At 60.3% G+C, this 110,261-nt stretch carries 108 protein-coding genes, 1 tRNA gene and 4 pseudogenes (1 of these 113 only partly in view); 48 read left to right on the top strand and 65 right to left on the bottom strand.

All coding sequences use genetic code 11. From position 1 onward, the window contains the following. Positions 1–1,219, bottom strand: the 5' portion of a protein-coding gene (locus EAV90_RS02320) for a cytochrome P450 (RefSeq protein ID WP_129142478.1). It extends 35 nt beyond the left edge of the window; only the first 1,219 of its 1,254 coding nucleotides appear in the window; its start codon is at positions 1,217–1,219; its stop codon lies off the left edge, out of view. 414 nt (positions 1,220–1,633) lie between these two features. On the opposite strand from EAV90_RS02320, the gene EAV90_RS02325 reads away from it, so the two are divergent. The 4 genes from EAV90_RS02325 (at position 1,634) to EAV90_RS02340 (ending at position 6,482) form a co-directional block, all read left to right on the top strand. After that, positions 1,634–2,479: an MBL fold metallo-hydrolase gene (locus EAV90_RS02325; protein ID WP_129142479.1), complete on the top strand. Its 846-nt coding sequence runs from the start codon at positions 1,634–1,636 to the stop codon at positions 2,477–2,479. An 88-nt stretch (positions 2,480–2,567) separates the two neighbouring features. Continuing rightward, positions 2,568–3,656, top strand: coding sequence for a Zn-dependent alcohol dehydrogenase (locus EAV90_RS02330; protein WP_129142480.1), 1,089 nt, complete (start codon positions 2,568–2,570; stop codon positions 3,654–3,656). A 74-nt stretch (positions 3,657–3,730) separates the two neighbouring features. Continuing rightward, positions 3,731–5,281, top strand: coding sequence for an acyl-CoA synthetase (locus EAV90_RS02335; protein ID WP_245509437.1), 1,551 nt, complete (start codon positions 3,731–3,733; stop codon positions 5,279–5,281). A 121-nt stretch (positions 5,282–5,402) separates the two neighbouring features. Beyond that, positions 5,403–6,482 carry a phosphotransferase family protein gene (locus tag EAV90_RS02340; RefSeq protein WP_129142482.1) on the top strand — a complete coding sequence of 360 codons (1,080 nt, stop codon included), beginning with the start codon at positions 5,403–5,405 and terminating at the stop codon, positions 6,480–6,482. Positions 6,483–6,648: 166 nt separating this feature from the next. Here EAV90_RS02340 and EAV90_RS02345 read toward each other — a convergent pair whose 3' ends face one another. Further along, positions 6,649–7,824: a thiolase family protein gene (locus EAV90_RS02345; protein WP_129142483.1), complete on the bottom strand. Its 1,176-nt coding sequence runs from the start codon at positions 7,822–7,824 to the stop codon at positions 6,649–6,651. 633 nt (positions 7,825–8,457) lie between these two features. Here EAV90_RS02345 and EAV90_RS02350 point away from each other — a divergent pair. The 7 genes from EAV90_RS02350 to EAV90_RS40335 all read left to right on the top strand — a co-directional run bounded on the left by EAV90_RS02350 (position 8,458) and on the right by EAV90_RS40335 (position 14,575). Next, positions 8,458–9,585 (top strand): acyl-CoA dehydrogenase family protein, encoded by a 1,128-nt coding sequence (locus EAV90_RS02350; RefSeq protein WP_129142484.1) that lies wholly within the window; start codon positions 8,458–8,460, stop codon positions 9,583–9,585. Beyond that, the gene (locus tag EAV90_RS02355) at positions 9,582–10,778 is read left to right on the top strand and encodes an acetyl-CoA C-acyltransferase (RefSeq protein WP_129142485.1); all 1,197 of its coding nucleotides are present in this window, start codon (positions 9,582–9,584) and stop codon (positions 10,776–10,778) included. The genes EAV90_RS02350 and EAV90_RS02355 overlap by 4 nt, the downstream gene beginning before the upstream one ends. A gap of 13 nt (positions 10,779–10,791) precedes the next feature. Then, complete coding sequence (locus EAV90_RS02360) at positions 10,792–11,553, top strand: SDR family NAD(P)-dependent oxidoreductase (RefSeq protein WP_129142486.1); 762 nt, start codon at positions 10,792–10,794, stop codon at positions 11,551–11,553. A 95-nt stretch (positions 11,554–11,648) separates the two neighbouring features. Continuing rightward, a complete protein-coding gene (locus tag EAV90_RS02365) occupies positions 11,649–12,812 on the top strand; it encodes an acetyl-CoA C-acetyltransferase (protein WP_129142487.1) in 1,164 nt (387 codons plus the stop codon). 86 nt (positions 12,813–12,898) lie between these two features. Beyond that, positions 12,899–13,687 (top strand): enoyl-CoA hydratase/isomerase family protein, encoded by a 789-nt coding sequence (locus tag EAV90_RS02370; protein WP_208738459.1) that lies wholly within the window; start codon positions 12,899–12,901, stop codon positions 13,685–13,687. Between the two features lie 200 nt (positions 13,688–13,887). After that, positions 13,888–14,487 carry an IS66 family transposase gene (locus tag EAV90_RS02375; RefSeq protein ID WP_245509438.1) on the top strand — a complete coding sequence of 200 codons (600 nt, stop codon included), beginning with the start codon at positions 13,888–13,890 and terminating at the stop codon, positions 14,485–14,487. Next, complete coding sequence (locus tag EAV90_RS40335) at positions 14,465–14,575, top strand: transposase domain-containing protein (RefSeq protein ID WP_245509439.1); 111 nt, start codon at positions 14,465–14,467, stop codon at positions 14,573–14,575. Before EAV90_RS02375 ends, EAV90_RS40335 begins: the two co-directional genes overlap by 23 nt. Positions 14,576–14,826: 251 nt before the next feature. On the opposite strand, the gene EAV90_RS02380 is transcribed toward EAV90_RS40335, so the two are convergent. From EAV90_RS02380 to EAV90_RS02395, 4 genes and pseudogenes are all read right to left on the bottom strand, one after another. Continuing rightward, positions 14,827–15,594, bottom strand: coding sequence for a crotonase/enoyl-CoA hydratase family protein (locus tag EAV90_RS02380; protein ID WP_129142489.1), 768 nt, complete (start codon positions 15,592–15,594; stop codon positions 14,827–14,829). A gap of 45 nt (positions 15,595–15,639) precedes the next feature. After that, positions 15,640–15,867, bottom strand: coding sequence for a hypothetical protein (locus EAV90_RS02385; protein WP_167506409.1), 228 nt, complete (start codon positions 15,865–15,867; stop codon positions 15,640–15,642). 245 nt (positions 15,868–16,112) lie between these two features. Further along, positions 16,113–16,364, bottom strand: a pseudogene (locus EAV90_RS40340) (helix-turn-helix domain-containing protein); the annotation flags it as partial. 652 nt (positions 16,365–17,016) lie between these two features. Continuing rightward, entirely contained in the window at positions 17,017–17,796 is a 780-nt protein-coding gene (locus EAV90_RS02395) for an enoyl-CoA hydratase/isomerase family protein (RefSeq protein ID WP_129142491.1), read from the bottom strand. Between the two features lie 391 nt (positions 17,797–18,187). On the opposite strand from EAV90_RS02395, the gene mmsB reads away from it, so the two are divergent. The 4 genes from mmsB to EAV90_RS02415 all read left to right on the top strand — a co-directional run bounded on the left by mmsB (position 18,188) and on the right by EAV90_RS02415 (position 21,979). Next, positions 18,188–19,102 (top strand): 3-hydroxyisobutyrate dehydrogenase, encoded by a 915-nt coding sequence (mmsB, locus tag EAV90_RS02400; RefSeq protein ID WP_129142492.1) that lies wholly within the window; start codon positions 18,188–18,190, stop codon positions 19,100–19,102. A gap of 71 nt (positions 19,103–19,173) precedes the next feature. Continuing rightward, on the top strand, positions 19,174–19,695 hold the full coding sequence (locus tag EAV90_RS41590; RefSeq protein ID WP_129142493.1) for a flavin reductase family protein: 522 nt from the start codon (positions 19,174–19,176) through the stop codon (positions 19,693–19,695). A gap of 215 nt (positions 19,696–19,910) precedes the next feature. Next, on the top strand, positions 19,911–21,182 hold the full coding sequence (locus EAV90_RS02410; RefSeq protein ID WP_129142494.1) for an LLM class flavin-dependent oxidoreductase: 1,272 nt from the start codon (positions 19,911–19,913) through the stop codon (positions 21,180–21,182). Then, positions 21,182–21,979, top strand: a complete 798-nt coding sequence (locus EAV90_RS02415; RefSeq protein ID WP_129142495.1) for an alpha/beta fold hydrolase — start codon at positions 21,182–21,184, stop codon at positions 21,977–21,979. The genes EAV90_RS02410 and EAV90_RS02415 overlap by 1 nt, the downstream gene beginning before the upstream one ends. A gap of 584 nt (positions 21,980–22,563) precedes the next feature. Here EAV90_RS02415 and EAV90_RS02420 read toward each other — a convergent pair. Next, a complete protein-coding gene (locus EAV90_RS02420) occupies positions 22,564–24,024 on the bottom strand; it encodes an aldehyde dehydrogenase family protein (protein WP_129142496.1) in 1,461 nt (486 codons plus the stop codon). Between the two features lie 135 nt (positions 24,025–24,159). Between EAV90_RS02420 and EAV90_RS02425 the strand changes: the two genes are divergently transcribed. Further along, on the top strand, positions 24,160–24,858 hold the full coding sequence (locus tag EAV90_RS02425) for a GntR family transcriptional regulator (RefSeq protein WP_164936739.1): 699 nt from the start codon (positions 24,160–24,162) through the stop codon (positions 24,856–24,858). Positions 24,859–25,003: 145 nt separating this feature from the next. On the opposite strand, the gene EAV90_RS02430 is transcribed toward EAV90_RS02425, so the two are convergent. The 4 genes and pseudogenes from EAV90_RS02430 to EAV90_RS02440 form a co-directional block, all read right to left on the bottom strand. After that, positions 25,004–26,089, bottom strand: a complete 1,086-nt coding sequence (locus EAV90_RS02430; protein ID WP_129142498.1) for an AraC family transcriptional regulator — start codon at positions 26,087–26,089, stop codon at positions 25,004–25,006. 124 nt (positions 26,090–26,213) lie between these two features. Then, positions 26,214–26,403, bottom strand: a pseudogene (locus tag EAV90_RS41390) (oxidoreductase); the annotation flags it as partial. A gap of 608 nt (positions 26,404–27,011) precedes the next feature. After that, entirely contained in the window at positions 27,012–28,232 is a 1,221-nt protein-coding gene (locus tag EAV90_RS02435) for a CaiB/BaiF CoA transferase family protein (protein WP_129142499.1), read from the bottom strand. 302 nt (positions 28,233–28,534) lie between these two features. Further along, positions 28,535–30,016 carry an ABC transporter substrate-binding protein gene (locus EAV90_RS02440; RefSeq protein ID WP_164936740.1) on the bottom strand — a complete coding sequence of 494 codons (1,482 nt, stop codon included), beginning with the start codon at positions 30,014–30,016 and terminating at the stop codon, positions 28,535–28,537. 1,283 nt (positions 30,017–31,299) lie between these two features. Between EAV90_RS02440 and EAV90_RS02445 the strand changes: the two genes are divergently transcribed. Together EAV90_RS02445 and EAV90_RS02450 are read left to right on the top strand one after the other, a co-directional pair. Beyond that, the gene (locus tag EAV90_RS02445) at positions 31,300–32,469 is read left to right on the top strand and encodes an NADH:flavin oxidoreductase/NADH oxidase (RefSeq protein ID WP_129142501.1); all 1,170 of its coding nucleotides are present in this window, start codon (positions 31,300–31,302) and stop codon (positions 32,467–32,469) included. Between the two features lie 108 nt (positions 32,470–32,577). Then, positions 32,578–33,033, top strand: coding sequence for a PaaI family thioesterase (locus tag EAV90_RS02450; RefSeq protein WP_129142502.1), 456 nt, complete (start codon positions 32,578–32,580; stop codon positions 33,031–33,033). Between the two features lie 64 nt (positions 33,034–33,097). Here the strand turns inward: EAV90_RS02450 and EAV90_RS41395 are convergent. From EAV90_RS41395 to EAV90_RS02500, 10 genes and pseudogenes are all read right to left on the bottom strand, one after another. After that, positions 33,098–33,288: pseudogene (locus EAV90_RS41395) on the bottom strand (acyl-CoA dehydrogenase family protein); the annotation flags it as partial. Beyond that, positions 33,258–33,563 carry a hypothetical protein gene (locus tag EAV90_RS02460; protein ID WP_208738460.1) on the bottom strand — a complete coding sequence of 102 codons (306 nt, stop codon included), beginning with the start codon at positions 33,561–33,563 and terminating at the stop codon, positions 33,258–33,260. The gene EAV90_RS02460 and the pseudogene EAV90_RS41395, both read right to left, overlap by 31 nt. 13 nt (positions 33,564–33,576) lie before the next feature. After that, positions 33,577–34,800, bottom strand: coding sequence for a CaiB/BaiF CoA transferase family protein (locus tag EAV90_RS02465; RefSeq protein ID WP_129142503.1), 1,224 nt, complete (start codon positions 34,798–34,800; stop codon positions 33,577–33,579). Between the two features lie 38 nt (positions 34,801–34,838). Further along, positions 34,839–35,552 carry an ABC transporter ATP-binding protein gene (locus EAV90_RS02470; RefSeq protein ID WP_129142504.1) on the bottom strand — a complete coding sequence of 238 codons (714 nt, stop codon included), beginning with the start codon at positions 35,550–35,552 and terminating at the stop codon, positions 34,839–34,841. Further along, on the bottom strand, positions 35,542–36,327 hold the full coding sequence (locus EAV90_RS02475; RefSeq protein WP_245509440.1) for an ABC transporter ATP-binding protein: 786 nt from the start codon (positions 36,325–36,327) through the stop codon (positions 35,542–35,544). The genes EAV90_RS02470 and EAV90_RS02475 overlap by 11 nt, the downstream gene beginning before the upstream one ends. Further along, entirely contained in the window at positions 36,308–37,339 is a 1,032-nt protein-coding gene (locus EAV90_RS02480; RefSeq protein WP_129142505.1) for a branched-chain amino acid ABC transporter permease, read from the bottom strand. The genes EAV90_RS02475 and EAV90_RS02480 overlap by 20 nt, the downstream gene beginning before the upstream one ends. A 1-nt stretch (position 37,340) precedes the next feature. Beyond that, positions 37,341–38,216: a branched-chain amino acid ABC transporter permease gene (locus EAV90_RS02485; protein WP_129142506.1), complete on the bottom strand. Its 876-nt coding sequence runs from the start codon at positions 38,214–38,216 to the stop codon at positions 37,341–37,343. Positions 38,217–38,255: 39 nt separating this feature from the next. After that, the gene (locus tag EAV90_RS02490; protein ID WP_129142507.1) at positions 38,256–39,413 is read right to left on the bottom strand and encodes an ABC transporter substrate-binding protein; all 1,158 of its coding nucleotides are present in this window, start codon (positions 39,411–39,413) and stop codon (positions 38,256–38,258) included. A gap of 89 nt (positions 39,414–39,502) precedes the next feature. Then, on the bottom strand, positions 39,503–40,207 hold the full coding sequence (locus EAV90_RS02495; protein WP_245509441.1) for a dienelactone hydrolase family protein: 705 nt from the start codon (positions 40,205–40,207) through the stop codon (positions 39,503–39,505). A gap of 182 nt (positions 40,208–40,389) precedes the next feature. Continuing rightward, positions 40,390–41,169 (bottom strand): IclR family transcriptional regulator, encoded by a 780-nt coding sequence (locus EAV90_RS02500; protein WP_129142509.1) that lies wholly within the window; start codon positions 41,167–41,169, stop codon positions 40,390–40,392. 105 nt (positions 41,170–41,274) lie between these two features. Here EAV90_RS02500 and EAV90_RS02505 point away from each other — a divergent pair, with 105 nt between their 5' ends. Further along, complete coding sequence (locus tag EAV90_RS02505) at positions 41,275–42,081, top strand: enoyl-CoA hydratase-related protein (protein WP_129142510.1); 807 nt, start codon at positions 41,275–41,277, stop codon at positions 42,079–42,081. 219 nt (positions 42,082–42,300) lie between these two features. On the opposite strand, the gene EAV90_RS40010 is transcribed toward EAV90_RS02505, so the two are convergent. The 7 genes from EAV90_RS40010 to EAV90_RS02540 form a co-directional block, all read right to left on the bottom strand. Then, complete coding sequence (locus tag EAV90_RS40010; RefSeq protein WP_167506410.1) at positions 42,301–42,429, bottom strand: SDR family NAD(P)-dependent oxidoreductase; 129 nt, start codon at positions 42,427–42,429, stop codon at positions 42,301–42,303. Between the two features lie 171 nt (positions 42,430–42,600). Continuing rightward, the gene (locus tag EAV90_RS02515) at positions 42,601–42,786 is read right to left on the bottom strand and encodes a CoA transferase (protein ID WP_129142511.1); all 186 of its coding nucleotides are present in this window, start codon (positions 42,784–42,786) and stop codon (positions 42,601–42,603) included. A 399-nt stretch (positions 42,787–43,185) separates the two neighbouring features. Further along, on the bottom strand, positions 43,186–43,833 hold the full coding sequence (locus EAV90_RS02520) for a hypothetical protein (RefSeq protein WP_129142512.1): 648 nt from the start codon (positions 43,831–43,833) through the stop codon (positions 43,186–43,188). Next, entirely contained in the window at positions 43,808–44,722 is a 915-nt protein-coding gene (locus EAV90_RS02525) for a DNA-processing protein DprA (RefSeq protein ID WP_129142543.1), read from the bottom strand. The genes EAV90_RS02520 and EAV90_RS02525 overlap by 26 nt, the downstream gene beginning before the upstream one ends. A gap of 390 nt (positions 44,723–45,112) precedes the next feature. After that, positions 45,113–45,520, bottom strand: a complete 408-nt coding sequence (locus EAV90_RS02530; protein WP_129142513.1) for a ubiquitination-like system serine protease family protein — start codon at positions 45,518–45,520, stop codon at positions 45,113–45,115. Beyond that, positions 45,517–46,701, bottom strand: a complete 1,185-nt coding sequence (locus tag EAV90_RS02535) for a ThiF family adenylyltransferase (RefSeq protein ID WP_164936741.1) — start codon at positions 46,699–46,701, stop codon at positions 45,517–45,519. The genes EAV90_RS02530 and EAV90_RS02535 overlap by 4 nt, the downstream gene beginning before the upstream one ends. Continuing rightward, a complete protein-coding gene (locus tag EAV90_RS02540; protein ID WP_129142515.1) occupies positions 46,679–47,131 on the bottom strand; it encodes a multiubiquitin domain-containing protein in 453 nt (150 codons plus the stop codon). The genes EAV90_RS02535 and EAV90_RS02540 overlap by 23 nt, the downstream gene beginning before the upstream one ends. A 229-nt stretch (positions 47,132–47,360) precedes the next feature. Here EAV90_RS02540 and EAV90_RS02545 point away from each other — a divergent pair, with 229 nt between their 5' ends. Further along, positions 47,361–47,657 carry a hypothetical protein gene (locus EAV90_RS02545; RefSeq protein ID WP_129142516.1) on the top strand — a complete coding sequence of 99 codons (297 nt, stop codon included), beginning with the start codon at positions 47,361–47,363 and terminating at the stop codon, positions 47,655–47,657. Further along, positions 47,624–48,811 carry an ImmA/IrrE family metallo-endopeptidase gene (locus EAV90_RS02550; RefSeq protein ID WP_129142517.1) on the top strand — a complete coding sequence of 396 codons (1,188 nt, stop codon included), beginning with the start codon at positions 47,624–47,626 and terminating at the stop codon, positions 48,809–48,811. Before EAV90_RS02545 ends, EAV90_RS02550 begins: the two co-directional genes overlap by 34 nt. Before the next feature lie 283 nt (positions 48,812–49,094). Here the strand turns inward: EAV90_RS02550 and EAV90_RS02555 are convergent, their stop codons facing one another. The 4 genes from EAV90_RS02555 to EAV90_RS02575 all read right to left on the bottom strand — a co-directional run bounded on the left by EAV90_RS02555 (position 49,095) and on the right by EAV90_RS02575 (position 53,535). Continuing rightward, positions 49,095–50,504: a DUF2130 domain-containing protein gene (locus tag EAV90_RS02555; RefSeq protein WP_129142518.1), complete on the bottom strand. Its 1,410-nt coding sequence runs from the start codon at positions 50,502–50,504 to the stop codon at positions 49,095–49,097. A 413-nt stretch (positions 50,505–50,917) separates the two neighbouring features. Then, entirely contained in the window at positions 50,918–51,238 is a 321-nt protein-coding gene (locus tag EAV90_RS02560; protein ID WP_129142519.1) for a hypothetical protein, read from the bottom strand. A 618-nt stretch (positions 51,239–51,856) separates the two neighbouring features. Next, complete coding sequence (locus EAV90_RS41400; RefSeq protein ID WP_129142521.1) at positions 51,857–52,318, bottom strand: very short patch repair endonuclease; 462 nt, start codon at positions 52,316–52,318, stop codon at positions 51,857–51,859. Beyond that, on the bottom strand, positions 52,315–53,535 hold the full coding sequence (locus EAV90_RS02575) for a DNA cytosine methyltransferase (protein ID WP_208738462.1): 1,221 nt from the start codon (positions 53,533–53,535) through the stop codon (positions 52,315–52,317). The genes EAV90_RS41400 and EAV90_RS02575 overlap by 4 nt, the downstream gene beginning before the upstream one ends. A 1,824-nt stretch (positions 53,536–55,359) precedes the next feature. Here EAV90_RS02575 and EAV90_RS02580 point away from each other — a divergent pair. The 4 genes from EAV90_RS02580 (at position 55,360) to EAV90_RS02595 (ending at position 57,265) form a co-directional block, all read left to right on the top strand. Beyond that, a complete protein-coding gene (locus tag EAV90_RS02580; RefSeq protein ID WP_129142523.1) occupies positions 55,360–55,890 on the top strand; it encodes a hypothetical protein in 531 nt (176 codons plus the stop codon). Between the two features lie 16 nt (positions 55,891–55,906). Then, positions 55,907–56,149: an HNH endonuclease family protein gene (locus EAV90_RS02585; RefSeq protein WP_129142544.1), complete on the top strand. Its 243-nt coding sequence runs from the start codon at positions 55,907–55,909 to the stop codon at positions 56,147–56,149. A 10-nt stretch (positions 56,150–56,159) separates the two neighbouring features. Continuing rightward, complete coding sequence (locus EAV90_RS02590) at positions 56,160–56,792, top strand: DUF4339 domain-containing protein (protein ID WP_164936743.1); 633 nt, start codon at positions 56,160–56,162, stop codon at positions 56,790–56,792. 131 nt (positions 56,793–56,923) lie between these two features. Beyond that, positions 56,924–57,265: a hypothetical protein gene (locus EAV90_RS02595; RefSeq protein ID WP_129142525.1), complete on the top strand. Its 342-nt coding sequence runs from the start codon at positions 56,924–56,926 to the stop codon at positions 57,263–57,265. Between the two features lie 327 nt (positions 57,266–57,592). On the opposite strand, the gene EAV90_RS02600 is transcribed toward EAV90_RS02595, so the two are convergent. The 8 genes from EAV90_RS02600 to EAV90_RS02635 form a co-directional block, all read right to left on the bottom strand. Next, positions 57,593–58,444, bottom strand: coding sequence for a DUF5131 family protein (locus EAV90_RS02600; RefSeq protein ID WP_129142526.1), 852 nt, complete (start codon positions 58,442–58,444; stop codon positions 57,593–57,595). Positions 58,445–58,727: 283 nt separating this feature from the next. Further along, positions 58,728–59,207 carry a hypothetical protein gene (locus EAV90_RS02605; protein ID WP_129142527.1) on the bottom strand — a complete coding sequence of 160 codons (480 nt, stop codon included), beginning with the start codon at positions 59,205–59,207 and terminating at the stop codon, positions 58,728–58,730. Positions 59,208–59,804: 597 nt separating this feature from the next. Further along, a complete protein-coding gene (locus tag EAV90_RS02610; protein WP_129142528.1) occupies positions 59,805–60,611 on the bottom strand; it encodes a hypothetical protein in 807 nt (268 codons plus the stop codon). A gap of 114 nt (positions 60,612–60,725) precedes the next feature. Beyond that, positions 60,726–61,868 (bottom strand): ParB/RepB/Spo0J family partition protein, encoded by a 1,143-nt coding sequence (locus EAV90_RS02615; protein WP_164936744.1) that lies wholly within the window; start codon positions 61,866–61,868, stop codon positions 60,726–60,728. Continuing rightward, positions 61,861–62,064, bottom strand: coding sequence for a helix-turn-helix domain-containing protein (locus EAV90_RS02620; protein ID WP_129142530.1), 204 nt, complete (start codon positions 62,062–62,064; stop codon positions 61,861–61,863). The genes EAV90_RS02615 and EAV90_RS02620 overlap by 8 nt, the downstream gene beginning before the upstream one ends. Before the next feature lie 73 nt (positions 62,065–62,137). Continuing rightward, positions 62,138–62,863, bottom strand: coding sequence for a hypothetical protein (locus tag EAV90_RS02625; protein ID WP_129142531.1), 726 nt, complete (start codon positions 62,861–62,863; stop codon positions 62,138–62,140). 149 nt (positions 62,864–63,012) lie between these two features. Beyond that, positions 63,013–63,087: transfer RNA gene (locus EAV90_RS02630), tRNA-Glu, on the bottom strand. 217 nt (positions 63,088–63,304) lie between these two features. After that, positions 63,305–63,649 (bottom strand): hypothetical protein, encoded by a 345-nt coding sequence (locus tag EAV90_RS02635; protein ID WP_122401093.1) that lies wholly within the window; start codon positions 63,647–63,649, stop codon positions 63,305–63,307. Here EAV90_RS02635 and EAV90_RS02640 point away from each other — a divergent pair. Together EAV90_RS02640 and rpoH are read left to right on the top strand one after the other, a co-directional pair. Beyond that, entirely contained in the window at positions 63,648–64,655 is a 1,008-nt protein-coding gene (locus EAV90_RS02640) for an RluA family pseudouridine synthase (RefSeq protein ID WP_122401092.1), read from the top strand. The two genes, EAV90_RS02635 and EAV90_RS02640, sit on opposite strands and share 2 nt — an antisense overlap. Positions 64,656–64,872: 217 nt before the next feature. Further along, positions 64,873–65,772 carry an RNA polymerase sigma factor RpoH gene (rpoH, locus tag EAV90_RS02645; RefSeq protein ID WP_122401091.1) on the top strand — a complete coding sequence of 300 codons (900 nt, stop codon included), beginning with the start codon at positions 64,873–64,875 and terminating at the stop codon, positions 65,770–65,772. A 167-nt stretch (positions 65,773–65,939) separates the two neighbouring features. Here rpoH and EAV90_RS02650 read toward each other — a convergent pair whose 3' ends face one another. From EAV90_RS02650 to EAV90_RS02670, 5 genes are all read right to left on the bottom strand, one after another. Continuing rightward, positions 65,940–66,566 carry a peptidoglycan recognition protein family protein gene (locus EAV90_RS02650; protein WP_122401090.1) on the bottom strand — a complete coding sequence of 209 codons (627 nt, stop codon included), beginning with the start codon at positions 66,564–66,566 and terminating at the stop codon, positions 65,940–65,942. A gap of 35 nt (positions 66,567–66,601) precedes the next feature. Next, a complete protein-coding gene (locus EAV90_RS02655; RefSeq protein ID WP_122401089.1) occupies positions 66,602–67,813 on the bottom strand; it encodes a GGDEF domain-containing protein in 1,212 nt (403 codons plus the stop codon). 635 nt (positions 67,814–68,448) lie between these two features. Beyond that, a complete protein-coding gene (locus EAV90_RS02660; RefSeq protein WP_122401088.1) occupies positions 68,449–69,060 on the bottom strand; it encodes a LysE family translocator in 612 nt (203 codons plus the stop codon). Between the two features lie 56 nt (positions 69,061–69,116). After that, on the bottom strand, positions 69,117–69,491 hold the full coding sequence (locus EAV90_RS02665) for a response regulator (RefSeq protein ID WP_122406398.1): 375 nt from the start codon (positions 69,489–69,491) through the stop codon (positions 69,117–69,119). 278 nt (positions 69,492–69,769) lie between these two features. Continuing rightward, the gene (locus EAV90_RS02670) at positions 69,770–70,576 is read right to left on the bottom strand and encodes a lytic murein transglycosylase (RefSeq protein WP_122401087.1); all 807 of its coding nucleotides are present in this window, start codon (positions 70,574–70,576) and stop codon (positions 69,770–69,772) included. 158 nt (positions 70,577–70,734) lie between these two features. On the opposite strand from EAV90_RS02670, the gene EAV90_RS02675 reads away from it, so the two are divergent. Continuing rightward, positions 70,735–71,145: a hypothetical protein gene (locus EAV90_RS02675; protein WP_244607867.1), complete on the top strand. Its 411-nt coding sequence runs from the start codon at positions 70,735–70,737 to the stop codon at positions 71,143–71,145. A gap of 256 nt (positions 71,146–71,401) precedes the next feature. On the opposite strand, the gene EAV90_RS02680 is transcribed toward EAV90_RS02675, so the two are convergent. Both EAV90_RS02680 and EAV90_RS02685 read right to left on the bottom strand, forming a co-directional pair. Next, positions 71,402–72,286, bottom strand: coding sequence for a DUF4231 domain-containing protein (locus tag EAV90_RS02680; RefSeq protein ID WP_129142532.1), 885 nt, complete (start codon positions 72,284–72,286; stop codon positions 71,402–71,404). An 85-nt stretch (positions 72,287–72,371) separates the two neighbouring features. Next, complete coding sequence (locus tag EAV90_RS02685) at positions 72,372–73,688, bottom strand: tetratricopeptide repeat protein (protein ID WP_129142533.1); 1,317 nt, start codon at positions 73,686–73,688, stop codon at positions 72,372–72,374. Between the two features lie 178 nt (positions 73,689–73,866). Here EAV90_RS02685 and EAV90_RS02690 point away from each other — a divergent pair, with 178 nt between their 5' ends. Beyond that, entirely contained in the window at positions 73,867–74,103 is a 237-nt protein-coding gene (locus EAV90_RS02690) for a hypothetical protein (RefSeq protein WP_122401084.1), read from the top strand. A 152-nt stretch (positions 74,104–74,255) separates the two neighbouring features. On the opposite strand, the gene rpoD is transcribed toward EAV90_RS02690, so the two are convergent. Both rpoD and dnaG read right to left on the bottom strand, forming a co-directional pair. Further along, entirely contained in the window at positions 74,256–76,391 is a 2,136-nt protein-coding gene (gene rpoD, locus EAV90_RS02695) for an RNA polymerase sigma factor RpoD (RefSeq protein WP_122401083.1), read from the bottom strand. Between the two features lie 374 nt (positions 76,392–76,765). Beyond that, a complete protein-coding gene (gene dnaG, locus EAV90_RS02700) occupies positions 76,766–78,769 on the bottom strand; it encodes a DNA primase (RefSeq protein ID WP_122401082.1) in 2,004 nt (667 codons plus the stop codon). Positions 78,770–79,048: 279 nt separating this feature from the next. On the opposite strand from dnaG, the gene EAV90_RS02705 reads away from it, so the two are divergent. Beyond that, on the top strand, positions 79,049–79,612 hold the full coding sequence (locus tag EAV90_RS02705; RefSeq protein ID WP_122406397.1) for a chlorite dismutase family protein: 564 nt from the start codon (positions 79,049–79,051) through the stop codon (positions 79,610–79,612). On the opposite strand, the gene EAV90_RS02710 is transcribed toward EAV90_RS02705, so the two are convergent. Next, complete coding sequence (locus EAV90_RS02710) at positions 79,609–80,007, bottom strand: gamma-glutamylcyclotransferase family protein (protein WP_122401081.1); 399 nt, start codon at positions 80,005–80,007, stop codon at positions 79,609–79,611. The genes EAV90_RS02705 and EAV90_RS02710 overlap by 4 nt on opposite strands. Positions 80,008–80,083: 76 nt before the next feature. Between EAV90_RS02710 and EAV90_RS02715 the strand changes: the two genes are divergently transcribed. Continuing rightward, entirely contained in the window at positions 80,084–80,887 is an 804-nt protein-coding gene (locus EAV90_RS02715) for an N-formylglutamate amidohydrolase (protein ID WP_122401080.1), read from the top strand. Positions 80,888–81,295: 408 nt separating this feature from the next. Here EAV90_RS02715 and EAV90_RS02725 read toward each other — a convergent pair whose 3' ends face one another. Continuing rightward, a complete protein-coding gene (locus EAV90_RS02725) occupies positions 81,296–81,916 on the bottom strand; it encodes a LysE family translocator (RefSeq protein ID WP_162500130.1) in 621 nt (206 codons plus the stop codon). 122 nt (positions 81,917–82,038) lie between these two features. Here EAV90_RS02725 and EAV90_RS02730 point away from each other — a divergent pair, with 122 nt between their 5' ends. From EAV90_RS02730 to EAV90_RS02745, 4 genes are read left to right on the top strand one after another with little or no spacing between them, the layout of a single operon-like run. Then, positions 82,039–82,353, top strand: a complete 315-nt coding sequence (locus EAV90_RS02730; RefSeq protein ID WP_061880471.1) for an ArsR/SmtB family transcription factor — start codon at positions 82,039–82,041, stop codon at positions 82,351–82,353. Beyond that, complete coding sequence (locus EAV90_RS02735) at positions 82,346–82,810, top strand: SRPBCC family protein (RefSeq protein WP_122401079.1); 465 nt, start codon at positions 82,346–82,348, stop codon at positions 82,808–82,810. Before EAV90_RS02730 ends, EAV90_RS02735 begins: the two co-directional genes overlap by 8 nt. Then, entirely contained in the window at positions 82,810–83,280 is a 471-nt protein-coding gene (locus EAV90_RS02740; RefSeq protein ID WP_122406395.1) for an SRPBCC family protein, read from the top strand. Before EAV90_RS02735 ends, EAV90_RS02740 begins: the two co-directional genes overlap by 1 nt. Next, entirely contained in the window at positions 83,277–83,789 is a 513-nt protein-coding gene (locus tag EAV90_RS02745; protein ID WP_129142534.1) for an SRPBCC family protein, read from the top strand. The genes EAV90_RS02740 and EAV90_RS02745 overlap by 4 nt, the downstream gene beginning before the upstream one ends. 35 nt (positions 83,790–83,824) lie before the next feature. Here EAV90_RS02745 and EAV90_RS02750 read toward each other — a convergent pair whose 3' ends face one another. The 6 genes from EAV90_RS02750 to EAV90_RS02775 all read right to left on the bottom strand — a co-directional run bounded on the left by EAV90_RS02750 (position 83,825) and on the right by EAV90_RS02775 (position 88,397). Beyond that, positions 83,825–84,268, bottom strand: a complete 444-nt coding sequence (locus EAV90_RS02750; protein WP_122401077.1) for a hypothetical protein — start codon at positions 84,266–84,268, stop codon at positions 83,825–83,827. Between the two features lie 2 nt (positions 84,269–84,270). Next, positions 84,271–84,639 (bottom strand): YybH family protein, encoded by a 369-nt coding sequence (locus tag EAV90_RS02755; protein WP_122401076.1) that lies wholly within the window; start codon positions 84,637–84,639, stop codon positions 84,271–84,273. Positions 84,640–84,721: 82 nt separating this feature from the next. Further along, the gene (locus EAV90_RS02760) at positions 84,722–85,189 is read right to left on the bottom strand and encodes a MarR family transcriptional regulator (RefSeq protein ID WP_122401075.1); all 468 of its coding nucleotides are present in this window, start codon (positions 85,187–85,189) and stop codon (positions 84,722–84,724) included. Positions 85,190–85,198: 9 nt separating this feature from the next. Next, complete coding sequence (locus EAV90_RS02765; protein ID WP_122401074.1) at positions 85,199–86,809, bottom strand: acyl-CoA synthetase; 1,611 nt, start codon at positions 86,807–86,809, stop codon at positions 85,199–85,201. 370 nt (positions 86,810–87,179) lie between these two features. Next, complete coding sequence (locus tag EAV90_RS02770) at positions 87,180–87,635, bottom strand: GatB/YqeY domain-containing protein (RefSeq protein WP_122401072.1); 456 nt, start codon at positions 87,633–87,635, stop codon at positions 87,180–87,182. A 60-nt stretch (positions 87,636–87,695) separates the two neighbouring features. Further along, positions 87,696–88,397 (bottom strand): alpha/beta fold hydrolase, encoded by a 702-nt coding sequence (locus tag EAV90_RS02775; RefSeq protein WP_122401071.1) that lies wholly within the window; start codon positions 88,395–88,397, stop codon positions 87,696–87,698. Between the two features lie 146 nt (positions 88,398–88,543). Between EAV90_RS02775 and carA the strand changes: the two genes are divergently transcribed. Both carA and EAV90_RS02785 read left to right on the top strand, forming a co-directional pair. Next, entirely contained in the window at positions 88,544–89,734 is a 1,191-nt protein-coding gene (gene carA / locus EAV90_RS02780) for a glutamine-hydrolyzing carbamoyl-phosphate synthase small subunit (RefSeq protein WP_122401070.1), read from the top strand. A gap of 103 nt (positions 89,735–89,837) precedes the next feature. Then, positions 89,838–90,359 (top strand): cupin domain-containing protein, encoded by a 522-nt coding sequence (locus EAV90_RS02785; protein WP_122401069.1) that lies wholly within the window; start codon positions 89,838–89,840, stop codon positions 90,357–90,359. Between the two features lie 125 nt (positions 90,360–90,484). Here EAV90_RS02785 and EAV90_RS02790 read toward each other — a convergent pair whose 3' ends face one another. After that, a complete protein-coding gene (locus EAV90_RS02790) occupies positions 90,485–91,006 on the bottom strand; it encodes a Dps family protein (protein ID WP_122401067.1) in 522 nt (173 codons plus the stop codon). A gap of 114 nt (positions 91,007–91,120) precedes the next feature. On the opposite strand from EAV90_RS02790, the gene EAV90_RS02795 reads away from it, so the two are divergent. Beyond that, the gene (locus EAV90_RS02795; RefSeq protein ID WP_122401066.1) at positions 91,121–91,822 is read left to right on the top strand and encodes a class I SAM-dependent methyltransferase; all 702 of its coding nucleotides are present in this window, start codon (positions 91,121–91,123) and stop codon (positions 91,820–91,822) included. Between the two features lie 263 nt (positions 91,823–92,085). On the opposite strand, the gene EAV90_RS02800 is transcribed toward EAV90_RS02795, so the two are convergent. After that, positions 92,086–92,463 carry an ArsR/SmtB family transcription factor gene (locus tag EAV90_RS02800; protein WP_122401065.1) on the bottom strand — a complete coding sequence of 126 codons (378 nt, stop codon included), beginning with the start codon at positions 92,461–92,463 and terminating at the stop codon, positions 92,086–92,088. A 110-nt stretch (positions 92,464–92,573) separates the two neighbouring features. On the opposite strand from EAV90_RS02800, the gene EAV90_RS02805 reads away from it, so the two are divergent. The 3 genes from EAV90_RS02805 to greA all read left to right on the top strand — a co-directional run bounded on the left by EAV90_RS02805 (position 92,574) and on the right by greA (position 98,034). Continuing rightward, positions 92,574–93,743, top strand: a complete 1,170-nt coding sequence (locus EAV90_RS02805) for an MFS transporter (RefSeq protein WP_122401064.1) — start codon at positions 92,574–92,576, stop codon at positions 93,741–93,743. A 143-nt stretch (positions 93,744–93,886) separates the two neighbouring features. Further along, the gene (gene carB, locus EAV90_RS02810; RefSeq protein ID WP_129142535.1) at positions 93,887–97,351 is read left to right on the top strand and encodes a carbamoyl-phosphate synthase large subunit; all 3,465 of its coding nucleotides are present in this window, start codon (positions 93,887–93,889) and stop codon (positions 97,349–97,351) included. 209 nt (positions 97,352–97,560) lie between these two features. Next, a complete protein-coding gene (greA, locus tag EAV90_RS02815; protein ID WP_129142536.1) occupies positions 97,561–98,034 on the top strand; it encodes a transcription elongation factor GreA in 474 nt (157 codons plus the stop codon). A gap of 276 nt (positions 98,035–98,310) precedes the next feature. On the opposite strand, the gene EAV90_RS02820 is transcribed toward greA, so the two are convergent. Beyond that, positions 98,311–98,790, bottom strand: coding sequence for an Lrp/AsnC family transcriptional regulator (locus EAV90_RS02820; RefSeq protein WP_122401062.1), 480 nt, complete (start codon positions 98,788–98,790; stop codon positions 98,311–98,313). Between the two features lie 265 nt (positions 98,791–99,055). Here EAV90_RS02820 and trxB point away from each other — a divergent pair, with 265 nt between their 5' ends. The 5 genes from trxB (at position 99,056) to EAV90_RS02840 (ending at position 102,895) form a co-directional block, all read left to right on the top strand. Further along, positions 99,056–100,021, top strand: coding sequence for a thioredoxin-disulfide reductase (trxB, locus tag EAV90_RS02825; RefSeq protein WP_122401061.1), 966 nt, complete (start codon positions 99,056–99,058; stop codon positions 100,019–100,021). A 5-nt stretch (positions 100,022–100,026) separates the two neighbouring features. Beyond that, the gene (locus EAV90_RS02830; protein ID WP_162500129.1) at positions 100,027–100,950 is read left to right on the top strand and encodes a LysR family transcriptional regulator; all 924 of its coding nucleotides are present in this window, start codon (positions 100,027–100,029) and stop codon (positions 100,948–100,950) included. Between the two features lie 444 nt (positions 100,951–101,394). Next, entirely contained in the window at positions 101,395–102,303 is a 909-nt protein-coding gene (locus tag EAV90_RS02835; protein WP_122401059.1) for a 4-hydroxy-tetrahydrodipicolinate synthase family protein, read from the top strand. 159 nt (positions 102,304–102,462) lie between these two features. After that, on the top strand, positions 102,463–102,618 hold the full coding sequence (locus tag EAV90_RS39230) for a hypothetical protein (RefSeq protein WP_164936726.1): 156 nt from the start codon (positions 102,463–102,465) through the stop codon (positions 102,616–102,618). A 130-nt stretch (positions 102,619–102,748) separates the two neighbouring features. After that, positions 102,749–102,895 (top strand): hypothetical protein, encoded by a 147-nt coding sequence (locus tag EAV90_RS02840; RefSeq protein WP_164936746.1) that lies wholly within the window; start codon positions 102,749–102,751, stop codon positions 102,893–102,895. A 184-nt stretch (positions 102,896–103,079) separates the two neighbouring features. Here the strand turns inward: EAV90_RS02840 and EAV90_RS02845 are convergent, their stop codons facing one another. Together EAV90_RS02845 and EAV90_RS02850 are read right to left on the bottom strand one after the other, a co-directional pair. Next, on the bottom strand, positions 103,080–103,757 hold the full coding sequence (locus EAV90_RS02845; RefSeq protein ID WP_122401057.1) for a ParA family protein: 678 nt from the start codon (positions 103,755–103,757) through the stop codon (positions 103,080–103,082). A 413-nt stretch (positions 103,758–104,170) separates the two neighbouring features. Continuing rightward, positions 104,171–104,512 (bottom strand): hypothetical protein, encoded by a 342-nt coding sequence (locus EAV90_RS02850; RefSeq protein ID WP_122401056.1) that lies wholly within the window; start codon positions 104,510–104,512, stop codon positions 104,171–104,173. Positions 104,513–104,888: 376 nt separating this feature from the next. Between EAV90_RS02850 and EAV90_RS02855 the strand changes: the two are divergent. Then, positions 104,889–106,051, top strand: a pseudogene (locus EAV90_RS02855) (CaiB/BaiF CoA transferase family protein). Positions 106,052–106,239: 188 nt separating this feature from the next. Next, positions 106,240–107,769, top strand: a complete 1,530-nt coding sequence (locus EAV90_RS02860; RefSeq protein WP_164936747.1) for an MFS transporter — start codon at positions 106,240–106,242, stop codon at positions 107,767–107,769. Between the two features lie 133 nt (positions 107,770–107,902). Here EAV90_RS02860 and EAV90_RS02865 read toward each other — a convergent pair whose 3' ends face one another. The 3 genes from EAV90_RS02865 to EAV90_RS02875 form a co-directional block, all read right to left on the bottom strand. Further along, positions 107,903–108,847 carry a DUF5996 family protein gene (locus EAV90_RS02865; RefSeq protein ID WP_122401054.1) on the bottom strand — a complete coding sequence of 315 codons (945 nt, stop codon included), beginning with the start codon at positions 108,845–108,847 and terminating at the stop codon, positions 107,903–107,905. A gap of 386 nt (positions 108,848–109,233) precedes the next feature. Continuing rightward, on the bottom strand, positions 109,234–109,443 hold the full coding sequence (locus tag EAV90_RS40345; RefSeq protein ID WP_245163395.1) for a hypothetical protein: 210 nt from the start codon (positions 109,441–109,443) through the stop codon (positions 109,234–109,236). 134 nt (positions 109,444–109,577) lie between these two features. After that, a complete protein-coding gene (locus EAV90_RS02875) occupies positions 109,578–109,886 on the bottom strand; it encodes a DUF1330 domain-containing protein (RefSeq protein WP_129142538.1) in 309 nt (102 codons plus the stop codon). Positions 109,887–110,261: the final 375 nt, after the last annotated feature.

Here is a 110,261-nt window from a genome sequence, read left to right on the forward strand (position 1 = left end):
GAATGAAATTCGAGTAAAGCCGATCCGGCTCACCAAGGACTTCGAACTTCAGGTCCCGCTTCAATATCTCCTCCCATAGAATCCTTATTTGCAACTCGGCCAGCCGATCGCCGACACAGCGATGGATGCCAGCTCCGAACGAAAGATGCTGGCGCACCTTCGCGCGGTCGATGATGAATTTGTCCGCATCAGGGATCTTTTCTTCATCGCGATTTCCGGAGATATACCAAAGCACGACTTTCGAACCTGCCGGAATCATGCGTCCGCGAAGTTCGATGTCGGCACGAACTGTCCGGCGCATGTGCAAAACGGGCGTATGATAGCGAATTACCTCGGATACAAAATTTTGCACCAGTTGAGGATTGCTCCGCAGCTTCGTGGCCTCGTCGGGATTCTCGGCCAAGGCGAGCAAACTCGCCGACATCGAATTCCGAGTAGTATCGTTGCCAGCAATGATCAGCAGAACGAGATTGCCAACGAAAGTCCCCAAATCCATGTTCCTGGTGGCCTCTCCGTGAGCCAGCATCGAAATCAGGTCAAACTTGGGGGGCTCGTGGATGCGCCTGTCCCAAATCGCCCTGAAATAGGCTGCCATCTCAGCCATCTCAGCCATGCGCTCTTCCTCAGAGTTGATCAGCGAATCCGGCGCACCGACCACAGAAAGACGGACATCCGACCAATAGGTCAGCTTGCGGCGGTCCTCGAGCGGAACATCAAACAGCGTCGCAAGCATCATTGAGGTCAATTCGGTTGAAATACGATCAGCCCAATCGAACGGCTCGTTGCGAGGCAGACCATCGAGCACATTCTCGGTCCGAGAGCGGATCAAGGGCTCCAAATTGATCAGATTGGCTGGGGCAACAATGGGGCTGATCAGTTTGCGCTGAGCTGTATGCTCTGGCGGATCCATCCGGATGAAATTGACGACATTCCTCCCACCGAGGAAATCTTCGATCTGAATGCCTCCCAAGGCGGCGCTCGAAGAGAATGTCCCATGATCGAGTTCGGCGTGCGATATGTCGTCGAACTTGGTGAGGGACCAATAAGCGCCATAGGGGCTATCAGAGCAATAGTGGACCGGATCTTGGGCCCGCAGCCGGGCAAAGAAAGGCCGCCAAGCATCGTCATGGTAGAGCGCCGGGCTACTGACGTCGATTTGGTTCAAAGGGATTGACGCAGCATCCGACCATCGGAGCACGTTCCGCGCTATCGCCGCCATTTCGCTCACCTCCAAGGCATGACCAAGACTAGGCGGCCGCTCCGCTCACATCCTGTTGTCCCGCCTGTTTGCCATTCGCAGCGTTTTGGCCTTGGCCGACCGTAAAATACTTGCTATACGAAAAGCAAGTGATAAGAACTGAGATGCTGGCGCCGACTAAGGCGCTCGTGAAACGGAGGATGCCTTCAATGGAGCCGCCAAACAGCGGATTCTGCCCGCAATACAAGCCGTCATTGTCCTCGATCTTTCTCGCGCGCGCACTGCAGAGGGCCGGAGAGCCGACGGCGTCGCGGGCCCCAAATGATCAGAGCACTCGCTAGAACATCGCAACACGCCCACCACCTTTGGAAACGTCTTGGAGGGGCACCAGAGCCAATGGCTCGTCCCGTGAAATCGAAACCGAAAGGAAGCATCATGAGCTGGAAGATCGGGAACATCAAAATAACGAAGATCGTGGAGGTTCAGGGCACCGGCGCCATCAAAATGGTGCTCCCTCAAGCGACGGATGAGGAAGTCCGGAAGCTAACCTGGATGGTCCCTGATTTCGCGCAGCCAGACGGAATGCTGAAGAGTTCGATTCACTCACTTGTCCTGGAAACTGGAAATCGACGGATTGTCGTGGACACCGGGCTTGGAAACGACAAGCAAGGGCGACCCATCGATGATTGGAATGGTCTCCAGACATCGTTCTTGGACGACATGACCAAGGCGGGCTTTCCTCCCGAGAGCATCGATACCGTGGTTTGCACACACCTTCACGTCGACCACGTCGGCTGGAATACACGACTGGTCGATGGGAAATGGGCGCCGACCTTCAGCAAGGCACGCTACGTATTTGGTAAGCACGAGTTCGACTACTGGAAATCCTCGCGGCAAAGGCCGATGGATGTTGCGGTTTTTGATGACTCTATCGCACCGATTGCGGAGGCGGGCCTCGTTGACCTCATTCCTTCCGATTACAAGCTAACTGACGAGATCACGATGATCCCAAGCCCCGGGCACAGCCCAGGACATATGAGCATCCATATCAAGTCCGCTGGCGAGGAATGCCTGCTCTTGGGCGATGTGGCACATAGTCCCGTTCAAATGCACTACGTGGGATGGTCCTCCCATGTCGATTTCGATGGGGAACAATCGGCTCGAACACGATGGGACCTATTCTCACGTTTTGCGGATCGGCCTGTGCTGGTGATCGGTGGTCATTTCGATGGCGGATACATCAAGCGCAGCGAGGATGCATTCCGCTACGAACTCGCTTAGCGAGACCGGGTCCCGCTTGCAACGCGGAATGACGTTACGCTCGGCAAGGCAGTTCTGGTTGGCTAACAGGGCCAGGAGAAAATTGCGGATGAAGGCAGCGGTATTTTACGAGTCGGGCAAGCCGCTCGCAATCGAGGATGTATGCGTCAAGAAGCCGGGTCCCAGGGAGGTTCTCGTTCGCACGAGAGCCGCCGGTCTGTGCCATTCCGATCTGCTCATGATGGAAGGCGCCTTCCCATGGCCGCTGCCGACCATTCCCGGACACGAAGCCTCGGGCGTGGTCGAACAAGTCGGCTCCGAAGTCACCTACGTCAAGCCGGGCGACCACGTCATTACCTGTCTAACGGTATTTTGTGGCTGTTGTGCGATGTGCACGACCGGACGACCCGTTCTATGCTCTTCGACGGAGATAAGACTGCCGCCAGGCGTAGCGGATCGATTCCATTGGGAGCGTCGAGAAAAGCTAAGCCAATTTGTCAACGTCTCAGCATTTGCGGAGCAAATGCTGGTTCACGAAAACGCGCTGGTGAAGATCCGGGAGGAGATGCCGCTCGATCTGGCGGCACTCATCGGCTGCGCGATTATCACCGGCTACGGTGCTGTCGTAAACACCGCCAACGTCCGCCCTGGAGAAACAGTCGCGATTATAGGCTGCGGCGGTGTGGGGATGGCTGCGATCAACGCAGCAAAGATTAGTGGCGCGGGGCGCATTATTGCTATCGATACCAACCCGGCCAAACTGCGGATTGCTGCGACGCTCGGGGCAACAGATCTAGTCAATGCCAGCGAAGTGGATCCTGTCGCACAAGTCAAGGAACTCACCGATGGGGCGGGCGTCCCCCACTCCTTTGAAGTGCTCGGATCCAAATCCACGGCGGAGCAAGCATTTGCAATGCTTGCTCAAGGAGGCTCCGCGACCATACTCGGCATAATGCCCCTTGGTACCAAAATCGAGCTGCATGGCATCGACTTCATAAGGGAGCGGAGAATCCAGGGATCTTACATGGGCTCCAGTCACATCCGGGTCGATATGCCTCGCTTGGTCGATTTCTACCTTTCGGGTCAGCTCAAGCTCGAACATTGGGTCACCGCACGGATCACACTTCAAGATGTCAACGTGGGGTTTGCAAAGATGAAGTCAGGAACGGTTCTGCGAAGCCTGATCGAGTTCAACTAGGCTGTCTACGCTACACAGGTGACACGCCCCTGTTTCGCACGTCCTCTCTTCACAATCCAATGGCGAACAAGACAATGACCAAAGCACCTCTAGAGCTCTACCGTGGCGTCGTTTGTGGCGGCGATCGCCGCACCCACGAAGAAATCGCATTGCGCGTTGCGCGAGCCGCCGGCGGATTGAGCCGTTTGGGGGTGAAGCAAGGGGGCAGCGTATCCATCCTGATGCGGAACGATATCGCATTCATCGAAAGCTCCTACGCTACTATGAGACTCGGAGCCTATGCCGTTCCGCTCAATTGGCATTTCCAGCCTGAAGAAATCCGCTACATCTTGCGAGACTCCGAATCATCAGTGCTGATCGCTCATACGGACCTGCTGCATGGCCTGGCCGACTGGATTCCCCCCGGAATTACAGTTCTCAGCTTAGCACCGCCCGCCTCTGTCACGAACTCCTTCACGATCGACCCGAACCATCTCGTCAGGCCCGCTTTTGCACGTGACTACGAGGAATGGCTCGTGCAGCAAACACCGTACCAAGGACCAGCTCTGCCTCAGCCGCAGAGTATGATCTACACGTCGGGCACGACTGGTCATCCGAAAGGAGTTCGGCGCGAGGCGCCGACGTCTGAACAGCAAGCTCACTCTGAACGTCTACGTTCGACCGTGTCCGGGCTGATTGACGGTGCGCGCGCGCTCATGCCAGGTCCACTGTACCACTCCGCACCCAACGGGTTCGCTCTCCGCGCTGGCAGGCTTGGCGGTGCTCTCGTCATAATGCCACGCTTCGAACCCGAAGAGTTCCTGGCACTGGTGGAGCGCGAGCGCATCGAAATGACCTTCATGGTCCCGACAATGTTCATCCGGCTTCTGAAGCTACCTAAAGACGTTCAAAAGAAGTACGACACGTCGTCTCTGAAGCGCGTCGTTCATGCTGCCGCGCCATGTCCGCCGGAAGTCAAGCGGGCGATGATCGAGTGGTGGGGCCCTATTATTTATGAGTTCTACGGCTCGACGGAATCCGGACCTGTGACTCTCGCAACTTCGGAAGACGCCCTGAAAAAGCCAGGCACGGTCGGCAAGGTGACGCCCTGGGCCGAGCTTCGATTCATCGGCGATGACGGCCGCGCGTTGCCTCCGGGCCAGGTCGGAGAAATCTACTCGCGCATCGCCGGAACGGCAGATTTCTCGTACCACAATTTACCTGGCAAACGTGAAGAGATCGATCGGGACGGATTTGTCACGTCGGGCGACGTTGGCTACATCGATGAGGATGGCTACGTCTTCCTTTGCGATCGCAAGCGCGACATGGTCATTTCCGGAGGCGTCAACATCTATCCAGCCGAAATCGAAGCGGTACTGCACTCCATGAAAGGGGTGCACGACTGTGCTGTGTTTGGAATTCCGGACGCGGAATTTGGTGAGTCTCTCATGGCGGTTGTCGAGCCTGTTGCAGGCGCAACCCTTGAGCCGACTGCAATCCGGGACCACCTGAGAGTCTCTCTTGCCGGTTATAAGGTCCCAAAACACATCGAGATCCGGACGGGCTTGCCGCGTGAGGATTCCGGCAAGATCTTCAAGCGGCGGCTGCGCGATCCTTATTGGGCCGCCGCAGGCCGCAAAATTTAGTGCTTAGCGTATTGGACAGGAGCACCAGTGAAGGCGGTACTGATCAGAACGTCTCAACTGTCGCCAGTTCGCTTACCGTCTCGCTGGTCAAAATGACATCTTAGGCGAGCTTGGAGCAACCATGATGAGTAGCTGCGCCGACATTCGACCCTACGATCGGATTGATGCGGCTTGGATGACTGCGGTATTGCGGCACGCAGGAATTGACGCGACCGTAAACCGGGTGACGGCCCAGCCAGTCGGAACCGGACAAATCGGCGACAGCGTACGATTTCGAATTGAGTATGCGAAGGCACCGGAGATCGCGCCCTCTTCCCTCGTCGGTAAATTCCCATCATCAAATCCCGAAAGTCGCGCTCACGCCATGAGGCGCGCTAACTATTTGCGCGAGGTCCGCTTTTACCAGCATCTGGCAAGCTCAGCGAGAATCCAAACGCCTCGTTGCTGGCTTGCCGATGTCGACGAGACGACACACGACTTCGTTCTCCTGATGGAGGACCTGGCGCCCGCGGAACAAGGCGATCAACTCACTGGAGTGTCGCTCGACCAAGCGCGAAGCGTCCTCGTCCAGGCAGCGAAGCTGCACGCTTCCCATTGGGGCGATGACAGTCTCGATGACTTGTCTTGGGTATCCAATTCCAAAGCATCTCCGTCTGACGGAACGTCCGAGCAGAGGATCGTTTCTCTCTGGGAGGGATTCAAGAGCCGTTACCGATCCTGGTTGCGGCCGGACTGGATCGTGGTTGGCGATCAAATCGCGCCCAACTTTTATCATCTGGTACGCCTTCATGACGGTCCACGGTGCCTAGCTCATTGTGACTTCCGCCCCGACAACATGATGTTCGCGAGCGAAAGAGGCGGCAAACCCGTGACAGTGCTCGATTGGCAATCCTATGCTTATGGTCTAGGCGCGACAGACGTCGCCTACTTTCTGGCGGGCGCGCTTCCTTCGAGCACGCGACGCCGTGCGGAGCAGGATCTCCTTTCGCTGTACCATCGCACACTGATTGAAGAAGGCGTTCACGACTACGATATGGATCTCCTTCGCCGGCAATACGGGCGCGGTGGCTATCTGCTGTTCATGACCGCCGCAGCCGCCGCAATGACCGTAGGCCGAACATCTCGGGGAGATCGAATGTTTCTCCAGATGCTTGGCGCAGCCGCCGAACATCTCCTAGAGCACGATGCCTGCAAACTGTGACCCCTCTCGAATCACACATGACACATGCCTTGTATCTGAGTTAGCGGTGTCTCATAGTGCCGGGGGCAGAGCACAGCAAGTCACAAGCACATCCAACAGAACGAACGAAAGAGCGGCCATTTGCCTCCCAAGCGGCAGTACTATCGGGCCACTAACATCGAGGGCATTAAAGTCTCTCAATGATGGTAGCGTTCGCCATCCCCCCGGCCTCGCACATGCTCTGCAGACCATAGCGCCCTTTGGTCCGCTCGAGCGCATTGAGCATTGTGGTCATCAGACGTGCGCCCGATCCGCCAAGCGGATGTCCAAGAGCTATAGCTCCTCCACAAGGGTTGAGTCGGGCAGGGTCGGCCTTCAATTCGCGATTCCAGGCCAGGGGCACACTCGCGAATGCCTCATTTATTTCGAAGTGGTTGATGTCATCGACGGTGAGCGATGCCTTGGCCAAAGCTCTCTGCGTCGCGGGTATTGGAGCCGTCAGCATCAACAGCGGGTCGTCGGCGATTACATCGAAAGCAACGAAGCGGGCGCGAGGCCGGAGGCCCAGACGATCAGCCGTCTTCTCCTCCATGATGAGCAAAGCAGATGCGCCGTCGGTGATCTGCGACGAGTTGCCGGCAGTCACTGCCCACGCCAGGTTGGGATACCGCTGGGCCAATTCGTCGTTGCGGAAAGCTGGCTTGAGCAGCGAAAGCGATTCAACTGTGGTCGCCGCGCGAATCGTTTCATCCTTATCGACCTTGGCATCGCCCGCGTCGACCGGTATGATCTCAGCTGCGAATGCGCCCTCTTGAGCAAGCGCTGCTTGCTTGTGAGAACGAACCGCATAGGAATCGAGCTCGTCCCGCGAAATGTTCCATCGTTGGGCAACCATTTCCGCAGCAATGCCTTGCGAAACCAAGCCCGGCGCGAACCTCGCGCGCACCGCGGGCCCAAGATCGTCCATACGCATCCTGTTCGAGCCCATCGGCACCCTGCTCATGGATTCGACGCCACCGGCGATCACGATGTCATAGGCACCGGCAACGACGCCTTGAGCCGCGAAGTGGATTGCCTGCTGACTGGAGCCACACTTCCGATCGATGTTGGTTGCCGGTACATGCACTGGAAATCCTGCCGAAAGGACCGCCATACGTCCGACATTGGCTTGCTCACCGGATTGAGTCACGCAGCCTACGATCACATCGTCTATCCGCCCGGGTTCGAGCCGATTCCGAGCGACCAGCCCTTTCAATACGGCGGCGAAGAGGTCGACGGGATGGACCTCTGATAGGGCACCGCCCTGCTTTCCTTTGCCCATAGGGGTCCGCACGGCATCTACGATTACGGCGTTGCGGGTCAAGTCGCTGCTCCACTTCCGGGTTTTCGAGAACGAACGGAATTCACTTACTGACGGTCAAGTACGATGGACGTACCCAGCCCGTCGAAAATTAGGATCCAAGAGTCTGCAGCGGCGGGGACGAAGATGGCCGATTTCTCGGCACTCCGAGAATATACGAGCCCACATTTTACCCTTCTGGCCGCAGTTCAGATCATTTACTACCACTTGCTATGCAAATAGCAAGTACGCACAAAAAAAAAGGAAAATGTCGCCTCCTTCCTACCCGGGCCAGGGGCGCATTGGCTCCATCGGCATGGCGGCCCTCAGTGCTTCAGCCCTCTTGAGCATCAGAGTGGTCGCATCGTGTCGTCGAAAGGACACCAAGATCGTTGGATGTTGTGGTCCTGGAGGATCGATCACGTCGAGAGCTCGCGCCGCGGCCTAATGTGGCGCTCTAAGCGCAGTGACAGGCGTGATCCGGTTCTGTTTCTATCTCTCCGTCGGCGCGCATACCTCAAACGTCCCCATCGTAAGCTCGCCCAAAAAAACACTTGCTTATTGATCAACTAGCACTAGATTGGCTCCCGCGCAGCACTGTGGATCTTCTGTCACCGATCGATAGAGGTTTTGGCATGCTAATGACCGAACGATTTAATGCTTCTTTCAGAGACCCAAAGAGCTGTCGCTGAGTCGATCCGATCTTTCTCCCGGGAGAGGATCAAGCCGCATTCGCGCGCGTTCGCGGATAGCGGCGGCTTTCCCCCTCAGCTCTTCGAGGATCTGGGAGCTCTTGGGTTGTTCGGGATGATCGCACCGGCGAGCTATGGCGGCGCTGAGAGCGACTACGTCTGTTATGCACTTGCACTCATGGAAATCGCAGCGGCGGATGGGGCCCTCTCGACCCTTGTCTCGATCCAAAACTCGATCATGGTTGTCGGCATCCTCAAGTGGGGCACCGAGGAACAAAAGGCGCGCTTCCTCCCCCTCCTGATCAACGGCCGCACCATCGGGGCGTTCGCGCTGACCGAGCCGGACGCCGGGTCCGACGCGGCCGCGGTCCGAACGCGCGCGATTCGGACCGACGGCGGGTGGATCATCACAGGTAGCAAGCAGTTCATCACGTCGGGGAAGATTGCGGGGTTGGCCATGGTCATCGCTGTAACTGACCCGACCGCAGGCAAACGGGGCCTGACAGCCTTCCTGGTGCCGACTGATCGAAACGGCTACGAAGTGGAGAAGGTCGAGCACAAGATGGGACAGACGGCGTCCGATACCTGCAGCCTTCGATTTGAGCAGCTATTCGTGGAAGACGAGTTGGTCTTGGGGAGCCCCGGTGAGGGCTACCGCATCGCGCTCGCAAACCTTGAAACGGGACGGATCGGGATTGCTGCCCAATGTGTCGGCATGGCAGAGGCCGCGCTTGAGCTCGCCGTCGCGTACGCAAAGGAGCGACGGTCAATGGGCAAGGCGATCATTGAGCATCAGGCAGTAGGGTTCCGACTCGCCGATCTGGCTGCGAAGCTGGAGGCAGCACGTCAACTGACGCTCCACGCGGCCGCTCTCAAGGACGGGGACGAGCCCTGCTTGAAGGAGGCATCCATGGCCAAGCTGGTTGCGAGCGAAACTGCTGAGACGGTCGTCTCCGGCGCACTGCAGACGCTCGGGGGCTACGGCTACCTTGAGGAATTTGGGATCGCAAAGATCTACCGCGATGTCCGCGTCTGCCAGATCTACGAAGGCACTTCGGATATTCAGCGCATGGTCATTTCGCGCGCATTATGAGGAGCGACACGTTGCCTGATGCTGTGGTGATTGCAGGTTATGCACGAACTCCTATGGGCGGCTTTCAGGGATCCCTATCATCTCTCAAGGCGATAGATCTCGGGGCGGCAAGCGTTCGCGCAGCTGTGGAGCGGGCGCGCGTGCCCTTCAATTCGATCGAGCGCATCTACATGGGTTGTGTCCTTCCTGCAGGGCTGGGCCAGGCGCCGGCACGGCAAGCCGCGCTGGGCGCCGGCCTTGCAGAGTCGGTGCAGGCGACCACCATCAACAAGATGTGCGGATCCGGGATGCAGGCTGCCATTATGGCCGCTGAAGCGCTGCAATCTGCTGCCGCAGAGGTCATCGTGGCGGGCGGTATGGAGAGCATGACCAACGCACCCTATGCACTTCCAAAGCACCGCTCGGGAGCCAGGATAGGCCACGATCGCGTGATCGATACCATGATGATGGACGGTCTGGAAGATGCTTACGAACGTGGAAAGCCGATGGGCGCATTCGCCCAAGCGACCGCAGACCTCTATCAATTCAGCCGCGAGACGCAGGACGCCTACGCTTTGCGTTCACTCGAGCGTGCCCGGGCTGCCATCGCGAATGGAGCTTTTGTCGATGAGATTGTGCCCGTCTCCGTCAAGACGCGCGGCAGCGATGTACTGGTCGATACCGACGAACAGCCAGGAAGCGCACGCCCCGAGAGGATCCCTTCGCTCAAGCCTGCATTTGCGAGCGACGGGACCATTACTGCCGCAAGCTCCGCGTCCATCTCCGATGGAGCCGCAGCGCTGGTGATGACGCGGGAAAGCATCGCGCAGCGGCTGGATCTACCGGTGCTCGCGCGTGTTATTGGCAGCGCAGCTCACGCGCAAAGCCCAGCCCTTTTTACGACGGCACCGGTCCAGGCGATCAAGAAGTTGCTGGCCCGTGTCCGCTGGACCGTCGCCGACGTTGACCTTTTCGAGATCAATGAAGCCTTTGCCGCCGTCGCCATGATTGCGGCGCGTGACCTAGGCATCCCGGTTGATCGCCTTAACGTCAACGGCGGCGCGACCGCGCTTGGACACCCAATAGGTGCGTCAGGTGCGCGCATCATTGTGACTTTGCTTTCTGCCCTAAAGAACCGGGGTCTACGGCGGGGCGTTGCAAGCCTCTGCATCGGTGGCGGTGAAGCGACTGCCATGGCTTTCGAGCTCAATTGAAGGAATCCGTCGGATGAATATTGATGGGGTTGCTGCAATCGTCACTGGTGGCGCATCAGGTTTGGGAGCCGCCACGGCGGAGCGCCTGAGCCAGGCTGGTGCAAAGATCGCTATTTTCGACCTGAACGAGCCTGCTGGCAACGAGACAGCCGGGCGGCTGGGCGGCACTTTCCACACCGTCAATGTCGCCGACGACAAATCCGTCGAGGACGGAATGTCTGCGGCAGAAGCGGCGCATGGCGTCGCGCGCGTGCTCGTCAATTGCGCGGGTATTGCGCCGGCGATCCGGGTCGTTGCGAAAGACGGCATTCCGCACCCCCTAGAAGCCTTCCGTAAGGCGATCGAGGTGAATCTGATTGGTAGCTTCAACACCACAGCGAAATTCGCCGCTCGATTGGCCGTGGCCGGGTTCGGCGGCGAAGAAGCGGGCGTGATCATCAACACCGCATCGGTCGCGGCGTATGACGGGCAAGTCGGACAGGCGGCCTACGCAGCTTCCAAGGGGGGCGTCGTCGGTATGACGCTGCCGATTGCTCGCGACCTTGCCCAGCATCGCATCCGCGTGATGACGATTGCTCCTGGAATTTTCCTCACTCCAATGCTGATGGGTTTGCCAAAGGCCGCGCAAGAAAGCCTCGGCAAGCAAGTTCCACATCCTTCGCGGCTGGGGAAGGCCGAAGAATATGCGCACCTCGTCGAGAGCATCATCACTAACCCCATGCTTAACGGCGAAGTCATTCGCCTAGACGGTTCGATCCGAATGGCGCCGAGATGAACGCGTCGACATTGTCGTCATCAGTAAGGTCGTTGCGGTCTCACTACCGCGAGACAGCGGGCTAGCAAGCACAAGGCGAATGAAGGAGCGCGATTATGGCCGAAGCGTATGTTATCGATGCTGTGCGCACCGCCGGAGGCAAGCGCAAGGGTAAACTGGCTGATTGGCATCCGGCAAACTTGGGAGCCGAAGTGCTCGACGCTCTGATCGAGCGAACCGGAATTGATGCCGGTGTCGTTGAGGACGTCATTCTCGGATGTGTGACGCAGGCGGGCGAGCAGGCGTTCGCCTTTGGGCGGAATGCGGTGCTCGCCTCTCGCAAGCTCCCGCAGACCGTGCCTGCGGTGACAATTGATCGTCAGTGTGGCAGCTCTCAGCAGGCAGTACAGTTCGCAGCGCAAGCGGTCATGTCTGGCACACAGGATGTTGTGATTGCGGCCGGGGTCGAAAGCATGACTCGCGTGCCCATGTTCTCCAATCTGTCCTTCCACGCGAAAGAGGGGGTTGGAACCGGGCCGCTCAGCGACCGAATCAAAGCCCGTTACGGCGTCGGCGAATTCAGCCAATTCGAAGGTGCCGAAATGGTCGCCACGAAATACGGTTTCAACCGCGAGATGCTCGACCGCTTTGCACTTGAGAGCCACCAAAGGGCGGCCGCCGCGAGCAAGCGCGGTGACTTCCGCCGCGAGATCGTCCCTCTAGCGATCGAAGGCGGACTGCATGACGTGGACGAGGGAATCCGCTGGGATGCATCCATTGAGGCCATAAGCTCCGTAAAACTGCTTAAAGAAGGAGGCGTGATTTCCGCCGCCAATTCCAGCCAAATCTGCGACGGGGCGTCCGCTGCCCTGATTGTCTCGGAAGAGGCGCTGAAACGACACGATCTCAGACCGCTCGCGCGCATCATCAACATGACGGTTACTGCCGGCGATCCCGTGATCATGCTCGAGGAGCCAATCAGGGCCACAAAGCGGTCACTGGATCGCGCCGGCTTGAAAATCGATGACATTGATCTCTATGAAGTCAATGAAGCATTTGCGTCGATTCCGTTGGCTTGGATTCAAGCGACCGGCGCAGATCCCGCGAAGCTCAATGTCAACGGAGGTGCTATCGCGCTCGGGCACCCGCTAGGTGCGAGCGGCACCAAACTGATGGCGACGCTGATTCACGCCCTCAAGGCACGCGGAAAGCGCTTCGGTCTTCAGACGATGTGCGAGGGCGGCGGTGTTGCGAATGTCACGATCCTCGAGGCGCTCTGATCTCGCTGCCGTTCGTGCCCGAAGGAAGGCCCTTGGAGCTATCCCCGATTCGTTAGGCTGGCGCTGGATGCTGCAGAGAGGTGCTCATGAGTGAAGCTTCAGTATTGCTTGCAGTCGAGCATAGCATTGCTCGGATCACACTAAATCGGCCCGAAAAGGGGAATGCGCTCGACCAGGCGATGGCAGACGCGCTGCTCGATATAGCTATTCGCTGTGCATCAGACGAGGCTATCCGGTGCGTTGTGCTGACCGGGGCGGGCCGCATGTTCTGCGCAGGCGGCGACGTCAGCGTCTTCGCAGCGAACAGCGACAATATCTCAGGGTTTCTGGCGCGGTTGGCCGGAACTCTGCACTTGGCGCTGTCTCAGTTCGCTTCGATGCCAAAGCCGCTTCTAACCGCCATCAACGGACCGGCTGCCGGAGCCGGTCTCAGTTTAGCGATCGCGGGGGACTTAGTACTTGCAGGCCGCTCCGCGAACTTCGTGGCCGCTTATGGGGCAATTGGGTTTACACCGGATGGCGGCATGACCTGGACGCTGCCGCGTCTGGTTGGCTTAAGGCGCGCGCAGGAGATCCTTCTCACTAACAGGCGCGTAGCGGTTGAAGAAGCGGCTGCGATTGGCCTTGTGACGCGAATGGTGGAGGACGATCAGCTTATTGCTGAAACCGACGCTGCCGCCAAGACGTTGGTGTCCGGCGCGGTGGCAGCGATGGGGCTCACGCGTCGCCTGCTACACGAGAGTATGTCGTCAGACTTTGCCAGCCAGATGGATCGTGAAGCCAGAAGCATAGCGGCTACAGGCGGATCGTCCGAGGGACGCGAGGGTCTCGCCGCGCATCTCGCCAGGCGCAAGCCGAAGGTTATCGAAGGATAATTGATGACCGAGGCGATATCGTTGAGGTCCCGCGTGCCGCCGGCGGGCGCCGCGACGGCGTCCTAGCAATCTGGCATCCAGCCGATCTTGGCGTGGAAATCATTGACGCCATCGGTGGTCGACGGGCATCGATCCGTCGCGGTCGACGACCGTCTCGTCGGCTGCTTAACTCAGGCCGATGAGCATGCCTTCGAGTTCGGGTGCAACGGTGTTTTGGCGTCGAAGCGCCGTCGGCGGTGATCTATTACGCCTCGAGCGACCGATGGGGCGAGCATCCCCAGACGCATCTGGCCGCCTTCGCCGATATCCTGCAGGCGGATTGCTATAGCGACTTCGAGCCGTTGTTCGATTCCGCAAGGGAAGGCGATCCCGATCACGCCGGCATTCTGCTTCGCCCATGCGAGGCGGGCTTCTTCGAGCTGGCCGAGATCGAGAAGAAGGCCAAGGGAGGCAAGGGCAAACCGGTCTCCCCGATCAGGCTGGAGGCGGTCAGATGCCTCGATACGTTGTTCGAGATCGAGCGCGCATCAACGGACTCAGCGCCGACGAGCGGCGTGCCAGGAGAGAAGCAAGCCGGTGCTCGTCGATATGCACGACTGGCTACTCCGCGAGCGAGAGATCCTCTTCGCGCCCCTTCCGAGGTCCTGAAACCCATGAATTACATGCTCAGGCGCTGGGCCGACTTTGCCCGCTTCCTCGACGAGAGCAAGATCTGCCTCAGCAGCAACGCCGCCGAAAGAGCGCCGCGCGGCATGATCTTGGGAAGGCGTGCTTATGATGATCACGACCTGTCGTCTTAACGATGTCGATCCCAAGGCCTGGCGCGCCGACGTCCTCGCCCGTATCGCGGATCTTCCCGCGACGCGTCTGCACGAACTGCTACCCTAGGAATGGAAGTTCCTGCGCCAAGCCGACAAGCCCGCCGATCAGCAGGCCGTCTGACTTTCACGCAACGCCATCATAGAGCTCGCCGTTCCCCGCGCGCATACGTTAATCAGGCGGTCTTCGTCTACAAGCTGGGTATCATTCACTCGATAGCGCTCTCAAGACGCGAGCCGGCCTGCGGCGCAGCGCTCACAAAGATCTGGAGAACCGGTTCTGCCGCAATCAAGGCGCTCCGTTGTCGAGACGGCCGCTGCTTATTTGCCTTTCCAGTTCGGCGCGCGCTTTTCTGCGAAGGCAGCCGCGCCCTCGCGGGCATCATCGGACACGAAAACGGGACGAACGATCTCCTGCTGCTTCTTCCACATCTGATCTTCCGGCCAGAGCCTGGAGTCGACGATCACCTGCTTCGATGCCTTCACAGCGAGCGGACCATTGGTGCCGATCGCAGCAGCAAGCTCGAGCGCGGCGTCGAGCGCCGGGCCATCGGTCACGCGATTGATGATCCCGAGCTCGTAGGCGCGCTGTGCGCCGAAGAACTCGCCCGTCAACGCGAACTCCATTGCCACGCGGAACGGCATCTGGCGCGGCATGCGGATCAGCCCGCCGGCCGCAGCAGCCAACCCGCGCTTCACCTCGGGGATCCCGAACTTGGCATTGCGATTGGCGACGATCATGTCGCATGACAGCGCGAGCTCCATCCCGCCGGCGAGTGCGTAGCCGTCCACGGCCGCGATCAGCGGCTTCTTCGGCAGCGCCTCGGTGAGGCCGGCGAAGCCGCGGCCCGGGATCGATGGCCGCTCACCCTTCAGGAACCCTTTGAGGTCCATGCCCGAGCAGAACGTGCCGCCGGCGCCGGTGATGATGCCGACGCTGATGGCATCGTCTGCGTCAAGCCGGTCGATCGCTGCAGCAACGCCCTGAGAGAGGGCGAGGTTGGCCGCGTTCTTAGCTTGCGGTCGGTTAAGCGTGATGATCAGAATAGGTCCGCGGACTTCAGTAAGGACCGGAATTTCTTCGGACATCGCCTTCGTCTCCTGTTGCCGTGCTTATTGTTTCAGAATGATGCTCTAGCGGGGAGCCATGCGGATGGCGCCGTTGAGGCGGACGTCTTCACCGTTGAAGTAGCCGTCGGTGATCATGGTCAGCGTCGAGGTATCGAGCTTGTTGCGCTCCTTGAGCGCGGTGGGCACGGTTGCTGCCAGGTGCTGCGGATGCAGATGCGACAGCGCACCCTTGCCCGGCTTGCCGACGCCGTGCGGCGTGCGGACCACGTCGATGACGTATGCTTCAGCCATGCGACTCCCTTGGCTTTGGATGTTCTAGTACTGTGAGCTCGTGCCAATGGCTCTGATGCCGCCGCGCTTTCCGCCTTGCGCGGACGAAGGCGTCAGCGGTGAGTCGTCAGCACAAGCGGCTCAGCAGTTGTGTTGCGCTGATCTTCGGAGCGCGAGTTGATCGCTTGCACCATGGACGGTTGCCCCGTTTCACGCTGGCGTTCGGCGGTACAATCAGGCTTGTCCGCACACAATGGGACGCCGGGCGCGGCGGCGTGCGGGCCGAGAGCATATTTCTGCGCCTGCGGCAGGTAGGTCAATTGGCCGATCTGGGTGAGAGTCAGCGTCAGACGGGAAACCGTTGATCGCGGAAGTCCACAGCGATCGGCGATTTCGCGATTGCCGAGGCCTATGCTTCGACCCTCAAAGCAACGCACAATGTCGAATGCGCGCGATACGACCTGTATCACGCGCCGGTTGTCCGCGTCGCTCATCAGTACCCGAGATCGACGTCCCATCGTTTAACCCTCCAAGTAACCCGATCCTATCCACACGCGGTTGAAGAGCCATAATGCGAGTCGGTCGCGATCCCGTAGCTCTGCTCGCTCGGTGCGAGATATCAGACCCGCCAGCGGCATCACCCGATTGATGGCCGCGTTTGGTGTCGAGTTCAGCTGCTTCGTAGTAGCCGCTGACACGGCTCGCTTAGACGCCATGCGCTGAAGTTCGTCGTAGATCCTGCCCGCTTTGGCGCCCTGGTCGCTTGCCTCGACATCCGGTGTCGCGCGTGATGATCATGCCGACACCGCGCCACTTGCGTTCGGCGAAGAGGGCCGCTTGCCGGACAAAGGCAGTTTCGGCATGTCCGGGTCCGACATGCATTGAGCCCCTGATCGCCAGGTTCTTCAGCTGGTGAACCCGAGATCAAGCCGGGAAAGTATTTTTGTTTTCTATGGCTGACGAGCATCAAGCGCATCGTTTTCTAGGCATTGTCATCCCGCGGGCTCCAGGAGCTCTACAGACTCATCGAACGCTACGTCAGTCGTCCAAGTGGGCAATAGTTTCTTGCTCATGTGTCAATTCGACTGGGCAGCATTCTAATGCAAGAGGTGAGAACCGTCGCTTTTGACACCCGACGACGACTTTCAAGCGATCCCTCAACTCACGACCTTAAAAGCGCGGTCGTCTCTTCTGAGTGAATGCCGCCAAGCCTTCTATGAGTTCGTTGTCGCGCAAGCTGTCGCGGCTGCGCTGATCAGCCGCGGCCTCGTCGAGTTCGCCACGAGCGAATTCGTTAAGAGCGCGCTTCATGCCGGCCATGGCTTTGGGCGCGTTGCATGCTAGAATTTCCGCTAGTCTGTCGACTGCTGCGTCAAGCCGCTCCGCCGGAACGATTGAATTGAGATAGCCGATCCTCAACATCTCTTGGGCGCTGATCTTCTGCGCTGTCAGGAACAGCATCTTGGCATTGTCCAGCCCCAAGCGCGAAACGTATCGCTTTATTCCGCTCTTGTAATAGTGGAGCCCAAGCCTTGCCGCTGGCATAAACATCTCGGCGGTGTCGACGCCAATCCGGAAATCGCAAGCAAGGGCGAGGTCCGTTGCCCCGCCATAGACACCGCCGTTCAACCTACAAATTGTAGGCATGCTGAGATCCTCAAGACGATTGACCGCTGCTTCGAATGCGGACTTTGGCTGCCCCTGCTCGGTAGCAGCACTTCCGGCCACGAGGCTCAAATCGTACCCAGCGGAAAAGGCGCGGCCTTCGCCGGTCAGCACCAGTACACGAATAGCCGGCTTGGACTCAACAACGTCAAAGAGGGTCAACAACTCGCGGAGATCTTCCTCCTGCAAACGATTCAACTGCTTTGGCCGACTAAGGCGAATAGTTGCGCGAGCGTCTTCGAGCTCAAGAACGGGCCTACCCGCCGTCACTGTGCCGTCGTTCATTGGGGGTAGTCCCTTCCTTTCTGACATTGCGACGCTCGGCCAGCTCTTCGATAACCCCTGCCAGGACCGAGGCGCTCAGTTGCTGCGGGTATACGTATCACCTCCTGAAAGCTTCGTTCCGAACGAGTCCGAGAGGCCCCAGTGAAGCTTGCAATGCCCGCTTCATCCGCAGCAATTGTTCAGCTGCTCCAGGCTAGTAGGTACGACACTTGTTTGTCAAGAAGCAAATGGGACGGAGTATTTCACTTTCAGGGAGCGTTTTGCACATTGGATCCTGATGTAAACTCGCGCGGGCAGTGGCGTAAATGGTCAAATCTTTGGCGGGTTATGTCAGCAGGTGCCGGCGACCGAAAGGTACTACTACATCCAAATCTGCTTGGGAGAAGTCGAATTGGCGACGATTGGCTTTGTTGGTTTAGGGAACATGGGCATCCGAATGGCCCGGAACTTGGTAGAGAAAGGGCACCGAGTTCAGGCTTTCGATCTCAACGCCGAGGCCCTGCGCGGCGCAAAGGAGTTCGGCGCCGCAGCGAGCGCCCAGCTTGCCGATGTAACGAAGGGAGCCGAATTCATTATAACCATGCTTCCGACGGGAAAGGAATCCCGGGCCGTGTGGTTGAGCGAAGAAGGACTCTTAAAAAGCGCGAGAGCGGGAGCCGTTCTGATGGACTGCTCAACCGTGGACGTCGACACGGCGCGAGAGCTTGGAAAGTCGGCGAAGACAATTGGTCTAGAAATGCTTGATGCGCCCGTGTCTGGAGGCACGATCGGGGCTGAGAATGCCACACTCACATTCATGTGTGGCGGGGATCGTGCCACGTTCGACAAGGCACACCTAATTTTGTCTGCGATGGGGAAGCGGTTAGTTTATGTGGGAGGCCCAGGTCACGGGCAAGCTGCCAAAATTTGCAACAACATGCTTGCTGGCATCAACACTATAGCTTCGGCTGAAGCGATGGTGCTCGGGCGTAATCTTGGCCTTGATCCCGCGATACTCTTCGATGTGATCGCAAACTCGAGCGGAAGCAACCAAGCATTGCTCTTGGCTTGCCCAATTCCCGGAGTGGTACCCGCAGCGGCCGTGAATAAGGAGTTCAAGCCTGGTTTCACCGGCTCCTTGATGCTCAAGGATCTGCGGCTATCGCAACTAGCAGCACAGGCTAGTAACACGCCTACCACCCTCGGTGCGGTAGCTGCTCAGCTGTTTACGGTGCTTGAGGCCGTGGGGCTCGGACAACTTGACTGTTCGGCTATTGTGAAGCTGGTAACCGGCGAAATTGGTGGCTCGAAAGAGACAAAACGGTAGCTCTCCTAGCTTGAGGCTCTTACCCCTGGCCTCTGTGGCTGCTTATTGCAATAGAGGACATGAGTTAGATCATGTACGGACAGCACGAATGCATTCGACAGAGGCCTCTTGAACAGAGCGTCCTTAGGAGAGGTTTGGGTCAATTCCCGACAGGCGTAACAATCGTAACAACACGCGAGCCACGGACAAAGGCACCTATCGGACTTGCAGTCAGCTCGTTCAATTCGCTGTCACTCAGCCCACCCCTCATCCTTTGGAGCATTGGCTTAAGTTCGAGCAGCCTTGGGGCATTTCGAGCGCATGATTACTTCGCCGTGAATATTCTAGCTGAAGATCAGGAAGACCTTTGCAACATTTTCGCCCGGTCCGGGGGTGATAAGTTCAGAGGGGTGGAGTATGACAATGGCGTCTCTGACGTCCCTCTCCTTCGCGGCGCGGCGGCGCAATTTGAATGCAAGACAGTAAGCCGGTATGCAGCCGGTGACCACGAGCTCTACATTGGAGAGGTGGTAAGTCTAAGTAATGCAATGAAAGCACCCCTTGTTTTCCACGGCGGCGGGTTTAAACGGTTAAGCCAAATGCCGGCCGAATGATTTGCTGACTTGGAGCCTAAGCTCACTTCAGCATGAGCTCTGTCCCGCGGAGCAACTGCGTGTTTTGTTGTACTCCTTAGCTAGCTCCCACGCGCCGATGCCCACCAACTGAGTTGTCGCGTTTGGTCAAATAGTTGGCGGACATCGTCAACAATTCGTGCAGTTGATCGAATACCATTCTCGTAAGCACTCGATCAAAACCTCTCGGGGATGGCATGAAGACCATTTTTTTCCATCAGCAAGGCTATCGTGACCTCCCGGAGGACTTCGCGAAGCGCTACGAAAGTGTCTGGGTGACACTCCCCAACGATGAGGTTTGTGATCCAGCGATGGTTCAGAAGTACCTTCGTTGGAACATTGAAGAATATGAGCTGGCGGATGAGCTCGGCTTTGATGGCCTAGGATTCAACGAGCACCATCAGAACGCGTACGGATTTCCTGTTTCACCGAATATGATCGCGTCGATCCTCGCTCGACGTCAATCCGATGTTGCCTTGGTCGTTCTGGGCAACACAATCCCCCTTCATAATCCACCGTTACGAGTTGCCGAAGAATACGCGATGCTGGATTGCTTGAGCGGCGGCCGGCTGGTTGCAGGGCTGCCGGTGGGATCGCCGCCAGATACCGTGGGCAATTATGGCCTTCCGCCAACTCAGGTAAGAGACCGCTATTTCGAGGCGCACCGACTCTTGATAGAGGCTTGGACGCGAAGTGGACCGTTTCCGTTCAATGGCCGCTTTACGAAATTGCGCTACGTCAATCCGTGGCCAAAGCCAATACAGAAGCCGCATCCCCCTATTTGGCTTGCAGGCGGAGGGTCTGTTGAGACTTGGAAGTTCGCGACTGACAACAACTATACCTACAGCTATCTCAGTTTCTCCGGCCTCAAGCAGGCGAAAAGTATGATGCAAGGATACTGGGACCAGGTCGAAGCAGCAGGTTTAGACGACAACCCGTATCGAGCAGGTTTCGCGCAGCTGGTGGTGGTCGGCGCCACTGACGCGGAAGCAGAAACGCTCTACTTGCCGCATATTCGTAACTTCTATTCTAAATCTCTACACACGCCGAGCTATATCCACAGTCCTCCCGGCTTTAGCACAAAAAAGAGCCTCGAATTTGCATTAGCGCAGAGTATCGACCGCACTGCTCACACGAAGCTCATGGGCGATCCAGCTAGGGCATCGTGGAAAGAATTCACGGAAACGTTCGGAATGGTGGTCGGCGGAAGTCCCGATACCGTTGCTGAGCAGCTGGAGGCCGGCATTCGGAACCTTAGGATTGGCCACCTGATGGTTATTCTGCAAATCCAATCGATGGATCGCGAGATCACTGAATACAACATGCGACTTTTTGCTGAAAAGGTAATGCCTCGCCTTCGTTCCCTTTGGAAGAAGGAGGGCTACCAGGATCGTTGGTGGCCCTCTGGAGCGACTCGCGAAGGTGGCCCAGCACTTCCTCTCAACTCCGCAAAACGGGTCGTGGTCTGATGAGTCTACAAAGCGACGTACGATCGATCGAACTTGGACGCGGCCTCTCGGCTAACTCTGTTCTCACAAAAGGGAGCGGGCCAGCAGTCGTATATCTACATGGCCTGCTCGGACAACAATGGGATCGCCTACTCGACGGTCTTTCAAGCAAGCGCTCGGTATATGCACCGGAGGTCGCGGGTGCGCATGAGCCGGATGAATTGAAGGCCTTTGATACCATCCACGATCTTACCATCTATGTCGACGATGTCGTTCGGAAGCTTGAACTTGGAACATTTGACCTGATTGGTCATTCCTTCGGCGGGATGGTTGCCGCTGAGTATGCGGCGCTTTTTCCGGAGCGAGTACGGAAGCTCATCCTGATTGATCCCTTGGGATTGTGGCGCGACGACAAGCCAGTGGCTGACTTCACGTACGCTACGCCAGACAAGCAAAGGACTTTGATTCTTGGCTCATCCGATGAAGAGGCTGCGAAGAAGCTTCTGGAGCTTCCTGGCGGTACCACTCATCGAAATCGTGAAATCGTACGCCGCGCAACGAGCATGGCCAGCATCTTACATTTCATCTGGCCCATTCCTGAAAGAGGACTTAGGAAGCGAATGTATCGGATCGCTGCTCCGACGCAGATAATCTGGGGAGAAGATGATCTGATTGTGCCTCAAGCCTATGCAGATGATTTCGCGTCAGCAATCAGGAAATCAGAAATCAAGATCATTCCGAGCGCAAGCCATACACCGCAATTCAACAAGCCAGATGAAGTACTGAAGGCCGCCCTAAGCTTCCTCGATAAGGACTAGGATGGGGGATAGCCTTGCCGGGGCAAGGAGATGTAGACTGCGCATCGGCAGGAAATATCTCGTCCAGTGCGAGGCGGCGCGCCATTTTTACAAGGTGAGTTGGAGAGCTACGAAGAGTAACTGCAACCACGCGATTTCACGATGACGATGAACCACCCGTCCCAACGCGGTCGTACTTTGCCGGAAAAAGATCCCGCGGGGGATGAGCGGCGGCGAATCATTGAGGAGTACGTCGAGGACCTTCGGGCAATTGTTCGCGAGCTGCGCCAGCGGTTGCACTAATGCTGAAGTGTATCTGCGGTGGATCTGAGCGCTAACCGCGATCTGCTTGTATGACGCATCTGGATTCCTGACAAAGGGGCTTCTGGGCGCGGAGCACATCGGAATACGTGCAGCGACCTCCACCTCAAGATCCACCTCCACTCTGGCTCGGTGCTCTGTTGGAGTTGTCCGCGCCTGGCTCTCGGACTGACAGGCGATGGTCGAGAAGCAGAAATATCGTTAGCCTCGGCACGCTCGTTCGCCTAAGCGTTATCGCGAGCTGTGTAGCTGGTTGTCAGCGACTGAGGTTTACAGTAACAGACTTAAGCCGTGAAGGACTCAAGTAAAGACTCGAGAGCATTCTCCTTACCAAGACCACTTTCCTTGAACCCTCCGTAAGGTTGGCCCATGAGCTGGCCCTTACCTTGGTTGATTTGGATCCATCCCGCATCCAAAGCGTGGCCTATGCGGATCGCGCGCGCGGTGTTTGCGGAGAAGACAAATCCAGCGAGACCGTAGTGGCTGTCATTTGCCATTCCAACTACGTCGCTCTCATCTCGCCAGGGCACCGCCACCAGAACGGGCCCGAAGATTTCTTCGCGAGCAAGCCGCCAATCGTTCTTGGCGTTGGCGAAAATCGTCGGAACGGTAAAGTATCCTTTGCTCAGAGGACCGCTTTTCGGTGGGAGGCCCCCTGTTAACAAGCGCCCCTCCTGCCGGGACATTCCGTCTTCGATGTATCCACACACCCGATCAAACTGCTTCTTGTTGATCAACGAGCCCATGTCTGACTGTTCATCCAGAGGATCGCCGATCTTGTACTGCTCGACAAGCGCGATGAGCTTCGTCAAAAACGAGTCGTATATACGCTCATGAATGAAAAGCCGGGAACCGGCAGTGCATGATTGGCTCTGCCGAGTAAATCGCATTGCTGAGGCAACACCCTCTACCGCCCATTCTTCATTCGCATCCTCAACAACGATCGTTGGACTCTTGCCACCGAGTTCGAGTGATACCGGCAAAATGCGGTCTGCCGTTGCCGAGATGATGCCGCGCCCTACTGCGGTAGATCCCGTGAAGGACATCTTTTGAATATCAGGATGCGCTACGAGGGCAGCACCACATTCAGGACCGTACCCTGTCAGCACGTTCAGTACCCCCGCGGGAAGATGACGGTTACAGATATTTGCAATCCAGAGAACTGCGAAAGGTGCATCCTCAGCCGCCTTGAGCACAACAGAGTTGCCGGCGGCCAGGGCAGGCGCCACCTTAACGCACGCTATAGCAGCGGGAGCGTTCCAGGGAATGATCGCACCCACGACACCCAAGGGCTCCCTGCGGGTATAGCTAAGAATATCCTCGCCAAGCGGTAGCGTGGCGCCCTTCAACTCGGTTGCCAATCCTCCATAATACCGGAAGGTGGCCGCGCATGATATTGCTTCTGGTCGTGCTTGTGTGCGAATCGCGTTGCCGGTCTCATGGGCTATTATCTTGGCGAGCTCTTCGACACCTTTCTCGATGTCGTCTGCAATCTTCAGCAGAGCGCGTCCTCTCTCGCTAGGAGGCACCCGTCTCCATTCCTCGAATGCTCTCTTCGCGGCTTGGACAGCTCGGCCGACATCGGAGGCAGTCCCTCGGGGAGTGTGGGCAATCACCGCCTTGGTGGCCGGACACTCAACTGTTATCCGTTCGCCCCCAACACTATCGGCCCACTCACCGCCAATGAGGTGCTTGTTGGGGCCGATCACAACTGAAGGATTTGCCAAACTTTTCTGGGTGTTCATCCCTATCCCTCATTTTGCATCGGGCGTCTTACATCGGGCGCGCGTAATTCGACGTCACGCTAAATGGTATGCAATACGTAGTCAATGGGATGCCAAATTCTGTACAACAGGGTGTCTTTATCCCGAGGGAGAAAAATGACAGACCGCGCTAGCGCTAACCCTAAGCTTGGCCTCTCCCCCGCAAAGGGGCAGCGTGAGCGCGTTCAACGCGCAATCGAGGACAACATCGCTGCAGGCGTGTACAAGCCTGGTCAACGTCTTGATGAGAGAGAGATCGCAGCCCGCCTCAAGGTCTCGCGAACTCCCGTTCGCGAGGCTCTTAATCGTCTAGCGTCTGTTGGATTAGTGGAAGCGCGGCCGAACCAGGGTTGCTTCGTCGCGTCCCTCAGCTTTCAAGACTTTCTGCAGCAATACGAATTTATGGCGGACTTAGAAGCGCTCTGCAGCCGACTTGCAGCTCGACGAATGGAAGAAGTCTCACGTGCTCGTTTGCGACAGTTGGCCCAGGAGGGCCTACGTGCAGCACAGCAAGAAGATCTAGAGGCCTATCTCCTCATCAACACCAATTTCCATCAAACCATCTATTCCGCGACCAAAAATCGCTTCTTGGAGCAATCCGTCGTCGAGGTCCGTAGACGAATGTCTCACTATCGTGATTTTTCAATTCGGCGCGCGGGTCGCTTGAAACAATCTGCAGATGAACACAGCGGAATAACGGACGCTATCGTTCGAGGTGATTCTGACGAAGCGCATCGATTAATGCGCTGGCACATGGAGGTTCTGCGGCCAGATGCTTCAGATTTCTTGATTGCGATATCACAAACCTTGGCTTGAGCAGAAAGATCGGCAGCCATTCTGCTCTTTTGCCGGCCCAAGCCGCCGCCCCACATCATTTCGCTCTTACGATTAATCCTTGGAGAGGCTAAAGGCTGAAAAGCTGCGACGCCCAGCCTCGGGTAGCAGCCTTCGAGGCCGATAATTAAGTGCTATGCCTTTCAGTCAGGAAAGTATCAGTCGTAAAAAAGGACGTTTGTCGGGCTGCTCGTTTAATGCTCTGCTGATGGGCGCTCAACCTCCGAGCAAGCTTTCGGGGACATTGGCCTAATCGAGATTTCACGAAGCGACTGGCCACGCTGGCATCAGAGTATCCCAGCAGCTGGGACAATCTTGTTAAAGGAGGAGGAGGATCCTGTCTTAGGTACTTCTCCGCTGCTTGTATTCGGACAAACTCAAGAACACCCGCGAAATCGGAACCTGAAGCGGCCAATCGCCGCTGGAGCGTGCGAGGTGACATGGCTAGGAGAGCCGATATTGTCGTGAGGGAGACTGTACCGGTGGACAATTGAGATGCGACTAGATGTTCCACCTGGGTTCGAAGGTCCATCCGCCACATGGGTTCTTCCTGCGCGAAGTGCCTCTTGAGCATCGCGATTTTTTCGGGATTGCTCTGCGGCAAACGTCGGACGAAGTCTGAACGACTCACGACAATTGCATCTCGACCTGAGAGATACCGGATTGGGCATTTGAAGTACCGCGCCTCCGTTCCGGCGGAAGCGCGAGGGCCATGTGCCAATTCAACCCGAATTGCGTTCCATCCTGCACCCAAGAGGGTGCGGACGTTCTTTACACAGTGGGCAACAAAGAACTCAGTAAATTGGCGAGCGATTGGACGAATGGCAGGATGCACGACTACATGCATTATGACGTTATCCTGCTCTTCAGACTTTTCGAACGTCAGCGTGTTGTTTCGGATGTGGACGAACTGGCAAGCAAGGTGAAACCTTTCGGCAAGTGTAGTCGCACCCTCCCCAAGCAGCGCCATAGGCCCAAAAAGGTGCGGATCGAGCCATTCGGCAAACTGCACTCCGGCTGCGGGGCGACCAGCTAACTCCGCCGCATCCTCCATCAGACCGATCACTAGCTTCGCTGCAATGGCAATGGGTTCACTTGATTTTCGAAGAGGAATCTCAAGCACGCCAAGGTTGAGCAGGCGTTTTTCCGTTCCCGTCTCCTCCAAAAAAGACAAGAAGCGGCGAAGGATTTGACCGTCTACAATGAGTTCCACGTGAAACTTCCTCCAGCGCTCGTTTTTCTTTAATTGGGCCGCCCTATCCTACCACTTCGTGAGACATTGTATTTGGAGAACTCTCTTTGCACTTTGGCCGGCCTAGAAGGGCATTCCTGTTACGTATGGATGCCGTTAGGCCTCCATCCACCGGGAACGCTTGGCCATTCACGTAAGAAGCTTCCTACTGAGTCATCGCAAACTCGTTGGGCTGCCCCGCGCATTTAACGCGATTGAGCCGTCCGCTTTTGCTCGATGTCACGCTTCTGGGCGCGATCGAAAACCGGTTTAGTCATGCTGGTCTCGAAGCCCGGCAATCCCGATCAGTAGTGGCGTCGACGATTACCCCCTCTGCACTGCCACCCTCCCTTTTGATCTCTGTAATTGTTTTCCAGCGTTTCCGCACAATCCATCGCGAGGAGCTCTCTCACGCGCGAGTAGGAGCGACCATGCTCGGCCGCTCGCCGCGCCGATGACTATGGATTTGTCCTGCAACTCCGACGCCCTCCCCCTGGCCTGCGGCGCTCATGGCATGCCAGCAGCTAATCTTTGTATGCATACTGCCTCTAAAGAAGCTCTGTGACAACTTTAAAAGTGGCGTTACGAAGACTGAGCATGCGCATTTTCCGAAGGGCGATCCGCGCAAAGGCTGCTCCTTCGAGCCGCTACAGCACTGAACATTTCGCGTGGCCTTTATTCCTCCACCGGGAGACTACCTCAAAGGAACAGACTATCGGTGGTGTCGCTATCGAAGCCACACGATGGATGAGGAGCAACGAGATAAACGCAGTTCCGGAGCGTATTGAACCTGTTGGCATTATACTCAAAAAATCTCGCTACCTTTCCTGCTCGGGAGGTTTTTAGGCCTAAGACAGAGAGCACGTGCAGGAACACCAAATGCTACGAGCACTCACTTCAGAGCTCACTGAATAGTGCCGCTCGCTTGCCATCCGTCGATTAAACCTGGCGAGAAACCCAGTTCTTCCAAAACCTCCCTAGAATTCTGGCCACGATCCGGCGCGGCCGATCGCAGCTCACTGGGGGTACGACTTAGCTGGACGGGTTGGCCAACCACTTGAATATCTCCGAGGTGGCGATGCGTGACTGTCTGGGCGATTCCAGACTGAAGAACTTGCGGGTCTGAAAAAACATCCTTCACGTCGTAGATGGGGCCGCAAGGCACACCGGCTTTGTTTAGACGCTCGATCCAAACATCGGAAGTTTCTCGCGAGAGTGCTTGGGACAATATGTCTCGTAAGGAGGATCGATTCTTGGTTCGTGCCTTGTCATCAATGAATTCTGCCTTGCTCGCATACTCGGCCAAACCCAAAACCTGGCACAAACGAAGCCACATTTCGTCACCAGCAGATGCAATATTGATATTTCCATCAGCGGTCGGGTAGACCCCCATTGGAGCCACCGTGGGATGATCATTACCGGCCTGGCCCGGAACGTCCCTTTCGATGAGCCACCGTGCTGCTTGGAAGTCCATCATTGCGATTTGGGCTTCGAGCAGCGAGGTAGATACCCACTGCCCCTTATTTGATACTTCGCGCTCGAGTAACGCGATCAGAATGCCTAAGGCGCAGTAAAGTCCAGCACTGAGATCTGCTACAGGTATGCCTGCGCGGACGGGCCCTTGTCCGGCCAATCCTGTTACCGACATCAATCCACCCATGCCCTGAGCTATTTGATCGAATCCAGGGCGAAGCGCATAAGGACCCGTTTGCCCGAATCCCGAGATGCTAGCGTAGATCAGCCGCGGATTGATTTCCTTTAGGTCTTCATAGGCAATATGCAGACGCTGCTTCACGTCGGGCCTGAAGTTCTCCACTACCACGTCTGCCTTTGCGGCAAGCCGCTTCAGCAGCTCAATTCCGGCCCGATCTTTCAAATTGATACATAGGCTTCGCTTACCTCTATGCAAATTCTGGAAGTCCGCGCCGTGCCGTGGACCGCCCAAGCCGTCTCCGGGCGCAACGGTCTCCGGCGCCTCTATCTGAATCACCCGAGCGCCCCAATCGGCCAGCTGACGTACTGCAGTCGGGCCTGATCGCACGCGGGTCAAGTCAAGCACCAGGAACCTGCTTAACGGCCCATGTGTGTGGGAGGTGCCGCGTTTTCCTTCAGTTTGCAACGCCATTACGGTCGAGCTCCTAAATGTGCCGCCTGGACCGCGCGCAAGGCCGCTCCTTCTACGTCGCCTACACACCCGAAGCGCTTAAGGTACTGTAGGCCGAGAGGGCGATGGTCAAGGTGAGCCTGCACTTGGAGACTACGTTCCGAGAGTTGCAGACACGGCCCTTATCAATTGATGTCCCTGGGAGACGTGGATAGGGATTTGCTGACAGCAGTACTAACCCACAGATCGTCAGTCATCCAACCGCACACGGTGGCGCATGCAGCGCGGAACGACCCTGCTGATGCTGTGCTTCCTCTTCTCAATCAGTTCCCATCCTTCTCGATGTTCCACAGCACCGTTACCGGCGACTGAACGTTGCCTCTGATTGTCTTGCGACGGGCGGTTGGAATGTAGAACTGGCCCAGTATGACGTAAGTCGGATATTCAACTGACGCGACTTGGATGGCTTCAGCAATCGCTCTCTGCCGTTTATCGTCCAACGTACTCTCAAACTCTTTCCGGAGATCCCTTAATCGCTTATCGCAGGGCCAGCCCACCCAAGCGCTGTCACACGAAGCATTGGTAAATCCATTGAGTGCAGGATTGGATACGTCGACAGCAGAAGGATTGGTAAAAAATGCATTCCACCCAACGGGGGGTGGGTCTTTCTTGGCCCTACGCGCCACGAGTGTGGACCAATCCATGCGCTGCAGGTCGACTTTGAATCCAGCGCGCTCTAAAAGCACTTTTGCGACGGGTGCAAGATTGTTCAATACTTGTATGTCAGTCGTCGCCATGAGAACTACTGGAGTGCCGTCGTACCCCGCCTCTTTGAGCAAAGCCTTCGCTTTCTCCATATCAGAGGTGAGCTTGTCCTCCCAGCCCGTCTTCAAATCGAAAGGAGTGCCACAACCAAATAGCGCCTTGCACGTTCGGTAATACCTTGGATCACCGACTGCTGCTTTCAGAAAATCTTCCTGATTGAACGCGTATAGCACTGCCTGACGGACCTTCGCGTTGTCAAACGGCTTGTGCAGTACGTTGAAGCGAAACGTATACTGCGCCCCGTAGTGGTCTAGTGTGACAAGTTCCAGGCTAGGGTCGCCCTCCAGCAAGGGCAACAAATCATACTGCGGTTGTTCGATCATATCGATTTCGCCGTTGATTAGGGCGTTAACCGCTGTTTGCTGATCGTTAATTGCAATCCACTCAATCTTGTCTACTTTTGCGATCTTTCCTCCTGCCAACCCCGAGGGCGGCTCGGACCTCGGCTTATACTTTGGATTTCGCACGTATACAGCCTTCTCTCCCGGCCGCCATTCGTCGTTTTTGAAGACGAAAGGCCCCGAACCAGTGGTGTCGGTCAACTGGGTACCAGGATCCAGCTCGGCAACACGCCTTGGCATGATGAAGAGAGGAGCCGACGGCTTTGAAAGGCCGATCATCAGCAGATTGGATGGTTCGGCTAGCACTATCTGAAACGACCGCTCATCAATTGCAGTGATGCTCTGGACGATTTTCATTAGGGCTTGCGCAACCTGCGGATCACGTGCTGCCCAGCGCCTAATGGAGGGGATTACATCAGCGGTGGTAACCGGCTTGCCGTCATGCCATTCGAGCCCATCGCGAAGCCTAAACGTGTAAGTGCGCTGATCGTCGCTGATGGTCCAGGTATCCACCATCTGCGGCTGTACTTGCAATTTGTCGTTCAGCGCGAACAAAGTGTCGTAAATGAGGTATCCATGGTTGCGAACGATATAGGACGTTGTCCAGACAGGATCCAGCGACTTGAGATCAGCTGCCATGACAACACGCAACGTGCTCTGAGCGCGCGCAACTTCGGATGCGCTAACTAGGCTTAGGATCGCAAATGCAAAACTGACTAAAATACGCCGGAGACCCCACATGTTGTGATTTCCCTTGAACGGTTATCGATCATTTCATGCATTCTTGAATAGGACAAAGCGCGACGTTCCGGGGGCCAAGTTAGCTCCACATGCCGCCGCAAATATTGATCGATCCTGCCATTTTGTTGATCGAAGGCGTCAATTACCTGTCCCTTGTATTCCGATTGGCGATTTGACGGCGGGATGCGGTTTCCGCTCGAAGTGACGCGCGCCGTGAGGCGGCGCTGCTCTCCTCCACGCCGCCGTTACCACGCGTCTCAGCGACGCTCAGCGAGCCAAATGACGATTTGATATATGACTTAGATCATCCGAAAAGAATCAACTGCTCTAATCTATTGTTCCAGGCGCGACGGTTGGATCGTAAGAAATGCTCACTCGGCGCTGGATTGTTTCGTACCAATTCGTTGACCTAAGGAAAGGATCGCCGCAAGGCGGCGCTTTCTGCAGTTTATCTTGCGTGGAGTCCTTGCCAGTCACGATGTCCTTGCGGTCGAGCCGAACACCTACAGCTGGGCATGGACCTTGGTCTCGAACGTGCGAGCGGTTGCCCGGTCTGGCTTCACCTTCCGAAAGCCCGGCTCTTGTGCTTATTCATCGACCCGAGTTTGAGATATCGACGACCCGCTTCGGGGGAGCGAGTCCATGACCGACTGACGAGAGAAGCCGTCGTACTTTCACTGAAGAGCCGTAAATCGGACAACCGGCAATCCGATCTCGTGCGTGGCTGCCGGTATGAGAAGCTCTTGACTGGCGCCTTTGCAGGTTCTGGGCCGAGCAGATGAACCGGCGGGCCGACAGCCCGATTTCGTTCGATCATAGAGTACTCAACGATCTCGGAGTCGAGATGGTATTCCAGAAGGTGGCACCAACCGTCGAGCGGATCGCGTAAGTGAGAGAGAAGATTCTCGCGAAATCGGGAAAGGCCTTGGCGACAATCTTTGCAGGCTATTCCGAGACCAAATAGCAGCGAGCGCGATCGACATCGGGAACGACAGAGTGATATCAGCCGTCCCGTTTATTCGGATCGCCGCTGCCACCGATCGAGGGAACGATGCGGTCTGGAAAAGCCAGAAGGGATCGCAGCATCTCTTTTCACATCTATGGAAATGCAACGTCGTCGCTGACGCGCATTGGCACGCCCGGAGTAGCCCCCTAGTCTTCCAGCCACAAGGGAGGCCGGGATGAACGAAACGCTGCTGTTCTCGCCATTACGTATTCGGGACGTCGCATTCAAGAACCGGATCGTGGTCCCGCCGATGCTGCAATACGTTGCAGAGCGCGGCTTTCCGACCCGTTGGCACATCGCCAACGCGGGCAAGTTCGCCGCGGGTGGCGCCGGTCTCGTGATAGTGGAGTCGACGAAGGTCGAACGCCGCGGCTGCGGGACGGTTGGAGACCTCGGCATCTGGGATGACAAGTTCGTCGCTCCCCTCCGCGACATCGCAAGTTTCATCAAGTCGAACGGCGCCGCAGCCGGCATCCAGCTCGGACATACGGGCCGGAAGGGAAAGGCCCGGCGCCCCTGGGAGGGAGACGGGACCCTCTCCGCTCTGGAGCTTGCGGAGGTCGAGGACGTGGACGGCTGGGATCTGATCGGTCCGAGCGCACTTGCGTTCGGCAACGGCTATGTTACGCCGCGCGCGCTGCAACGCAGCGAGATTCCCGATGCGATCGACGCCTGGGGCAAGGCGGCGGCGCGCGCCGTTCAGGCGGGATTCGACGTCGTCGAACTGCATGCCGCCCATGGCTATCTGATCCACTCGTTCCTATCGCCGGAAGCGAACCAGCGAACAGACGACTATGGCGGCAGCGAAGCCAACCGGATGAGATTTGCCATCGAGGTCGCCGAGTCCGTGCGCGCCAACTGGCCTGCGTCAAAGCCGCTGTTCGTCCGTCTTTCGATCGAGGACGAGGCGGGCTGGGGGCCGGCGGAGAACGCCAGGTTGGTGCGCATACTCAAGACGAAGGGCGTCGACGTCATCGACTGCAGCACCGGCGGCCTCAACAGCAAGGTGCCCAACTTCTTCCGCCTCAACGAGTACGGCTATCAGGTCCAGTTCGCGGACTATATCCGCCGACAAGCGGATATCATGACCATGGCGGTCGGTCTCATCATTCACGGCGATCAGGCCGAAGCAATCCTTCAAGACAAGAAGGCCGACCTCGTCGCTGTCGGTCGAGAGTTCATCCACAACCCGAACTGGGCGATGGATGCGGCGCAGAAACTGGGCGTTGACCCGACCTTCAGCTCGGTCCCGCCGCAAATGGGCTACTGGCTCGAAAAGCGGGCCCGCCGCGGCTTTGGCGGAAATCCCTCCACATGGCAAAAAGGCATCGCGGCGGATAGCTGATCTCCGCCGGGCGCGGTTGTGTAGCGACATTGCCTGTGCTGAGTGTTTGCGAGGCGCGCTGCCGCTCGCCTTCGTGAAACCACCAGCAATTGCGAGCCATCACCAGACATGTCGTACGACGACCTGATCAAACAGACCGAGGCTAGACGGCCGGCGGCGTGGGAGTTGCTCGGCGTCGGCGCCGTAGCCTACGATCAGACACGCGACCGCGTCATGATCGAATGGCATGCCGAACCGCGGCATTGCCATTCCACCGAAGGGCATCCCAAGGGCGGCATCGTGCAGGGCGGGATTGTTACGGGCTGGCTCGATGCCACCATGGCGACTGCAAGTCTGCTGCGCGGCGAAAACCTGATTACGGTCGCCAGCCTCGAGATCAAGGTCGCATTTTTGCTGCCCGCACACCCAGGCCTGTATCGGACTTTCGGCAAGGTCGTCCGGCAAGGACGCAGCGTCGGCTTCCTGGAAGCCGAGCTCCGGGATCCGAACGACGTGCTTATCGCAACGGCGAGTTCGACGGCGGCTCTACGGCCCAAGACTCCCACCGGGACCAGCCCGGCGTGATATTTTTGCAGCGCTCGGCCCTCAAAAGCCGTAGAGCCGGACCCGGATTGTCGAATGACAAGATCATAAAAGCATCCTGGAATACGACCTCGTTGGTGTCGTTCTGACCGCTCATCCGGCCGATTGGCCGACAGGTGATGCCGGGGTCTTCATGTCGACCAGGAACCAGGTCAGGCCGTACCCCCTGTATTCCTTGGTCGAGCCGGAGGTCCGGAACAGGCCGATCATGTAGTCCGCGATGTGCGCGCTGCTGGTCCGGACAGCAACCCTGCCAAAAGCGCTTCAGCGAGCGGCACTCCCAATGCCGCTCGGCCGGCCTCGCGAATAATGCCGAAGCCATCGCCGAGCGACGCCCCTGCCCCGCAGGCGGTCTCGGAAGCCCATGCGAGATCCAGTCCGATATCCTGAAGCGACGACCAGAGCGCCGCCTTCCGGGCATCGTCGCGCTTCAGGATTATTGTCTGCGGATCGGCCAAATCCGCAAGGACACGCGAGGCGGTATCGACAACGAGGGTTTCCGAAGCTGACATCGTCCTTTTCTCGTTAAGTGGATGAAGGGCGCGGGCCAATCACGCCCTCGGTTCGGAGCGTTGCGATTTCGGGCTCCGACATGTCGAGCATGGACGACAGTACCTCGTCGGTGTTCGCACCCAATCTCGAGGAGACCGCAGCGGGCAACCTGTCGGCACCGTGGATGCGGATCGGACTGTCCGGAATCACGATGCGTCCAAACTGCGGATGCTCGAGCCATTCCAGCATCCCGCGCGCATGCATATGCCGGTCGTTGCAGACCTCTTCCAGGTCGCGCACCGGCGCGGAGGGAACCTTGAAGTTCGCCAGCGCCGCGCAGGCCTCCTCGCGGGTGATCTTTGAGCTCCAGTCCGCGATCAGCTGGTCGGTTTCGTCCATGTTGCGAACGCGCGCAACCTTGTCCCGAAAACGCGGATCGTCGGCGAGCTCGGTACGCCCGATGGCTTGCAGCAGGGCGGCCCAATGCTTTTCGTTGGTTGCGATGATCGCGATGTAGCCGTCGCTCGCCGGATAGACATTGTAGGGCGCAGCGGACAAACCGCCGTGGCGATTGCCGGTGCGCGGCGGCGCCCTGCCGATGTCGTACATATAGCCAAGGTTGGACGCGAGCGCGGGAAATACGGCTTCCTGCATCGCCACTTCCACTAACCGCCCGACGCCCGTGATCTGCCGCTCGTATAATGCGGTCATCACGCCGGCATAGAGGTGAATGCCGCTCATGAAGTCGACCAGCGCGGGACCGGCCTTCACCGGCGGGCTATCTGGAAAACCCGTGACGCTCATCAGCCCCGACACGGCCTGAACGGTCACGTCCATCGCCAGATTGTCCTTGTCCGGACCCGACAGCCCGTAGCCGGATCCAGAGGCGTAGACCAGCCGGGGATTGAGCTCGTGGAGTACCGACCAGCCGATGCCGAGACGATCCATCACGCCGGGCGCGTAGTTTTCAAGCAGAACGTCGGCGCCCTCGGCTAGACGCTTAAGAATTTCCTTGCCCTTGGCCGATTTCAGATCGAGCGTGATGCACTTCTTGTGGCCGTTCAGCATCGCAAACGGCGCGCCCGAGCCGCGGCTGACGCTGTCGCGCTGACGAACTGGCTCGCCGGCAAGCGGCTCGATCTTGACCACTTTGGCCCCGGCTTTGGCCATCAGGTAAGTTGCGTACGGCCCTTGATAGACCTGACCAAGATCGATGACTGTAAGGCCATCGAGCGGAAGATTGCGTCGACCCTGCATGTGTCCTTCTCAGATTTCTTTGCAATAAGTTATCTCTGCTAAGCGCCGAGATAGGCTTCCTGGATGTCGGGCGCGTCGGCGATCTCGCAGGCCGATCCCTCGCGGACGATCGAGCCCACCCTCAGCACGTAGGCGCGATCGGCAATCTTAAGCGCCGCACGCATATTCTGTTCGACCAGAAGGGCCGAGAGGCCCTTGGCCCGCAGCGCGCCAATCGCGCCGAGCACGAATTTTGAGAAGAACGGCGACAAGCCGAGCGACGGCTCGTCGAACAAAATAAGCCGCGGCCGCGCCATCAGACCGCGACCGATCGCTAGCATCTGCTGCTCGCCGCCGCTTAAGTTGCCGGCGGCCTGCCCGAAGCGCTCGCGCAGGCGCGGAAACATGTTCAGGACGTCCTCGACCGAGAACACGGGGCCACTGCCGAACGCGTCGACGATCTTCAAGTTCGCCTCGACGGTCATCGACGGGAATATCTCGCGCCCCTCGGGCACGTGGCTGATCCCCGCGCGGCTGAGCTCCCAGGGCCTGCGCCCGTCGATGCGTTGTTCGGCAAACTCGATGCGCCCTGCCGTGATCGGCAAGACGCCGGAAAGTGCGTTCAACAGCGTCGTCTTGCCGGCGCCGTTGGCGCCGAGAATGGCAACGATCTCGCCGCGCTTGACGGAGAGCGAGACGCCGCGAAGCGCAACGACCTTGCCGTAAGCCGCCGATACGTCCTTGACGCTCAGCAGCGTCCCATCACTCGTCATCGTCAGCCCCCAGATATGCGGTCACGACCTCCGGATGACTGAGAACTTGATGCGGCGCGTCTACCACGACCGGCATGCCGTCGACGACGACGAGCGCACGGCCGCAGAGTTGCCGGATCACGCTCATGTCGTGCTCCACGATGAGGATGGTCCGCCCCGGCGCGATCGCACGGATCAGTGCAATGAAGTCGGCAGTCTCGCGGCCGTTCATGCCGGCGGCCGGCTCGTCTAGAAACATGATTTTCGGATCGGTCATCAATGCGATGCCGACAGCGAGCCGGCGCTGCACGCCATACGCGAGCACGCCCGCCTTTCGGTGCCGCTCTCCGTCAAGGCCGATAAGCTTGAGCACCTCCTCGACGCGAGCTTGGAAGGCCTGCTGGTCCCCGACAAAGGTTTTGCTGCCGAAGATTCGGCCCAAGACCCCGTGATGGAAGCTGGCATGGCGCCCGAACAGGAGATTTTCAAGCACCGTGCTTTCGGCAAACACCGCCGTCCTTTGGAAGGTTCGGGCGACACCCGAGCGCGCGATGTGATGCGGCGGCATCCCCGCGATCTCGCTGCCCATAATGCGGATCGATCCGCTAGTCGGGACTGTAATACCGCAGAGAATGTCGAACAACGTCGACTTGCCCGCGCCATTCGGACCGATGATGCCGAAAATCTCGCCTTCCTGAACGTCGAGGCTGACGCCGTTCAGGGCTGTCACGCCTCCATACCGCTTGACGACATCCCGGGCCGAGACGGCCGGACGCTCAGCGACTGCGATCGTCATCTGTCTTCCCTCCGAACCGGTCACGCAGGGCGACGCCCACTTGATGCAGACCCCCTGGGGCAAACATCATGATCAGAATGATGACCGACGAAAACAGCAGGATCCTTATGTTCGGATCGAGGTTCATCGCCTGAGGAATCAACGTGAACACTGCAGCACCGATGACGGGACCGATCACGAGTTGAGCGCCGCCCAGCAGCACCATCAAGAGTCCGTCAACAGTGTTTGCGACGCTGAACACCTCGGGTGTCACGATCTGGGTGTAGGGAACAGCTAGCGCGCCGGCCAACGCAGCGAACGGCGCGCTCAGCATGAATGCCTTCAGCCGGACACGCGCGACATCGACACCCACGGAGCGGGCGAGATGAGGATTCTGACGCACACTGTCCATCGCCGCGCCGAAGGGAGACCGGCGCAGGGCTACAAGGAACAGGATCGCGACCAGGAGAATGGTGGCGGTGACCGCAAAGTAGGTTGGCGGATCCGACAATTGAAGTGGACCGATCTCGATTGGTGGGAACCCGAACAGACCGAGCGGACCTCCGGTGATTTCGTCGAGATTTGTCGCCGCGACCATAGCCACGCCGGTAAGCCCCCACGAGACGATCGAGAAATACGCACCGGTCAAGCGCAGCGTAATGACGCCGATGATCGCGGCCAGCACTACGGACAAGACGAGCGCGATGAGCACCGAGACGTCGAAAGGTAGCCCCAGTTTGCCCATCCCTATCGCCGCGCCATAAGCGCCGAGACCGAAGAACAAGCATTGGCCGAGCGGGACTTCGCCGACACCACCGAGGATGATGTTGATGCTCAAGGCAAACAGGGCGAACGCGCAGGTATAGCCTGCCAGCGTTACCACAAACGGGTCGGTGAAGGTGTAACCGCACACCGCGATGACGAAGAGAGAGCAAATGGCGTAGGAGGCTTCCCGGGCGGTGCGTCCGGACCTGTTCTTGTCCGAAACAGCCACCAGTTTCCTGTCAATCATGGTGCCGAAGTGGGTCGCCATATTAGTGCCGATGCTGCTGGAGTTGACCGAGCAGTCCCTGTGGACGGAACAGCAGTGTGGCGATGACAAGCGCCCAGCCCAACGCGGGCGTCCAAGAGACGGAGACATAAGTTTCAAACAACGCGTTGGCGACACCGATCAGAAGCGCTCCCAGCATCGCGCCGGGAATACTGCCCATGCCGCCCAGAATGACGACGGTAAATCCGACGATTAGGGCGCTGTATCCCATGGTTGGGTAGATCGTCGAGATCGGCGCCAGAAGCGCACCGGCAAGACCCGCCGCGGCGACCCCGAGCACAAAGGCCAGCGTGCGTATCCAGGGTACGTCAATCCCGCAATAGAGCGCGCCGCGCGCGTTCTGGGCGACCGCGACGACCTGCTGACCTCTAATACTCAGGCGAAGCCAAAGGCCGAGGGCACCGAGCACGAGCACTGAGCAGACGAAGATGAAAACGCGCTGCGAAGTAACGAAGATCCCGAAAAATCGCATCGTGCTCTGGCCTAGCGGCGACGGCACAGCAAGCGGATCCGGCCCGAAGATCAGGATCAATCCGGCCACCGCGGCCTGACCGAGCGCGAAGGTCACGATCAATGAGCCGTGATGCGAGTTTCCGTAGAGGCTGCGCCGGATGACCATCCATTCGGTGATCGCACCGATGATCACGACGATCAGGACGGCCAACGGTACAGCGGCCAAATAGTTAAGGCCTTGCGACGCCAGCAAATAGCAGGCGTAGCCGCCCATGGCGAAGAACGCGCCATGGGCAAAGTTTGCGATGCCGACGATTCCAAAGATCAGGGTTAGGCCGACGGCGATGACCGCATAGCCGGCGCCCAGCACCAATCCGTTGACCAAGGTTTGAGCCAAAAGTTCCAAAGCCGTCGCACCTTCTACTTTTTGATCAGTGGTCGGTCCTCAATTCGCGCTGACGCGCTCAAGCTGAACGACTTCCCCGTTCTCGACTCGCTGAATGTAGAAGTACGGCGCGCGTGCCCTTCCCTTTCCGTCGAACTTCAGCAGACCACGCGGGCTCTGCCAAGCGCCTTCACGAATGACCTTCGAGATCCTGTCGTAGTCGCTATCGGTGGCCGCTTTGTCCATCGCAGAAGCGATCAGATTAATCGCTTCGAAGATCACAAGATCGCCCTTGCCGGGCAGGCTGTTGAATTTCTTTTGGTAGTTCTCCACGAATTCCTTCCCATCATGCCCCGGATCGGAGGCCATGAAGATTTCACCCGTGATGACGCCATTCATGGCCCCCTCAGAGGGCTTGATCATGCCCGCCGTTACCACCCCCGGCGACATCGCCTCAATCTTGAAGCCGCCGATTTGTCGCACCTGTTTCCAGAGCTGAGCTGCACGCGCCGGATAGGCATCGGCGACGTAAATCATGTCGGGATTGCTCGCCTTTATCTTGGTGAGGATAGACGTGAAGTCATTGGTCTCGGCATCGTAGGTCGATGTGCTGACCAGTTCGATGTCGGCTGACTTGAGGCTTTCTTTCAGCTTCTCCAGAACGGTCTTATTAAACTCAGAGTTCTCGCCCATGTAGGCCACCGTCTTGGGCTTCAAGGTTTTGACGATGTAGGCATTGAAGGCTTCCGAATTCAGCGAAACGGTATTGTTTATTTGGAATAGCCAAGGGCTGCCCTGATCGGTGATGGCATCGGCCTGTGCTGCCGCGTTAACCTGAAGAATGCGCTTCTTCGTGACGGAGGATTCCGCGAGCACGACCGAGCTGTTCGTGCCGCCGGTAATCGCCTTCACGCGACCGACGGACATCAGCTTCTGCACCGCTGCAACCCCGCCCTGCGGCGTGCCCTTTTCGTCCTCGAAGACTAGTTCGATCTTCCGGCCCCCGAGAATACCGCCGCGTTGATTAATGAGGTCCGCCGCATACTCGGCGCCGCGCTGCAACTCCTGGCCGTAAGTCGCTGCCGCGCCGCTCAGCGGCAGCGCAAGACCGATCTTTACCGGGTCGGCTGCCATCGCGTTGGGCGCGTAAGCGAGCTGCAAGGTGCTGGCAACGATGGCCCCAACCGAAAAGATGCTCCTTAGTCGATCCGCATGCATAATCGTTCTTCCCCCATGATTGTATCGCGAGGCGCACTGCGACGCCGCCGCGGCTCTCTTGAATGTATGTTCGTCTCGGGCCTTCGAGCTCAATTCAGGTTGCGCTGAAAGAGATCGAACAGACGCTCCCAATGCCGCTCGGTGCTCGCCTTGTGGTAAAGGCGACGGGTTGGAAAGGCGAAGCCGTGTTCGGCTTCCGGATAGTATTCCATCCGTCCGTTGATGCCGGTTGCCTTGATCGCCTGCGACACCTGCTCGAGCATCTCGGGCGGCGCGTAATGATCATGCTCAGCCAGAGCAAAATATATCTCGCCCTTGATCTTGTCGGTGACGAGATGAGCCGAATCCGGTTGGTCGGTGACGAGACGCGCGCCGTAGACGGAGGCGCCGGCGGCCATGCGATCGGGAAACATGCCCATCGCATAGTAGACGTAGCGGCCGCTCATGCAATAACCGACGCATCCCGTCTTGCCTTGCCGCGCCGCCGGCTCGTTGGCGAGGAAGTCGAACATCGCCTGCGTGTCTTCCATCACCATGGTGTTCGTGAGGTGGCGATTGAGCTTCCACATCAGCTCGAGCTTATCCGCGCAAGCAGGATCCCACAGCCGATTGGCGTCAAGGTCGACGCAGCGGACCATGCGGTAATACATGTTGGGCATGATGACGTAGTAGCCGACCGTTGCGAGACGCCGGCACATGTCTGACAGCTCCTCGCGGAGGCCGACCGAGTCCATATAGAAGATGACGACAGGGAACGGTCCTGGACGATCCGGATGAAACACATACGTGTTCATCACCCCATCCCTGGTTCTCAGATCGACTACCTTCTCTTGCACGACTCCACCCTTTTTTAGCCATCTTGTATCCCCGCGCCTTCAAGGCGTGAGGTGGGCTGGAGCATGTGCCGGGCTGAACCTGAAAGCCAGAGCTTTACAGATAAGGGTGCGTATTTACAGATATGTGAAAATGGATTTCCTCAGTTGCGAGCTTTCGTCGCGGGCGTGAGATCCTCCTGGGAGACGAATTTGTCGATGCCCTCGCGAAGTGATCTCAGGATTTGCGTTCGCTTGGAGACAAGCCGATCGACTGGCCCGCCGACGCCGATTGCCAGGATCCGGCCGTGGCGTCGCTCGGGCAACAACATGCCGATGACGCCAGCACCAGGCGTGACGGTATGAAGCGAAACGACGTAGCCCTCCTTGCGGATCTTTCGGACTTTCTGCATCAGCTCTTTCAAATCGATCTTCTTTTTCCGATCCTCTTCTTCGAAGTTGATGCGGCGCACAAGCTTCTCGATCATGTCATCCGAACGGGCGCTCAATAGCATCCATCCGAGGCCCGAACGCGCGAGGGGCCGAATCGTCCCGGGCCTCACCAAGAACTGAATCGCACGCGGCGATGGCTGAACATGGATATATTGCATGTACAGGTCGCTTTGAGTCGCGATGCTGACGGTCTCTTCCGTTTCCTTGTTGAGGTGGTTGACCAACGCGGAAATTCCGCGTTCGCCGAATAGCGCGCTCTGCACCCAGTTTCCGAGTTGCACGATACGCATGGTCGGCATGTAGGTGCGCGAATATCGGTCAAAGTCGACATAGCCAAGCACCACCATGCTCTTGAGCACCGCAGAAGCGCTTGAGACGGGGTAGCCGAAGCGCAGCGCGACCTCCTTGAGACTCAATGGCCTCTGCACTTCGTCGAAATATTCCAAGATTTCGAACAGCCGCTTGGCCGTTTTGATAACCTCTTTGGACATGGCACCCCTCTCTGCGTTTCACATAGATAGAAAACTTTTCGCCGAAACGAAAGCCGTTCCGCGCGTTTCCGGTATTTGCTAGGAGGCTACTTAACGGAGGTCACCATGGTTTCTGCCGATCAGATGAAGTTCGACGTGTCCGATCGCGTCGCGACGATCACGTTCGACCGGCCGGACAAGATGAACGCGTGGACTCCTGTCATGGAGAGCGAGCTGCGGCGCCTGATGGCGATCGCGTCCGAAGACGACGAGGTCCGCGCGATCGTGATCACCGGCGCGGGCCGGGGCTTCTGCGCCGGCGCCGACATGGGCCGCCTCTCAGACGCGTCGTCGGGAAACGCGGCCGCCGCCGCACCGGCCGTTCCCCGTTCGCGCGACGACGATCTGGGACAGCGATACAGTTACCTGCTCGCCGTGCCGAAGCCGATTATCGCCGGCATCAATGGCGCGATCGCGGGCGTCGGTCTTTGCATCGCGCTGTATTGCGATCTTCGCTTTATGGCCGCTGGTGCGAAGCTGACCACGTCCTTCTCCCGGCGTGGACTGATCGCTGAGCACGGCAGCGCCTGGATGTTACGACAGCTGATCGGACCGATGAATGCCGCCGACCTTCTGCTGTCGGGGCGGGTGATCGAGGCCGCGGAGGCCGATCGGCTTGGACTGGTCAGGATGCTGCCCGCGGACACCTTCCGCGAGACCGTGCAGCAGACGGCATCCGATTTCGCCAACCTCTGCTCACCCCGGTCCATGCGTATCATCAAGCAGCAGCTGACCGCAGCTCCCCGGCAAACCTTGGCTGAGGCCACGCAGCTCGCAAACAGGGAAGTTGCGATCTGCGGCGGAACGGAAGACTTCAAGGAGGGCGTCGCCCATTTCGTCGAAAGGCGTGCACCGCGCTTCACCGGCAAGTGACTGGCGCGAGCACGAGTGCCGTTCACCAAAATTGAGGTGCGGCCCGAGCGCTTGCGAATAGGCGCGAGTCTTCTGAGAGCTGCCGCGCCTCGCGGTGAGTGTCGACGCCGCCAAAGGACTCGGTAGCATGGGACACCATCGCATCGATCGACGACTGCTCCAGCACGTCCGCGACAAGCGCCAAGACCCGGCCGCCACTTCGACGCAGCCGCTCGGCCGTTACTCTGCGTCATTGACATCAACCAAGACGACCGAAGCCCCTTCGGCGGCGAAACGTTCAGCAATCGCCGCGCCGATGCCACGCGCCGCGCCAGGGACGATGGCGGTACCGGCGATTTCGAGATTCATGCGAAGCGTCTCCATCTGAAAGATTGTTTCAGCCCGCCGGGAATGGGGCCGAGGCGGTTCAAGCCAAACGGTAAAATTGTTTGACCCGGTCCGCAGGCAACCAGCCGCCGAGGGCTTCCGCCGCATCGGCATAGGGATCGGTCTGGGCTGGAGAAGGTGTCGGCGGCACCGTCAGCGAAAATGCCGGAACCGGCCCCGGCTGCACGACCGAAAGAATGCGCGCGCGGCGTACTGCTGATGCCCGGCAGCCTCCGCGACGCTCAAGACGGGCGCGAAGCATGAGTCGCTGCCTTCGAGGATCTGGCACCATTCGTCGCGGGACTTTTCGAAAAATTTGCAGGCAAATGCCTGCCGCATCTCATCGTATCGGGACGCATCACGTTGAAGCCTTAGTTTTTGCAGGCGAACTCCAAGTCGTCCAGGTCCCGAATATCATCCTTCGGACCATCCTTCGAGCCAACGAACTTCATGTTCACGCGTGGCCGAACGAATCAAAATCCGCCGCTTGGCCAACATCTGATATGCGTTAGTTGGTTGATTATGAAGCTGACGGGCGCCCACGTGCACTGAGACTGATAAGGCTTTGTTAGAAACCTTATCAGTCCCGCAACTGACTCCTTTCGCAGCCAATCCTTATCAGATCGCCAACTGACTCCATTTGCGACCTTTCCTTATCAGTACGCAACCCGGATGGGCACGTCAGTTCGATCAGGCCGGGAGCGTCACGCCGGTTCAGGGGGCGCCGCGAAGTAACAACTATAACTTCAGCAGATCGTCTTCGGAGAGTTCTTCAAACGGATTTGGAATCGCGCGTCTGGCAACGAAAAGGCCGATCACGCGGGCTTGTGGAGCGCGCTCCAAAATCATTTCCTTGATTGCCTTGAAATGGGAACCGGTCGTGAGAACATCGTCGAAAATCCCGACGATACCCCGCAAGTTTTGCAGCCGATTTTCGACGATCCTGTAGTTTTGTCTGAGTTCGGCCGGCGACTTCCTCTGGCCACCCTTGAACGTGTCAGTGGAGGCGATCTGCTCGACTAGCTCCCGAACATCTGGCGGGGTTGCAGCGCGGATTCCTCTGCATACCTGAACCATCCGATCATCGTAAGCCGGGTCGGTCTTCGCCTTCGATGGTGGAATGGGGACAATCGTGGCCTGGTCCAGCCATTCCGCACTCAGAACCGCGGACAAGTCACGAGCACATCTTGCGATCGCTGGCGCCTTGTAATGGTAGCCGCCATCGCCGTGCTTCTTCTGAAGATTGTGGATCAGTTGGTTGGTATCGCCGCCTCGCCAGCCCTTACCTGCCGTATACTCATAGAGATAATGACAGTCGTCACTCTCGTCGAGGTACCAGTGGTCCCGCCGGTTTGTCTCGTCAATTTGCTGAAGCAGGCGTGCCATCACCTAATACGCCCCAGATATCGGCGAGGCCGCGGACACGGATCGCGCCCCGCTTCTCGAAGCTCGCCGGCCAGGTGATGTCATCCCGCTTGAAGCAAGAATCGAGGATGAACAGCTTGCGGCCCTGCTGAAGTGCGGCACGAGCCTGCGTGAGCGTCCCGCTCGTGTCGCTGGCCTCCACGATAACCGTCCCCTCCGTGAGCGCGCTCATCGTGACATTCCGCTCGGGAAAGAACAGCTTGTTCTGCGGCACGTACTGACTAGCGTATCGCAGCACCGGCACTTGCGAAATGAGCAGATGCTGCTCCGCGATCTTGCGTTGGAGAGCCTGGTTTTCCTTCGGGTAATAGATTCCGATCGGCGTGCCGATCACCGCAATGGTGTGGCCCTTCGCCTCGATCGCGGCTGTATGAGCTGCGGTGTCGATACCGGTCGCTAGTCCCGACACGACGGTGAAGCCGCGTTCGACCAATGCACGTGAGAGCTTACCCGCACGCAGTTTCCCCTCTTCGCTCGCATTGCGGCTGCCTACGATGGCGACACACCGGGTCTCGACGAGTTCCCAAGCGCCTTGGAAATACAGCATCTCTACGGGATGCCTCGCGTCTCGGAGCTTCGAAGGATAATTCCCAGTAAGATTCAGCCGGGTGCCAAACCTGGAGATGCCAGCCTTCTTAAGTGCTGCCAGAACCTCCGCAGCGCGAGCGTCAGCTACAGCACCCGGAACGAAATCGGATGGGACGGCAGTCGGATCGGAAGCGAACTTCTCTGCGATCGTTTTGAAGGTCGCGCCCTTCTCAAGCCATAGCGCCTCGTACGCTCCGAGTTCCCTGCGCGGCGAAATCGACCGTACGGCGGGTCCGTCATTCATTCGTGCAAGCAGGTTCATCATCCAACCCTAGCCACCCCCTATGGCGGCGTCGAATCCACCGAGACGAAGTCCACTAGTTTGAGGAGCCAACATTTGTGGGCCAAATTTTCAAAAGCCAGCCTAGCAAATGACATGAACAAATCAAGAACTCAGAGATAATTCAATAATTATCATATGGTTGCGTGGTCAACGAGAGGTGAATTCGATCTCGGGCCCACGGCTTACTGCGCCATCATCGTAGCGTCAGTGATGCATACCAGCTCCCGACACGCGAGATCGCAAGCCTGTTTGTCAGATCGCCGAGGTCGTCGGCGGCAGCTTCTTCACTGGAGATATAGGAGAAACCAACGTTGCAGCCGCCGAGGTGCGATCCGCTTAGCGAGTTGCGGTGCGCAATCCGCTCGTCATTCATACGCCGAGCAAATCTCTGAGCTTGTTGAATGCGCGTGCTATAGCAGCCCACAGGCGTGTGGTCCACGGCCGTCGCTTGGCGTCAACGGTCGCGTGACGCGCAATCTGGTTGCGCATGACGGACGAGGCCATGGCGGGCGAGAAGGCGGGCAACCATTCGACTTCGCCAGCGGTGATAAAATAATGTGCCTTGCATGGCGCGTCGCAGACAGCGATCGATGGATTGACGCTTGCCATGCCGCATACGGACGAGACTTGATGGCTATCAGGCACCAGCAACATCACCCGGTGCCCGCAGCCGCAAGCGCATAGCAGGGCGGCAACCTGGAACTCCGGGCTGTGATACACAACGCCTTCGCTGAGTTGCTTGGGGATCCGCTCGACGGCCTGATAGGTGAATCTCACTCGGACCGTCCTTTCGAGTCGATTTCAAGCATCGCCGTATCAAGGACGTAGCTGGTGGCATCATCCAGGCGTTCAAGAAGCAGGAAGTGCTGCTTGAACCTGATGACGGCCATGATGGCGTTGAACGCGTTGAGCTCGGTAATCTGACCTTGTTTGCGGTATTCGTCCTCCTTGGCGTTCTCGGTCGGCAGATAAGCGGAATTCACGTTGGTCTCGAAGGCTCTGCGGTCGGTACCGGTGATGCGAACAAAGCCGCTGAGGCCGATAGTTGAACGGTTAAGGCCCATCCCGCAATCAACGTAGGGGATGCCTCGCGCGCTCAACCATTCGACAATGAGCGCGCGGGCCGGACCGTCATCGACCGAGACAAAGACGAAATCGAATGTGGCGAGGCGCTCGACATTCTCCAGCGTGATGCGCTCGGGGACAGGGTCGATGCCGGCGTGCCATTGCCCATACTGCTGCGCCAGCGCGTCGACCTTGAGTTTACCGATAGCTCCCGGAATGAACCCCGGAAACCGGAAGATCGTGTGGACATGGACCTTGTCGTCGTCGAACAGCGCAATTTTCTCCAGATGCGTTCGCGCGATGAAATCGAGGATGTAGGCACCGGTGCCGCCGAGGCCGATGATAGCGGCCCTCTTGCCACGAAGCAGGGCTGAGATGTCGTTGATATGGTAACGAGCTGACATGGTATCCGGGAAGCGAAGCGGGCTGCCCTGCGCGGCGGCCTTGACCGCGATGCCGCCCAGCGGCGTTGCGCTGGGAAAAGCCGTCATGGCCGGCCCGGTGATGGCGTCGAGGTACGTCCGCGCCTTTTCCTCAAACGAGAGGTATTCGCGCTTCTCGCCGTTGTCATTCAGAAGCTTGAAAGAAAAGGAGCAATCGGTGACCAGATCCGGCGCTACCGTTACGCGATCCGGCCCGCCGCCGAGCAGGAGCTGACGCTTGTTGCCATCATGCGGCCGGCTGCCGCGCCACCAAACTTGGTGATGCTTTGGCACGTCGATGACGGCGCCATTCAGATCGACCGGACAGGCCCAGTCGCCGTGCTGAAGCGCGGCGTCCTGGTCGAGGTACGGCAGGCCGTAGATGACGAGATAGCCGCCGACGAAATCGACATGATAGCCGAGTTCGTCGAGGTCTTTGATGAACGGATTATGACTCGCCAGTTCCGGCAACCCTAAAGCGCATACCATCTTTCACCTTCACCTTTCCGCCCGGGGGCAGTGTGCCGCTCGGGTTCTCCGCGGGGCCGTGGGAATACTTGATCAGGTACTCATTGGACGGCTTGCCGCCGTCGCCCAGGTAGAGCTCGACCACCCGGGCGTAGGTGATTTCCTTCTCGTGGATGTCGTGCTCGTCGGTGTTGACGAAGATCGCGAACACTTTCTGGCTATAGAAGTGCTCGTCCTGCGTCAGATGCACATGGGCATCATCGCGCGGCACCAGCTTGTCTTCCTTGTCGCCGCCGACCTCGCGGAACAGCTTCTCGTGCTTGGGGATTTTGCCCAGCTCATAGAGCGCTTCGCCGGTGGTGGGGTTCGGCGACTCGAGGGCCTCCCGGTTGATATGAATGCGCACCAAATGCGCGGCGACATCAACAGACATTTCAACACCTTCCCGCTCTCTCGGCGCTAGCGTTACCGCCCAGGCTACTGCCCAGGGTTGATGCTCCGGAATTGCGTATGGGAGGACGGAGCAAAAGTCCTTGGCCCAAGCGATTCTGCATGTTAGTCCCACTTCTGGGAACGCTGATTCCTATATGGCACGGCGCGGAGTTGAACGCAATAGATCGTCCCATATTTGGGAACTACTTTTTAGCAGGATCGCTATTGCCTTGAAACTGATGGGAATTTCGAAGCTGGCCGAACTTGCGCATCGCACAGGGCGGGCCCTGGACGGGGCGATACCAGCCCTTATTGCGGAGCTTGAGGCGGGCACATGGCGCTCGATGGATGAAATCGCTGACTTCTTTCCGGCGGCGATTATCGACGGCATCCAGGTTCGAATTTCGATGAAAGATGGCTATCAGGTCGATCTCCTGGCCGACTGCGAGGCACAGATGATTTTCATCGAGTACGCAGGTACGAGGAGCGCGGCATGCGCCCGCAAGACAGGGAGCAACGTGGCATGACAATACGCCCAATACGCACAGACGAGGACTATCAATCGGCGCTGAAGCGGGCCAAGGCTCTGTTCGGCCAAAGCCGTCAGAACGACCTTGACGAACTCGAGGTGTTGCAAGCTCTGATCGAAAGATGGGAACGATCCGAGCACTTCATCGAAGCAGCTACCCCTGCTCAAGCGATCAAGTTCCGCATGGCGCAAGCTGGACTGTCTCAACGTGATCTGATGCCATACCTTGGCAGCAAATCGCGCGTGTCAGAGATTCTAAACGGCCAGCGGCAACCTACCGTCGATCAGATCCGAGCCCTGCATCAACATCTTGGCATTCCAATTGCGTCACTTGTCGGCGCCTCCAAGCATGAGCCCGCAGCTCGTCCGTCGAGTACATCAGTAGCGGCTGAGGGGGCGCTTCGCAAACTTGGCTTGATGAAAAAGAAAGAAAACCTCGCAGGCTTCTTGTCACGTTCAAAAGCTTCCGCTCCGGCTGTCGCGATGTTGCGCAAGACTAGAACCGAACGCACTAACGCAAAGACAGACATGGCCGCACTTGAGGCTTGGTGTGCAGCAGCATTAGTGCGCGCAGAAAAAATTACCATCAAGAAGGTAAAGATCAGTGATCCGATGAAGGCGGCGCGTCAACTGGCGGAGCTAAGTACCTTGCGAGACTGGCATGATCAAATCTTCGCCGCTTTACATCGTATGGGAATCATATTGGTTATCTTAGAACATCTTCCAGGTACATTCCTTGATGGAGCAGCGATGTGCCGAGGCGATGGTGTTCCGGTGATCGCGCTCACTTTACGTCACGACCGCTTGGACAATTTCTGGTTCACGCTGTTACACGAATTCGCACACGTGGTTTGCCATTTGGGTCCCGATCGACAGATAATCCTTGACGATTTGGATGTGACGAGTTCTGAGGTCATCGAGGCCGAAGCGGATGCGTTCGCACGCAACGCCCTTATTCCTCCCGCCATTTGGAAGCCGATTGACAAAGATAGCAGTACGGAGGAAGTGTTGGAGGCGGCAGAGAAGGCTGGCGTGCACCCAGCGATCGCGGCCGGTCGCTGGCGATTTGAGCACTCAGACTATCGCCGTTTCTCGAAGCTGATCGGTCGAGGCGACGTGAAGGCTGTTTTCATGTCCCTAACACGTCAGTAGTTTCCTCGCACATTCAGAGCAAAGATATTAACCCTTCAGCTCTCTAGGCGATAATGCGGACAAATCTTGGGTTGCTTGAAATGAGCAAGTCCGCCGCCCTAACCAACCGTTGCGACCATTTATTCGTCACCCACGACCTCTACGCAGCCCCTTTGCACGGTCGCTCGCGTTAATCCGTCGCCTGGCTCGGCCATATCTTCGACTCAGCGCCGGCGCTGAACCTTAAATCGCAAATGTGATCACACCATGTTACGTCACGGTATGTTCTGACCTGGCCTAGAATTTACTCCGCTGCTTCAGCGGCATGGCTTTTGAGCTCCGCAAACTTCGCTGCCATCGTTGGATTGCCCCTGGTCAACTTCTTGATCGTCACGTCCTGCGCCTTATCGTTCGCGAGGCGCAGGTTGCGGTCCGCGCCAATCAACGCATCCTTGGTCTTCTGCAGATGATCGATAGACTTGTCGATCTCGGCAATCGCAGTCTGGTAGTGCCTGGAGGCCAGATCGTAGTTCTTCGAGAACGCGGTCTTGAACGTCTCAAGCTGGTTTTCAAACTGGGTGATGTCAATATTCTGCGCCTTCACGAGCGCCAGCTCGGTCTTGTACTTGAGCGAGTTGATCGCCGCATTCCGCAGAAGCGTAATCATCGGCAGGAAGAACTGCGGCCGGATGACATACATTTTCGGATAGAGGTGGAAGACGTCGACGATGCCCGCATTGTAGAGTTCGTTGTCCGGCTCAAGCAATGAGACCAGGATGGCATACTCGCAGCCCTTCTCGTTCCGGTCCCGATCGAGCTCCTTGAGGAAGTCCTCGTTCTTGCTCTTCGTTGCGGTTCTGTCGCTTTCGTTCTTCATCTCGAACATGATCGAGATGATGTCGGTGCCGGCATCGTCCGAGTCCCGGAAGATGTAATCGCCCTTGCTGCCGGTCCGCGCATCGTTGTCTTTCTCAAAATACGCCCGCGGAAAGGCCATCGACCGCACCCGGTTGAACTCGGTCTCGCAGTGCTGTTCGAGGGTCTCGCCGACCATCTTGGTCGACAGGCGGGCTTTCATGTCCTTCAGGCGCTCGATTGCGTCGTCGCGATCCTTGATCTGCGTTTCGTACTTGTCCTTCAGCGACTGCTCGGAGAGCTGCTTTTCAAGCTGCACCTGCTTGATGCCGTTCTTCAGCTCGTCGCGCTCTTTCTCGATGATGCCGACCGCCTCGGTCACGGCGAGCTTCTTCTGAAGCTCAGCAGCCTCAAGCTTGGCCTTCAGCTCCTGAATTTCCTTTTCCTTGGCGGCGGTGATCTTGTGCTGCTCGGTGGCAAGGAGCGCTTCAGCAAGCTCCGAGGCTGCTTTCTTCTCGCGCTCAGCCTCGGCCAGCGCGTTTGCAAGCCTGTCACGCTCCTTCTCCACGGCGTTGAGCGCTTCGGTGACGGCAAGCTTCTGAGCAACCTCACTCCCCTCAAGCTTGGACTTCAACTCCAGGATCTCGGCGTCCTTGGCGGCCGCAGCCTTTTGCAGATCGTTGCTCACCTGGGCCTTGGCCAACTCCACAGCGCTCTGCTTATCACGCTCGGCTAAGTCCAGCCGTTCGTGGAGCTGCTCTGCAAAATCGGCGTCACGAACCTGCTTCAAAATATCCGCGTAACCGGACTCGTCGACCTTAAAGGCCTTGTCACAGTGGGGACAGATGATCTCGTGCATGGTTCCTGTCCGGATCGGGGCGGCTGCTGTTGTCATTCAAAACATGGGCTAACAGCTGGCAGAATCGCCATGCCGCTATGAGAACAAAATTAGAACAAGGAACTGTGGAGGGTCAATGCGGAAGCAGCGGATTTTCTCATTGTGACCTGAGAATCCCCCGGTTTTCCGATGAAAGCCCGTGGCTTCAGTCAAACTGGCCGGTGAAGGCTCCGAGGGCCCTTGGAAATGTGCGTGTGGTCTGTTGCGGCATGAATTCCGGCCCCATCACCCGACCCAGCCCGGCCAGGATAGGCTGACACCAAGGAAAGGATGCCGAGATTGGACCGCAAAACTCAGTCACACATTGCCGGACGCCGAACCCGACGTCTGGAAAGCGCTTTCCATGACTTCTTGGCGACTTGCCCCCGCCTCCGCTAGAAAAGCTTGGTCTTGCGCGGCACACAGAGGTGTTCGAACTTTTTGGTCGCCGGGACGACCACCAGGTAGCCCAGGGTCATCGACATCGGGGTCTTGTCGGCCCAGTTCTCACCAACGAATTTGTGGTCATGCTTGGCCGTGTAGACGATGGCGCCCTCGGCCTTCAGGGCTTTGAACATATCATCGAGCTCGTTGGCGAATGTCAGGCTGCTGGCGGCAGAGAGATCATCGAGCTCGCCTTTGTCGCGCACATAGTCGGCGAACGTGGCGGCGATTTCCTTGGTCTCGCGGTTGAGGTCAGGGCTTATATCGAACAAGGCCGCGTCGTTGCCCTGAGCGAACCGGGTGGCACTGCCTGGATTCGGGACATCGCCATGCTCACAGATTCGCTATCGTGCGGACTTCGTATCGCCGTCCAGAAACCAGCTCATGCCGACAGGTTTCTAGGGTGTCTACCTACTTTCGTAGCCCCGCGCGGCCCCCCATGTAACTCTTGAACTATCTAGCGTAAAGGTGCGGGGTAGCTCTAAGTGCGTCTGATTGTTGTTCTTTTTTTCTGAGACCCCCCTCCCCCCGGATCGCCGACGCGTACACCGTCTATATCGGCCAGACGAAAATCCCGCTGCAAGATGCATCGCGGTCCACCACAACGCCGTGCAGAGTGAAGGTATGGCGGAAGGCCACAAGCCCACGCTTGACGATTTGCAGTGCCTTTGTGCGAATTGCCACCGTGTGGCACATCGACTGCTGAAACTAGAGCTAGATCAGCAGGGTTCAGCAGCAAAGAAACGGACTAGAACAGTTCATGGGACTCTTCACTGAATGCAGCTACTGCACAGACGAATTGTAGTCTAGAGATGTTGCCGAGTGGATTGTAGCCATGACCATGCAAACTAGGAGGTTAACTAGCTACTCCCGTCTCTTGCTAGCTGCCCCTAGGCACGATCAATGGATGGACGCGAATTGCAGCGCGAAGCCCGTGTTCGTACAGTACGTTCTATCTGATCGGCCGCTTTGTCGATTTTGTCGTGTTCCCAGACGCGAACAATGGTCCAGCCGAGCTCGACAAGTCGGCGATCGGTGTCTCGGTCCCGAGCGATATTCGTTTCGATCTTCTCGGACCACCATTTAGCATTGTTCTTTGGCCAAGTACGGTGGATTGGACATCCGTGCCAGAAGCACCCATCAATAAAGACTGCTACGCGCGCCACGGGAAAGACGATATCGACGGAACGCCGCGTCATCTTCAGCAGACGCTGGTGCAACCGGAACCGCAATCCGCGCCTGTGGAGCTCCGACCGGATCGCTATTTCACGTGCGTTGTCGCGGCCCCGCGTTGAGGTCATTCGCTTGGTGGTAACCGGCAAGACCGGATCAACGGCTTGTGGGTTCGTCATTGCTTGGAGATATGATGTCGCAGATCGCGACGAAAGGCTTCCTCATAACGCAATTTGCTGCGCTCAAGCCGGGAGAGAAAGCCTGAGGTGGCTTTCCTAGAAAGCGGGACGATATCGCTGCCTAGAAATCGGGCCAAGTGCTCCACCGGCCGGGAAACGGGCCACTCGGACACCGCTGAACGTCCCCGCCGACCTTCAAAACCCCAGGCAGCCGGAGGCCAGCCTCGGTTCAACCGGACAGGCTCGTCATTACCGTCATCATAACTCTCCGCGACATTCAATCGTCGAGCGATCCATTGGGCGAACGGGACGCTTACGGCGTTACCGACCAAACGCCAGCGCCCGCGGGCAGATTTTGCTTCGTCATTATCTAGCTCCGTCCATCCGGCTTCAAAGCCTTGCAGGCGCTCAGCCGCTTCGATCGTTGGGACGGCGACTAAGCGGCGTTGCGGGAACCAAACCGCCGGCGGCGAAGGAATGTGAACGCCAGACCCACTCTTCAGAGGCGGTATTGAGTTTACCGCCCAGCCGAGACCAGTATTCCCTTCCGTCCAGTAAAATCCACAGGCGTGTGTTCCACGAGCGTTCGGCACGGGATTGCCAGCATCTTCACCGAGGAGAGCGGCCCGGGGATCGATCTGGCGGGATGCCAGAATCACAACTCTGCGCCTCCGCTGCGGCAGACCGAAGGCTCGTGCATCGACCGTGCGGTAAGCCCAAGCAAAACCCATGTCTTCAAGCTTGGAAACGATCCTTTCAATCGCGCGTCCTCGCTCCAGACTCAGCATGAAGGGGACGTTCTCAAGTACGAGCCATTGCGGACGCGAGTTTTTGAGAAGCCTAAGCAGTTCATCGATCAAACCAGAGTTCGGCCCTTGAATACCGCGCCGGCGCCCGGCCTGGCTCAGATCTTGGCAAGGGAAGCCGGCAGTGACTATCCCGCATTCCGGGAGCGACTTAAGTTCTCTTACGTCCTCGGACAGCGGCACGGTAGCGAAGCGACGTCCAAGGACTGCGCGCGCACGAGCATCAGCCTCGCAAAGCAGAACGCTTTCATGCCCTTCGTTTCGGAAGCCCTGCTCTATTCCACCGATTCCAGCGAAGATGCCCACTACAGAATGCTTGGTATGCTCTTTAGCGGACTGAGCTTCGTTCGGCTCACGTCGTGTTAACCTTGCCCCCTTCACGTTGGCGTCGAAGGGTGTTCGTTTAAGCAATCTGATATTCCTTGACGTGGTTGAGTCGCGTTGGCGCTCGAAGGAATAGCACACGCAATGAATCTGCTCGAGAGAAATCGGAAACGACCGGCTGCATCGGCGCCTCCAGCCCTTGGCCTGTCCCTGCCAACGGCAAGCTCCACCGGCATCGAACTCGACTTTTGTACCATTCGAAATCGGGTTGCCCATCGCGTATGCGGTTGCTAGCGTCCGTATCCACAGCCATAAGCAGAATGATTCCAGCGCTAAGAGCGCGTTCTCGTGGGGAGGAGATTTGTCGGCTACGCAGGTTTCGAGCGGGGCACTGTCCGCCGCCGAGTGGGAGCGCCGTCTCGTAATTCACTATTTGAGGTCGGACGGACCATCCGGCGGAGCGCCCCTTTCCTTTCTTGATGCCACTCCCGCCGAGATTGCAACGGCTTCAAAAATCGATGGAATCGGGGACCTTGAGGCACAAGAAGCCTTCGTCACGCATTTCGGCCGTTCAAGCATTGAGGGCTGGTTATCTGGGGATTATAGGCCGCCCGCACATGACGCAGATGATCCGACCTATTTTCGGTTTCTGGTTCTGAGCTGTCTAGTATCGGCCACCGATACTGGCGCTGGCAGCACTCAGAATTTCCGCATTCGACTTGGCGAGCTGTTGGGCGCTGACGGTCCATTCAACTCCGTTGATGGAGTGAATAAGCTGTGGAGGTCGCTGGCTCGGTGGTGCGACCGAAAAAGAGCTGCCGGGGAACCGTTCCGTCGTATCGTTTTGCCTCACCCTGGCCACGCAACGCTGATCGGACATGCGGTGCGAATCGCGTTCCCGTCTTGGCGCGATCGCAGCGCCCTCACCCAGGTTCTGCGCAGGATTTCACCTGCTACGCGCCGCGCGCCCGAACGGCTTGTTCAGGAGCTCGCACGGTCTAACCACTCTCACCTACTTCCGAACGCGGTAGCAACCGCCCTCGCTGATTTCACCGCGAGTGTTCGCGCTCGCCGGCGTATGCTCTTGGGTCACAGATTTTGGCGCCTAGTCCAGAGCATTGAGGCCCGTCTCGCCGAGCAAGAAGACGAGCCCCGAAATCAGCGCTGGCGCTTGGACGTGCGATTCGGTGGCTATGAACAGGACGAAATCACCCTTGCACTTTTTCGGGGACGGGCAGCGCTCGACGAAGAGGCTGTTTGGGAGGGTTCCGTCCAGCAGTTGGCAGCCTCCCGTGCGTTAACTCTACCTGCTGAACTAGCCGATGCGCTCCGGCAGGGAGTGTTAATGCTCAGTGAAGGACCCGGCGCTACCTGGTCGATGGAAGACAGCGATCTACCCGTGGATCGTGCCATAGTGGTACTTGCGCGAGCCGGAAGCTTGGCGGTCAGTTGGCCCTTGGAGACAAAGTGGCGCTCCCTTGAGGGAGGATGGCTTGTATCAGGGAAGCTCGATCCGCACTCTGTGACGGGGCTTCGACGACGCCTTGGGCTCGCTCCGGCCACTGGATGCCCGCTTGTTGATCTCTCCTTTGCTGATGGAGTGAAGACCGGCCACTCGACCTGGCTTGGGCGCTCCGCCTTTCGTTTGATCGTGTAGGAAGTCGTGAGCCGCACGCCATTAGCGTGCGGGCTGCGGCGATCTCAGCGACGCAGCTAATCATCCAGCGCGCGGCTCTCGAAATGGACATCGGGCCAGAGGAGTTCGAGGCGCTTGAGCCACGGCTCAGGAATGGGCTTCCGATGCTACAGATTGCCGATTTTTTGGTAAACGGAGCTGGGTTCTCGAGGCGCCTTGCGGCCTCCGACGGAGGAAGCCGTCGCCCCTTGGTTAGTCGGCTAATCGATTCTTTGGTGAATGATCGCAACGATAGGCTTGTTAAAGCATTCTTCGAAGGGGATCATCCGGGGGCTTGCGCCAGAGCGTGCTACCGCTGCCTGCAGCGGTACAACAACCGTGGTTACCATGGGCTCCTTGACTGGCGCCTGGGCATCGGCTTCCTCCGCGGAATGCTGGACCCCACCTACAAGGCAGGACTAGACGGTCGTTTTGAGGCCTATCCCGAGCTCGCCGATTGGCCGCGGTTGGCCGCGGAAGCTGCCGAAGAGGTTCGTCGCCTGAACCCGAACAATCGCCGTGTGATACATTGCGGGCCTTTGAAGCTGCCCGTCCTAACTCAACCCTTTGCGGGGGGCACAGAAGGCTTCGTCCTCGTGCATCCCTTCTGGAGACTTGACAGCACTTCTATTGCAAAGAGCCCCTTAAGTGAAACGATCAACGCAGTACCTGCAGATAACGTGTATTTCGTCGATACTTTCGATGTTGCGCGCCGGCCAGTTAAGGCGATCGAGCACGCGCGCAACCGAACTCCAGACCTCCCGTGACTGATCACCAAAGGAGATTGAGGGTGGAACAGTACGAGCTGCGCACAACGGGCTACGGGATTCATGGACCCATAGATTGGCCAATCTCGTACCGCTCCACATCCGCAAGAATCCATCTGCCAGCAACTACGATTTCGAGACGAAGAAGAACGTATATTTCACAGGTAAAGGCAAGGCTTCTCCGTTCATCTTAACCAATGAGGCCCGAGCTCAGGCTACTTGGAAGCCTGAATTTCTTGGAGAGCCGACCGCTTTTTAAGAGGAACAAGATGACCGAAGACCTCAGTGCACCACCCCCGCTTCCTGACGTCGGCGATGCGAGCAAGCTGGAAGCGCCCCAATGGTACTATTTCGCAAACGGCAGCCGGCAGGGCCCAACCGACCCCGCAACCATCAAGGCGTTGCTGGATAACAAGCAGATCGAGCCTGACTGCCAGGTCTGGCGCAAGGGCATGCCCGAATGGAAGAGCCTGCGCGAGAGCGACCTCGCCGAGCTCGTAGCCGCGGATCCACCGCCGATTTCGGCGCAGCAAATTGGCAACGGCTACGTCTGGACGCTCGCGCTCTTGCCGCTCATATTCGGTGTGATCGACGCAGCAATCAGCGCGAGCAATCAGGAAGCTGCCGCTCGCTCCCTGATGCTGGGGTTTCCGTACCACCCAAGCAGAGGACTACCAGTTCAGATACCCATCATCATCAATGGTTTTCTCGGTTGGCTGGATGATCGCAGGTTAAAGCAGGCAGGATATGGCTCACGGCTCACCCGCGTTACAGCCGTGCTGTTTACGCCCGTCTACCTGTTCCTGAGGGCCAAACGGTTGAAGCAACGTCCTTACTACGCACTCGCCTGGATCGTCAGTTTGATCGTCGGATTCGTGGTGTACGCCTCAGTGGAAGAGTGATCCCTCGTCTCTTTCCTCGTTGCGCGCCCGGTGGGCCAAGCGTCTACCGGGCATGACGCTCCTGGGGCTTGATCTTGGGTTGTGCAATAACGATTTCGATCGGCTTTCCCTCAGATCATCAAGAGCCATCAATGGGCCAGAAATCGGAACCGCCCGAATTCGACCAGGTCTATGTTCTCAGACTAGATGGCGACGGGACTGCCTGCGGCGCTCGGTTCGCAGTCCTGAGGGACAGCATCGTCTCCGCGGCTATGGACGTGGGCTGCCGGATCCTGATCCGACAGCCCCCCGAGGTGAGTGCGCTGGCCAGAAAACTGCCGCTGGGCTACGTGCTCGGTACTGGCAAGGTAGTCAAGTTATTGATCCCGAGAATTGGATCCAGTCTTTACCGTCAGGTTTTGGAAGCCGCGCGGATTGCTAGAATTCACGAAGAAGCTCGAATCGCGGCGGCCATTTCGATGACTGTGCATTAAGTTTTTTTTCGACCGACAATTGGCAGAAAATCTGATTTGGTAGCGCCCCAACAGCTACAACCGATTGCTAATGCTGTGACAAGTATTAGCAAGAGGCGTCAGAGCGATCACAACGGGTCCGATCGTTCATAGCTCGCTAAAATGCGAGTCATCCGCTCCTTGGCAATGCCCGCAGAGTGCCCACAAGCTGCGCGCCTTACGGCGTGGACTAATATCGCATCGGTTACACTGCCCGCTCTTAGCATCGGAGCGGGCTCTCTTTTGTTGTCGTCCCTGATCTCAAAGCGCCATCGCCCGCACTGAAAACGCCACAATCCGCCTTTTAGCCTAGCCCGCCGATCGAAGGCGGAGCTCCAAGGACCGGCGATTCTGACGTGGGAATTCACGAACGAGTTTACCGTCGACCAACCCGCCACCTTTTCCTTCCGCATCGATTGCTCGTGCTTCGCGAGCCGTCATGCCTTGCTCGACTACAAGCGGGTTGCTGTCGTAAGACCCCCATTGCTTATGAAATGGTGCAACACCCAAGCGGCGGCAGTCGGCGATAACATCGCGAACCCAATGCGGCCTCAATGAACGGGCACCCGCACCGCTCTCGCCTCCGGATATCAGCCAATCCGGCAAAAGTCCGTTCTGCGGCAAGCGCAGGGGCCCAAGAGCGGGCTCGTAGGATATGAAGCGCACGACCGCGGGCACTCGCTTTAAGCGCTTCCACCGGAAATCAAACCGAACCTGGTCTTCGGCCGTGGTTCCGAGCCACACGTTCGAATACCCGTCGCGCCAATCGGGAGGGAGCCTCTTTTCTATATTCTCCGGTCTTTTCGTAAGCACCAGCCAATCCAATGCTGCGCATTCGCGGATTAAGGCGAACAAGTCCCTGCGCCACGAAGAATCAACCTGGTTGTCAAAGACGTCGGCGAGCGACGCGCAAAATACCCGAGGTCGGTGGCCATTTTCCTTTCTAGATGTGCTGGCTTGCGCGTTCCATTGGACAGGCTTTTTCCAATTCTGTTCTGACGTTCTTTTGCGCTCGCCGTGAGCGCCCCATTGCACCTTTTTATAACGATGATCCATCATTGCCTCGGCATAACAATGATCACAGCCTGTCGACACTTTTTGGCAGCCAATCCACGGATTGAACGTATGGTCGCACCATTCTATTTTTGAGTTTTCACCCATCACGAATCTCCAAAGGGTTCAGAGCATCGCTCTGCCCGAAACAACGGTTTCGGTGGAATCCTTTACAAGTTCGATCCAGCGCCGTTGGAGATTCCAAACCTAATCGGACGACGTTTCCTCGGAGGACCTTCCCCACTCCGAGCCGCTAACTAGCTCGGTAGCGCGGCCAAGCGCTCGGTGCTCGCGGCAACGCGCCAAAAAGAAAACGGGCCCCACTGAAATGTGGAGCCCGCGCCTTCCCATTCTAAACATTCTTTAGCAACGGCCCATCCGACAAGACGGTTCACGCTATCTCCGCTTCCGCCTCCATATCCTCAACGTGCGCCGCCAGGTTTGAGAGTTCTTCGTCGAACTCTGTGATGTGCCGAAGCACCACCCGCAGGTCTTCTCGCAGGTCCGCCAGCTTTCGGGCGAGGCCGGCGCATTCCCACAGCCTTGCCGTTAATTCGGATAACCTTTCTGCCGAGCTCGTCCGCAAGAAAAATGGCAAGTCGTCCTTTATCTTTCGCGCCTCGAACCTCAAACTTCCGCTCTCTGCAATCACATCGAACAATTCTTCGATCTCATCGGGCAGCAGCGGACTTCTCTCGCAAGCTGCGATAGCTTGAGTAAGCTCCTGAATCAGCTGCGGAGTGCATTTCTTGGCATTTTCTTGTCGCTCGGGCTCGGTATGCCTGTTCAGTCCGGCGAGGATACCATCGTAGCTCATCATCATTTCTCCATTGTTTGCCGCGGCCGTACCGGCAGAGGCCACAACGGGCATTTACAAGATCGCAGAACTCTCTCGGGCTAGCCTAGCGATCCAGATACAAGCCCCACGTCACAATGAGCCCACTGCTCTCGTCCGGTCTTCTTTCTCACGCGGTCATGTTAATTCGTTGCCTGTTAGATAAGCCGCTCCCGGCTCAAGTGCCGCTCAGGCACGCCCGAGGTGCGCAAATCTGACGGCGACACTGATATCGACAAACGAACCATTAGCCGTCGAGGCCACGCATCACACACCAGCGGCGCGGCCCTTCCTGGCTAACAAGGGGCCGAATCTACGAGCGTCGAAAGTGGATCGAGGCGTCGCATTGCGCATCGCTGCAGCAAATTAGGCTGGTGTTTATCGCCATGCTTACAGTTTACATTATACACTGCACCTCGACGGAACCCGGGCGTCGCTCTTGAGGGAAGTTGTATAGGCGAGGTCATCGATTTTCAGTCGCGGACAAGTCCGCCACTCCCTTCCTGTCCGCGACTGGTTTTTGCTGGCAGTCGCGATCTGAAAGCAGGGCTAAGCTATGCCATGTCTCGAATTACCTATGTCGCGGACTGAATCGATAAAGCTTTGTTTGCCGGCTTAGTAGGAATCGCTCCTTCAACGCACTTTCAGCGCTGGAAGAGATGGGTCGTCGCCATGCCGAATAATCCGGCCGAGGAAGCCCTGACGATCCAACAGGATTGCGAGTTCCGCTTGATGGTGCACCGCTAGCTCGTCGTTATCGGTATCCGCGTTACCGCGCTCATCGGTGCATGGCCTCCGGTTCTCGAAACGAGCCTTGAACGTGTAGGTGGCGGTCCAGACCAGGTCTCTAACTTTGGTTCTTTGGGGGTTTACGAAAACGGGTCTTCGCGTATCCTCGTTCGCCGCGTAGTGCTTGCGGAAAGCAGCCTCAATTAGTCCTCTTCCGCCGCCTTGAGCAAGAAGGTAGAGGTGCGGGCGCCATTTCGGTGCCCGATCATCATCGAAATGCAACAAGTTGTAGTCAAGGCCGCCTAGAATGATCGCTTGGCTGATTTGGCTGCGTGCAATCTGGTTACGCAAGCGATCCTTCAGCAGCTTCCAATTGAACTGGTGAATGTGTCCAATGTCGAAGAGGTCTGGAGGCACGATGCTCACCGTGAACCAGTAGTCAGGGTCGCGCGACATGTACGCCGCCAACGTCGACCCCCACCAGCGCCGGAAGGCGCGAAGACAGACCGGACAACCGGCTGAACGACACCTGAAAAAACCACACCCAGTAAGACGCTCGGCCAGAGCGCGGCCGGGCTCTCCAAAATCGGGAAGAGCTCTCACTAGCCTGCGACGCCGGACGTGAGCTTCACTCATCGTCTCGAACCTTTTCAGATGTTTTGCAGGATCGTAGTCTTCGTTGATATCGAGAGAGTAGAAGTTGAATTTCATTGGGGCTTCCATAGATGCCATGCCCATAGTCACAGTTGCGCAGCGCGATCGACGCACGTGCGGGGCACTGTCGGCAGGGACCTGAGTTTTGTGCGAACCGAAACACTAATTAGATCAGTCGCTTTCGTCCTCGTGCAGTTCGATTACCTCCTGGACGTCAATGGTCGGCGCACCGCCAACTTTTATTCGCGCGTATCCAAAAATCCCGACCTCAGATCCGTCGGCGAGGCCAGCGATTTTTGCGCGAAGCGCCTGGGGGATGTCGAACGCGACCTGTGTATCTGGTTCGGCGTCTATTCCAGACCGATTGCGAGATCTCATGTCCCGCGGAGTTGCCTGTCCCTCCTCCTCTCCACTGTCTCCACGCGACACCGCCGGTTTTCTGAGCGGCTGCCTTTGTGCAGCAGCTGCAACTGACTGCTCGGCATTTCCGCAGGATGCTTCGGATCGTTCGAGATCGTGATGCGTGGATGATGGCTGGCTCCGGACGGCCGGGTTGGTTTCGGCGACTACACTCGACGCCGGCGAAGGAGGTGGATCAGACCGCGGTTCATCCGATGGTTCTGGGACTTTGTTCATCAGCCTAGTGAGGGTATGAACTTGTGCGACAAAGTCTTCACCCGAGGCGGCGACCTCAAGCAGAAGGGTTTGGTTGTCCTCCTGTTTATAGTTGCGGATCGCTTTTTGAACGCCTGGAAGGATCTTTGCGATCTTACACGACCTCGCAATCTGGTCCGGTGAAACACCCAGCTCTCGGGCCGTTTTGGCATAGAATTTTTCCTTCGGTTGGCGACCACCGCGAGGTGCCGCATTTTGCGGCACCTTCAGCGCAATGTATTGAACCGTCGCGTAATCGCTTAAGGCACGGTCCAAAGCAGTGAGCCGCAGCCGCCGGTGACAGTTGCTTATCGCCTCGCACGCTTTGGCTTCCTCTTCGGTCGTCACATCCAACACGGATACCGACACATCTGCTTGGCCGAGCTCCTTCAAAGCCGCAAGCCTGTTGAGCCCATCCACGAGCATGTAGCCACCATCCAACGTCCGACGAACCAAAATGGGCGTTGTCTGCCTGATTTCTCGAATGGAGGTTTTCAACTGCGCGACGAGCTTGGGGTCCTCGGGTATGAGGCGTTCGCCGATCGTGATGTCGGCGATCGCTAACTTGATCACCGTTCCTGCGCGTGCGGTCTGCTTGAGGGTCAGCAGAGGCCGCTTGACCGCATCATCTTTCTTCAGAACGAGAAAGCCTTCAGCCACGATTTTCTCCCAAGCTGTCGCGGCCGGAATTGCGCTCGATGCTTTGGATGAATGCATCAAGGGATTTTGCGGAGATCAGGGTTCGGCGACCGATCTTGAGAATGGCCAGGTCACCTTGACCAATCAGTGCGTAGATGGTCGTGCGTCCAATGCTCAAGAGGCTGCACGCTTCTTGGATGCTATAAGCAAGCTTCATAGTGTTAGTCCCGACAGAGATGTGCGCGGAACTAAATCACTCGAAAGGTCGTGCCCTCAACGCCCGATACGGCTCAACTGGGCTCACGAGGCGACTTGAAGTTCGACTGCTCGTCTTGCATCTCGCTCAGCGCCCGTTTGATCGTGGCCGGCGAGCATCTGTCCGCGCCCTCGTATCCATTGTTGGCGAGCCATTCCCGAATTCGCCGGTCGCGGAGTTTGGCTGCCAGCGATCGTGGCGGATAGCCGCCCCAAAGCGCGTAACATGCTTTCTTTACACCATCGCGTTGCTTGGGTCTGTTGGACGGAAACAGGAGCTGTTCCCTAACCCAGGCATCAAAGGTGGCCCGCGGTACAAGCGCATACTGCAGCTGCGCATAGAAACGCGCGCCATCGGCGCCGCGCACGCCATAGTTACCTTTTTCGAGGAAATCGCTGGCGAGCCGGTCTGTTGGCGTCCACGGCAGCCAGTCCTCTGGAATCAATGGCAACAGCTTGCCATCCCCAGCAGGGTCTCTGACAAACGCGGCCAGGTGCCCCTCTTCCAGTTGCAGTCGAAGAAACAGAGCCGCTTTTTGAAAATTGTGCCAGGCCTCAGCGGTGTCCTCGGTTAGCCAAGTTCTGACCGAAGAGCGACGCTCACTGCGCACAACATCGTCATTCGGCGCGGCTTGACCATCCAGCAAGGCTCCAAGCTCGTTGGCAGCCCGCCAATGTCCCGTCAAAGGTGGTTCGTGGCTAACGATGATGCTCTCAAGTTCAAGCAGTGCGTCGGCCAAAGTTATTAGCTCGTCAACCACACGATCCTCCTTCGGAGGAGTCTCGAAAACTCGACCGGATGCCGCAATGATGGAGAATTCCGTGGTGTCTATCGGCTAATTGACTTGAAGAAAAGTTGAAGAAGGCGGTCAAAGACAGCCTTTTACAAGCTCTAAGTTGTTGATTTAGTTGGCGCTCCCTAGGGGAATCGAACCCCTGTTTCAGCCTTGAGAGGGCCGCGTCCTAACCGCTAGACGAAGGGAGCGTGAGGGGTACGACATAGCCGCGAATTCCGCCGGCGGCAAGGTGAGATTCACGGGTTTCAAACGGCTTCGGCAACGCCGTCCTGGCGAAAACCCGGGGCCCAAAGGCAAATCGGAGCTGACGGGATTCGTTAACTGAACCCTGCGGCTTTGGGTGCCGAGTTGCGCTTCGCTTGTCCGGGACCACAGCGGAGTTATGCGTCGCGACTGCGGCCCACCTCACGGCTCATTGGCAAATTTCAGCTTCCCGGCCGGCTTCAAGGTGTGGGCATCGAAGGTGCGGATCTCGATGATCCCGCCGACATCCAGCGTGACCACGAGGCGGTCGCCGGCGACGCCGGTCGAGACGATCCTGGCGCCCTTGGGCAGGGTGGCGGTGACGTCGCTGGCCGCTTCGACCGCCCTTCCCTCGGACTTGAAAAGGCGGTAGCCCACCGCGATCACCACGGCGCAGATCGCCAGCGCCGTGGTCAACCCCGCGATCAGCATCATCCGCCGCACCCGCGCGAACAACGCGGCCTGCTCGGGGGTCGGCTCGGGAACAGCGGTATCAGACGTCGTCATGGAAAGCTCTGGGTCAGCGCAAAGGTTGGAGGTCGTGGTCGCCGGCGATGAGGGCTCGGCGCGGCTCGACCGCGTGCTGGCGGCGCGCCTGCCGGAGCTGTCGCGATCGAGGCTGAAAGCCCTGATCCTGGCGGGCGCAGTGCACCTGAAGGCCTCCGCGGTCCGCGACCCCGCTTATCACGTCGCATCCGGCGATACGATCATAATCGACGTGCCGGAGGCGGTGCCTGCGGAGCCCAAGGGGGAGGACATCGCCCTCGATATCGTGTTCGAGGACGACGACATCGTCGTCCTCAACAAGCCCAAGGGGCTGGTGGTGCACCCCGCGGCCGGCCACGAGACCGGCACCCTTGTGAACGCGCTGATCGCCCATTGCGGCGCCTCGCTGTCGGGCATCGGCGGGGTGCGCCGGCCCGGCATCGTGCACCGGCTCGACAAGGACACGACGGGGCTGATGGTGGTCGCCAAGAACGACCTTGCCCATGCCTCACTGACCGCCCAATTCGCCGATCACGGCCGCACCGGCGCGATGCGCCGCGGCTACATGGCCTTCGCCTGGGGCGTTCCGAACCGGCACCGCGGCACCGTCGATGCGCCGATCGACCGCCATCCGCACGCGCGCGAGAAGATGGCGGTGCGCCAAGGCGGCCGCGAGGCGGTGACGCACTGGGAGATTCTTGAGAGCTTCAATGGACGCGACGGCAAGGGCGTCGCCGCCCTGCTCGCCTGCGAGCTCGAGACCGGCCGCACCCATCAGATCCGCGTCCACCTTGCCCATATCGGCCACCCGCTGATGGGCGATGCCGTCTATGGCCCGCATTTCAAGACCAAAGCCAACCAGCTCGGCCCCGAGTCGCAAGCCGCGTTGGCGGCGCTTGGGCGACAGGCCTTACATGCTTACCTGCTGGTATTGGAGCACCCGAGGACAGGAGAACTTCTGCACTGGGAAGCGCCTCTGCCGGAGGATTTGCTTCTCCTTCAAAGCGCCCTCAAAGCGGCGCTATGACGCAGGCCGCTTCAGAAAGTCTTTACATTACAAAAAGTTATAGCTGCCACACGGGGACGTGACGTCAGCAATCCTTCCCTTTCCGCCCCCCGATGGGGTATATTGCCCCTGCGTTGAAATGATCAACGCGGAACATCGCAGCTACGGCCGGCTTTAACACAGCGGTCGTCTGCCTGGCCCGCCGCTATCGGGGGCCTGAACCTTTGGAGGGCGCACTATGGCCCGTACCGCTGCTTTGCCGGTCCTCAATGGAGAATCCGGCCTTTCTCGCTACCTCGCCGAGATCCGCAAGTTTCCGATGCTGGAACCCCAGCAGGAATACATGCTCGCCAAGCGTTGGCGCGAGCATGACGATCGCGACGCGGCACACCAACTCGTCACCAGCCACCTCCGCCTCGTGGCCAAGATCGCCATGGGCTATCGCGGCTATGGCCTGCCGATCTCCGAGGTCGTCTCGGAAGGCAATGTCGGCCTGATGCAGGCGGTGAAGCGTTTCGAACCCGAGAAGGGGTTCCGTCTCGCCACCTACGCCATGTGGTGGATCAAGGCGTCGATTCAAGAGTACATCCTGCGTTCCTGGTCGCTCGTGAAGATGGGCACTACCGCGAACCAGAAGAAGCTGTTCTTCAACCTGCGCAAGGCGAAGAGCAAGATCAACGCGCTGGACGAAGGCGATCTCCGCCCCGACCAGGTGCAGATGATCGCCAAGCGCCTCGGCGTCACCGATCAGGACGTGATCGACATGAACCGCCGCCTCGGTGGCGACGCGTCGCTCAACGCGCCGATCCGCGACGACGGCGAAGCCGGCGAATGGCAGGACTGGCTGGTCGACAACACGCCCAACCAGGAAGCCATGATGGCGGAGCACGAGGAGTATGATCATCGCCGTGACGCGCTGAACGGCGCCATGGGCGTGCTCAACCCGCGCGAACGCCGCATCTTCGAGGCCCGCCGCCTCGCCGATGAGCCGATGACGCTGGAGGACCTCGCCGCCGAGTTCGGCGTGTCGCGCGAACGCGTCCGCCAGATCGAGGTCCGCGCCTTCGAGAAGGTGCAGTCCGCGGTCAAGGGCACGATCGCGAAGCAGGAACAGGCTGCGCTGGAAGCCGCGCACTGAACGACGGCCCAGCGCCAGAGATTGGCGGATCGAAAGAGACGAAAAGCCGGCGGCAACGCCGGCTTTTTTGTTTTGGACTTGAGAGGATCAATGCTCCATGCTCGCTGCAGGAGACGTATGCGCCCAGATGTTGCTTACCTTGAGCGCACCGCCGACGCCGTACTAACTCACTCTCCCCATTCCCTTGCCAGCGTCGCGAGCGTGCAGCCTTCGCAATAGCGCGCGTCCTTGTAGTCGATCCAGTTGTGCGCATAGACGCGACCAGCCGGGATGTCGTAGCGCGCGCGCAGCACCTTGACGAGGATCTTCCAGGCCGCGACCTGTGCTTCGGTCGGGGCCGCCGTCACGTCGGGATAGTTGCCGGCGAACTCGACGCCGATCGAATTGTCGCGCACGACCTGACGATAGGTCGGCCTGTTGTCGATGTATTTGTTGTCGTTGCGGTTGGCGCCGTCGCCATGGGTCGGCACCAGGTTTTCGGCGACCGCCCAATAGACCGTGCCGTCGGTCTCGACCCAGATCGTGACGCCGCGCCGCGTCGGGTTCTTCGCCTGCGCTTGCGCGCCGCCGCGCGCCGAGCCCGCTGGTCCCTCGGTCTGGTGCACGATGATGTTGCGCCAGGCTCTTGCGTTGCGGACGTCGCCCCATGGCGCCAGCCAGACGATCTTCAAGCCGGGGATGTCGGGCGTGCCGGAGGCGCGCGCGAGTTTTGCGAGCTCGGCGTCGGCTGCAACGGCTGGTGCGGTCAAGAAGAGTGCGGCGAGGAGGAACGCGAGCAGGCGGGACATCATCATGCGGGTCCAATGACGGACCCCAATCGTAGCAGGCTTTACGCGAATGTGCGCTTGCCCTCGGCCAGCCTGATCGGCTCCGGCGCGAGCGGCGGAGCGGGATCATAGACCGCAAAATCGTTCTTGCCGTCCTTCTTGGCGGCATAGAGGGCGTGGTCGGCGTTGGCCATCAGTCGGTCCGGGAATTCTCCGATGCCGCGATCCCACTGCGCGACCCCGATCGAGATCGCGATCGGAATGTCGCTGCCGGTGCAACCGGCGGCATCCCGACGGCAGACCTCGAGCACGCGGCGGGCGATCGCGGCAGCCTCGCGCAACGACGAGGACGGCAGCACGACGCAGAACTCGTCGCCGCCGGTGCGGGCGAGCATGTCGCCGGGCCGGAGGCGCGTCTGCGCCATCAAGGTGAAGTGCTTGAGGCAGGCATCGCCGGCGGCATGGCCATGGGTGTCGTTGATGGTCTTGAAGCCGTCGAGGTCGATCACCAGCAGCGAGAACGGCTCACCGCTGCGCGCTGATCGGGCGCATTCCTCGGACAGGCGCTGCAGCAGATGGCGCCGGTTGGCAACGCCGGTGAGATCGTCGAGCAGCGCAAGGTCGGCGACCTCGCCCCGCAGCCGGTCCATCGCCATCAGCAGGAAACCGAAATTGAGCGTCATCGACAGGAACAGCAGCCCCAGCACCATGACGGCATGGTTCTGACCGCCCGCGACCGCCGAGAAATCATGGCCGAGCAGGTTGCCCAGGACGCGCGTGCAGAACGTCGCGACCATGGCGGTGATGACGATGCCGGACAGCCGGGCTCCCGGGCTAACTCGGCCTTCCGGTGGCGACAGCAACAGACCCAGCGAGCGCAACAGCGGCAAACACTGCCCGAGCGTGTAGCAGAGCATCCGCAGCGGCATGTGATCGAAACCGAACTTGAAGAAAGCGGCGCCGCAGAGGCTCAAGACGCCGGTCGCGAGCATAAATCGCCAGGACACTGGCCGACCATAGAAGCGTTGGATGCCCATTGCGGCGAAGCAGCTCGCCGCGATGATGCCGGCGCCGCCGATCAGAAGCGGCATAGGGGACATGGCCAAGAGGCCAATCAGGGCGACCATCGCGCCGGCCGCACCGACGAAGGCCGATGCCATCCAGAACCGCGCAGCCGCGAATTTCGGATAGGAGCGCGTCACGTAGGCCCAGATCAGGCCGAGCGCGAGGAAGTTGACGATGAAGACCGTCCAGAGTGTCGGTACGTTCAGCATGGCGAGCGCAGCGCGCGCAGCGTCGCGTCCCCCATTCCTGGCAGCCGTTCGTCCATGACCCGCCCCCGTTTTCTTGCGGGGAAGAATGCGCGGGTTGCACTTAACGGAGTCTCACTGGAATCCTTCAAAGCGCGCCTTTGGTTTTGGATTCATGAACGGCGCAGTCGCGTTCTCGGATCGTTAGGCATTTCGCTGCCGTCGCGGCGCGACACGCTTGATGCGGATTCGCGCGGCAAAATCACCCGAAAATGCATCTGAGCTGTGGATAACGCGATGACGGAGATATGACAGCGCGGGGCAGCCGGCTCCGAATCTGCTGAGTTTGTGGTCGAGGATGTTGCGAGGCTGGCCCTCCGCCGAGCATGCCTCGAGTCGCGTTCCACCATTAACCCTTAAGAGGATACTATGGCTAAGAAAGCGAAGAAGGCGGCGAAGAAGAAGGCGAAAAAGGCCAAGAAGGCGAAGAAGAAGTAACGAGGCTTCTGTTCTTTGCCCGGGTGGGGTTCTCGCTCCGCCCGGGCTTCGGGTGGCATCGATCGGGTTTGAAGATGGCGGGCGGCGGGCCCGCTTTTTTATTGCCTCACTCCGCTCTCTCGCTCCCTCTTCCCACGCTTGCGGGAGAGGCGAAGAGACGCCTACCGCTCGGCAAACGCCAGCTTGGCGCCGAGCGCGGCGAAGCCGGCGGCAAAGCTGCGCCGCAGCCAGGCCATGACGCGGGGACGGGAGATGACGCGCTCGCGCACCGCAGCGGCGAGGAAGCCGTAGAGGACGAACACCGCAAAGGTCATCGCCATGAAGGCGCCGCTCAATTCCAGCATGCGCGCCAGCACATGGGCCTCCTCCGCCGCGATGAACTGCGGCAGGAAGGCGAGGAAGAAGATCGACAGCTTTGGATTGAGGATATTGATCAGAAAGCCGGTGACAATGACGCGGCCACTCGATCGCTCCTTGATCTCGCCGCTAACCGCGAGCGTCCCCGCCTCGCGCAGCGCCTGCCAGGACATGTAGAGCAGATAGGCGACCCCGCACCATTTCAGCGCGGCGAAGGCAAGCGCGCTGGTGTGGAGCACGGCCGCAAGGCCGAGCATCGCCGCCACCATGTGCGGCACGATTCCGAGCGTGCAGCCGAAGGCGGCGGCTATGCTGGCCTGCGAGCCGCGGGTCAGCGCCGCGGCCAGCGTGTAAAGCACGCCGGTGCCGGGCGAAGCGATGACGATCAGCGAGGTGAGCAGGAAGGACAAGGTCATTGGCTGACCTTATCACCACTGGCTCGCGGCGAGAAAGCGAGCTCTCTGGCGAGCCGTCAGGACAGCTGAGCGATCTCGGCCTCGCGCAGCACGTCGAGCGGCGCCCAGGGCTTGGCCCAGAACTTGGCGCCGTCGGGCAAGGGCTGCTTCAAGGGGCGGCCGGAAGTGACGACGACATCGAGCTTCGGATTGCGGTGCTTGGCCACGTGCGCGAGCTCGACGCCGTTCATGCGGCCGGCAAGCTGGATGTCGGTCAGCATCAGACAGAGCGAGCCGGCGCTCGTGTCGAGGACGCGCTCCGCCGCCTCGGCGCTCTCGCACTGGATGACTTGGTAGCCGCTCTCTTCCAGGAGGACGCAAAGCATCTCCCGCTGCATGGCGTCGTCCTCAACGATCAGCGCTGTCGCGCGAAATGGCGTCGCTTGTCCCATCGGCAGCTCCCAATGCATGCCTCCATAACACATGTTAAAAACCCGAAGCCGGCAACGGTTCGGTTTCATTTCAAAAAAAGTGATTGATGGTTCCGCCGATTGGACTCGACGGGGAAAGCATGACCGGGACGAGGCGCAGCGGCGCCACCTCACACTCCGCTGCCATTCTCCGCGAAGGCGGGGAATCGAGTACGCCGCGGTTTATCGATCGAACCACAACCATCTCGGAGTACTGGGTGCCGGGTCAACCCGGGCGATGAAACCGATTATGTGAAGCTCTATTGCCCCATCAATCGGTCGGCGAAATACCCGATCGTCTTGCGATAGACCACCGCCCTGTTCCACTCGCGCATCGCCTCGAAATTGGCGGTGCCCTCGCCATAGGGCTGGCCCATCTTGAAGCCGCTCATGTGCAAGAGGTTCGCGGTCGAGGCGAGCACGTCGGGGACGCTGTGGCGGAGGTCGACATGGCCGTCGCCGTCGAAATCGACGCCGTATTTGATGTAGGACGACGGCAGGAACTGGGTCTGGCCGATCTCGCCGGCATAGGCGCCGATGAGGTCGCGCAGCGGCAGGTCGCCGCGCTGCACGATCTTGAGCGCCGCGAGCAGCTCGCCCTGGAACAGATCGGTGCGGCGGCAATCATGCGCGAGTGTCGCCAGCGTGCGGATCACCGGCAGCTTGCCCATGTCGCCCTTGCCGAAATCGCTCTCCAGCCCCCAGATCGCGACCAGGATGTAGCGGGGCACGCCGAACTGCTGCTCGATGCGCGACAGCAGCGCAGCATGGCGCTGCAGCAGAGCCCGTCCGCCATTGATGCGGCCGGGGCCGACGCGGGTCGAGACATACTGCTCGAAGCTCTTATTGAAGGTGTGGCGCTGGCGCCGGTCGAAGGCGAGCACGGCGCCATCAGGCGTCACGCCGCCGAGCGCCGCGCTCGTCACGCTCGCGGAGACGCCGGCCGCCTGCGCCTCCGCGGCCATGCCGGCAATGAAGCTGTTGAAGTCGCCGCCGCAGCGGGCGGCCTGCGCCGGCCCGCCGGCCAGAGTCACGACCAACGCGGCGGCGAAAAGCAGTCTCAGCATGTGGAGCAATCCCCCAAAATCCCAGCGCGAAGCAGTGCGCGATCATGCCCGGGAACACTGCGAGCGTCAAAGCGCAACGGCTTGAAGCGCAAGGCTTGATCCGCATCAAACTGTCTCACGCCCTGCTTTCTAAACTGAGCGAAACAGGAGAGCCGCACATGACCGGAATTACCTTGACCGCCGAGCAGGTCCGCAATGCCCCCGCCGTGGTGCGGCAATGGATCGAGCAGGAGGTGATCGCCGCGCTCGGCCTCGCGCCGCCGACGCCCGCGGCCGCACCGGCGCAGGCTGCCCATCTCATCGCCTGCAGCGTGGAGGACATGGCTGGCGTGCTCGAGCACATCCGCGGCTTGCTTCCCGCGGTGAACGTGCTGTTCGAGCTCGGCCGCCCCGGCATCAGCTTCGGCCGTCCCGCGGTGATGACGTTCCGCCTGATGGACATCCTGCATCACACGCGCCTCTCGGACGTCGGCCAGGTCATGACATGTCTCTGGAACAGGTGCAGGCCAACGCACTTTCCTTACAGAGCGCGTCGCTCTAGCCGCATTGCATGCGCAAAAAGAAGATGAACAGGATGATTTGGTAACCAAAACAATCGTTTCGATGCGGGGCTGCATCACACGTCAAAACCAACACAGATCCGATGCGCTCGCTGCGACATCGACACCACCACGATTTGCCTTGCCATCGCGGGGCGCAATCGATAGAATTCTATTTTAGGTTGTCACCCCACCAGCCCCGGGCGACGCTGAGGACCAGGATAAACGGCGGGCTTCGGCCCGCCGTTTATTGAGCGCCATGCGAGTTGCGACCTCGGAATCGAACTCACTTGGTCTGTTTCGCGATCCAGGATGCGTTCTCCGCCGCCAGAATATTTTCGCAGTCGTTGACGAAGTCCGAGAGCGGTTGCTTCGCGCCGTCCACGCGTCGCTGCAGCTGCAATGCAGTTGCGCGATACGTGACCACGAGAAAGCTATAACGCTCCGCCTCGATATGGGCGATGACGGCGCCGCCGAGGGTCGTGAGCACGGCCGTAAGGGCGGCGAGATCGAAGTGGACGCCCAGAATAACCGGCTTGGCAACGACGCTGGCAATGGCCGTGAGCAGCGTCGCGGCTGCCGCCAGAGCCATCTCGAGGGACCTGAGTCGCCAGGCCGTCGACTGGTACTCCTTGGCCCGATTCTCATAGAATGCGATCTGCTTGTTCGCGCGCTTCGCCACATACTCGTCGATCCCAAGAAAAACGCGCGGCGATGATCCCTGGTCCTTGGCCGGGATTTGCTGTTCGAGCAAGTCTTTGGCCTCTTCATCGATCTTCTGAAGCTCGGCGCGGAGAACGTCGTCCGCCTTGGCCGGATCGTCATAGGGCGCAGTCTTCGTCGCATATCGGTAGGCCTCACGCTTCAAGCGTTCCGAGATTGCGCGGGAGCGAACCCAGGCAATGACGCGCTCGGAGCCCAGCAGGCGGTGCGTGAAGAAAGTCGCGAATGCGAGGCATATTGCTGCCGTGATCGCGACCCAGGTGCGGGGATTGGCATTCCCTTCCTGCAGCTGGCTCGCCACTGCCGCCAGAACCGCGCCCAGTGACGACAGAGCGAAGACAAACCACCGCGCGCGATCGATCGTCGACTTCATCCCGTTTGCGGCGGCCGACCATTTGGCCTGACTATCCGCAACGGACTCCAAGATGGTCATCGTCGTTTCCTCCAAGATGCTTCGATTGAACACGAGGTGTCAGGGCATTTGACGCGGTGGGCGTTGCGCCTCGCCTCTGAACCAGCGGAGGCCCGTTCGGTCACTCCGGCGGCAATTTCTTCTCCAGCTCTTCGAAGCCCGTCTTGAATCCCGGAAGCTCACTCTCTGCGGGTAGCAGCCCGCGCATAGCGTCGATGAAGCTCTTGCGTTGCCAATTGACCGTGTCCAGATCCGCAAATCCATCCTTGGCGATCTTGAGAAAGGCAGCGGCATCCCCTTGATACAGCCTGATCTCCGCCAGATCGAAGTAGCACCAGGGTCGATCGAACGGCGGCTGCTGCTTCAGCTGCGCCTCCCGGACGCGGGCGGCACGCGCCAGCGCGAGCTGGTCCGACTCGGACAGGGCAAGACGTCCGTTGACTTGCGCACGCAGCTTCAACGCGTTGAGCAGCGGATACGGATGTCCGCCCGAAGCCTTCATCGACTCCTCATAGGCCGCAAGTGCAGGCACAAGGCGCCCTGCACGTCTGAGGACGCCGCCAAGGGAGGCGAGAGCGTCGAATCCCTTCGGGTTGAGTCTGATCGCCTCGCGAATGGATGTTTCGCCGGGCGCGGGATCGGAATCGAGTGGCGGCCGTTTGGCGATTTGCGCGACCTTGTTCTCGGCGACTCCCTTCTCGCGCCAGGCTTCGCTATAGGTCGGCGACGCGGCCGCCGCAGCGGTGAATTGTTCGAGCGCTTCGTCCCATATGTCGTTGTCTCGGCATAACAGGCCGAGCTTCATCCGCGGCAACGGATTGTTGGGATCGGCCGCAACCACTTGGCGATAGATCTCCATCGCGCTGGTGACGTTGTAGGCGCGGATCTCGTTTTCGGCCTGTGTCAACAAGTCGTTGACCGGCGGAGACTGCCGCTGCTCGTCGAGGGCCTGCCGTACCGGACTGTCGATCCGGTTTCGCTTGAGCGACTCTGTCAACACCTGCGTGATCAGCGCCCGCGATTTCTGGGCCTCCGTAGCAGGCGCATATTCGTAGGGAAAAGCCTTGATCGACGCGATATCAAAGGGCGGGGCGGAGTTGCCCTGGCGGAAGATCGCCGTGCCGGCCTCACGAGCGCGGTGCCGAACCCCGAGCTCGTAGGCGACGTTGAAGTTGAGCCCGCTGAGGTCGGCCAACGCGAAGCGCGAGTACTCCAAATACTCGAACATGTCCTGCGTGATCAGTGCCGTGAAGAAGTCCTGATCGGTACGCCGCGGCTCGAGCTTGCCGCCCTCGGGCAGGTCGACCGCGGCAATGGCGGGGAGAAAGATGTCACTGTAGATCACATCGAAATCGACATCCTTGTCGCCGACCTTCTTCAAACCGAACGGCATGATGACGAAGCAGATCTTGGAATAATCGATGGCCGTATTGGGCATATCACGCGCTCCCAAAATGCAGCGGAGCAATTGAAAGCTTCATGTTCCTCCAAGGTCAACCTCAGGTCAAGTGTGGGCTTCAAGGAAAACGCGGAGGCTTCGCCCCGCTCGGCAGGAGCCCACCTATGCAAGCCGCAAAGTCATTTGACTGCGGCGTCCTGATCGACGACAAGCCGCCATGGCCAAGAAACCCGGAACCAACCCGAAAGGCGAATTCGCCTTCTTCAACGTCGTCTATGAAGACGGCTCCCAGCGCTCCAACCGCCGCGTGCCCGCCGAGCTGCTCGGCGGCCTCGACGGCGACGAACCCGCCCGCCGCTTCATCATGGAGCAGGACCGCGAGATCGCGGAAAAGAGCGGCCGACCGGCGTTGGAGATCAAGCGGATCGAGCGGGTGGGGGCGAGGAAGAAATAGGCCTTCAGCCTCTCCCGTCATTGCGAGCGCAGCGAAGCAATCCAGAAAACCCTCCGTAGAAAGACTCTGGATTGCTTCGCCGCGCTCGCAATGACGACAAATGAAAAACGGCGGGTCAAGGCCCGCCGTTTGCTTTGAATCGCTGTCTACGATCAATTATCCAAGAAGCTCCGCAGCTTCCTCGACCGCGACGGATGCTTCAGCTTCCGTAGCGCCTTCGCCTCGATCTGCCTGATACGCTCGCGCGTGACCGAGAACTGCTGGCCGACTTCTTCCAGCGTGTGGTCGGTGTTCATGCCGATGCCGAAGCGCATGCGCAGCACGCGTTCTTCGCGCGGCGTCAGGGACGCCAGCACGCGCGTGGTGGTCTCGCGCAAATTGGACTGGATCGCGGCGTCGATGGGGAGGATCGCGTTCTTGTCCTCGATGAAATCGCCGAGATGTGAATCCTCTTCGTCACCGACCGGCGTTTCCAGCGACAGCGGCTCCTTGGCGATCTTGAGGACTTTTCGCACCTTCTCCAGCGGCATACCGAGCTTTTCCGCTAGCTCTTCCGGGGTCGGCTCGCGGCCGATCTCGTTGAGCATCTGGCGGCTCGTGCGCACGATCTTGTTGATCGTCTCGATCATGTGCACGGGGATGCGGATGGTGCGGGCCTGGTCCGCAATCGAGCGGGTGATCGCCTGCCGGATCCACCACGTGGCGTAGGTCGAGAACTTGTAGCCGCGGCGATACTCGAACTTGTCGACCGCCTTCATCAGGCCGATGTTGCCTTCCTGGATCAGGTCGAGGAACTGCAGGCCGCGGTTGGTGTACTTCTTGGCAATCGAGATCACGAGGCGGAGGTTGGCTTCCACCATCTCCTTCTTGGCCTGGCGTGCCTCGCGCTCGCCCTTCTGCACGGAGTGCACGATCTTGCGGAATTCACCGATCTCGAGGCCGGTCAGGGCTGCGAGCTGATGCACCTCGTGGCGGAGGTCCTTGATGCGGTCCTTCTCGTGATGGACGAAGTTCTTCCAGCCCTTGGCCGACAGTTTCGAGACGCGATTGAGCCAGCGCGGATCGAGCTCCGAGCCGGTGTAGTTGCGCAAGAAGTCCTCGCGCGCGACGCCATGGCTGTCGGCAAGGCGCATCAGGCGGCCCTCATGCGAGACGAGGCGCTTGTTGATGTCGTAGAGCTGCTCGACGAGGCTGTCGATGCGCGCCTGGTTGAGGCGCAGCGACTTCACCTCGACGATGATCTCGTCCTTGAGCTTCTTGTACTTGCGCTCCTGGTGCGGCGACAGCGACTCGTTCTGGAGCTGGTTCTGGATGTCCTGCTCCTGAAGCTTGCGCAGCTTCTTGTAGCTGTCGGCGATCTTGTCGAAGATCTCGACCACCTTCGGCTTGAGCTCGGCCTCGATCGCCGCGAGCGACATCTGGTTCTCGAACTCGTCGTCGTCCATGTCGGCTTCGGCCGCGGCCTCGCCCGGATCCTTGTCCTCGCCTTCGCCGCCGGCGGCAGGCGCGGCGCGGAACGGGGTCGGCGCCGGCGGCGCTGCGGGCGGAGCGACATGCGCAGGCGCGGCGGCTGCCGCCGCGGCCTCGCCACCCTCGGCCGGCGCTTCGCCGTTCTCACCGGTGGGACCTGCAATCATCGCAGTGTTCATGCCGCCCTTGGCATCGGGGCCGGCATAGGTCGCTTCGAGATCGATGATGTCGCGGAGGAAAATCTTGCCTTCGTTGAGCTCGTCGCGCCAGATGATGATGGCCTGGAAGGTCAGCGGGCTTTCGCAGAGGCCCGCGATCATCGCCTCGCGGCCGGCTTCGATGCGCTTGGCGATCGCGATTTCGCCCTCGCGCGAGAGCAGCTCGACCGTGCCCATCTCGCGCAGATACATGCGCACCGGATCGTCGGTGCGCTCGCCCGGCTCGCTCTTCTTGACCTCGGTGACGGCCTTCTGGGTGACCTCGACGAGCTCGTTATCGGTGTCGTCGTCGGCCTCGTCCTTCTCTTCCTCGCCTTCGGTGTCGTCGGCTTCGGTGACGTTGATGCCCATGTCCGAGAGCATCGACATGATGTCCTCGATCTGTTCGGGCGAGGTCTGGTCGGAGGGGAGGACTTCGTTGAGCTGATCGAAGGTCACGAAGCCGCGCTTCTTGGCCTGCTTGATCATCTTCTTCACGGCCGCGTCGGACAGGTCGAGCAAGGGCGAGGGCGCGTCCTGGGAGTCCTTCTCCGGCGCATCCGCTGCCTTGTCGTCTTTTTCCTTGTCCTTCGCCTGCAGCGTCTTTGCCTTGGTGGCCATCCATTGCTCCTAAACGCGCTTCATGCGAGACGCCCGCCGCGCCTGCGTGAATTCACTTGATCCTGTTGCTCGACGCTCTCGCTTCGGCAGCTCTCGACACGGAAAGGGCGGCGCACAAACCTCTCGCCACCCCCAACTTTCTCTCGCCGGAATTGCCTAACGCTTCGTCAGCCTCTTTGACGCGGCGGATGCAGGTGTAGTGCCAACAGCGATTGCGCGGATTCATTCCTGACGCGTCTGTTATGCCTGCGGCCGCCTCTGGGCCAAAGTGCTACAAGACCGTTAAGCCTCGATTAACCCTGTTTTTGCCGCCAAACCCAGGATTTGGCGAGTCTTTTAGCGGTTCCGGCCGCGGCCGTCCGCATGATTCTTCATCACATGCTCTTCTGGAGCCGGCCCGACAGCTCACCAAAACCCTCGATCAGGGCCTCGGTACCGTCGACTTCCCCTATCCGAGCCTTGACGTCACGCAGCCATGCCAAATTGGCCTCACTGGGATCCTCCCCCAAGGCCAGCTCGGCGTCTTTCAGCTCTCTAAGTAGTGAATGCCATTGCCGATGCAAGGCAACCAGCTGGTGCCAGGTGGCAAGAACGTCATCCCTTGCCGCGCCCTCGCGGGCGGCCCATACCGCCTGGGTCGTGATGACGTTCTCAACCCTTTGAAGAACCTGGGAAAATCCACCCCGTTCGAGGTCGCTGCGCATCTTTTCGGCCTGCTCGCCAGGGTCAGGCGAGTGGTGATGGTCGTTGGCAAAGGCGGCGATGATGCCGGCCCTGAGCTTGTGGGCCTCGGGATGGGCCAGCTCCAGGGCGGCGACCTCCTCGAGATGCTCATGCAGCAGCCAGGGGTGATTGATCAGGCATTGCAGGATCAGGGCCTCGCGGCGGGAGATGGCGCTGCGCTGGCCCCGCATGATCGGGCTTGCCGCCAGCTGGGGGCTCGCCGCCTGGTAGGGGCCGGACGGTAGCAGGGTGGGACCCGGGGCCCCGCGGCGGCCGCCGCCGAATCCCTGGGCGCCGAATCGATTCGGGCCCCCTGCCCTCGGCTGGAACGGCCGGCCGCCGCCGGGCCGGAAATTGCCCCGGCCGCCAAAGCCGCGCCCACCTTCGGGGGCGAAGGTGCGCTGCAACCGCTCGACGAACTCGTCGCGATAATAGCGCCGCACCACCTCGTCGCGGATGCCGTTCGTGAGCTCCTTGATGCGCGCCTCCAGCGCGGCGCGGCGCTCCGGCGTGGCGAAATTGCCGCCCTCGAGCTCGCGCGACCAGATCATGTCGGCAAGCGGCCGCGCTGCCGCGATCACCTCCTCGATCGCGCCGCGCCCGCCCGAGCGCACGAGATCGTCGGGGTCCTGCCCTTCCGGCAGCAGCGCGAAACGAAGACTCTTGCCGGGGCTGAGGAAAGGCAAGGCAAGATCCGCGGCGCGATAGGCCGCCTTCTGCCCGGCGCGGTCACCGTCGAAACAGAGGATCGGCTCGTCCGCCATCTTCCAGAGCAGCGCGAGCTGGCTCTCGGTGAGCGCTGTGCCGAGCGGCGCCACGGCACCCGCAAAACCCGCGGTAACCATGGCGATCACATCGACATAGCCTTCGACCACGATCAGCGCGCTGCCGTCATGCGTGGCTTTGCGCGCGGTCTGATGATTGTAGAGATTGTCGCCCTTGTGGAAGAGCGGTGTCTCCGGCGAGTTCAGATATTTGGCTGGAACGTCCTTCTCCAGCGCGCGCCCGCCGAAGGCGATGACACGGCCGCGCAAGTCCGTGATCGGAAACATCACGCGATCGCGGAAGCGGTCGTAGGGCACGGGGATGTCATTGCCGGCAACAAGCAGCCCGGTCTCGATCATGTCCTCGACGGAGATGCCCTGCTGGCCGAGGTGCTCCTTCAGCGCGAAGCGATCAGGCGGGGCATAGCCGAGGCGGAATTGCAATTGCGTCGCCGGCGAGATCGCGCGGTCGGCGAGATAACCACGCGCTTTCGCCCCCACGCGCGAGGCCAGCGTCTCCGCGAAGAATCTTGCGGCGAGATCCATGACGTCATGCAGCGACTTGCGCCGCTGCTCATGCCGCGCGGCATCGGGCGTCACCGCCGGCAGCGGCAGGCCCGCCATATTGGCGAGCCGCTCCACGGCCTCCGCGAACGGCACGCCCTCGGTCTCCATCAAGAAATCGATGATGTCGCCGTGCTTGCCGGAGGAGAAGTCGTGGTAAAAACCCTTCTGGTCGTTGACGTAGAAGGACGGCGTCTTCTCCTGCTGGAACGGCGACAGCCCTCTCCACTCCCGCCCGGCCTTCTTCAGCTTGACGCGCTTGCCGACGACTTCGGAGACCGAAAGCCGGGCACGAAGCTCGTCGAGGAATTGGGGCGTGAAGCGCATGGGATGAGTTTAGCCGAGCGTTTGAGTCGGGCGAAGGATCAGGGATATAGGCGCGGCCTCGCCAATAGTCAGGTTTAGGCGGGTTATCCGGGTTATTCGACCTATGCACAGGCCTTGGTCCCGTCACCCCTGAAAGTGCTCGCCTCTTCGGCGAGCCTCGAAGGCCGACGGCCCGGCTGCATCCAGGCCGATTCATCCCTCGAGGATGACGGAATAAGTGGCCGGAATGACTTGACGGAGCCACTTGAACCGCGCCCGGTTCCGCGCTTCCATGCCTGCATGTTCAGGACCTTTCGAGGCGGTCAGAGCGGGGGCTGGCGCGTGACCTCGATTTCGCCAGTGACGGGCGAGCCCCTGCCCTTTGTGCCGGCGCTGTCGGTGACCGACAGCGAGGCCGTCTCGTTGCCGCAGGTGCCCTCGCGCAATGCCTGGCGGCTGGTCGGGGTCGCGAGCAACTTGCGCTACACCGAGCGGGCCGAGAAGCAGCAGCTCGTGGCCGTGCAGGCTGGCCTCGGCCGGCTGGAGGCAACCAGCGCGGCGCTGATCCCGATCCGCAAGTCGCAATCCTGGTGGGAGCTGACGCAGGAAGAGCGACGCAAGATCTTCGAGGACAGATCGCACCACATTGCGAGCAGCCTGCGCTTCCTGCCGGCGATCGCGCGCCAGCTCTATCATTGCCGCGACCTCGGCGGCCCCTTCGACTTTCTCACCTGGTTCGAGTTCGCTCCCGCAGACGCCTCGCTGTTCGAGGAGCTGGTGGCGATGCTCCGGCGGACCGAGGAGTGGACCTATGTCGAGCGCGAGGTCGACGTGCGCATGGTGAAGGAAGTGCTGTCGGCTTAGTGCTCCAGGAACCGCCCGGACTCGATGCACGGCAGACCGGTGACGGGCCAGTTGTAGACATAGGTCCAGGCCCTTTCCGTGGCACCATCAGGCAACGTGACCTCGATCATCTGCCGCAGATATTCCGTCGGCTCCGGAAAGCCCTCGCCACAGGCCTCGTACATGTCGAGCTCGCGCAGGAGCTCGTCCGGCACGCGCAGGTGAAAGAGCTCGCCATGGACGATGTCCGTCGGCGCGTCGGAAAGCAGCAATCCGGGATAGTGCTTCACCAGAACGAGCCGGCCGCGGCAGGTCGCTTCGCACAGAAATTCCGCATGGCCCGCGAGCAGCCGGGCCATCGGATGATCGAAGCCGCGCATCAGGGTGCCGTAGACGAAAAGTCGATCGGAGCTCATGGTGTTCCAAAGTTGCAGCTTCGGTGCGATACCGTTACTCCGTTTACACACGTTGTTATTCCATAGGCAAATCAGGATGGCTTTGGACACAGCCGAGGCAACCGATCAACTGCTCGGCGAGGGCGATATTCCGCCCGTGCATGAGGTGAATGCGGCAGGGACATCGCCGTTCCTGCTCACCGCGGATCACTACGGACGGATGCTGCCGCGCGCGCTCGGCGATCTCGGCCTCGCGGAAAGCGACCTTGTCAGGCACATCGCCTGGGACATCGGCATCGCCGGCGTCGCCGAGCGGCTCGCCAAGATGCTCGACGCGCATCTGATCGCGCAGCGCTATTCGCGGCTCGTGATCGACTGCAACCGTCCGCCCGACGTCGCGAGCTCGATCCCCGTGACCTCCGAGGCGACCGCGATCCCGCGCAACGAGGGCATTTCGGAGCGGGAACGTGAGGCACGGCGGCGCGAGATTTTCGAGCCCTATCACCACCGCATCGATGAGGCGATCTCCCGCCGCCGCCATGACAAGCAGCCGACGGTGCTGGTGTCGCTGCACAGCTTCACGCCTGTCTATGCCGGCATCGCACGTCCCTGGCACATCGGCACGCTCCATCACCGCGACACCGTGCTGCCACAGCTCTTGCTCAAGCACCTGCGCAGCGAGGGCGATCTCGTCGTCGGCGATAACGAGCCCTATGCGGTGAGCGATCTCACCGATTACACCATCCCCGTGCACGGCGAAGCCCGCGGCCTCGTCAACACCGGCATCGAGATCCGCCAGGACCTGATCGAAGACCAGTCCGGCCAGCAGCAATGGGCCGAACGGCTGGCACGGATCCTAGCGGAGATCGCGGTGGAGCTGCGGGCGGAGCCGTTGGTGTAGCCGGCCAATCCGGCGGTGCCCTCACTCTCCCCGCAAACGACCGCAAACGGAGAGAGGTGAACGTCAACCGGCTCGCGTCGCGACGAACAGCGCCAGCGCCGCGAAGATCGCGGCGATGGTCCAGAGCACGTAGGCGAAGCGGCCGAGCGATGACAAAGCCAAAGGCGCAGAAGGCCACGACGAGCCCGGCGAGATCGGGCCGAGCGATATGTCGGGCGAGATATTGATAGCTCTGGTGGAGGCAGAGCGCAGCTTGCGGGCATTGACGGAATATTCGTAAGTAAAGCGCGATGGGATTGGGATGAATCGTCATCGCGCTTTGGCTCGTACTTCGGGCACGATCGTTTCGGACAACCGCTCAGCACCTTGCATCAACGGCGGCCGTCCGGGTCCGGATCATGCCTTCGCTCACTTCGCCCGTGTCAGCGCGAGCCAGATGCCGCCGCCGATCATGAAGCCGCCGGAGATGCGCGACATCATCCGCGTGCGGCGCGCCGAGAAGAATTTTCGGGCGCGCCCGGCGGCGATGGCGTAGAGCGCATCCGTCATCACTGCGGTCACCATGAAGGTGGCGCCCAGCAGCGCGACTTGCGGGAAGTGCGGCCGGTTCAGGTCCATGAACTGCGGGATGAAAGCGCCGAAGAACACCAGCACCTTCGGATTCGACAGCAGCACCAAAAATCCCTGCAGGAAAAAGCCGCCGCGCGGCGGTGGTGGCGGCGCGTCGACCTCGACGCCCTCGACCGGCGTCCAGATCAGCCTGATGCCGAGCCAGACGAGATAAGCGGCGCCGGCAAAGCGCACCCAGTCGAACCAGTAACCCATGGTCGCCATCAGCGAGGTCAGGCCGACCGCGACGATGCCGATGACGATGGCAAGCCCGGCCTGCGCGCCGGCAACGTTGGTGAGCGCCGCACGCGTGCCGTGGCGCAGTCCGTTGGCGATGACGAGGGTGACGATCGGACCCGGCAGCAGCGCCAGCGCAATGCAGGCGGCGACGAAGGCGAGATAGGCTTGCATGGACATCATGGGAGAGACTCGCTGGAGGCGGTGCCACATTAATGCATGGCGCGTGCTGGAACGGAAGACGTTCCCCCTCCCTCTATTTTCGCGCCTTGACATGCAACCGTTTGGTTGCGTATTATCCTGCCATGGATGAAGTCTTCAAAGCGCTCGCCGATGCGTCACGACGGTCGCTGCTCGACAGGCTTCACGCCAGGAACGGCCAGACGCTGAACGAGCTCTGCGAGGGTCTCGCGATGACGCGGCAGGCCGTGACCAAGCACCTTGTCATTCTGGAAGAGGCCAACCTGGTGACGACCATCAGGCAGGGCCGCGAGAAGTTGCATTATCTCAACCCGGTACCGATCCATCAGATCGGTGAACGCTGGATCAAGAAGTTCGAGCGCGGCAAGCTCGCCGCGCTCAGCGAATTGAAACGCCAGTTGGAGAAACGCGATGAGTAAGCCCGAATATGTCTACGTCACCTATATCGAGACGACTGCCGATGCACTGTGGCGGGCCCTGACGGACGGCGATCTCACGGAGCGCTACTGGTTCGGCAATCGCATTGCCTCCGACTGGACGCCGGGCTCGGCCTACCGTTTCACCAATGCAGGTTCCCCGACGGTGGAGGGCGAGGTGATTGTGTTCGATCCGGTGCGCAAGCTCGCCTATAGCTGGATCGATCGCAAGCCGGAAGCCGCGGGCGAGAGCGCTTCCCGCGTCACGTTCGATCTCGAGCCGCGTGGCAAGGTCGTCAAGCTCACGGTAACACATGACGAGCTCGGAGAGGACGGCAGGACACGGCGTTCCATCTCGGGCGGCTGGCCGATGGTCCTCTCCAATCTGAAGAGCCTGCTGGAGACAGGACATGTCATCGAGATCGCGGCTCCCAGCTGTTCTGCGAAGGATGCTGCGTGATGCCGAAGCCCCAATTCGTCTACGTGACCTACATCGAGACCACGCCCGAGAAGCTGTGGGAGGCGCTGACGTCGAGCGAGTTCACCAGGCAATACTGGTTCGGCGCCGAGGTGAAATCGGACTGGAAGGTCGGCTCTCCCTTCGCGCTTCTGCTCGACGGCGAGGTCACCGATTCCGGCGAGATCCTCGAAGCCGATCCGCCGCGGCGTCTGTCCTACAGCTTCAAGCACCACAAGTACGAGGAGCTTCGCGGCGAGCCGACCTCGCGCGTCGTCTTCACCATCGAACCGTTCGGCTCGCTCGTGCGTTTGACCGTGCTGCATGACGGCTTCGTCGAGGGCGGCAAATATCTCGGCGCCGTCTCCAATGGCTGGCCGGCGATCCTGTCCCAGCTCAAGAGCCTGCTCGAGACCGGCAAGTTGCTCGGCATTCCACGCGCAGCCCTGAACAAGGGATTCGATGCAAAATGAAGCTCGATCAATTCAAGCCGCTCACGGTCTACACCATCTACATCGCTTCGACGCCGGAGAAGGTGTGGGAAGCGCTGACCTCGGCCGAGTTCAGCAGGCAGTATTTCTTCGGCAACACCGTCGCGGTCGAGCCGCGCCTTGGCGGCTCGTTCATCGTGCGCACGCCTGACGGCGCGCTGCACATCAGCGGCGAGGTTCTCGCCTACGACCCGCCGCGAAAGCTCTCGGTGACGTTCAACGTCAACTGGCCGGACCTGATCGAGAAGCTCGGCCCCACGCTCGTCACCTACGAGATCGAGCAGGTCGGCGATGCGGTCCGGCTCACCATGAGCGAAGGCCATGATCGCCCGCTCAGCGACGACATCCTTGCCGGCGGACGCCAGGGCTGGCCGGCGATCCTGTCCAGCCTCAAGAGCCTGCTCGAGACCGGCCAGCCACTGGTGGTGAAAATGGGCCCGCCGCAGCGAATGCTCGACGCGCTGAAGGCGATCGGGATCAAGACGCCGTAGGCGCGGCCATCTCCATGTCAAACGTGCGGCGCCTATCAAGCGCGCGACAGCAGCTGAAGCGCCACGCCGAGATTGGCCGCGAACAGAGCCGCGTCGATGACGAAGATCCGGAGCATCGGGCCCTTCAGCACGGGCCAGTAAGCCACTCCGACGCGGCCTCCACGCATCAGCACGGGAACATTGTAGGCGAACTGGCTGAAATGGCAGGCGGCGAAGAACAGGAACAGCGCGAGCTGCGCTTCGGCCGGCTGGAAGAAGGACGGACGGGCGGCCAGGAGATAGAGCGACAGCAGCCCGATCGGCAGATTCATCGCGCCCAGGAACGCAACGCTCGCCGCCAGGGTCGGCGCAATCGGATTGCGACGCTCTTCCCGCGGCAGCAGGATCTTCAACGTGTTGGTTTGCGCGATGCTGAACTGGATGAAGGCGCCGACGAACCAGAGCGTGTTGAGAAGCAGGATGAAATCAGAAAGGTGCATCGTCATTTTCCGTAAAAGGCTTCGCTGCGTACGACGCGGCCCGCGTCGTCGAAGTCCATGAACTCGCTGGCGCGGGTGTCGCCCAGCTGCCACCACACCGTCAGTCGCGCGATCGCCTCGTCCCAGCTCCAGCTCAGGATCTTCAGGTCGGCACTTTCGATGTGGCCATAGGCTTTCCGCCAGTAGGCGCGGATAGCCTCAGCGCCGGTGACGGTCGGAGAACCCGTCAGGGTGAGAGCGAGAGGGCTGCGCATCTGCGCATCGTCGGCGAAATGCGCGACCACCGCGTCGATATCGACCCTGCACCAATTCGCGCACCATGCCGCGACGAAGCGTTCGGCGGCCGCGCGATCCATTGCTTGTCCGCTCATGATGCGGATCCTCCCCTGGCTCGTGGCCGGGAAGGTGGCAAAGCCCGCGCCTCATGTCAACTATGTTGACTTGAGATTTCGTTCAGCTGTTGTCGGCGATCGCCTCCATCACCCCCATCCAGCCAGCCGCACCGGACGCCCCGACGCGATCGAACGCCGCGCGCAAGACCTGGCGCTCGTGGTCGGAGGCGCGCTGCTCGATGCGCCGCCCCGCTTCGGTCAGGCGCAGCAGTTTCGAGCGGTGCTGCTCCGGCGAGCGCTTCGACGTCAGGAGCTTGCGCTCCAAGAGCAGATTGAGCGGCCGGTTCAGAGCCTGCTTGGAAATGCCGAGGACCTCGACCAGCGAGCCGATCGAGATATCGGGCCGGCGCGCCACCACATAGAGGATACGATGATGCGGGCGCGACAGACCCTGCTTGGCAAGATATGCGTCGGCTTCCAGCGTCATCCCGCGCCAGCCGTAATACATCAGCTCGAGTGCCGCATCGAGCTCGTGCAGCTTCGCAAGCGACGCACGGTGAAGCCCCGCGGCTTGAGACGTCTTGGCCATCGTCGGAAGCTAGCCCCTCGCCCGCAGCTCGCGCCGCAACACCTTGCCGGTCGCCGTCATCGGCAACGTCTCGGCGAACTCCACGAAGCGCGGATATTCGTGGGCGGCGAGCTGCACCTTGACGAACTCCTGGATCTCGCGCGCGAGCGCATCGCTGCCGGTAAAGCCGGGACGCAGCACGATCCAGGCCTTGATCGATTCCGTGCGGATCGGATCGGGAATACCGACCACCGCCGCCATCGCCACCGACGGATGCTTCATCAGCGTGTGCTCGATCTCGGACGGGCCGACGCGATAACCGGCGGTGGTGATGACGTCGTCCTCGCGGCTGACATACCAGAAATAGCCGTCCTCATCCTGCACGCCGAGATCGCCGGTGAGCAGGAACTCGCCGGCATATTTCTTCGCCGTCGCCTCCGGATTGCGCCAGTATTCGAGCATGGTGACCGGGCATGGCTGGCGCACGCCGATGATGCCGCGCTGGCCGCGCGGCAGTTCCTCGCCCTTGTCGTTGACGATGCGGACGTCGAAACCCGGCGTCGCCTTGCCCATCGCGCCGGGGCGGATCGGAAACAGATTGGAGTTGCTGCCGATCACGAGGTTGCATTCGGTCTGACCGAACACCTCATGTGCGTCGACACCAAAAGTCTCGCGCACCCAGCCGAGCAGCTCGCCGCCGAGCGACTCGCCGCCGGTGAAGATGCTGCGCAGCTTGACGCCTTGATGTTTCACGCCGGCCTGCCGCATCAGCTTCAACGCAGTCGGCGGCAGGAAGACGTTGCGGACGCCGAGGTCGGCCATCATCTGCATCGCCGCCTGCGGCTCGAATTTTCGCGCGCGATGGCCGACCAGCGGTATGCCGTGATACCAGAACGCCAGCAGGCCGTTGATGAGGCCGCCGATCCAGGCCCAGTCCGCCGGCGTCCACATGAGATCGCCGGGGCGTGGCAGAAAGTTGTGACACATCTCCACATTCGGCAGATGGCCGAGCACGACGCGGTGCGCATGCAGCGCGCCCTTCGGGTTGCCCGTCGTGCCCGAGGTGTAGATGATCAGCGCGGGATCGTCCGCCGAGGTGTCGACGTTTGCAAAATCCTCGGATGCGGTTTCGATCGCTGACCAGAACGGCTTTGCACCGGCGTGGACGGCGCCACTCGTGACATAGATGTCCTGCAAATAGGGCAGCCGGTCGCGGATCTTGGTGAGCTTCTCCCAGCCCGCCTCATCGGTGATGATCGCTCTCGCCTGCGAATTCGACAGGCGGAATTCCAGCGCGTCCTCGCCGAACAGCGCAAACAGCGGGATCGAGATCAGCCCGGAGCGGAACGCCGCCATGTGCGCGATCGGCAATTCCAGGGACTGCGACAGGAACACCGCGACGCGGTCGCCACGGACAAGCCCATCCGTCTTCAGCACATTGGCGAAGCGGCGCGACATCTCCGCGACCTCGTCGAACGAGGTGCGCGTGGTGGCGCCGTTCTCGTCGACATAGATCAGAGCCAGGCGGCCCGTGCCGTCGGCATGGCGGTCGCAGCACGCCTCCGCCATGTTGAACCGCGCCGGGATGTCCCAGCGGAAGTTGCGATAGAGCTCGTCGTAAGTTGCGGCTTCGGTGAGCATTCCGTCCCTCGTGTTTCACTCCATTTTGCGCGGAGAGAGCATCGAAGCCTAGCGAAAAGCGCGGGGGCTAAAGCACCGCCTCGGACAGCGTGGGCCGGGAGCTCCCTTCAGCTGGGCGCAGGCGCGATCTCAGTTCCCTTGCATGTAGCGCGTGGGATTCGTTTTGTCCGCCTTGAAGATGTCGGCAGCCTCCGCAAACAGCGCCGACACGGCCGAAGCATTCAGATCGGTGAACGCCTTGAAGTTCAGCGACGGCAGCCCTGCGCATCAGCGCGTGCAGCTTTTCGAGATCCGCCGTGCGATTGGGATCGAAAGCGAGATAGGCCTCCAGACTGTCCGCAGTGACACGAAACATCCAGGGCCCTTCCTGCTAGCCTGACAGGGCAGCCTTCACCAGGCCGCTGGCCTTGCCGAAATCCATCTGTCCCGCGTACTTCGTGCGCAGCACCGCGATCACCTTGCCCATGTCCTTCATACCGGCCGCACCGGTTTCAGTGATCGCATCCGCGATCGCCTTCTTCACCTCGTCGTCCGACATCTGCTTCGGCAGGTATGCCGAGATCACCGCGATCTCCTCGCGCTCCTGCGCGGCAAGCTCGGCGCGGCCGCCCTTGTCGTAGAGCTCGACCGCCTCCTGGCGCTGCTTGATCATCTTCTGCAGCACGGCGAGGATGTCGGCGTCCGACAACGGCGGCTTGCCGCTGCCGCGGGCGTCGATGTCGGCATTCTTGATGGTCGAATTGACCATGCGCAGCGTGGACAGCTTGCGCTCGTCCTTGGCCTTCATGGCCTCCTTGACCGCATTGTTGATGTCGTCGCGCAGCATGGTCGTGATCCCTTCGAGTATACGACGCCTGATCTAGGCCGTTTGCGGCCTCCGCACAACCTAGCTCGCGAGCCATTCGGTGAGGGCGCGCGCAGTGGCTTCCGGCTGTTCCGGCTGCGGCAGGTGTCCGCAGCGATCGAGGATCACGAGCTTTGCGCCTGCGATGGCCTCGGCCATCTCCTTCGAGAAGGCGTTGGGGATGGTGTTGTCCTGATCGCCCGTCAGCACCAGCGTCGGGCATCTGATCGTCGCCAGCGTCGGGCGTGAATCCACCCGCGCGATGATCGCGGTCTGCTGCCGCAGATAGCCTTCGACGCCGACGTCCTCGTCCTGCGCATGCACGAGCTTCAGGATAGCGGCATCATCGCGCCGCGACGGATGCACGAGCTCCGGAAAGCTCTCCTCGCGGATGGCGCGGAGCTCGCCGCGTTTCGCGCGCTCCATCAGGCCGCGGCGGCGCGCGGTCGCCTCCGGCGTGTCGGGGCCGGCCTGGGTGTTGATCAGCGCGAGTTTTGCCACCCGCTCGGGCGCCTGGCGCATGATCTCGAGCGCGATGTAGCCGCCCATGGAATGACCGCCGAGTGCGAAGCGCGGCGGCGCCTCACTCAACACCCGGGCGGCGATCGCCGCCATGCTGTCGTCGCGGATATGGTTGGCAATCATCACCGGGCCGAGCCGCCACAAGGCGGGGAGGACCGGGGCATAGATCCGGGCCGAGGAGGCCAGCCCCGGAACCAGCAGAAGCGGGGTGGTCTGATCCATTATTGCCTCGCAAGCCCCTCAAACTGCCGGAAATTGTGCGGCCGAGCTTAAGTGCGCGAGAAGAGCTGTCAAATATGCAAAAACGCATGTGAATCGGCCCTCTCCCGCTTTGACGGGCACGTCCGGGGGGCTTATGAAGCGGGCTCATGACACAACATGACAACGATCCCGCCTGGCCGGACCATAAACCGACCGCGCTCCTCGTGCTTGCCGACGGCACGGTGCTCGAGGGCTTTGGTCTCGGCGCCGAAGGCCACGCCGTCGGTGAGGTCTGCTTCAACACCGCGATGACCGGGTACGAGGAGATCCTGACCGATCCTTCCTATGCCGGACAGCTCATCACCTTCACGTTCCCGCATATCGGCAATGTCGGCACCAACGAAGACGATATCGAGACGGTTAACATGGCCGCGACGCCCGGCGCGCGCGGCGTGATCCTGCGCACCGCGATCACCGATCCCTCGAACTATCGCGCCACCAAGCATCTCGACCAATGGCTGAAGGCGCGCGGCATCATCGGCCTCTCCGGCATCGACACCCGCGCGCTGACCGCGCTGATCCGCTCCAAGGGCATGCCCAACGCCGTGATCGCGCATTCCCGGACCGGCGAGTTCGATCTGCATGGTCTTAAGGAAGAGGCGCGCGAATGGCCGGGCCTCGAGGGTATGGACCTCGTGCCGATGGTCACGAGCGGCCAGCGCTTCACCTGGGACGAGACGCCGTGGCTATGGGACAAGGGTTTTGGCCGGCAGGAGAAGCCGGAGTTCAACGTCGTCGCCATCGATTACGGCATCAAGCGCAACATCCTGCGCCTGCTCGCCGGCGTCGGCTGCAAGGTAACAGTGGTGCCGGCGACAACGTCCTCCGAAGACATCCTGGCGATGAAGCCGGACGGCGTGTTCCTGTCCAACGGTCCGGGCGATCCGGCCGCGACCGGCAAGTACGCGGTGCCAGTCATCCAGGACGTGATCAAGTCGGGCACGCCGACCTTCGGCATCTGCCTCGGCCACCAGATGCTGGGCCTCGCCGTCGGCGCTAGAACCAAGAAGATGCATCAGGGCCATCATGGCGCCAATCATCCCGTCAAAGACGAGACCACCGGCAAGGTCGAGATCACCTCGATGAACCACGGCTTCGCCGTGGACGAGACCACGCTGCCAAGGGGCGCGAGGCAGACCCACGTCTCGCTGTTCGACGGCTCCAATTGCGGCATCCAGCTCGACGGCAAGCCGGTGTTCTCGGTGCAGTACCACCCCGAAGCATCGCCCGGCCCGCGCGACTCGCATTATCTCTTCCAGCGCTTCGCCGACCTGATGCGGCAGAAGAAGAGCGCGTAAGACTCGCTACGGCTCTCGTGCCCCGGGCCGGGACACGAGGCCTGCCAAGGAACGCCCTGACAAGGTGAAATGTTGTCTTGGCACCTTGCAGCAGGAGCCTGCCATGTCCGTCCTCCGCGACAAGGCCGAGCCGCTCGCCATCGTTTTCGAGGATGACGGGCTCGTGCCGAACAACATCCTTCCGTTCCTGGTCTACCAGGACGCGGTGAAGCTCGATCCGAAGCGTCCCGAAGAGACCATCGAAAACCTGTTCGAACAGAACGGCTGGGGCGGGACATGGCGCAACGGCGTCTACGACTATCTGCACTATCACTCGACGGTTCATGAGGTGCTCGGCGTCGCGCGCGGCAGCGCCCGCGTCCGTTTCGGCGGCGATCATGGCCAGGAGCTTCAGATCAAGGCCGGTGACGTCGCGATCCTGCCCGCCGGCACCGGACACCAATGCATCAAGGCCAGCAATGATTTCTGCGTGATCGGCGCCTATCCGCCAGGCAGCAAGATGGAGATCACACGGGTTACGCCGGAGAACCATGCGAAAGCGCTGAAGACGATTCCGCAAGTCGCGCTGCCGCCCGCTGATCCCGTGACCGGGAAGGATGGCGCGCTGATGCGGTTGTGGCGATAGCTACACGCGCAGTACCGTGGTGGTCGGCAAAGCGAAGCGTGCCCACCAATCGATTTGAGCCGCGAAGGATAGATGGTGGGCACGGCGCGAAGAGCGCGCCTTTGCCCGCCCTACGACACCGTGCGCTACGCCGCGTTGCTGCCTTCCTGCCGGGTCGCCTCGAACAGGAACCAGGTGCGGCGCTCGGTCTCGTCGATGAAGACCTCGAGGATGCTGGCGCTGGCGACGTCGCCGGCCTCGTCGCAGACTTCGTGCGCCTTGCGCATCGCGGCTGCGACGTGCTTGTTGTCCTGCATCAGCTCGCGCAGCATCTCCCGCGGCGGGACATAGTCCTCGTTGTTGTCCTTGATGGTCTGGAGCTTTGCGACCTGGCCGATCGACTTCAGCGTGGTGCCGCCGACCTTGCGGACGCGCTCGGCAAGCTGGTCGGTGGTGGCGAAGATCTGGTCGGACTGCTCGTCGAGCAGCAAATGATAGTCGCGGAAATGCCGGCCGCTGATGTGCCAGTGGAAATTCTTGGTCTTGAGATAAAGCGCGAACGCGTCGGCCAGAAGCACGTTGAGCGCTTCCGAGACCTTCTTGACTCCTTCGGACGACAGATCGGTAGGGGTGTCGAGATCGGGCGAGACCTTGTTCGTTTTGCTCACGGGAGACCTTCCTGTTAGGACGCGGACATTGACGGCGCGCCGTCGCACCCCTAACGCAAGGCAGGCAGCGTCGGTTCCTGAGCAGGAACCATTTGGCCGGGACGTTCGAATACCATGGACGATTGGATCGATTATTACGACTCGACGCACACGATCTATGTCAGCAAGCTGCATCGCGATTTGCACTTCCAGATCATTGCGCGAGACATCATCGGCTACATCCCCTCGCCCGAGGCGACGGTGCTGGACTATGCCTGCGGCGAGGCGCTGTCGGCGAACCAGGTGGCTGCCGCCTGCGCCAAGCTGATCCTCGCCGAGCCCGCGCCCGGCGTGCGCGGCCGGCTGATCGCGCGGTTCGCCCCGAACACCAAGATCCGCGTCCGCTCGCTCGATGACGTCCGCAAGATGCAGGACAAGTCGATCGACCTCGTCGTGATGAACTCGGTCGCGCAATACATGACGCCGGAGGAGCTCGATGCCGCCCTCCTCAACATCCGCCGTATCCTGAAGCCGTCCGGCAAGCTGGTGCTTGGCGATATCCTCCAGCCCAATGTCGGCATGGTCAGGGACGTGATGGCGCTGCTCGGCTTCGGTCTGCGTCACGGCTTCCTCAAGGACGCGCTGCTCGGGCTGATCAGCACCGCACTGTCTGATTACCGTCATCTGCGCACGCGCATCGGGCTGCAGCGCTACAGCGAGGACGAGATCACCGCCAAGCTGAAGGCGGCGGGCTTCGCGGTCCAGCGCGCCCACAGCAACATCGGCCATAACCGCTGGCGCATGACCTTCATCGCGCGACCGCCTTTGATTCGTTAAGCATAACGATCGGCCGAGGTGGCCTCTCGCATTCCGATCGGTCATTATCGCCGCGGCCCGGTGGCGGAAGCGTCTACGCGGGAGCGGTGCATCGCTCTTCATCCTGGTTCAAATCCAGGCCGGGTCTCCACGCTTGCGGGGTTACGCGTGGCGCAGCCACGCAGGGGCGAAGCGTGTCCGCCGTAGCTGGAGCGGAGCAAAAGCGAAGACGGACTGCCGGCTAAACGCACGCCGGGCAAATCAGCACCCCACGAGCAACCGTCTCATTTTCGGTCACCCTCGACCAATTCGCAGCCGGACACGAGCGGAAGCCGGTCCGCATCCCTGGCCGCCGAACTGAGCACGGCATCGAGCAGGCCTGGGAAGCGCGCCTCCAGATCCTCACGTCGCAGCCGCATGAATCGATTGGTGCCCGCCACGCGCGTCTGCATCAATCCGCATTCGCGCAGCTTGGCGAAGTGGTAGGCGAGGTTCGACTTGCCACCAAGCCCGCTGAAATCGCCGCAACAGAGTTCGCTGCTGACACGTTCTTGCTGGGCAAGCTGGTAGACGATGGCGAGCCGGATCGGATCGCTCAAGCAATCCAGCACCATCGGCAGCTCGATCTGCTCGCGGGTCGGATGAAGTGGCGTGCGGCTCATGCCCGGATCATAATGAAGCGGCGACAATGTTCAATAGTTCTTGAACCAATTGACTCTCGGAACCATAACATCCAATAGTTCAATAAACCTTGAACATGGGGATTTCTCCAATGAGCGTGTTCTGGCTGGCCCTGGCGGCCTTTGCGATCGGCACTGAAGGGTTTGTCATTGCAGGACTTTTGCCGGCAATCGCCACCGACCTTTCGATTTCGGTCTCGGCCGCGGGCCAATTGGTCACCGCCTACGCCCTCACCTATGCGGTGGGCTCGCCCATCCTCGCCGTGGCGCTGAACAATATCGACCGCCGCACCGTCCTGGCCCTCGCACTGACGACCTTCATCGCCGGCAACCTCGCGGCGATGGTGGCATCCAACTACGCCCTGCTGCTGGCCTCGCGGATGCTGATGGCGCTGGGCTCGGGGCTGTGCATGCCCACGGCGCTTGCGGTGTCCGTGGCGGTTGCCGCGCCCGAACGGCGTGGCCGCGCGGTGGCGCTCGTCACCGCGGGGCTCACGGTTGCGACCGTGGTCGGCGTGCCCTTCGGCAATCTCGTCGGCAGCCTGCTCGGCTGGCGCGCGACCTTTGCCATGGTCGCCCTGATCGGCGCGGTCGCGCTCGCCGGCCTGTTGCTCGGCCTGCCTAAAGGCCTGCCGCGCAATACGGCCTCGCTCAGCGAACGGTTGGCGGTGGCGCGCCACGGTCACGTTGTGGTTGCGCTGCTGATCACGACATTGTGGGCGCTGGGCGGCTTCACAGTGTTCACCTATTTCGCGGTCCCGCTGCGCGGCCTCGGCTTCGGCGCCTCGCAAATCAGCTTGGCGCTGCTGGTGTTTGGCGGCGCGGCGGCAATCGGGAACATGCTTGGCGGCGTCCTGGCCGACCGGCTCGGCACGCTCGTGACCGCGGGCCTCGGGCTCGCCGGCATGGCGGGCGCCCTGATCCTGCATTCGCTGGTCCTGAAGCTGATGCCCGCACAGGCGCATTACGCGGTGCTCGGGGCGATCTTCCTCTGGGGGCTCTCGGGCTGGGCGTTCTATCCCGCCCAGCTCGCCAGCATCATCCGGATCGAGCCGCAGGCTTCGACGATCGCGCTCTCGCTCAACGCCTCATCCATGTATCTCGGCTTCGCCATCGGCGGAGCGCTGGGCGGCGCTGTGCTGGCCACCCTGTCGCCGACAGACCTCGGCTGGATCGGCGGATCGAGCGTTGCGGCCTCGCTTCTGGTGCACCTTGCCCGTGGCTGGCAGGCGCGGCCAAAACCGGTCAAAATTGCCGGTTGATGGGCGTTTTTCGGGGTTTCGCCGCCCCGAAAACTGGTCTAAGACCCACCCGCGCGCGAGGGAGACCACCGCGCTCTCGGCCAAAGGGACGCGCAGCAGGCGCGCCCTTTTTTTGTGCCCAAATTCCACTTCGGCGAGAGTTGATGCCCAAACGTACAGACATCACCACCATCCTGATCATCGGCGCCGGTCCCATCGTGATCGGCCAGGCCTGCGAGTTCGACTATTCGGGCACTCAGGCGGTGAAGACGCTGAAGGAAGAGGGCTATCGCATCGTCCTCGTCAATTCCAACCCGGCCACCATCATGACCGACCCGGAGCTGGCCGATGCGACCTATATCGAGCCGATCACGCCCGAGATCGTCGCCAAGATCATCGAGAAGGAACGTCACGTCATTCCCGGCGGCTTCGCGCTGCTGCCGACCATGGGCGGCCAGACCGCGCTGAACTGCGCGCTGTCGCTGCGCCGGCAGGGCACGCTGGAGAAGTTCGACGTCGAGATGATCGGCGCCACCGCCGATGCCATCGACAAGGCCGAAGACCGCCAGCTGTTCCGCAACGCCATGGAGAAGATCGGGCTGCAGACGCCGAAGTCGCGGCTCGCCAACGCCTCCGAGCTGAAGAAGTCGTTCCGCGACAAATATCTCGCCGAACGCGAGAAACTGTCGGGCGCGGCGCTCGAAGAGCTCGACCGGCAATGGACTCTCGGCGAAGGCGACCGCCGCAAGCGCTATCAGGAGTACGCGCTTGGGCAGGCGATGATGGCGCTATCCGAGATCGGCCTGCCCGCGATCATCCGCCCGTCCTTCACCATGGGCGGCACCGGCGGCGGCATCGCCTACAACAAGGAAGAGTTCCTCGACATCATCGAGCGCGGTCTCGATGCGTCTCCGACCAACGAAGTGCTGATCGAGGAATCCGTGCTCGGCTGGAAAGAGTACGAGATGGAGGTGGTGCGCGACAAGAACGACAATTGCATCATCGTCTGCTCGATCGAGAACCTCGATCCGATGGGCGTGCACACCGGCGACTCCATCACGGTGGCGCCGGCGCTGACGCTGACCGACAAGGAATACCAGATCATGCGCGACGCCTCGATCGCGGTGCTGCGCGAGATCGGGGTCGAGACCGGCGGCTCCAACGTGCAGTTCGGCGTCAATCCCGAAGATGGCCGCATGGTCGTCATCGAGATGAATCCGCGCGTGTCGCGCTCGTCCGCGCTGGCCTCGAAGGCCACCGGCTTTCCGATCGCAAAGGTCGCCGCCAAGCTCGCGGTCGGCTACACGCTCGATGAGATCGCCAACGACATCACCGGCGGCGCCACGCCGGCCTCGTTCGAGCCGACGATCGATTACGTCGTCACCAAGGTGCCGCGCTTCGCCTTCGAGAAATTCCCGGGCGCCTCGGCCACGCTGACCACGTCGATGAAGTCGGTCGGCGAAGTCATGGCGATCGGCCGCACTTTCCAGGAAAGCCTGCAGAAGGCGCTGCGCGGGCTCGAGACCGGATTGACCGGCCTCGACGAGATCGAGATCGAGGGCCTCGGCCGCGACGACGACAAGAATGCGATCCGCGCCGCGCTCGGCACGCCGACGCCGAACCGCATTCTTCAGGTCGCCCAGGCCATGCGGCTCGGCTGGTCGAACGAAGACATCTTCAACTCCTGCAAGATCGATCCGTGGTTCCTCGGCGAGATGCGCGGCATCGTCGACATGGAGGAGAAGGTCAGGAAGAACGGCCTGCCCGGCAACGCCTTCGGCATGCGCACGCTGAAGGCCATGGGCTTCTCCGACGCGCGGCTCGCCGTGCTCGCCGAGACGACAGAGGCCGAGGTCAAGGCGAAGCGCCATGCGCTCGGCGTTCGCCCCGTCTACAAGCGCATCGATACCTGCGCGGCCGAGTTCGCCTCGCCGACCGCCTACATGTACTCGACCTACGAGGCGCCGTTTGCGGGAGCACTGGCGGACGAGAGCACGCCATCCGACAAGAAGAAGGTCATCATTCTCGGCGGCGGGCCGAACCGCATCGGCCAGGGCATCGAGTTCGACTATTGCTGCTGTCATGCCTGCTTCGCCCTGCATGATGCCGGCTACGAATCCATCATGGTCAACTGCAACCCGGAGACGGTGTCGACCGACTACGATACGGCTGACCGGCTCTATTTCGAGCCGCTCACCTCCGAGGATGTGCTCGAGATCATCGCGACGGAGCGCAGCAAGGGCACGCTACACGGCGTGATCGTGCAGTTCGGCGGTCAGACCCCGCTGAAGCTGGCGCACGCGCTGGAAGCCGCCGAAGTGCCGATCCTCGGCACCTCGCCGGACGCCATCGACCTTGCCGAGGACCGCGACCGCTTCAAGCGCGTGCTCGACAAGCTCAGGCTCAAGCAGCCGAAGAACGGCATCGCCTATTCGGTCGAGCAGGCTCGCCTCGTCTCCGCCGATCTCGGCCTGCCGCTCGTGGTGCGCCCGTCCTACGTGCTCGGCGGCCGCGCCATGCAGATCATCCGCGAGGAGAACCAGCTCAACGACTATCTGCTCGGCACGCTGCCGGAGCTGGTGCCGGCCGACGTCAAGGCGCGCTATCCGAACGACAAGACCGGGCAGATCAACACCGTGCTCGGCAAGAACCCGCTGCTGTTCGATCGTTATCTGTCTGATGCAACCGAAGTCGACGTCGACTGCCTCTGCGACGGCAGGGACACGTTCATCGTCGGCATCATGGAGCACATCGAGGAAGCCGGCATCCATTCCGGCGATAGCGCCTGCTCGCTTCCGCCGCACTCGCTCGATGCGAAGATGATCGAAGAGCTGGAGCGGCAGACTCGCGAGCTCGCGCTCGGCCTCGACGTCATTGGCCTGATGAACGTGCAATACGCCATCAAGGACGGCGAGATCTACGTGCTCGAGGTCAATCCGCGCGCTTCGCGCACCGTGCCGTTCGTGGCCAAGGTGATCGGCATGCCGGTCGCCAAGATCGCCGCGCGCATCATGGCGGGCGAGAAGCTCGCCGACTTCAAGCTGAAGAAGGCGGCGCTCAAGCACGTCGGCGTCAAGGAATCGGTATTTCCGTTCGCCCGGTTCCCCGGCGTCGATACCGTGCTCGGCCCCGAGATGCGCTCGACCGGCGAGGTCATGGGCATCGACCGCTCGTTCGCGGTCGCCTTCGCCAAGAGCCAACTCGGCGGCGGCACCAGGGTGCCGCGCAAGGGCACGGTGTTCGTCTCGGTGCGCGAAAGCGACAAGACGCGCATCGCCGACGCCGTTCGCGAATTGCACTCGCTCGGCTTCAAGGTGCTGGCGACGTCGGGCACCGCGCGCTTCCTGACCGACCAGGGCATTCCGACCGAGAAGGTGAACAAGGTGCTGGAGGGGCGGCCGCACATCGTCGATGCCATCACCAATGGCGACGTCCAGCTCGTCTTCAACACCACCGAAGGCCCGCAGGCGCTGGCGGACAGCCGTTCGCTGCGGCGCGCGGCCCTCTTGCATAAAGTGCCATATTACACCACTCTTTCCGGGGCCGTGGCGGCCGCGCAGGGCATCCGCGCCTATCTGGGCGGGGACCTTGAGGTTCGTACCCTGCAGAGCTACTTTTCGGAAACCTGATCGCGAGCGGCGGCGAACCCGCCGCTAAGTGATTGGCAATGAAGCTACAATGGCCGGAGGAACCGTCCGGCCATGTGGTTGTTCTGTTCCGGCGCCAGACCACATGAGAGATCCCGGCGGGCGCGTGTTCAGCCCCGGGAATACCGACGAATCAAGGTTGCCGCGCCCCGCATCTTTCCGGGGCGCGCAGCTGAAGGACGAGAGAAGAGATGGAAAAGGTTCCGATGACCCAGGCCGGCTTTGTCGCGCTCGGGGAAGAATTGAAGCACCGCCAGTCCGTGGACCGTCCGCGGATCATCGAGCACATCGCCGAGGCGCGCTCGCACGGAGACCTGTCGGAGAACGCGGAGTATCATGCCGCGAAGGAAGAGCAGTCCCACAATGAGGGCCGCATCGCCGAGCTCGAGGACAAGCTTGCGCGCGCCGACATCATCGACATCTCGAAACTGTCCGGCGACACCATCAAGTTCGGCGCCACCGTGACGCTGGTCGATGAGGACACCGAGAAGAAGACGGTGTGGCAGATCGTCGGCGAGGTCGAGGCCGACGCCAAGAAGGGCCGCATCTCCATCACCTCGCCGCTCGCGCGCGCACTGATCGGCAAGAAGAAGGGCGCTTCCGTCGAGGTCAATACGCCCGGCGGCGCCAAGGCCTACGAGATCACCAAGGTGGAGTGGCGGTAAGCATTTGCCGCCACCGTGTAATGATGTTTCGAAAAGGCCGCGCGTGGCGCGGCCTTTTTGTTTTTGCGTGTTGTTGGCATGGGTGAACGCTGGCTCTCGCCATCCGACATTGTGCGGGCGCAGCGAAGCAAATCCAGACTGCCGCTGCGGAAAGACTCTGGATTGTTTCGCTGCGCTCGCACTGTCGATGTGGAAGCAGCGGACCCAACTCCATCACCGTCACTCTGAGGTGCCCGCCTCTTCGGCGAGCCTCATCAGGATGACGGAATGAGCGATCTACCTCCGCCCCTTCACCTCCAGCGGCACCGCCGCCTCGTATTTCGAATTGTGCAGTACCAGCGAGGTGCGCACGTTGCGCACATGGGGCGCTGCAGTGAGGTGGGTGACGAAATCCTGGAAGGTCGCCATGTCGGGGGCGACGCATTTCAGGATGAAATCGACCTCGCCCGACAGCATCCAGCATTCCCGCACCAGGGGCTCGGCGCGGACGAACTCCTCGAAGGCGCGCAAATCGGCCTCGGCCTGGCTGGACAGGTGCACGGCCGCGAACACGGTGACGTCGAAGCCGAGCTTGCGGGCATCCAAAAGGCCCCGATAGCCGTGGATGTAGCCCTCCTCCTCCAGCGCGCGGACGCGGCGCAGGCAGGGGGGCGGCGAGATGCCGACGCGCTTGGCCAGCTCGACATTCGTGATTCGACCGTCGGCCTGAATCTCGGCGAGAATTTTCAGGTCGATCTCGTCTAGGTTCCGCGACACGTGATTGGAACTCCTGCCCCTTACGGGGTATTGGGTGATTTGTCGAAATCCTCATAGCCCAGTCCGCACCATCGGCGCAATTTTATTGCGCGCGCGGCGCGATCGGCTTTTGTTCCCTGTTGGAAAAATCCGCCGTGAGGGAATGCAATTCTTGCATGGCTCATCAGAAAGCTTAGATTGGCTCTGATATTTCAGCGCCTCCGCGAGGCCTCCCGGCACGTTCCGCGCCCGCGCTGCAAATCCCCCGTGAAAGGCGTCCATCGAAATGTCCGCTCCTGTTCATGCAAAGGTCGTCATTATTGGCTCTGGCCCCGCCGGCTACACCGCCGCGATCTACGCCGCGCGCGCGATGCTCGAGCCGATCCTGATCCAGGGCATCCAGCCCGGCGGCCAGCTCACCATCACCACGGACGTCGAGAACTATCCGGGCTTCGCCGACGTGATCCAGGGCCCCTGGCTGATGGAGCAGATGGAGAAGCAGGCGGTCCATGTCGGCACCAAGATCGTCACCGACCTGGTCACCAAGCTGGAGACTGCGCAACGGCCGTTCCGTCTCACCTGCGACAGCGGCGACGTCTATCTCGCCGACACCGTGATCCTCGCCACGGGAGCGCAAGCACGCTGGCTTGGGCTGCCCTCCGAAGCGAAGTTCCAGGGCGGCGGCGTGTCGGCCTGCGCCACCTGCGACGGCTTCTTCTACCGTGGCAAGGAAGTCATCGTGGTCGGCGGCGGCAACACCGCGGTCGAGGAAGCCCTGTACCTCACCAACCATGCTTCGCAGGTCACCATCGTGCATCGTCGCGATCACTTCCGTGCCGAGCGCATCCTGCAGGAACGCCTGTTCAAGCATCCGAAGATCAAGGTGATCTGGGACTCCGCCGTCGACGAGATCTGCGGCACCGAGAACCCCAACAAAGTCACCCATGTCCGGCTCAAGAACGTCAGGACCGGCGCGCTCACGAACGTGAAGGCCGACGGCATCTTCATCGCCATCGGCCACGCACCGGCAACCGAGCTCGTCAAGGGCCAGGTCAAGCTCAAACCGTCGGGCTATGTCGAGGTCGCCCCGAACTCGACCGCCACGTCGGTGCCCGGCTTGTTTGCCGCCGGCGACGTCGCCGACGAGACCTATCGCCAGGCCGTGACGGCCGCCGGCCTCGGCTGCATGGCCGCACTCGAAGCCGAACGTTTCTTGGCCCTTCGCGCCAGCGAGCGCGCGGCAGCGGAATGAAGATCATGCCTCGAACACGCGACGGATTCACGGATATGGACTGGGACAAGCTGAAGGTGTTTCACGCGGCGGCGGAAGCGGGCAGCTTCACGCATGCTGGCGAGCAGCTCGGCCTGTCGCAATCGGCGGTCTCCCGCCAGGTCTCGGCGCTGGAGCAGGAGCTTTCGGTCTCGCTGTTTCACCGCCACGCCCGCGGCCTGATCCTCACCGAACAGGGCGACCTCTTGTTCCGCACCGCGCACGACGTGTTCATGCAGCTGCAGGCGGCGCGCGCCAAGCTGACCGACAGCCGCGAGCGGCCGAGCGGCGACCTCAAGATCACCACCACGCCCGGCGTCGGCATCAACTGGCTGATCCCGCGGCTCGGCGAGTTCACCGCGCTCTATCCGGAGATCCGGATCTCGTTGATCGTCACCGACGAGGAGCTCGATCTATCGATGCGCGAGGCCGACGTCGCGATCCGCACCCGCAAGCCGACGCAGCCCGATCTCATCCAGCGCAAGCTGTTCGCAATGGGCTTTCACGCCTATTGCTCGCCGGAATACATCAAGCGCTTCGGCACGCCACGCACGCTGGAGGAGCTCGACTCCCACCGCATCATCACGCTTGCCGACGGCAACTTCGCGCCGCATCTGCAGAACCGCAACTGGCTGATCGAAGCCGGTCGCAACGGGTCGGGTCCGCGCGAAGCCTATTTCAAGGTCAACAACATCCTCGGACTCGTGCGCGCCTGCCAGCAGGGACTCGGCATCGCCGCCCTGCCCGACTACCTCGTCGAGGAGCAGAGCAAGCTCGTGCAGCTATTCGGCGAGTCGGATTCGATCCAGCTCGACACTTACTTCGTCTATCCCGAGGAGTTGAAGACGGTCGCGCGCGTGCAGGTGTTCCGCGACTTCGTGGTGAGCAAGGCACAGCGCTGGCCGTCCTGATTTCCGCATGACTGACATGCGGCCTCGGCTGTTGCTGCATGGCGCTTGGCAAGCCCATAATGTTTGCACGCTGAGCCTTCGCGTTGCGCATTTGTCCCCCTCCTCCAGTGGCGCGGGAGTTCAGTAATCCCTCTTGGAAGGTGATTGTGTCGGCCTCACGTGGCCAATACCTAAGCCGGGCCCTCGGGTCCGGCTTTTTTTCGTCAAAATGTGGCTTCGCGCTCCGCGTGTATTGACAGTTCCAGGCATACCCCGCATCATTTGCAAATGATCACGAAGTCGTGCGCAGTCATCTCGAAAAAAGGCCCCCATCCCGGGGCCTCGGATTTCTGCGCGCACTAGGCTGACGTCGTCATTGCGAACAAATCCCGAAAACCCCGCCGCCTGGACGGGGTTTTTTCATGTGCCTCCGTCTCAGGCTTTTTCCCGAGAAGGAGATGGAACATGACCGGACTACGAGATCATTTGCATGGGCTATGGCTGCCGCTGGTGACGCCGTTTCAGGGCGGCGCACTGGACGACAGGTCACTGCGGCGACTGACGCGGCATTACGGCGGACAGGCCGTTGACGGCTTCATCCTGGGGGCGACCTCCGGCGAAGGCATGACACTGCGCGGCGCCGAGTTCGAACGTCTCGTCGCCGTGGTGCGCGACGAGATGGCGGCCGGCGGCCGCAGCCTGCCGATCTGCCTCGGGCTCTCGGGCGCGGACACCTCGCGGCTGCAGGAGCGCCTCGACGAGACCGCGGACTGGCCGATCGATGGTTACCTGATCGCCAGCCCCTATTACGTGCGGCCGTCGCAGCGCGGGCTGCTGGCGCATTTCGAGGCGCTCGCCGACCACGCTGCATGGCCGATCGCGCTCTACAACATCCCCTATCGCTGCGCGGTCAACATCACCAACCAGACCATGCTGCGGCTCGCCGAGCACAAGAACATCGTCGGCTTGAAGGATTGCGGCGCCAGCCGCGAGCAGTCGATCGCGCTGCTGCGCGACCGGCCGAAGGACTTTCGTGTGCTCACCGGCGAGGACGCCAACTATCTCGAGGCGCTCATTGACGGCGCCGACGGCGGCATCCTGCTGTCGGCCCATGTCGAGACCGCGATATTTGCAGCCGTGTATGCCGAGCTGAAGCGCGGCAACCACGATGCGGCGCAGGCGCGCTGGCACGAGGTCGCCGAGCTGACGCGGCTGTTGTTCACCGAGCCGAGCCCCGCGCCGGCGAAGTACTGGCTGTGGCGCAGCGGCCTGATCGACAGCCCCGAAGTGCGCCTGCCGATGGTGGAAGTGAGCAGCGAGCTCGCGGCGGCGATCGATCGCGAAATCGAGCGACGGAGGAAAGTCGCGGCGTAGCGGCTTCCATCCCCTTCCCTGGAGGGCCCCTCCAGGGAAGGGTAAGAGGCGACCGTGGTTAACAGCATCCCAACCGCATTCGCAGCCGCCGCATCGCGCATCCACGGCTCGTTTACGCAATCGGGCCTATCGTCTCCGCAAAGGACCTCGGAGAGGGGAATGACCATGGGGCATCGCATCCGGCCGACGGCCGCGCGGCAATTCGCGCCGGCCGATCTCTTGCAGGGCATTCTGATGGTGTCGTCATTCGGGTTCTGGGCGGTGATGCTCGGCCTGATACCGGTGCTGCTGTTTCGCGTCTGGCTGATCGGCTGACGCGAGCGGGCGCGGGATGGTTAACCCGTGGGTCACGGCCGTGCTCAAATGCGCTGGTCGCAGCGACCCGGAATGTTAAAACATCCCGGCTAGCGTGGACGCCATAAGCGAAGAAATCGCGGAGGCGTTTGTGAATAGTCATAATGAACTGGCGTCGCATTGCGACGCTGGACAGCAGGGCTTTACCACCGAGGACATTCTCTGGGCGACCGGCATCTGGTCGGTGATCCTCACCTTGTCGCCGGTGATCGTGTTCTACATGCTGTTGGTGGCGTAAGATTCATTTCGTCATTTCCGGATGGCGCGATAGCGCCAGACCGCAGGTGCACAATTGCGCACCGGGGAATCTCGAGATTCCGGCTTCGCCCTTCGGGTGCTCCGAAATGACAGGTGAAGGCAGAAACGCAAAACGCGCGGCTCGACCCGCGCGTTTTTCGTATCCACGAAATGACCAATGAAAATTAAGCGGCCTGCTTGTGCATTGCGCCGGACGCCGACGCCGTGCCGCGAATAGCCTTCACCGAACGCTCGATCGCCGCCCAAAGCCTTGCGATTTCCTGAGCCGCACGGCTCTCGGCCTGATACTCGCGCGCGCCTTCGCCGTGGCTGAGCGCCATCAGCAAATCCGAACGGTTGGTGATCTGGCCGCCCCACACCGGAGCGCGGAATTTCGCCAGCGCTTCGCGGGCGATGGTGACGATCGGGCTTTCGACCTCGTCACGGCGCGCCGGCGCACCGTTGAGCACGACCGCGTAGGGCTTGCGCGCGGCGCGGCACATCTGGATGGTTTCCTGCACCGCGTTGACGTCGAACACGCCGGGACGCGCCGGAATGATCACCATCGTCGCGTTACGGATCGCGTCGTCGACGACGGCCGACAGGTTCGGCGGCGTGTCGATCAACACCCATTCATAACCGTCGCGCTTGGCAGCGGAGACGATGCCGCTGACGGAGTTCACGGCAGCCTTGATCGGCGGCTCGTTGGTGCCACGCAGCTTGTGCCACAGCGTGAGCGAGCCCTGCGGATCTGCGTCCACCAGCATGACCTGCTTGCTCGCCTTGATCTGCGCGGCGAGATGTGCAGCCAGGGTACTCTTGCCCGAGCCGCCTTTACGCGATGCAAAAACAATTACGTTCATACCTTCGGCCTCCAGATTGACCCCAGGCCGCGAAAATGAATCAGCGCAGTGATTCGCGAAAGAAAAATGTATCGAGGGTTGCGTTGGCGCCACGAAATAACGAGGCGTGTTGGCTTTTGAGTCACACTGCTTGCTGTGACGTCACACACAAACTGCTGCAAAACGCTTCGCGCGCGGGCAAGCGTGCGTTTCTTGAGCAGCGGACGGGACAACACAACCTTGCCGCGCAAACCTCGGGGCGGCTCTTTTCCGTCAGAGGCGCCCGTAATGGCCGCAAGCCTGTGCGGCGACGCGCGAACAAAACGAGTCCGCTGTCGCGAAGCTGATGTCACGGCCGGAGCGAGCCGGATATGCGATGGCGCGGTTCCCAGGCCTGTCGGGTTTCAAAACAGGCACGCGCTTCGCTCGGGATTTTAGCCTTCGCTGGATTTCTTCTTCTTCGAGGCCGGTTTGGTCTTCTTCGCGGTCCTCGGCGCGATGTGGGTCGGCTTGCCGGCGCGCAACTCGCCCGGCTCGGGGCCGGCGCGGAAGAACACCCGGCATTGCGGCGAGAGCTGCGCCTTCTTCTTGATCATGCAGGCGGTGATGGCATCGACGTTCGGAACGAACTCGCTGCACAGCCGCATCGCATCCGGCGTGCAGGCCTGCTGCTGCTCCTGGGTGTAGGCGAAACCTGAGCGCGGCAGCGCCAGGACGGCCAAGGCAAGCGAGAGGCTCGCAATGGCCAATGACTTCTTCAAGCGAAATGCCGGCATCGATCCCCCCCACATGACGAGTCAGTGCGAATAGTGGGTGAACGGCGGTTCATTGGCAACCGAGGGGAGACGCGAAAGCCGGCACGTGTGCGGTCTCGGCAACAGGGACGCCGCGGCGTACCGGATCCCCCGCTTTCGCGGGAGATGACACCTGAGGGTGGGGACAGGCCGTTCAAGACAAAACTGCGAAAACAACCCCATGCACAGTAGCCAAGTCATGGCAATCCTTACGCATTTCATGCCTTAGGATTTTGCGAAGTCGAGTTTGACTCGTCGGGCAAAACAGGAGCATGATGGCAGCATCAAAGAATGCGCGTGGGTGGTCGGCTTGTCTCCTGCGCTGATCAAGAGCTTGAGCGGGAGTGGAGGCGATCGCATGGAGGGGAATGAGGCGGAGCTGCCGCTGTCGGGCGTGACGGTGGTCTCGCTGGAGCAGGCGATCGCAGCGCCGCTGGCCAGCCGGCATCTGGCGGATTGGGGCGCACGGGTGATCAAGATCGAGCGGCCGGGCGGCGGCGATTTCTGCCGGGACTACGATCATGTGATGAACGGCATGTCGAGCCAGTTCGTCTGGACCAATCGTTCCAAGCAAAGCCTCGCCATCGACATCAAGAGCGAGAGCGGCCGCAAGGTGCTCGACGCCCTGCTGCCGCGGGCGGATGTGTTCATCCAGAATCTCGCGCCTGGTGCTGCGGAGCGGCTCGACCTCGATGCCGCATCGCTCGTGCGAAGATTTCCGCGCCTCATCGCCTGCGACGTCTCGGGCTATGGCAGCGGCGGCCCCTACAGCAACAAGAAGGCCTATGATCTGCTGGTCCAGTGCGAGGCCGGCGTGCTCGCCGTCAACGGCACCGAGGCGGAGCCGGCCAAGGTGGGGCTTTCCGTGGTCGATATCGCCACGGGGATGTACATTCTCAACGGCGTGCTGATGGCGCTGTATCGCCGGGAGCGAACCGGCAAGGGCACGGCCTTCCAGGCCTCGCTGTTCGATTCCATCACGGACTGGATGAGCTATCCCGCCTTCTACACGATGAGTACCGGCCGGCCGCTGCCGCGCACCGGCGCGAAGCATGCGACGATCGCGCCCTACGGCCCGTTCCGCGTGGGTGACGGCACCACGATCTTCTTCGGCATCCAGAACGACCGGGAATGGCGGTCGCTGTGCCGGTGCTTGGCGACGCCGGCTTCGCCGACCATCCGAGCTTCCGCACCAATCCGCTGCGCATGCAGAACCGCGACGATCTGCAGGCGCATATCGAGCAGCGTTTTGCCGCGATGACCAGCGAGGAGGTGCTGCGGCTGCTCGATGAAGCCGCGATCGCCAACGCGCATCTGAACTCGGTCGAGGCCTTCCTGCAGCATGAGCAACTCCATGCGCGCTCGCGGGTGCAGAGCGTGGGATCGCCCTGCGGGCCGGTGATGAGCTTCCTGCCCGCCCTCACCATTCCCGACGTAGCGCCGCGGATGGACCCGGTGCCTGATGTCGGTCAGCACAACGAAGCCATCCTCAGCGAGCTCGGTCTCGCAAAGGAAACGTGACGATGGTCTCGCTGCGACCAACGCGGGCGTACCTGGCCGTCCCCGCGCACCGCTCCCGTCTCGTCGCCAAAGGGCCAGGAGCCGACCTCCGTCTGAGCGACCCGGCGAAATGGGCGAAACCGGCGGTTGCCAACGGTACCCTCGAGGCGCACGCTGACCGCGACAGCCACGCTTCTCGAGCCCCCCAAATGATTGGTTTCATGCAATCTCCCTGCGACGCCAACGTTATCCGGGTGACACCAGCTTTTGACGCGGCACCGTCGCAAAGACGCAAGCGGCTGACGCTGGCGGCGACCATATTCGGGTCGAGCATGGCATTGGTCGATGGGTCTGTCGTAAATATCGCCCTGCCGACGATTCAGCACGTCCTGCATGCAAGCGTGGCCGCGACCCAATGGATCGTTAATGCTTACCTGCTGCTGCTAAGCGCTACGGTGCTGGTTGGAGGGGCGGCTGCCGATCTTTACGGCCGTCGACGCATCTTTGTTTTCGGCATTACGATATTCACCTTGGCCTCCATTACGTGCGGCCTGTCCCCCAACATCACGGTGCTAGTCGCAAGCCGCGCAATTCAAGGGGTTGGCGCCGCGTTCCTCATCCCGGCGAGCCTCGCGATGTTGGGAGCGACTTTTGACGAGCACGAGCGCAATCATGCGATCGGAGTATGGGCTGGTGTCGGCGCGCTGACCGCCGCCGTCGGCCCGGTATTGGGCGGCTGGCTCGTCGATCAGGTGTCGTGGCGCGCGATTTTTCTGCTCAATGTGCCGCTGGCGGCCGTCGCGGCGGGACTTGCGAGCTTCGCAGGCGAAAGCCGAAATGACAGCGCAAAATCGTTGGACTGGACCGGAGCGGCCACCATCGCCGCCGCTCTCGCCTCGATCACCTGGGGGCTTAACGCCATTCCGGCCTCGGGATTTTCTGACAGAACCGTAGTCGGCGCGCTCGGATCGGGATTTCTATTGCTCTTGTTATTTCTCGCAATCGAAGCCCGGCTCGGCGCACGAGCAATGATGCCGCTATCGCTGTACGGTTCGCGCAGTTTTGCCGCAGCCAACGCATTGACGCTGTTGCTTTATTTTGCGCTAGGCGGTGCGCTGTATTATCTGCCGTTTGGCTTGATCCGGCTCGGCGGCTACTCCGCGACACAGGCCGGTGCAGCACTGCTTCCATTTGCTCTCATCATGGGTTTCGGCGCGCAATTCGCCGGCATGCTTTCCGACCGTTTCGGGCCGCAGCAGTCGCTCACCTTCGGGCCCGTCATCGCAGGCTGCGGTCTGGCGCTGCTGGCTTTTGCCGATTTCCGACAATCCTACTGGGCCGGAGCGTTTCCGGCGATCTGCGTATTTGGCATCGGTATGACCATCACGGTCCCGCCGCTGACGTCGATGGTAATGTCGTCGGTGGGTGACGCCCACGCAGGACTCGCTTCGGGCGTCAACAACGCGGTCGCCCGGGTGGCAGGTCTCTTTGCAGTCGCGGCGCTTGGCGCCGTTTTGTTTGCCAGCTTTTCGTATCATCTTGCCGGTGCGCCGCGGGCACAAGCCAACGAAGCGCTGAATGCAATACTGGCCGGACAAGCCGGCATCACCGAAGCCGCAACGGCCGCGTTCGAACGCGCGCTACGCATAGTGTTGCAAGTGGCGGCGCTCTGCTCCTTGCTGGGCGGCATTCTTCTTCGGTTTTGGATCCGACCGATTGGATCGCAAGCGGCGCGTTGAAAGCGAACACCAAGGCAGATCCGAGTCGGGCGGCGCCTACCGTCGATGGGACGAGCAGCCCCGCCGGCATAGCATAGTGGCTCGACGTCGCGCTTAAGGTGCTCTGCCTGAACAACGGGAAGGCTGGTGAACTTCACCTCTTCCTGTTGAGAGGGCGGGGCCGAAGGGGGTGACCAATCGGACATTCGAGCGCGGCACGATCCCAGCCTCCGAGATCCGCTGCCGCACGATAGGTGCTTTCCAGAAACGACATGAGCGTCCCCTCTGGATCGCTTGACTTCCTCACAATGTCGTAGGCCAGGAGATATTCTCCGAGCTTCCGATCGAAATATGCGCCCGTCGGCAAAATCTGTTCGTCGGCAAAGCCGTTCGGAGTGGGATAGGCATAGGAGTAGAAAGCCGCAAAGTCTGTGCCGCCTCCGCCCGGCCAGAAGCCGGCGGATGAGACTTCATCACTGTACGCCTCGCGCGTCACTTCATCAGGTAAACCCGGTACGCCCCCCGGGTGAAGCGGAGCAGGACGTCCGGAGAAGCGCGTCACCGCGAGATCGAAGCTGCCCCAAAAGAGATGGACTGGACTGACCTTTCCGGTGAAGCCCGTCCGAAACCGATGAAAAACACCGTCGATTGCAACCAGGGCCCTGAAGAACCGCGTGGCGGCGTCTGCATCATAGGGGCGGATCTGACGGTCGTCCTGAAAAGCGATTGGATCAGGGACTTCATTGGGCCGGCCGTCGAATTCCGGTGTGCCGCCGAGACGTCCCACCAGCTCACAGAACCTGGTGTGGAAGTCGGCAACGGACATCGGCCCGAGCGCCATTTCAACCCTGCGCCCGTCAGAGGCCTCTGCGATCACGATATGGCGGGAGAGATCGAAGGTGATCTCGATACCTGAGGCGTCTGGAACCAGTGAAGTCGTGAGCCCGCGAGCATTCACGTAGAAAGTCGCGTGCCATGAATGGTTGATCCACGGCGTCCTCGCGAGCCGATACTTGCCGGCAACTTGGCAATACAAATGAAGCGCAGAACAGGTTTCGCGCCATGTCTCGAAGGGGATTTCCGGCCAGATCGCGCTCATGGGGTTTCCTCCTTTGTGCTTGGTCGCCCGGACGAGGCGCTCGTATCGTTATTTCACATATGAGCCTTGACGATGGCGCGTCGCCAAGTTCGTTGAGGTCCGGCCATTTTCCCAAGGCTATCGGCGGTCCGGTTCCTTGCACGCCACGTCCGGTCTGCACTTAAGAGCCGACGCTTGGACGAGCGTCGCGTTAGTCAGCCTCGGGCCACAAGCGGACATGGCGGCCTAGTTTGAACTTGAAGGTGGCCTAGTTTGAGTTGAAGAACGATTGGACCTGATCCACAACGCCATGGGCAGAGCAACCGTCAGAGCTAGTGCGGGCACACCAATCGTCACCACAGCAAAAACCGCCGGGTTGGTGGTGCCGAACAGGTACATAACGAGTATTACCAGTCGATCACGACCAAGCCGATCAAACGGCCTTTCATTGCTGTGCTCATTTTGCTCCGCCCAGGCCAGCTTTGAACACCGGGCACGCCCAATGGTAGGTTGCGCAGCATCGGTCGATCAACCGAAAAGATCGGCGTGCTAAACGATGAATGAAACGGGTTGTGATTTCCGCGTTGGGTCAAAAGACTGCCCTCGGCAGCCAGCATGCCCTTGGTCGGGTCACCTCTCGGAAGCGGACATTGCCGCGCAGGTCAGTCACGGGCCAGAAGGAGACTTTCGGTGGTGCTAACGACCTACGAGGCAAAATCAGGCTGCGTGGTGCGCGCCGCCAAAGCGGGGTTCAATCCGTGGGCTGCGGGCCGTCGTAGCCTTCGATCACGATGATGTCGATGTCCACGGCGCCGGCGCGCAGTTCCCTCGCCTTGGTGTATTCAGGTGAGCGGTAGCAGGCGAGCGCGGTTTCGTAGTCCTTGAACTCGATCACGATGTTACGCTCGCGCGACTTGCCCTCCACCGCCTCGAAGGTGCCGCCGCGCACCCGGAATTTCGCACCGTATTTGCGGAGCACCGCCGTGAGGGCGGGGCCGTAGGCTTTGGTGTATTCGGGTTTGATCACATCGATGCGCCCGATCCAATACGCGTTCGGCATGTTGTCCTCCTCATCTTTGCATTCTCAAGTCAAAAGGGGCCACTGGCGGTTGAATTGCCCGCCGTGCCGATGGTTCCGTTGGGTTGACGATACCGTTGGGCTTGAGGGTAGTGGCCCGGCGGGTGGACCGTCGAGGTCCGTTCAGGGGCAAAATGCGAAGTATTCAGGTTGAGCAAATCTGGCCCGCTCTGGAGTTGTGAGCGGACCTCCGGCAGACACAGCGCAACTCCGCAGATGGGCCGTGTGTGGGTAGTGTGCGGGAGGTTCTGCAAAAGCTGAGAGGCTGAAGCGGTCATGGTAAGTCCGGTGATTGCGAAGATCACCGCTCGTAGAGGAGCTTGGACCCGCCATGACCGTGACGAAGATTAGGACGGA

This window comes from Bradyrhizobium vignae (genome assembly GCF_004114425.1).
Taxonomy (GTDB): domain Bacteria; phylum Pseudomonadota; class Alphaproteobacteria; order Rhizobiales; family Xanthobacteraceae; genus Bradyrhizobium; species Bradyrhizobium vignae.

Bases quoted from the DNA above. Each gene is read 5' to 3' on its own strand.
- EAV90_RS02325 (WP_129142479.1), top strand. From the start codon at position 1,634: ATGAGCTGGAAGATCGGGAACATCAAAATAACGAAGATCGTGGAGGTT.
- EAV90_RS02330 (WP_129142480.1), top strand. From the start codon at position 2,568: ATGAAGGCAGCGGTATTTTACGAGTCGGGCAAGCCGCTCGCAATCGAG.
- EAV90_RS02335 (WP_245509437.1), top strand. From the start codon at position 3,731: ATGACCAAAGCACCTCTAGAGCTCTACCGTGGCGTCGTTTGTGGCGGC.
- EAV90_RS02340 (WP_129142482.1), top strand. From the start codon at position 5,403: ATGATGAGTAGCTGCGCCGACATTCGACCCTACGATCGGATTGATGCG.
- EAV90_RS02350 (WP_129142484.1), top strand. From the start codon at position 8,458: ATGCTTCTTTCAGAGACCCAAAGAGCTGTCGCTGAGTCGATCCGATCT.
- EAV90_RS02355 (WP_129142485.1), top strand. From the start codon at position 9,582: ATGAGGAGCGACACGTTGCCTGATGCTGTGGTGATTGCAGGTTATGCA.
- EAV90_RS02360 (WP_129142486.1), top strand. From the start codon at position 10,792: ATGAATATTGATGGGGTTGCTGCAATCGTCACTGGTGGCGCATCAGGT.
- EAV90_RS02365 (WP_129142487.1), top strand. From the start codon at position 11,649: ATGGCCGAAGCGTATGTTATCGATGCTGTGCGCACCGCCGGAGGCAAG.
- EAV90_RS02370 (WP_208738459.1), top strand. From the start codon at position 12,899: ATGAGTGAAGCTTCAGTATTGCTTGCAGTCGAGCATAGCATTGCTCGG.
- EAV90_RS40335 (WP_245509439.1), top strand. From the start codon at position 14,465: ATGATCACGACCTGTCGTCTTAACGATGTCGATCCCAAGGCCTGGCGC.
- EAV90_RS02380 (WP_129142489.1), bottom strand. From the start codon at position 15,594: ATGTCCGAAGAAATTCCGGTCCTTACTGAAGTCCGCGGACCTATTCTG.
- EAV90_RS02385 (WP_167506409.1), bottom strand. From the start codon at position 15,867: ATGGCTGAAGCATACGTCATCGACGTGGTCCGCACGCCGCACGGCGTC.
- EAV90_RS02395 (WP_129142491.1), bottom strand. From the start codon at position 17,796: ATGAACGACGGCACAGTGACGGCGGGTAGGCCCGTTCTTGAGCTCGAA.
- EAV90_RS41590 (WP_129142493.1), top strand. From the start codon at position 19,174: ATGTACGGACAGCACGAATGCATTCGACAGAGGCCTCTTGAACAGAGC.
- EAV90_RS02410 (WP_129142494.1), top strand. From the start codon at position 19,911: ATGAAGACCATTTTTTTCCATCAGCAAGGCTATCGTGACCTCCCGGAG.
- EAV90_RS02415 (WP_129142495.1), top strand. From the start codon at position 21,182: ATGAGTCTACAAAGCGACGTACGATCGATCGAACTTGGACGCGGCCTC.
- EAV90_RS02420 (WP_129142496.1), bottom strand. From the start codon at position 24,024: ATGAACACCCAGAAAAGTTTGGCAAATCCTTCAGTTGTGATCGGCCCC.
- EAV90_RS02425 (WP_164936739.1), top strand. From the start codon at position 24,160: ATGACAGACCGCGCTAGCGCTAACCCTAAGCTTGGCCTCTCCCCCGCA.
- EAV90_RS02435 (WP_129142499.1), bottom strand. From the start codon at position 28,232: ATGGCGTTGCAAACTGAAGGAAAACGCGGCACCTCCCACACACATGGG.
- EAV90_RS02440 (WP_164936740.1), bottom strand. From the start codon at position 30,016: ATGGCAGCTGATCTCAAGTCGCTGGATCCTGTCTGGACAACGTCCTAT.
- EAV90_RS02445 (WP_129142501.1), top strand. From the start codon at position 31,300: ATGAACGAAACGCTGCTGTTCTCGCCATTACGTATTCGGGACGTCGCA.
- EAV90_RS02450 (WP_129142502.1), top strand. From the start codon at position 32,578: ATGTCGTACGACGACCTGATCAAACAGACCGAGGCTAGACGGCCGGCG.
- EAV90_RS02460 (WP_208738460.1), bottom strand. From the start codon at position 33,563: ATGTCAGCTTCGGAAACCCTCGTTGTCGATACCGCCTCGCGTGTCCTT.
- EAV90_RS02465 (WP_129142503.1), bottom strand. From the start codon at position 34,800: ATGCAGGGTCGACGCAATCTTCCGCTCGATGGCCTTACAGTCATCGAT.
- EAV90_RS02470 (WP_129142504.1), bottom strand. From the start codon at position 35,552: ATGACGAGTGATGGGACGCTGCTGAGCGTCAAGGACGTATCGGCGGCT.
- EAV90_RS02475 (WP_245509440.1), bottom strand. From the start codon at position 36,327: ATGACGATCGCAGTCGCTGAGCGTCCGGCCGTCTCGGCCCGGGATGTC.
- EAV90_RS02480 (WP_129142505.1), bottom strand. From the start codon at position 37,339: ATGGCGACCCACTTCGGCACCATGATTGACAGGAAACTGGTGGCTGTT.
- EAV90_RS02490 (WP_129142507.1), bottom strand. From the start codon at position 39,413: ATGCATGCGGATCGACTAAGGAGCATCTTTTCGGTTGGGGCCATCGTT.
- EAV90_RS02495 (WP_245509441.1), bottom strand. From the start codon at position 40,207: ATGAACACGTATGTGTTTCATCCGGATCGTCCAGGACCGTTCCCTGTC.
- EAV90_RS02500 (WP_129142509.1), bottom strand. From the start codon at position 41,169: ATGTCCAAAGAGGTTATCAAAACGGCCAAGCGGCTGTTCGAAATCTTG.
- EAV90_RS02505 (WP_129142510.1), top strand. From the start codon at position 41,275: ATGGTTTCTGCCGATCAGATGAAGTTCGACGTGTCCGATCGCGTCGCG.
- EAV90_RS40010 (WP_167506410.1), bottom strand. From the start codon at position 42,429: ATGAATCTCGAAATCGCCGGTACCGCCATCGTCCCTGGCGCGGCGCGT.
- EAV90_RS02515 (WP_129142511.1), bottom strand. From the start codon at position 42,786: ATGCGGCAGGCATTTGCCTGCAAATTTTTCGAAAAGTCCCGCGACGAA.
- EAV90_RS02520 (WP_129142512.1), bottom strand. From the start codon at position 43,833: ATGGCACGCCTGCTTCAGCAAATTGACGAGACAAACCGGCGGGACCAC.
- EAV90_RS02525 (WP_129142543.1), bottom strand. From the start codon at position 44,722: ATGAACCTGCTTGCACGAATGAATGACGGACCCGCCGTACGGTCGATT.
- EAV90_RS02540 (WP_129142515.1), bottom strand. From the start codon at position 47,131: ATGTCTGTTGATGTCGCCGCGCATTTGGTGCGCATTCATATCAACCGG.
- EAV90_RS02550 (WP_129142517.1), top strand. From the start codon at position 47,624: ATGCGCCCGCAAGACAGGGAGCAACGTGGCATGACAATACGCCCAATA.
- EAV90_RS02555 (WP_129142518.1), bottom strand. From the start codon at position 50,504: ATGCACGAGATCATCTGTCCCCACTGTGACAAGGCCTTTAAGGTCGAC.
- EAV90_RS41400 (WP_129142521.1), bottom strand. From the start codon at position 52,318: ATGACGAACCCACAAGCCGTTGATCCGGTCTTGCCGGTTACCACCAAG.
- EAV90_RS02590 (WP_164936743.1), top strand. From the start codon at position 56,160: ATGACCGAAGACCTCAGTGCACCACCCCCGCTTCCTGACGTCGGCGAT.
- EAV90_RS02595 (WP_129142525.1), top strand. From the start codon at position 56,924: ATGGGCCAGAAATCGGAACCGCCCGAATTCGACCAGGTCTATGTTCTC.
- EAV90_RS02600 (WP_129142526.1), bottom strand. From the start codon at position 58,444: ATGGGTGAAAACTCAAAAATAGAATGGTGCGACCATACGTTCAATCCG.
- EAV90_RS02605 (WP_129142527.1), bottom strand. From the start codon at position 59,207: ATGCCCGTTGTGGCCTCTGCCGGTACGGCCGCGGCAAACAATGGAGAA.
- EAV90_RS02610 (WP_129142528.1), bottom strand. From the start codon at position 60,611: ATGAAATTCAACTTCTACTCTCTCGATATCAACGAAGACTACGATCCT.
- EAV90_RS02620 (WP_129142530.1), bottom strand. From the start codon at position 62,064: ATGAAGCTTGCTTATAGCATCCAAGAAGCGTGCAGCCTCTTGAGCATT.
- EAV90_RS02640 (WP_122401092.1), top strand. From the start codon at position 63,648: ATGGAAAGCTCTGGGTCAGCGCAAAGGTTGGAGGTCGTGGTCGCCGGC.
- EAV90_RS02635 (WP_122401093.1), bottom strand. From the start codon at position 63,649: ATGACGACGTCTGATACCGCTGTTCCCGAGCCGACCCCCGAGCAGGCC.
- rpoH (WP_122401091.1), top strand. From the start codon at position 64,873: ATGGCCCGTACCGCTGCTTTGCCGGTCCTCAATGGAGAATCCGGCCTT.
- EAV90_RS02650 (WP_122401090.1), bottom strand. From the start codon at position 66,566: ATGATGATGTCCCGCCTGCTCGCGTTCCTCCTCGCCGCACTCTTCTTG.
- EAV90_RS02655 (WP_122401089.1), bottom strand. From the start codon at position 67,813: ATGCTGAACGTACCGACACTCTGGACGGTCTTCATCGTCAACTTCCTC.
- EAV90_RS02660 (WP_122401088.1), bottom strand. From the start codon at position 69,060: ATGACCTTGTCCTTCCTGCTCACCTCGCTGATCGTCATCGCTTCGCCC.
- EAV90_RS02665 (WP_122406398.1), bottom strand. From the start codon at position 69,491: ATGGGACAAGCGACGCCATTTCGCGCGACAGCGCTGATCGTTGAGGAC.
- EAV90_RS02670 (WP_122401087.1), bottom strand. From the start codon at position 70,576: ATGCTGAGACTGCTTTTCGCCGCCGCGTTGGTCGTGACTCTGGCCGGC.
- EAV90_RS02675 (WP_244607867.1), top strand. From the start codon at position 70,735: ATGACCGGAATTACCTTGACCGCCGAGCAGGTCCGCAATGCCCCCGCC.
- EAV90_RS02685 (WP_129142533.1), bottom strand. From the start codon at position 73,688: ATGCCCAATACGGCCATCGATTATTCCAAGATCTGCTTCGTCATCATG.
- EAV90_RS02690 (WP_122401084.1), top strand. From the start codon at position 73,867: ATGGCCAAGAAACCCGGAACCAACCCGAAAGGCGAATTCGCCTTCTTC.
- rpoD (WP_122401083.1), bottom strand. From the start codon at position 76,391: ATGGCCACCAAGGCAAAGACGCTGCAGGCGAAGGACAAGGAAAAAGAC.
- dnaG (WP_122401082.1), bottom strand. From the start codon at position 78,769: ATGCGCTTCACGCCCCAATTCCTCGACGAGCTTCGTGCCCGGCTTTCG.
- EAV90_RS02705 (WP_122406397.1), top strand. From the start codon at position 79,049: ATGTTCAGGACCTTTCGAGGCGGTCAGAGCGGGGGCTGGCGCGTGACC.
- EAV90_RS02710 (WP_122401081.1), bottom strand. From the start codon at position 80,007: ATGAGCTCCGATCGACTTTTCGTCTACGGCACCCTGATGCGCGGCTTC.
- EAV90_RS02715 (WP_122401080.1), top strand. From the start codon at position 80,084: ATGGCTTTGGACACAGCCGAGGCAACCGATCAACTGCTCGGCGAGGGC.
- EAV90_RS02725 (WP_162500130.1), bottom strand. From the start codon at position 81,916: ATGATGTCCATGCAAGCCTATCTCGCCTTCGTCGCCGCCTGCATTGCG.
- EAV90_RS02730 (WP_061880471.1), top strand. From the start codon at position 82,039: ATGGATGAAGTCTTCAAAGCGCTCGCCGATGCGTCACGACGGTCGCTG.
- EAV90_RS02735 (WP_122401079.1), top strand. From the start codon at position 82,346: ATGAGTAAGCCCGAATATGTCTACGTCACCTATATCGAGACGACTGCC.
- EAV90_RS02740 (WP_122406395.1), top strand. From the start codon at position 82,810: ATGCCGAAGCCCCAATTCGTCTACGTGACCTACATCGAGACCACGCCC.
- EAV90_RS02745 (WP_129142534.1), top strand. From the start codon at position 83,277: ATGAAGCTCGATCAATTCAAGCCGCTCACGGTCTACACCATCTACATC.
- EAV90_RS02750 (WP_122401077.1), bottom strand. From the start codon at position 84,268: ATGCACCTTTCTGATTTCATCCTGCTTCTCAACACGCTCTGGTTCGTC.
- EAV90_RS02755 (WP_122401076.1), bottom strand. From the start codon at position 84,639: ATGAGCGGACAAGCAATGGATCGCGCGGCCGCCGAACGCTTCGTCGCG.
- EAV90_RS02760 (WP_122401075.1), bottom strand. From the start codon at position 85,189: ATGGCCAAGACGTCTCAAGCCGCGGGGCTTCACCGTGCGTCGCTTGCG.
- EAV90_RS02765 (WP_122401074.1), bottom strand. From the start codon at position 86,809: ATGCTCACCGAAGCCGCAACTTACGACGAGCTCTATCGCAACTTCCGC.
- EAV90_RS02770 (WP_122401072.1), bottom strand. From the start codon at position 87,635: ATGCTGCGCGACGACATCAACAATGCGGTCAAGGAGGCCATGAAGGCC.
- EAV90_RS02775 (WP_122401071.1), bottom strand. From the start codon at position 88,397: ATGGATCAGACCACCCCGCTTCTGCTGGTTCCGGGGCTGGCCTCCTCG.
- carA (WP_122401070.1), top strand. From the start codon at position 88,544: ATGACACAACATGACAACGATCCCGCCTGGCCGGACCATAAACCGACC.
- EAV90_RS02785 (WP_122401069.1), top strand. From the start codon at position 89,838: ATGTCCGTCCTCCGCGACAAGGCCGAGCCGCTCGCCATCGTTTTCGAG.
- EAV90_RS02795 (WP_122401066.1), top strand. From the start codon at position 91,121: ATGGACGATTGGATCGATTATTACGACTCGACGCACACGATCTATGTC.
- EAV90_RS02800 (WP_122401065.1), bottom strand. From the start codon at position 92,463: ATGAGCCGCACGCCACTTCATCCGACCCGCGAGCAGATCGAGCTGCCG.
- EAV90_RS02805 (WP_122401064.1), top strand. From the start codon at position 92,574: ATGAGCGTGTTCTGGCTGGCCCTGGCGGCCTTTGCGATCGGCACTGAA.
- carB (WP_129142535.1), top strand. From the start codon at position 93,887: ATGCCCAAACGTACAGACATCACCACCATCCTGATCATCGGCGCCGGT.
- greA (WP_129142536.1), top strand. From the start codon at position 97,561: ATGGAAAAGGTTCCGATGACCCAGGCCGGCTTTGTCGCGCTCGGGGAA.
- trxB (WP_122401061.1), top strand. From the start codon at position 99,056: ATGTCCGCTCCTGTTCATGCAAAGGTCGTCATTATTGGCTCTGGCCCC.
- EAV90_RS02830 (WP_162500129.1), top strand. From the start codon at position 100,027: ATGCCTCGAACACGCGACGGATTCACGGATATGGACTGGGACAAGCTG.
- EAV90_RS02835 (WP_122401059.1), top strand. From the start codon at position 101,395: ATGACCGGACTACGAGATCATTTGCATGGGCTATGGCTGCCGCTGGTG.
- EAV90_RS39230 (WP_164936726.1), top strand. From the start codon at position 102,463: ATGACCATGGGGCATCGCATCCGGCCGACGGCCGCGCGGCAATTCGCG.
- EAV90_RS02845 (WP_122401057.1), bottom strand. From the start codon at position 103,757: ATGAACGTAATTGTTTTTGCATCGCGTAAAGGCGGCTCGGGCAAGAGT.
- EAV90_RS02850 (WP_122401056.1), bottom strand. From the start codon at position 104,512: ATGCCGGCATTTCGCTTGAAGAAGTCATTGGCCATTGCGAGCCTCTCG.
- EAV90_RS02860 (WP_164936747.1), top strand. From the start codon at position 106,240: ATGATTGGTTTCATGCAATCTCCCTGCGACGCCAACGTTATCCGGGTG.
- EAV90_RS02865 (WP_122401054.1), bottom strand. From the start codon at position 108,847: ATGAGCGCGATCTGGCCGGAAATCCCCTTCGAGACATGGCGCGAAACC.
- EAV90_RS40345 (WP_245163395.1), bottom strand. From the start codon at position 109,443: ATGCTGGCTGCCGAGGGCAGTCTTTTGACCCAACGCGGAAATCACAAC.
- EAV90_RS02875 (WP_129142538.1), bottom strand. From the start codon at position 109,886: ATGCCGAACGCGTATTGGATCGGGCGCATCGATGTGATCAAACCCGAA.